Origin of the sequence: Hymenobacter elongatus, from assembly GCF_004745955.1 — a bacterium.
Classification (GTDB): Bacteria; Bacteroidota; Bacteroidia; order Cytophagales; family Hymenobacteraceae; genus Hymenobacter; species Hymenobacter elongatus.
Genome location: NZ_SRLD01000016.1, coordinates 1 through 105341 on the forward strand (window position 1 = coordinate 1; position 105341 = coordinate 105341).

The following is a 105341-nucleotide window of genomic DNA, read 5'->3' on the forward strand; positions in this document are numbered from 1 at the left end:
ACACATTTATCTTGCATCTGAAAGAATGTGAATTTCGCTTCAACCACCGCTACGAAAACGTGTATAAAGTCTTACTCAAAGAACTTCGCCAACGGCCCCTCTAAGCTCGATGTGCTTCCTAAGCCCCTTATTCAATTATTAATGGCTACCAAAAATTTATTATAAGTAATATTGGATCTACTTACTCAGAATATTACAATGATAATATATATATATATATATATATTTTCTATAAATGCACTCGACTATACTGCTTACACATGGACGCCAACTCTTTGTGATTTTTCAATTAAAAATGGCATGACAAAAACCAGGCTTGATTCATACGGTTTGGGCACAACAGAAAGTGGAAACAAATACAAAAAATCAGTCAAACTAAATCTTATTAAATAAATTTCTTAGATCACAAATGAAGTAGTATTTTATTTTCAATACTTAGAGCGTGTTTGGGAATTGTCGTACTGAGCTTGCCGAAGCATCTCTCCCGCTTCGTCAGCGGCTTTTCGACGAAGCGGGAGAGATGCTTCGGCAAGCTCAGCATGACGCTGATGGGGTTTTCGCTAATTCCCAAACACGTCCTTAATATTTCGATTGATTATAAGTTAATTTATTTTTTTACCATATTATTCCCAAATTTTTAAGCAATTATTTAGCTGATAGGATCTAAAAAAATACAGTTAAGGAAAATATACCTACTAGAATAATGATTCGATAATTTTTGAAAAAACACCAAGAGTTAGCGTTGTAACAAACCTATCCATCTATAAATAGACCGGTTCTGTTCATTCGGCAGCGCCTCATGGCTTGTCTTGTGTTCCGCCGCCTTCGCACGGTTTTTTTGCAGGCTGACTTCCTCCCAGCCACTTCTACTCAAACTTCCGCTTTAGGATCTCGCTCAATACAAACGCGTCTCGCAGCTCCGCCGGGCTGCGGAGCCGGGCATTCAGGGAAGAACGGCGGGAAGAGTCAGCGGCGGGTGTGGGCGGCTTCGGCGGGCTGCTTTTCTTATCGTGCTGCATACCCGTACCGCGTCGCGCTACCGGAGCCGTCCTTTCCAGCGACACGTTCGTTACGCGCCGCTCCTGCGACACGGCGCGCGCGGCCGGCTGCTCCAGGCTCCGGGCAGCCCGGGCTTCTTCGTGGGGCAGCTGCCGGCCACCGGGCGTAGTCGTGGGCGCGGCAGGGCCGTTGCCCCGGTTGTTCTGCCGCTGCATCTGCTTCAGCAGATCATCGAAGGAGGTGCTGGGCAGCGGAACCTGCGTGACGGGCCGCTCCTGCAGCTCCTGCTGGGTCGTTTCGCGCATCTTCCCGATCATGCGCCACACAAAAAAGGCGAGCCCCAGCAGAATCAGCCCCAGAGTTTGTAGTTTTTCCACGGTGTAACAGCTACAGTCTTACGCAGAAAAGGTACGCCTTTTCCGGACGTACCTCTTCTGTCTTTTACACTGGTGTTGCGCCGCCGGCTACCGCACGCCCTTTTCCGGGAAACGTCCTTGCTTGGTGCGGTAAAAGGCCTTGATTTCTTCCAGGTCCTTCTCGTAGTTGCCGGTAGGCCAGAAGGCCGGGCCCACACCCGCTTCTTTGTTTTTGTAGTCTAAGTAGCCCAGCAGAATCGGTACGTTAGCCCCCATAGCGGCAAAGTAGAAACCCTTTTTCCAGCGGGGCTGGTAGCTGCGCGTCCCTTCCGGAGTAATCAGGATAACCAGCTCTTTCCGTTCATTGAACAGATTTACCATGCCATCCACGAGGCTATTATTTTTCTGCCGATCAACGGGCAGCGCACCCAGAGAAAGCATTAATTTACCCAACACCGGAATATCCACCCACGATTTTTTCACTGTAAAGCGCACGTCCACATCCATCAGGTAAAAAGCAGCCCGCGAAAACATGAAGTCCCAGTTGCTGGTATGTGGGGCCGCAATCATCATGCTTTTCGGAATCCCGGGCGGCACTACCGGCCCTAGCCGCCAGCCTGTTATCCAAAACCAGAAACGAGAAAACTGATACCAGAACGGAGAGGTCTTTCGTGCTTTTTCCATGAAAATGTAAGCGACTACTGCCGAAATGATAGTAGTCAGAGGGTAAAACTAAAGAATTTTCAATCCTGCTTCGCCGTTTACCCCTCCTGCAGAAGCCTGTTTAAGGTCTCAGCCTGAAGCAGAGTGTACTTATAGCCGATATCGAATATTTCGCGGGCGTGGCGCAAATCGGTAACCCGATAGTGGTGCAATTCCGGTGGTTCCAGCACCAAGCGGCACTGTGCCAGCCGAGGTCGCACGTTCATGGAAATAGCCAGATACGCCGTCCGCTCCCCTATGGCACGCAGCGTGGTCAGCGGCGTTTCGGTACTCAGCGGATTGCAATGCACGCCTACCGGTACCAGGCCGGGCTGGTTCAGCAACGGCTCGACGGGTAGATTGTTCATTACGCCGCCATCCACTAGCAGCTGTCCCTGCCACTCCACGGGCCGGCATACCACCGGCACCGCCGATGCTCCCAACAAAGGTTTTACCAGTGGGCCTTCCTGAAAATAGATAGGTTGGCCCGCCGCTAGGTCGGTGGCTACCAGCGTGAGGGGCGTGGTGAGTTCGGCAAAGGTGCGGTCCGGCCCCAAGTAGTGCTCGTAGAGCTTCTCCAGTAGATCGAGCCGGACCAGCCCGAGCCGGAAAGCCGGCCGCAATAGCCGCACGAAACGGATATCGGTTACCAGCTGAAAAATCTCGCGGGGCGGGAAACCAGCCGCGTAAAAAGTACCCGCTATGGCCCCCGAACTCACGCCCGCAATGTGCCCGATGGGCAAGCACAGCTCATCCAGGGCCTGCAGCACGCCCAAGTGAGCAATACCGCGCGCCGCGCCACCTGACAGGGCTAGTCCGAGCTTCCGCACTGCTGCCACACTATAAGTTAGAGGTCTTCGAGGCGGAAGGTGTCGGCCGCGCGTACGCCTTTTTCGGTGTGCTGCACCGTGCAGCAGGGCACGGTGGGGTCGTGTTCGAGGAACAGCACCCAGTTTTCGTCGGCGGCCCGGCGCAGCACGGCTTCTTTCTCAGCCATCGTCACCAGTGGGCGCATGTCGTACCCCATCACATAAGGCAGCGGAATGTGGCCCACTGAGGGCAGCAAATCAGCCATAAATGCCAGCTTGCGGCCTTTGTATTGCAGCACGGGCACCATCATTTTCTCGGTATGACCGTCGGCGAAGATGATTTCGCGAAACTGCGGCAGGACCGTGGCCGCTTCGGCTGCAGTGACAAACCGCAAGTGGCCGCTTTCCTGAATGGGCAGAATATTTTCTTTCAGAAAGCTGGCCTTTTCGCGGGCATTGGGCTGCACGGCCCACTCCCAGTGTGCCTCATTGCTCCAGTACGTAGCATTCGGGAAAGCCAACGCTAGCTTATCGGCGGCGGTGCGTACTACGGAGCCGCCGCAATGGTCGAAGTGCAGATGCGTCAGAAATACGTCGGTGATATCGGCCGAGGTAAAACCCAGCCGGCGCAACGACTGCTCCAGGCTGTCGTTGCCGTGCAGGTAGAAATGGCCCCGAAACTTCTCGTCCTGCTTTTCCCCGATACCGTTATCGATAAGCATCAGCCGCTTGCCGTCTTCTACAAGTAGGCAGCGCATGGCCCAGGTACACATGTTGTTGGCATCGGACGGGTTCAGTCGCTGCCACATCGACTTAGGCACCACGCCAAACATAGCGCCGCCATCAAGTTTAAACAGGCCGGTATCAATCGTGTGAAGGGTCATTTTCGGAATTTTAAGCTGTAAGGGCTAATACTGAACGTCGACAACCAGTAGCAACGCTTCTCCCCCTCCACTCATGTACCGCTTGCTACCAGGCAAGGCTTATTCTACCACCACGCCCATGGCCGAGAACTTGTCGATCCGCTGGCTGATGCGCTCCTCGGCGGATACCGCCTCCAGCTCATCGAGCGTCTTAATCAACGTCTTCTTGAGCATCTCAATCATCTTGGCCGGAGCAGTATGGGCTCCGCCCAGCGGCTCTTTCACAATGCCATCTACGAGCTTGGCCGTGAGCATATCGGTGGCGGTGAGCTTCAGTGCTTCGGCAGCCTGCTCCTTGTAGTCCCAGGAGCGCCACAGAATACTGGAGCACGATTCGGGCGAAATCACCGAGTACCAGGTGTTTTCCAACATCAGCACCCGGTCGCCAATCCCAATGCCTAGAGCCCCGCCGGAAGCGCCTTCGCCGATGACGACGCAGATAACGGGCACCTTCAGCATGAACATCTCCTTCAGGTTGCGGGCAATGGCTTCGCCCTGCCCCCGCTCCTCGGCTTCCTGACCCGGAAAAGCGCCCATCGTATCGATGAGCGTCACGATGGGCTTATTGAACTTCTCGGCCAGCTTCATCAGGCGCAGGGCCTTGCGGTAGCCTTCCGGGTTAGCCATGCCGAAGTTGCGGTATTGGCGCTCCTTGGTGTTGCGGCCCTTTTGCTGCCCAATAAACATGACCGAGCGGCCGGCCAGGTCGGCAAAGCCGCCCACCATGGCCTTATCGTCGCCCACGGTCCGGTCGCCGTGCAGCTCCACAAACTTGGTGGCCATGCCCTCAATATAGTCGAAGGTATAGGGCCGGTCGGGGTGGCGCGAGAGCTGCACGCGCTGCCAGCGCGTCAGGTTGGTGTAGGTTTCCTTTTTGAGCGCTTTAATTTTGGCCTCCAAGGCGGTTACGGCCTCCGATACATCGACTTGGCTGTCGAGAGCCAGTTGTTGCATTTCGCGGAGTTTGCCTTCGAGGGCAGCAATCGGTTGTTCGAAATCGAGGAGCATTGCCGGGGTGAATGCGTCAGAGTGACAGAAATGGGAATACGGCAGGACGAGGAAGAAGTCCCAGCGAAAGCAAAGGTAATCGAAACACCTCCATCCGTGCCGCCACCGGTCCGGAATGATTTTTTGAAAAAACAATGTCTCTGAAAAACAGCCAGAAAGCTCGTAACAGGGCGTTTATTTCACTAAAAAGCAGGGTCAGTGTTGTGCAATCTGGCGCGTCCTTCTACCTTTGCACCACTTCAACGGAAAACGCCCGGTTTTCTTGAGTTGTTGGTTCGGTAGTTCAGTTGGTTAGAATGCCGCCCTGTCACGGCGGAGGTCGCGGGTTCGAGTCCCGTCCGGACCGCATAAGGCCCCTCAGAGTCATCTGGGGGGCCTTTGCTTTTTCCAGGCTAGTCGTACCATCCATAGAAGAAGCTCCGGGCAATTAAAACTAACTATGCCACGTTGCATCTGCAGCAAGGTTAGCTCGTCGAAGCCAAGACGCCGCTCCGGCAAACTGCCGACACTGCCGATATTTTTTATCAGCCAGTCACGATACGGTTGGCGACTTGGCAGTGGCACAGGGCAACCCAGCACAAAAGCAAGGGTTAACACCACGCTCCCACTATCGGCAGGCGGTTGCCGTTTATACGCATAAACTGGGGTTCGCCCACTAGAAAACGCAGCAGACCTAGCGCAACTTGTCTGCGGGCCAACGAGCTGCCGTCTGAATAAGTATGCTTTGGGATAGTAGCGTCTAGGCTTTGATTATCAACTGAATGCGGCCTGCGCGACCATCTCACTTTGAGAAAACGTCATTTTTTATTCTTTAAAGCGGTTTTTATGATTGCAAATCCCAAACGTACTCTTACCTTTGCACCACTTCAACGGAAAACGCCCGGTTTTCTTGAGTTGTTGGTTCGGTAGTTCAGTTGGTTAGAATGCCGCCCTGTCACGGCGGAGGTCGCGGGTTCGAGTCCCGTCCGGACCGCATAAGGCCCCTCAGAGTCATCTGGGGGGCCTTTGCTTTTTTCTGCCCCGCCCCCACGCTGGCCATTTCGAGGCCCTATGTAGCGGGAGGCACCTTATTCTGCGTAAGCCTTACGCAGCAGCGCCCCAACTTTGGTAAGCCGGGGCGCTGTTCGTAAGCGGGTGCAATAGCCGTTTTTAGCGTATTATCAGCTTCGTGGTGGCTCCATCCTGGGCGCGCACCACGTACAGCCCTGGCGCGAGGCCCGCTGTTTCGATCTGGGCCGTTTGGCGTAGCTCCCGCACCGGACGGACCACCACATCCGCCACGGTGCCCGATATAGGCCGACTCAGGTGTACCCGCCCTCCCGAGGTAGGGTTAGGATACGCATACAAGGGAACCGCCGCCGTTTGTGGCGCGGCAGTAGCCGTGACCGTACCCCGCACCTGGATGCCGTATACGGCCACCGTGCTGCTTACTTCGTTGGCCAGAATAATGAGGGGCTGCCGGGTCGGGCTGTTGACCGCCGACACGAATACGATGCCTTCGGGACCTTGGTCGCCGGTGCCGCTGGTGATGCTGCGGTTGTTTACGTATTGCACCAGGCGCGGCTGGGCGGGGTTATTCACATCAAAAACGGCCAGGCCACCGATGCGCTCCAGCGCCACGAAGGCGTAGACGGTGTCACGAATGATGCCCGTCGTAATGCCCTCGGGCTCGGGACCCTTGTCGTCGGAGCGGTTCTTCCGGGCGGGGTTGCCAGTAGTGTTGCTGGCGTTGAAGATGGCTCCAAACGTGGCATCGGTGCTCGTTACGCGCTCTAATAAATCACCGCTGTCGTGCACGAGGGCTCCGGTGGTGGCATTGAGAATGCTAAACGAGCGGCCACCGAAGGCATAGATCTGGTCGAAGTCGCCGTCGCCATCGGTGTCACCGAGCTTGTTAGTCACGTTCAGCCGGCCTAACACCTGCCTGTTTTTAAGCAGGGCAGCCTGGGGAAAAGCCGTGGCATCCAGCGGGTAGGCCGCGTCGCCGAGGCGCACGGCCTCCGTCAGGGCGCTATACTCGCGGGCGTCGCCTTCGTTGGCCGTCAGCAGGTAGCGCTGCCCACCTACGTCGAAGGTCGCCGGTGCGTCGGGCAGGCGCAGGCCCCGAATGGGCCAGTTGGCCAGCAGCACATCCGGCGTTTGGTCGGAGGCGTCGAGGGCGGTGCCCGGCTGGCGGTGGTCCTGGAACCCAACGGAGCGCAGGCTGGTGAATTGCTTGGTCGTCAGGTCGAGTGTGGCAATGGCATTGTTTTCCTGAAGCGTAATGTAGGCCGTGCGGGAGTCAGCGGCAACGGCTACGTATTCGGGCTCCAGATCTTGGGCTACGGTGCTGGGCGTGGTGGCGGTACCGCCATAAATCCGGATGCCATCGGCCCGCAGCTGCGGGGCCAGGCCGTTGTAGACAGTGAAGCCCACGGTAGTGACGCTGGCCTGCGTGAGGCCCGCCACGCCGCCCGCAAAGTCAATTATCGATACCGTGCCTTCGGGGTCGAGGGCATAATCCGTCGTCGGCTCGCCCTCGTTGGCCGCGATAAGCAGGCGGCCATCGGGAGAAAACGTAATCATATCGGGCAGCGCCCCCACGGTTACCTGCTTCAGGAAAGCGCCATTCTGGTCGAAGAACACCACGCTGCCATTCTGCTGCGGAGCCGTATTTTCAATTGCGCAGGCCACTATGCCATTGCGCACCGCCACCGAGTTGATATTGCCATAGGGCAGAATATTGATGGATGCTACCGGCGTAAGCGTCCCGTTGCCCGTCAAGCTCAGAATGTCGAGCTTTCCTCCTATCGAGTTGGCCACGTAAAGCCGCTGCGTAGTGGGGTCATGAGCGGTTATCTCCGCTGAGTTGGTCCCCGCCGCCCCGTTCTGGTAGCTACCCAGCCGGCTCAGCGTGATGGAGCGCGACTGCACTGGCACGGCCACATCGTTATCCTTGAGGTAGACCAGATACTCGGTGGCTCCCGCCGCCAACGTGCCATTGGTAGGATTTTGCAGACGCAGCGTGAAATATTCCGCGCCTTCCGGCAAGGCATCATCGGTGAGGGTAAGGACCAGGTTCTGATCGGTAGTAGAGCCAGCCGGGAAGGTGAGGGTCTGTGGACTGCTGAAGGTAAAGTCGGAGCCCGCCGTGGCCGTCCCCAGACCTGCTACCAGGGCTACGTCCACGGTGCTGGCCGCCGGGCCCGAGTTCTGGATGCTCACCGGAATCGTGGCGGTACCCGCGTTTTCGTTGACTACAGCGGTGCTGGCACTCAGGCGGATGGTTGGCACAATGGGCGTAGCGGAGCGGCTTAGTTCCACCTCATCCTAGGCGGCCCAGTCGTCGTTGCCGTTTTGCTTGGCGGCCAGCCGCAGCCGCACATGGGTGCTGCCGGCCGGAATTGCAACGGTTACCGTCTGGTAGGCCCTGGTGTCTTTCCCGAGCTGGACGTAGGTTTTGGTGGCGGGCCAGTCGGTGCCGTTGTCGTACTGAACTACGTACGCCAGAGAATCGGGACCGTCGAAGGCATTGGAGAAATATTTTAAGCTAACCGTATTGGCCGCCGTGCTGCCGCTTTGCAGCGCTATGGGGGCAAAATCAAGGAAATGCCAGACGGCCGCATCGTTCGTGACGGAGTTTTGCAAGTCCTGCATTCCCCATAACGCAGCACCAGCGGCCGGAGTGGCCTGCGTGCTGGTCGTGCCGCTAGTGGCACCCACACTGGGCACGGCCGCCCAGATGTCGAAGAGAGCGGGGAAGCTGTAGGTGGCCGGCGTCGGCGTAAAAGCCCAGGTTTCGGCGCTGGTACTTTCGAAGCCCTGCCGCAGGTTCTGGCTCTGAGCGGCTCCCACCGTCAGGCTCAGTAAGGCCAGAGTGCCGGCCGTTAACGCGTATAGTTGTTGATGCATCCAGACAGGTAGTTAGTGTGTGTACCCAAGCTACCGGTGGTCTGTTATGACATATTTATGAATTAGTTACCGAATCATCACTCCAATCGAGAGGGAATTTTTACCCAAATGAACATACACCCTATCAAAAGTTGATTTTGCCCATAGTCTGGTGGTAGTATAGATCTGGTTGGCTCTGCTCGCCACCCAGAAATTCCTGGTACCACAAGCCGGAGTCTTTCACCGTGCGCGTCTGAGTAGCAAAGTCCACCCCGACCAGACCGAAGCGGGGCTCGTAGCCCTCAGCCCACTCGAAGTTATCGGTGAACGACCACGCGAAGTAGCCATCAACCGGTATTCCCTCCCGCTTGGCCCGCAGTACCTGTCCCACGCAAGCCTGCAGAAACGCTTGTCGGCGCGGGTCAGCAATGCGCCCCTGCACCGGGCCTGCGTCCGGAAAGGCTGCGCCGTTTTCCGTTACCAGCAGCCGGGGAGCATTGGAGTAAGCCGCAAATTGTTTTAACATATGGTATAAACTCTCCGGATACACATCCCATCCCATTTGGGTATACTCCATCCCTCGGCGCTTAGCCCCTACCAGCGTAGCCCAGGCCAGGGGCACGTAGGGCGAATAGCGCACCACCTCGCGGGTATAGTTTTGCACACCCAGAAAGTCAAACGCGAAGGGAAGCCGGGCCTCGTCGCCGGCCAGCATGTAGCGGTCCAGCCAGTTGAGCACGGGCAGGTCGGCGGCGGGATAGCCCAGGCCCAGAGCCGGTTCCACAAACAGGCGGTTCAGCAGGGCATCGGCGCGGCGCGTGGCCCGGATGTCGCGCAGGCGGTCGGGCCGCCAGGGCGTTAGATAGGAGCACGAAAAGGTGGTCCCAATCTGAGCCGGGGCCGGCAGTGCTGCCCGCAATGCCCGCCCGCCTTCAGCCTGCGCCAGGGCAGCATGATGCACTGCGGCCAGGAATCCGCCCAGGCTGCGGCAGCCCGGCGCGTGCAGGCCCAGCAGCTGTCCGGCCCCCACGAACACCATGGGTTCGTTGAGCACCATCCAGTGCGCTACCCGGTCGCCGAGGCGGGCGGCCACGCGCTGCGCGTAGTCGCAGAACCAGCCCACCACGTCGCGGTTGGCCCAGCCGCCCCGGCGCTGCAGGGCGGCCGGCAAATCCCAGTGGTAGAGCGTAACCCAGGGCGTGATACCCCGCGTCAGGCAGCCATCCACGAGCCGGTCATAAAAATCGAGGCCGGCGGAATTTATGGCGCCTGTCCCCAGCGGCTGCACCCGCGACCAGGCTACTGAAAAGCGGAAATCCGGTATACCCAAATGGTGCAGCAAATCCAGATCCTGGGGCCAGCGGTGGTAAAAGTCGCAGGCTACGTCAGCGGTTTCGCGCCGCCGGATTTTGCCAGGCCGGCGCACGAACTCGTCCCAGATACTAGGCCCCTTGCCATCCAGGTTCCAGGCGCCTTCCGTTTGGTAGGCCGCCGCCGACACTCCCCACCGAAAACCGGGGCCGAAATCGGCCCGAGAAAACGGAGTGGGAGTAGTAGACGGAAAAAAAGCAGCGGGCAGAGCAGTGGGCGAATCGGGCATGCGGAGAAAAGGTATTAGGAAGGGTAACCGCCGCGCAGCCGCTAGCGAACGAGGCGCGGCAACTGTTCGAGCAGCAGCTTATCTACTACGGCGGCCGTTTCATCGGGGTACTGTACGGGCACGGCCCTGCCCTTCCGCAGCCAGTCATCCAGCGCGTCGAGGTGCTTATCCTTGAGGCTTTTTACCACTGGTACCCCAAGCTGAGCCAGAGCCGCCGCGTTACAGGTTTGCTCGTACTGGTTTTTCATGGGTATCACCAGCAGCTTTTTACCCAGATATAATGCTTCGGCCGGGGTTTCGAACCCGGCTCCGCACAGCACGCCAGCACTCCGGGCCAGGCTATCGGTAAAGGCGGCCCCACTCACGGGCCGGACCAGCACGTTGCCGTGTTCCGATTCCTGAACGCTGTGCTTGGAAAACACTTCCCAGCGCGTAGCCGCACTCAGGTAGCGCAGCCGCTTCACCAGCGTTTCCTCATCGAAAGCCGGCAGATAGACGGTATAATGGCCCTCATTGCGGGAAGCCAGCTCCCGCACCTGCCGCCGAATAACGGGCGTGTGAATGCCGGGCTCGTAGCGGTCGAAATGGAAGCCGTACTGGGCCGTGGTGGGCGCGTAATGTCGCAGCACGGCCCGCCCGATCAGGTCTTCCCGGGCGGGGCGCGGGGCCTGCTCGCTCAGCACGGCACTCTGGTGGCTCAGGGCCACGCAGGGCACTTTGCGCAGCTGACAAGCCCAGGCCGATACGGGCTCAAAGTCACTGATAACCAAATCGTAGGCTTCGACCGGCAGCTGCCGGACTTCGCGCATAAAAGCGGCTGAGTTAAGCTGCCAGAAGGTTTTGACGAAGTTGACGCCGCCTTTTTTACCGAAAATAAACCCCAGGCCGTGGCAACGGTACCGCACCGCGAAGGGTAGCGTGAGGTCGGCGGGCGGGCCACTGATGAGCACATCCAGGCGGCTGGCGCGCTGCTGCAATAAGGGTATGATGTCGAGGGCGCGGCTCAGGTGGCCATTGCCGGTACCCTGAATGGCGTAAAGAATGCGGGGCATTTATGGTAGTAGAAACTAAGATTCAGGACTATTGAGCGGTGGCTTGACTTCAGACTACCATCAACGCCGGGCCGGGTCAGAGGTTGGATTTCATTCGTCTTTCTTGTGGAGCTGAAACTCCGCCAGCAGCTCGCTCAGCAGCGCTGCCACGGGCGCGTCGGCGGCTTGGTCGGCGGCATCGGCTTCGGGCGCGGGCTGCTGCATGGCCACGTCCTGGGCATAGCGGTAGAGTTGCCAGCCCGTAGCGGCCGAATATTCCAGCGCCGTCAGGTTTTCGACCCAGTCGCCGGAGTTCAGATAGAGCACTTCGCCGTGCGGCGTAGTCACGGTTTTTATCTCCGGCTGGTGAATATGTCCGCAGGCCACGTAGCGGTAGCCCGCCTCCACGGCAATACCGGCGGCAGTCTGCTCGAAGTCACTGACCAGATTCACGGCTCCTTTCACCCGGTCCTTCACCGCTTTGGACAAGGCCACCCGGGGTCGGTTGAGCTTATGAAGCAGGAAATTCACGACCCGGTTCAGCAAAATGAGAAGGTCGTAGCCCTGCGCCCCGAGCTTGGCCAGCCAGCGCGAGTGCTGCATGGTCACATCGAATACGTCGCCGTGGAAAAACCAGGCCTTGCCGTCAGCCAGCTCCAGTACCAGCTTATTATCGATGCGCAGGCTGCCCAGGCGGGTACCGGCAAATTTGCGCAGCAGCTCGTCGTGGTTGCCGGTCAGGTAATGAATGCGGGTGCCCTTGGCGGCCAACCCCGCCAGGTGGCGCACGACGCGCATGTGGGCTGCAGGCCAGTAGTTTTTACTGAATTGCCAGATATCGACGATGTCGCCGTTGAGCACTACAGTCTTGGGTTTAATGCTTTTCAGGTAGCGCAGCAGCTCGGCCGCGTGGCACCCGTAGGTGCCCAGGTGCACGTCGGAGATGACGACAACCTCTACCGTGCGCCGCCGGGGGAGCTTGGGCTTAGGCACTGCGCGGCAGGCTTAGGCGGTGCGCGGCGGCCGGGGGCTCTGCCTCCCTGATTTTGCGGCGGAAAGGCGACCACAGCCCCGTAAGGGAATGCAGCAGGAAGGCCAGCACCAGCGCCAGCTGAAACAACGTGTAAGCCAGCCAGCGCACCAAACGGCGCCCAGCCGCGACAGCAAGGGGAGCGTGCATAGAATCAGGACGTTTGACCCGGCACAAAGGTCGCCTCCGGCTGTGACGCAGGCATTACCCGTGCGTTACGGCTGCGTCATGTTTCAATTGGCCCCCTTATTCCGGGCCTGCACCGTTCCGGCACGGGGTTTGAGCGAAGGCCCCGCCACCGCTCCCCGCCACTTCCCTATCTTTGCTGAACGGTGGCCCGCCCACGACACGACACTTTTTAGTTGCTTGATGAAACATATTTTCCTCCTCCTTTCTCTTTTTACTTCCCTGGCCGCTTCGGCCCAAATGGTCACGCCGGAGCGCAAGCGCTACATGCGGCCCAAGAAGGACGAAGAATGCGCCCTGGTATTCAACGTGACTAAAAACACCGACGAGGACTCCCAGAAAGATGCGTCGATGACGCGCGTGGTTTACCGCCCGTATGCCGAGCTGCTGACGGCGCTCGACGCCATGCGGGAAATGAACCGCTGGGCCGACAGCACCTACCAGAGCCGCTTCAAAAACCTGGCTCCCGCCGGCGAGCTGCAGGTAACGATGTACCGCCGCGGCGCCCAAAACGCCGATCCTTCGGCCCTATCCTTATCGGCGAAGACCAAAGAAGGCAAGGAAGTATTTGCCCAGACCCTCACGGCCGGCTCGGGCCGCTTCTGGAACCAGGATCAGTACAAGAGCGAGCGGACGATACCATTCGTGAAAATGGAAATGCCCCAGCCGCTGACCCTGATTATCACCGATGCCAAGCTCAAACAGGATTTCGAGTACATCATCAACGTTCAGTAGCGAGCTCTTTGCCGACGCACTAAACGCTAGCACCAGCCAGCCAAGGGTAGCATTACGCTCCACCTGGCTGGCTGGCAGCAGGCTTTTACAACCTGTACAAACCTGTTGTAAGAAGGCTGCCCAGGCTCAGTGCAGCTGCGCCCATTGCACCGCCACTAAGGTTTTGGCATCCTGCCAAGGCTCCTCCACAAGGTCTTCGTAGCTCAGCAGCACGACTTCGATGTTCTCGTTTTCGTCGATGGCCCCACCGCCGGGGCTGCTCTGGTGGCTTACCTCCGCATAGTACAGCCAAATCTGCTCGGCGCTGCCACCGGGTGAGGAATAGAAGTTGGTGATGGCCGTAAGCTTGTCGACTTCGTAGCCCAGTTCCTCCCTGATTTCGCGACGCATGGCATCGGCCGGACTCTCGCCCTCTTTGTCGAGCATTCCGGCCGGGATTTCCAGCAGCTCGGTTTCGGAGCCGATCCGGAACTGGCGCACGAACACGTAACGCTGCTTCTGGGTGTCAAATACCAGTGCCGCCACAGCTTGACCCGGCTCAAACCGCTCCCGCCGGAGCTGCTGACCGCCGTGCTGCACCAGCAGCTGACTAAGTTTGTAGTGGCCGTCGTGGAGGATTTTGCGGTCGGTGATGTTCATGAGGCGTCGAGGTTGGTGGCTTTTTCGCAAAATAGCGCGTACAACGGCTGCTTTACTTCCTGGTTTATACGCGGCCAACTGGTTTCGGCCCCACCGGAGCCTTTTTTCTTCTACTTTTGTCTCTTTCCTAAGTTTTTACGCCTACCACGCAGCCTGCCTTTTAAAAAGGGCTGCAACCGGCCGTTTCAAGTAGTGCCGCGGCCTTTTTTCTTCCCATTTTCTTTCTGATGACGTTCGACGAACTCAATCTGGTTCAGCCTATCCTGCGTGCCCTGCACGAGGAAGGCTACACCACCCCCACTCCCATTCAGCAGCAAGCCATTCCGCATGTGCTCGACGGCCGCGACCTACTCGGCGTAGCCCAGACCGGCACCGGCAAAACAGCTGCTTTCACCGTCCCTATTCTCCAGATTCTGAGCCAGACGGCCAAGCTGGAAAACCATTCGCACTCCCGCATTCGCTGCATGGTGCTCACGCCAACCCGCGAGCTAGCCATCCAGATTGGGGAAAGTTTTGCGGCCTACGGCCGGCACCTGCCCCTGCGCCATACCGTTATTTTCGGCGGCGTCGGCCAAACGCCCCAGACCAATGCCCTCCGGCGCGGCGTGGAAGTACTCATTGCCACGCCCGGCCGCCTGCTCGACCTGATGAACCAGGGCTTCGTGGATCTGCGCCACATCGAAGTATTCGTGCTCGATGAAGCAGACCGCATGCTCGACATGGGCTTCATCAACGACATCAAGCGCATTCTGCCCAAGCTGCCGACCTCGCGCCAGACGCTGTTTTTCTCAGCCACCATGCCCGGCACAATTCAGGAGCTGGCCAACTCCATTCTGAAGCCGAACCCGGTGAAGGTGGCCGTCACGCCCGTTTCGAGCACGGCCGACACCATCACCCAATCGGTGTATATGGTGCCCAAAAATGATAAGCCTGAGTTGCTGGAGCATATTCTGCAGGACAAAGCCATCAAGCGGGTTCTCGTCTTTACCCGCACCAAGCACGGTGCCGATAAGGTCGTTAAAACGCTGGCCAAGGCCAATATTCCGGCCGAAGCCATTCATGGCAACAAGTCGCAGAATCACCGGCAGCGGGCTCTTTCCAACTTCAAAGCCGGCAACACCCGCGTATTAGTCGCTACCGACATCGCTGCCCGGGGCATCGACGTCGACGAGCTGACCCACGTTATCAACTACGAAGTTCCGAACGAGCCCGAAACCTACGTGCACCGCATCGGCCGCACCGGCCGGGCCGGGGCCGATGGCAAGGCTCTCACCTTCTGCGACGAGGAAGAGCGCGCTTATCTGCAGGATATCCAGAAGCTGATTCGGCGGGAGATTCCCGTGGTTTCCGACCACCCATATTTTAGTATGTTCGTAGTGCCCGTGCCGCTCACCGGCGGTCCGGCCATTCAGCGGCCCAAAGGCCCGGCAGGACGGGCTCCCCGGCCCGCCCGTGATGGTCGCAGTGGTGATTCGCGGAGTGGTGATGCCCGCGCCCCGCGCACGGGTGGTGCCGGTCCGGCCCGCTCGGCAGGTAGCACAGCAGGCCGTAGTGAATCGCGCCCCGCCTCAGGTGGCGGCCGCTCTACGTCGGCCAACTCCAACCGCCCCGCGGGCGGGCGGCCCGCTAGCAGTGGCGGCGGCAATAGTAGCCCACGGCGGCGCTTCCGCAACGACGGCACTGGTCAATAACCTGCTGTTGTAGTGCATTCCAAGTACAGGTAGAAAGGGCCCGGACGCACGTTCGGGCCCTTTTTGTGCGGTGCTAGGCGAAAAGCTGCTGGCAAGAGACAATACGTTTTCTCAGGAATTGCCGCCGCAGAGGCCATTCGACTTTTTACTGTATTGATGGGCTTTGGGCTGAAACAAAAAAACTACTTCCCGCTTATTACAGCGTCACCTGTTATCATTTTTTAACCTCGTCCGCAACTTTGTTCTGTATGGCTAAAAGTACTTTTCCCGTAATCCAGGCGCTGCGCGACACAGCTCAGCGGCTTGCTACGCAGGCTCCCTACCAATGGGGACACATGGGTAGCTGCAACTGCGGCCACCTGGCCCAAACCGTTACCCACCTGACAAAGGCCGAAATCCATACCCGCGCCATGCAGCGCTACGGCGACTGGGAACGGCAACTCATCGACTACTGCCCTACCAGCGGCTTGCCCATCGACCAGACGATAGATGAAATGTTGGCTTTAGGCTTTTCCCGCGCCGACCTCACGCACCTCGAGAAACTCTCGGACCCGACTATCCGGGCCGTGTTACCCTTCGAGCGCCGCAACGCGCTACGCCACAACCAGCGCGACGACGTAGTGCTCTACCTCCGGACGTGGGCTCAGCTGCTGGAAAACGAATTGCTGAACGATATTCAGCTCCCAGCTGACCTGGCCCGGCCCAGGGAGGTGGTGCTGGTCGGCGAATTATCTCCGGCGTAACTTTTTGACCGGGCCCGCCCATTGGTTTCAATAGAAATACCAAAGCCCCGCCGACTTGCGTCGAGCGGGGCTTTTTTTATATTCTTCGTCCTAATCCTAAAGCAGTGGTGCTGCCGCCTTAGGATGCAGATTAATGCGGGTTAGTTAACGTTACTGCGCTGAGCTTCGCGGTACATCTCGGTACGGTGGCTGCGCTTGTAGGCAGCATCGGCGTTGGGGTCTTTCTCGGCGTCGGGAGCTTGCGAGCAGGATGAGAGCAAGAGCGAGGCGCAGGCAGAAAACAGAATGAGCAGACGGGACTTTTTCATATCCCAAAGGTAAGCACCACCTCTAAAACGGCCAAGCATTCCGGTGCATCTCTTGCGCAAGGTTTGTGACCGCAGCTCAGCTTACGCTACATGTTAGAAATGTAACATGAATATCAAGCTTTGAGCACTCTGCTGCAGGCTAATTTCTTTATTACATTTGACAACACTCCGTAGAGCAGGTACAGCAATAGTAATATCCTACTTATCACAATAATCTGTGTAACCCGCCCCCTTGAGGAAGTGTCAGAGGTGGAGAGGTGTCGATGCGCAGCTGGGCTAACGTTGTTAGCCACTACGAATCGACTCGTTTTTGACTTATTCCACTGTGCTCTTGTGACAACGCTCTTAGTAAACCAATCTGGGTAATTTCAGCGCTGAGCCCTCGATTTCGAGCTCAGTAAAGTAGAAGTAAATCTGTTGGAAAAATCACTAACAAACGACTAACTTTTACAATATCAACACTTCACATATATGTACACAATAATCTGAAATACAGTTATATAAAAAACAAATTACTAAAGCAAAGACCGTCTACTAAGTTGTTTGCGACTATAGAATTAAATCAATAAGCTTAGTGGGCATTCGCACAAGCCACATAGTCTTGCAAGAGCCATGGCACCTTCTACAGACATTCTCTACCAGTCGGTTTTTCTTACTCTGCCAAATTGCACTCACAGCCGTACCCACCTACCAGCTCGCATCGGGAGGCACGATGGCAAAGCTCCTGCTGCCCTATTCCGGTTGATAATCTCCGAACGTGCCGTCTTGGTAGAAAATGACAATGCGCCTGATTTTCTTGCCAGGCTCTGCGAAGGAAACAATGGGGCTGCTAGTGGTAATGGGCGGACTCTGCACAGGTTTGGGCGTGTGGTCAGAGGCGACTACTGGGGCCGGCTGAGCAACAGGCACCACTAGCGGCGGCGAAGGCTCAATCAGAGGTGCTGGCTCGGTAGAGGGTGCTATTTCGACACTGAGGGTAGGCTGAGGCTCATTGCGACTACGTTCGGGGGCAAAGTCAGCAGGAACCTGGGCGCGTTTTGTGGCTGCCTGTGCCACTCTAGAATCCTCAGGCAGCACGGTAGTACCCATAGAACGTAGAGTGCTGTCAGAAGCTGCGGCAGCCAGCATAGGCGAAGTACCGCTCAGCAGCCAGGGCAGCGACAAATCGGGGTAGGCTCCGATAATCTTCTGAACTACTTCCAGGCTCGGCTTATTGCGCCCACTCAGGATGTGGCTAACAATAGGTCGCGCTACCCCAATAGCGTCGGCAAACTGCGTGGGGGTTAGCTGCCAGATCTGCAGCAACGTTCGAATTCGCTCAACCATAGAAGAACACTCTGTGATTTACAAATGTACGAAGCAGGCTGCGGGAATACCGATAATCTTAATTGATTACACATGTAACAAGGCTATCCGAAAGTGTTTACCTTTGTAATATAAGCAGATTCAACGAAACAAAATGATAACAAAAGTAATTCAACCAGATGGGCCTCCTATTTGACAGCAAATCTATTTCGACCTCCTATTCCCTCTTCCGGTAGCTGGTTAGCAATCATTGCTGATGGTGAGGGCCTGCTTTTTATCCTTCCTTGCCAATCTCTTGCCCCAGGCTACAAACATAAAAAAACTGGCTACCGGCTGATGCAGCCGGTAGCCAGGATGTAAGGGTAGCCAGCCGAAAGGCCAACCAGAGCTAAAGGGCAGAGCCGCTTAGTTGAAGTATTCGCGGGCTAAGGCTTTGTCGTGATTGTAGATATCATCCCGGAAATGCACCTCGCCGGCTTCGTCCACCCAAGCGGTAAAGTAAACCAAGTACACCGGTATGTGCTCTTTGAGCGCAATGTACTTTTCCTTACGGTTGTTGATCGTGTCCTGAATTGTCTGACGGTCCCAGCCCGGCTTGTCGCGCAGCAGGTACTCGGCCAGCTTCAAGGGCTCCGCCACCCGGACGCAACCGTGGCTAAAGCCCCGCTTAGCCTGGCTGAACAGCTCATCGTGCGGGGTATCGTGCAGGTACACGTCATTGGAGTTGGGGAAGATAAACTTCACTTCCCCGAGGTCATTCTTCGGGCCGGGCCGGCGGCGCACGGTGTACTTGAACGTCTCTTGCGAGATGCTCGACCAGTCGATAGAGTTGGGGTCAACGGCTACGGCTTTCTTTCCCGACCCCTTCACAACTTCCATATCCAGCCGGTCGAGGTACGACGAATTGTTGGCCAGTTTCGGTCCTAGCTCCTTCTCAATAATGCTCCACGGCACGTTCCAGTAGGGCGATAAAACTACGTATTCCATCTTATCGCTGAACACGGGCGTAGCATTAAGCGTTTTGCCCACAATGACGCGCATGTCGAAAACCTCCTTGTTGTTTTCGACCACATGGAGCTTGTAATCCGGGATATTTACCAGCAGATAGCTCGGCTCAAACTTCTTTGGAATCCAGCGCCAGCGCTCCATATTCATGATGATCTGGTCGACCCGCGCCGACACCGGAACGTTGAGATACCGTAAGGTTTCTCCACTCACGATGCCGTCCGGCTTTAGGCCGTTCAAGTCTTGGAAGTGCTTTACTGCTTCCACCAGCGGGCCCTCATATTTCTCGACCGGAGCGGCAGCGGGTGTAGAGTTAGCCGTAGCTTGCACGGGCGCAGAGATGGCAGCCGCGGCCGGAGCCGCGCCCCCTAAGAGCCGCTGGCGCAACAGCGTTACCGCCGGGGAAGCCTCACCGGGCTTAAGCTTGGTGGTAGCTGGTAATGCGGGCCAGCCGCCGTTGCGCTGAATGCCCCGGTAGTCGGCCAGGATCTTTTTCAGCCGATCATACTCCGGGTGCAGAGGCTCGAACTCATAATAGGGGTACGTACTTTCCCGCTCCTTGAGGATAGTCAACAAGGCTTTGTGCAGCTTAATCTTGTTGCGCTTGACGTTCCAATCAATGCTTTTGACTTCGCGTGGGTTTACCGTGCCCCGATAAAAATCGGAGGCCCAGTTGAAATAAGTACCTGACAGAGCTACATCTATCTCTTTTTCCAGCGCATTGCGCTTGGTAGAGTCCGACTTAGATTTATCAAATTCGGCGAAGAGCTTATCGAAGTCTTTGATCTTGTAATCCTTAGGATCGAGACCTTCGTCGGCGGCTTTGTTGATAACGCCCAGCAGGGTTTTGGCCTGGGGTACCAGCTCGTGGTTGCGAAACCAGCCCAGGCGGAACTCCCGCTCCCGGTAGAACTTCTTGCCCCACTCCAGCTGATCCTTGAATGCGGGAACGGCCTTCATGTAGCGGATAATGTAGGTACTGTCGAGGGTGGGTTGCGCGCCGCCAGCCTGGGTAAGGCCACCGGGCAGCGCATCCTGTATTTTGTCTTTCTGATCCTGGCTGCACGCCGAGCCCATCATTGCCAGGCTGATAAGCCAGAACAACAGGACGGTGAGAAAGGCCGGACGATTTGCTTGCTTCATGTAGGTAAGTCGTGGTGAGAAAGGCAGAAATGGCTGCTACCGAACAAGGCCCGGCAAAAAGCTGACCAACCTGCCGGCGCGGCATTCTGCGCGTTTTACTGCTTTCCGGCCCTTGGGGTTGCCGGGAAAGCAGAACGACACCACGCTGCAAGTTACTAGTTTTGCGGCTACTGCATTCCGACGAATTTCGACTAAATCCAACCCTGGGGTTCGGCTATATTTGCCGCTTTCGCCTAGTTCGCCGTAAAGGCTCTTGCTAGTATTCCTTCCCTCGGCCCCATCCTTGTTATGTTCACTCCCGACCCCCATAGCTACGCCCGTCCGTCCGAAGTACAGGTGCGCCACCTGGCGCTGGACCTGCAGGTTGATTTTGGAACCCGCACCCTGCGTGGTCTGGCTACCTGGCAGCTCACCAACCATACCGGGGCCACCGAGCTATGGCTGGATGCCCGCGACCTTACCATCGAAGCAGTGCTGCTCGGCGGCCCGGAGGGCGAATTAGCTGTTTTCACGCTCGGTGCTGCCGATGCCATCCTTGGCCAAGCCTTGCACATTGTCGTTCGCCCCGATACCACCGTTATTTCCATCCGCTACCAGACCTCGCCTGGCGCGGCGGCGCTCCAGTGGCTAGAGCCTGCGCAGACGGCCGGCCGCCAGCTGCCATTTATGTTCACTCAGTCGCAGGCTATTCTGGCCCGTACCTGGATTCCGTGTCAGGATTCGCCCGGCGTGCGCTTCACTTATGAGGCTAGCGTGCGGGTGCCAGCCCACCTGCTCGCGCTGATGAGCGCCGAAAATCCGCAGCAGCTCAGCTCAACAGGCCACTATGCTTTCCGGATGCAGCAGCCAATTCCAGCCTATCTCATGGCCCTGGCCGTGGGCAACGTGGAGTTCACGCCCTTGAGTACCCGCACGGGTATCTATGCCGAGCCCGTGACGCTGCCCAGCGCTACCGACGAATTTGTGGACCTGGAGAAAATGGTGGCTACCGCTGAGGAATTATATGGCCCGTACAGCTGGGGCCGGTACGATTTGCTGGTGCTGCCGCCGAGCTTTCCGTTTGGGGGTATGGAAAACCCTCGTTTAACATTTGTAACACCGACCATCCTGGCCGGCGACCGGAGCCTCACCAGCCTGGTGGCCCACGAGCTGGCCCACTCCTGGTCGGGCAACCTGGTAACCAACGCTACCTGGAATGATTTCTGGCTGAATGAAGGCTTCACCGTGTACTTCGAGCGCCGCATTATGGAACGCCTATATGGCCGTCCCTACGCCGATATGCTGCAGGTGCTGGGCCACACCGGCCTACTGCACGCCGTGACCGAGCTTGGTGCCGACAGCAAAGACACGCACCTTCACCTCGACTTGGCTGGGCGCGACCCGGATGAAGGGCTCACTGAAATTGCCTACGAAAAAGGCGACTACCTGCTGCTGACCCTGGAGCAGCTGATAGGCCGGCCCAAACTGGACGCCTTTATTACGGAGTACTTCGCCCGCTTCAGTTTCCAGTCGATGGACACAGTGTCGTTTGTGGCTTACCTGCGCCAGCAACTGCTGAGCCACGAGCCGGGCCTGGAAGAAAAGCTGCAGCTCGATGCTTGGGTGAACGGCCCCGGTATTCCATCGGTAGCTCCCCCGGTGGCATCGGCTCGTTTTGCTGCCGTGGAGGCCGCGCTGCACAACTGGCAGGCCGGCACCCCCGCTGCCGTGCTGACCACCGCCGACTGGAGCAGCCATGAATGGGTGCATTTTCTGCACGGCTTACCCAAAAGTATGACGGAAGCTACCCTCGGTGAGCTGGACGCCGCCTTCGGGTTTACCCGGTCGGGAAATGCCGAAATTCTGTCGGCCTGGTTTCCACTGACGCTGGCTGCCGGCTACCACCCTGCCGATGAGGCGATGCAGGAATTTCTGATAAAAGTGGGGCGGCGCAAATTTCTGGTGCCAATCTACAAGGCACTGCTGGCCGTGCCCGGTGGTCAGGCGCGGGCGCAAACTATTTATGCCCAGGCCCGGCCCAACTATCATTCAGTAGCAACCACTACTTTTGATGCGCTGGTGGGCCAGCCCGCGTAAAGTACTGCTCAGCTCCGGCAGGAATGGCGTGAACCTTGCTTGCCGGACAGTAGTTATTTTTCTTTCGTTTTCATTAAAGTTGATTTGTCGCGTTGAAAGCACTAAAACCTCTCGGGAAGTTAATTGCCATTGGGGGCAATGAGGATAAAGGCACCTACCCTAACCCGCGCACCAAGAAAAAATACTACCTCAACTTTTTTGAGCTCGGTATTCTGAAGCGCGTCGTGACCGAATCGGGGAAGACCGATCCGCGCATTGAGGTCATCACGACGGCTTCCATGATTCCGGAGGAAGTCGCCCGCATCTACGTCTCATCCTTTGCGATGCTCAACTGCCTGAACGTGGGCATTCTGGATGTGCGCACCCCCGAAGACGCGCAACAGCCAGAGTACCTGGCCCGCCTGCTCGAAGCCGACATTGTGATGATGAGCGGCGGCAACCAGTCGCGTCTGAAAATGATGTTCGGCGAAAGCGAGTTTCTGGACCGCCTGACGACCCGCTATTTCACCGAACCCAACTTCGTTATTGCCGGCACCAGCGCTGGGGCCATGGCCATGTCGCACATCATGATTATGGGCGGCAGCGTTCCGGACGCTCTCATGAAGGGAGCCGTGAAGATGGGCACTGGCCTGAGCCTGATTCGCAACGTAGTAATTGACTCGCACTTCGTGAAGCGCGGCCGGTTTGGGCGGCTCATGGAAGCCGTGGGGCTGCATCCCAAGATCATCGGTATCGGCTTGGGGGAAGATACGGGCGTCCTGATTACGGAAGGGAACCTGATTGAGACCATCGGCTCCAACCTGGTTATCATCATGGACGGGCACAACCTGCAGCATAACAACGCCGCATCGGCCAAGAAAGGCACCACACTGTCGATGGAGAACATGACCCTCCACGTGCTGGCCAAGGGCAACACCTACGATATTCAGGAGCGCAAGTTCTACGTCGATAAAACGAAATCAGCACCGACCGTTTCTCCCGAAGCACAAACCGCTACAACAGCTACGGCATAGCCCGGCTGGTTTCAAACGCACAGCGCCGGCTTCCTTACTTGGGGCCGGCGCTGTGCGTTTATTCTCGGGGATAAAATCCAGTGTTTTTGACTCCTTATATATAAGGAGTCAAAAACACTGGATTTTATGAGAGTTGCCAGTCGCATCTGATCTTTGCCACCAAGCTTCTACTCCTCCTCACACAGAGTAGCTCAGTCTTTATAGATGCCCACGTAAAGTGAGCCGGTGGAGCTAAGGCTGGCGCGGTACATCCCATCGGAGTTGAAAGGCAGCGCAATCTGGCCGGTGCCGTCGATGGCTACCAGCCCCCCTTCTCCTCCTACCGGGGCCAGTTTCTCGTGCACCACAATGCGGCAGGCTTCAGCCAGGCTCAGACCCCGGTAGTCCATGAGGCAGGAAATATCGTGGGCCACGACGGCGCGCAGGAAAAACTCGCCGTGCCCGGTGCAGCTGATGGCGCAGGTCCGGTTGTCGGCGAAGGTACCTGAGCCGATGATAGGCGAGTCGCCGATGCGGGAGTAGCGCTTGTTGGTCATGCCGCCGGTGCTGGTGGCGGCGGCCAGGTTGCCGTGCTGGTCGCGGGCCACAGCCCCTACCGTACCCATTTTTTTCTTGGGGTCTTCATCAACGAAAGCCGCCGGTTCCGCCAAGGGTGCCTGGGCTTCGCTGTGGTCGAGACGCATGCGGCCTTCCGTGAGGGCCTGCTGGAGTTGGTCGTAGCGGTGCTGGGTAAAAAAGTACTCCGCCGGCTGCTGGGGCAGGCCAAATTCGCGGGCCAGCTCTTCGTTGCCGGGATACGCCAGCAGTACGTGCTCGGTTTTGTCCATCACCAGCCGCGCCGCCCTGATGGGGTTCTGCACGCTCCGGATTCCGGTCACGGCGCCAGCGGCCCGGTCACGGCCATCCATCAGCGACGCATCCATTTCGTGGTGGCCTTCGTGGGTGAATACCGCGCCGCACCCGGCGTTAAACAACGGACAGTTTTCGAGGCTCACGACGGCCGTTTCTACTGCATCGAGAGCGGCTCCACCGTGGCGCAGCACGTCGTAGCCCGCTTCCGCAGCAAGCTGTAGCGCTTGCCGATAGTTCTGCTCGGCCTCCGCCGTCATCAGGGTGCGAGATATAGTACCAGCACCACCGTGCAGGGCTAAGGCAAAAGGAAAATCCATGCGTAATAGGCTTTTTAGTGGGCTGAGGGCAAGAACGAAAGGCAAAGATACGCAGCGCGGCGGTCCGGATTTTGAGCGGCTTCCGTAGCCATAACGCGTTTTTTTTCGTACGTTTGAACTACCGATTTCCCCACTTAACTATTTTTTTTATGGCTTACGACGCTACCGGCCGCCTGCACGAGATTTTTGACGAACAGCAGGTGAGTGAGAAATTCCGCAAGCGCGAATTTGTGCTGGAAGTTCAGGATGGCCAGTACCCTGAGCACATCAAGTTTCAGCTGGTCCAGGACAAAACAGCTCTCATCGATACTTTCAAAGTAGGTGATGAAGTGAAGGTAACCTTCAATCTGCGGGGTCGCGGCTTCAACAAGAACGGCCAGATGCTGTACTTCACGAACCTGGAAGCCTGGAAGATTGAGGCTGGCATGGGCGGCGGCGCTCCCGCTGGCGGTGGCTACAACCAACAGGCTGCTCCACGTGCCGCAGCTCCGGCTCAAAACCAGAACCCTAACCTGCGGGCTGCTCCCGCAGCTCCTATCGCCGGCGACGACGACAACGACCTGCCCTTCTAAGCATCGTTGAACGCCGTTGCTACGGTACTTGCTAAGGCGGAAGCTGGAACTCCCATCGGGGCTCCAGCTTCCGTTTTGCATGTAGAGCTTTCCCGTTTTGGCTTCAGAAGAAGTCGTATGCCAATCCCTATCTGAGAAAAAGGCATCCCAGCAATGTGAACTCCTTCCTTTGGGTGGCATTGCGCGTATCAGGCTTTGTCTGGTAAAAGGTAAAACTCCCCGGTATCCTTTTATCGTTTACCTAGCAGCAGCCTCTTGCTACTCAGAGCCTGATTTTCGGTTTCTCCTGCTTTATCTTCTGCCTTCTCATGGCCGTGCTTTCTGAAAACCAACTACTTACTGGAAAAACCATACTCATCACCGGTGCCTCGGGCGGCATTGGCCAGATTACGGCACGGGAGCTGGCCCGGCGTGGGGCGCATATTGTTCTGGTATGCCGTAACCAGGAGCGCGCCGAGCACACCCGCCACCTGATTCAGCAGGTCAGCCCCGCCAGTGAGCCCGATATTCTGCTGTGCGACCTTTCGCTGCTGGCCGAAGTGCGGACTCTGGCCGCCACTGTAGCGCAGCGCTACGAGAAGCTGGATGTACTCATCAATAACGCGGGTATTATGCCGGGCCCGCTAACTATTACGGCGGAAGGCCACGAGCTGAGCTGGGTTACCAATCATCTGGCCCCGTTTCTGCTGACCAACCTGCTCCTGCCCCAGCTGGAAGCGGCCGGCCAGGCCCGGATTATTTCCGTGGCGTCGGAAGCCCATTGGCTGGGCGAAATCGAACCCGCGCAAACGCTGCGCAACGCCCCCGACAAGTACAGCTCTTTCACGGCTTATTGCGATTCTAAGCTGGCTAACATCCTGTTTACCAACGAGCTAGCCCATCGACTGGAGCTGACAGGCATTACGGCAAACTGCCTGCACCCCGGTGTGGTAGATACGGGACTGGTAAACCCGCGCAGCTCCCGGCTGCTGAAACTAATGTGGCTGCTGGCCCGGCCCCTAATGATAACGGCCGAAAAAGGTGCTCAGACGAGCATTTATCTGGCTACGGCCTCACAAGTAGCCACCATTAGCGGACGATATTTCAAGAACAGCAAACCAGCCCGCACTTCCGGCACCGCGCAAAATCGCGCCGAGGCCAGCCGGCTGTGGCGCATTTCGGAGGAGGAAACAGCGTTATAATACCTTGCTTCCGTTCGGTTGGCAACTGCTGATAATTCTATTTCTGACCTCACGTTTTGCCGCAGCTCCATGTTTAGCATGTCGGAAGTACAGGAACTCATCCAGCAAGGGGAAGGCGAGCAGCTGGAATTCAAGAAGAAAACCACGCATCCAACCCGCATTTCGCGCACGCTGGCATCGTTGGCCAATACCCGGGGCGGGCGCGTGCTGGTAGGCGTCGATGACGACGGCCGGATTGTGGGCGTGCGCGATGCGGAGGAGGAAAGGTATTTGCTGCGCCTGGCGGCCGAGCACTATGTGCAACCGCCCATTGCACTGCTTTTTACGGAGTTGGAAGAGGACGACCGCACGGTGCTCATTGTCGTGGTAGCGGAAAGCACCTGCAAGCCCCACCGCGCCCAGGTAGCGGAAGGCGACTGGCGCGGCTACGTGCGGGTGCGCGACGAAAGCGTGCAAACCAGCGGCCTAACGGAGCGCGTGCTGGAACGCCAGGAGCCCGCACGCTTCGAGCAGATTCCGCTCAACCGGCACGAACTGGCCGTAATGGACTATTTGCGCAAGCAGCCGCGTATTACCCTGGCCCAATTCATGAAGCTCGGCAATTTGGGTAAGCGCAGGGCGTACCAAACGCTGATTAAGCTTGTGCTGCACGGATACCTCCGCCACCACGACAAGGAAAAAGAGCCGTATTACACCCTCTGATTTTTCTGGCCAATGGATAACCGCTGCTTGTTGCGGCTCGCCAGAACCCACTAAACCAATCGAGCCTTATCAGCCCCGACGTATGAGGATGATAAGGCCCGGTGGCAAGAAAGCGGCGGCAAACGCACCGATAATAAATTCGGATTATTCGCTGCTGCTGTTTTTAGCGCGCTTCTTCTCGTCTTTGGCTGCTTTCTTCTCTTTCGTAGTTTTAGCAGGCTCCTTCTTTTTTTCTTTGCGGGGTTCTTGTGCTTTAGCCATGACGCAGCGGGGTTTGGGTAGAAACTAAATGATGTACTCGTAACGCAACGAAGTGCGTGGGTGTTGTATGAAAACGGGCTCTAGAACAGCTGAGGAAGGTACCGCTCCCGCAACACGGCTATATGGTGCAGCTCATGACCGGGAATGACGTAGAGCAGCGCCCGCACGCCGCTGGGGCCGTTGTTGGCCGTGCCGGTCCGGTCGAGCTGGGTGGGCGTGAAGGAACGGAACAAGGAAAGCGTAGCAGCCCGCACGGTGGCATATTCGGCCAGCATATCACTCAGCGGCCGGTCGTTGGCACCAGATTCGGGCACGTAGTCGTCCTGCTCGTAGCCGGGCAGGTCGGTTTGGTCGTTGCGGGAAAAGCGCAGGGCGCGGTAAGAGAAAATCCGCTCGGTATCGATGATGTGGCCCAGCATTTCCTTAGTGCTCCATTTGCCGGGGGCATAAGCGTATCGGGCCTGCGCATCGGTGAAATGCCCAATGAGCTGCGTAGGTAGCTGCGTGAGCAATTCCAGCGGGTCGGCACCCACGGGTACGTGCCGGATGTAGGTATCGTAATACGGCAGATACTGGCCGGGAATGGGGCGGGTGAGGGTTGACATAGACAAAAAGGCGTGGTGTCGGGGCGAAGGTAACCAACTTCCCGGGCCGTGGCTGCGTACACGGGCCAATTATTCCTTTAACTCTTTTCCGATGTCGTCACTTGCCGAAAAAGGATTTTCCATTTCCAAAAACGCGCTGTTCAGCGTATTTATCAACCGGGCGGGCCGGCTATTGGGTCGCCCCTTCAAAGTGGTGCTGGTGCTCAATGAGGTAGCCAACAAGCTGGCCGACAAAAAAAGCGGCGACAACAAGTTTCAGCAGCTCTTGAGCGTGATGCTGACCGTGGTGCGGATGGTGAAAAGCTACGTCAGCGGGGCCTACCGCCAGATTGAAACCCAGACGATTCTCTCGGGCCTGGGCGTGCTGCTCTACACCCTTTCCCCTATTGACCTGGTGCCCGACTTTATTCCGGTCGTTGGCTTTCTGGATGATCTGAGCCTGATGAGCTGGTTTGTGGGCAGCTTCCAGGGTGAAATCACCAAATTCCGGGAGTGGGAACAGACCCATGCCGATGAGGCCGCCGAAGCTACGAAGGACTTACCGGCGGTGGCCAAAGCTACCACTGAGCTGCTGGCTACGCCGGCCGTGGCCGAGTTGGGCCACTCGTAGTAAAGCTGACTGGTTCAGAACCCGTTGCAACCAATATACTTTATGAACCCCGACCAGCCGTGTCGGGGTTTCTGTTTTGGTGGCCGTGCCGGAATGGTGAACGTCGCCAAAATCCGCGAAATTTGCGCCACCCGCCGCTGTCGTGGCTTATTTGCTCCCAGTTTCTCTCCTATGCGCATCACTACCCGGCTGGCGCTGCTGGCCCTGTCCCTCTTTTGCTGCCTGCCTACGGCCCGTGCCGATGAAGGCCTCTGGCTGCCGCTCCTGCTCAAGCAGCTCAACGAAGCCGACATGCGCAGCAAAGGCCTCAAGCTCAGCGCCGAACAGATTTACAGCGTAAACCAAGGCAGCCTGAAAGATGCCGTGGTGCAGTTCGGCGGCGGCTGTACCGGTGAAATTGTTTCCGACCAGGGCCTGCTGCTCACCAACCACCACTGCGGCTACGGTCAGATCCAGCAGCATTCGTCGGTCGAAAAAGACTACCTCACCAACGGTTATTGGGCCATGAACCGCGCCGAGGAGCTGCCCAACCCCGGCCTGACGGCCACCTTCATCGTCCGGATGGAAGACGTGACGAGCCAGATTCTGGCGGGCGTGCCCACGAACAGCATCACGGAAGCCGACCGCGAAAAGCTGGTGCAGACCAACATCCAGCGCGTGGCGCAGGCAGCCGTGCAGAACACGCACTATCAGTCGTTTATTCGGCCTTTTTATAATGGTAACGAATACTATATGTTTATCACGGAGGTGTTTCAGGACATCCGGCTGGTGGGCGCGCCGCCGAGCAGCATCGGCAAGTTTGGCGGCGATACCGACAACTGGGCCTGGCCCCGCCACACCGGCGACTTCAGCATCTTCCGCATCTACGCCGGGCCCGACAACAAGCCCGCTCCGTATTCAGCCGATAACAAGCCGTTTAAGCCCCGTCACCATTTGCCTATTTCCCTCAGCGGCATCAAGCCCGGCGACTTCACGCTGGTCTTCGGCTTTCCGGGTCGTACCAATGAGTACCTCACCTCCTGGGGGGTGGACGAAGTATATTCGCTCTCAAATCCGGCCAAAATAAAGGTGCGCGACGCCAAACTCCGCATCCTGGACCAGGATATGAAAGCCTCCGATAAGGTTCGGATTCAGTATTCGGCTAAGTACGCGGGTATTGCCAACTACTGGAAAAAGTGGATTGGCGAAACCCGGGGCCTCAAAAAACTGGATGCTGTGACGCGCAAGCAGGAGCAGGAAGCCAAGTTTACGCAGTGGGCACAACACGGTACCGAAGCCCAACAGGCCGCCTACGCCCCCCTACTGCCTCAGCTCGAAAAAAACTACCGCGCTGTGCGCGACTATACCCTGGCCCGCGACTACGTGACCGAGGCCGCGCTGGGCATCGAGCTCATTGCGTATGCCAACAGCCTGCTGCCGCTGGTGGACATGGTGGAGAAAAAAGCCCCGGCGGCCGACGTGGCCACCGCCGTTGCGCGGGCTAAAAAGGGGGTAGCGGGCTTTTTCCGTAACTATTCCGCCGCCACCGACCGCAAAGTAGCCGCCGCCTTGCTGCCGCTCTACGCCGACGGCACGCCCGCCACGCTGCTGCCCGGCTACGTGCAGGCACTGCAGAAGCAGTATCCTGGCAAACCTGGCTGGGCATCGTTCGTCAACGCCCTCTACGATAAGTCGAAGCTCACAACTGAGAGCAGCGCCCAGGCCGTGCTCGACGAAGTAGCCAAAGGCAACCTGCGCGTCCTGCGCGACGACCCCGCCACCCAGTTGGCCAACGCCATTATTACTCATTACCGCGCGGCTATTCTGCCGGCCTACACCACACATACCGACAATATTGCCCTGCTACAGCGCACCTACGTGGCCGGCCTGCGCCAGATGCACACCGACCGCAAGTTTTACCCCGACGCCAATTCCACTTTACGCGTGTCTTACGGGCAGGTAGCCGCTTACGAGCCCGCCGATGGCGTGCAATACGACTACTTCACTGATCTGGACGGCATCATGGAAAAAGCCGACCCCACCAATCCCGATTTCGAAGTACCGGCTCGCCTTGCGGAACTCTACCAGAAGAAGGATTATGGCCCTTACGCCCTGAATGGCACCGTACCCGTAGCTTTCATTGCCACCAACCACACCACCGGCGGCAACTCTGGCTCGCCCGTCATTAACGGGAATGGGGAGCTGATCGGCATCAATTTCGACCGTAACTGGGAAGGAACTATGAGCGACATTATGTTCGACCCGGACCGGGTGCGCAATATCACCCTCGATGTGCGCTACCTGCTGTTTGTGGTCGATAAATACGCTGGTGCGGGCCATTTGGTGAAGGAAATGACCATAGTTGGCGCTTCAACCGCCGCTGCGCCCGAAGCTGGAAAAGACGCAAAAAAGGTGAAGTTGAAACGCAAGGAAAAAGCTGGCGCTGTAAACTAGCGGGGGCTATTTGCCACTTATAAAGCGTCGCTTCTCGGGTGGAGGCGGCGCTTTTTGTTTCTTTGGGCGACTTATGAAACGTTTCTCTTTTCCCCAACGGCTGCGGGGCTTCTCGCTAGGGCTACTGCTGGGCAGTACGCTGCTTACCGCGCAGGCTCAATCTCCCGCTGCTCCTGCTACACTTTTGCTACGCCCCGCCGCCGTTTTCGATGGCGAAACTCTGCATGCGGGCTGGGTGGTGGTGGTGGAAGGCGACAGAATAAAAGCCGTTGGGCCGGCAGCAACAATCAGTGCCCCAGTCGGTGCCCGCACCCTCGATTTACCAGGTCAAACCTTGCTGCCGGGCCTGATTGAAGGCCATTCGCACCTGCTGCTCCACCCCTACAACGAAACGAGCTGGAACGACCAGGTGCTACAGGAGTCACAGGCGCTGCGGGTGGCCCGGGCCACGGCTCACGCCCGCCACACGCTGCTGGCCGGCTACACCACCGCCCGCGACCTGGGCTCGGAGGGCGCGGGCTACGCCGATGTGGGCGTAAAACAAGCTATTGAGCAGGGCATTATTCCTGGCCCCCGCCTGCTGGTAGCCACCCGGGCACTCGTAGCCACGGGCAGCTATGGGCCCAAGCTTTCGGTGGATGTAGACGTGCCGCAGGGCGCACAGGAAGCCGATGGTACCGATGGCATCGTGCGGGCCGTGCGGGAGCAAATCGGGAAGGGGGCAGATCTTATCAAGGTGTATGCTGACTACCGCTGGGGCAAAGGCGAGCCGTCGCGCCCCACGTTTTCGCAGGAAGAGTTGACCCTGATTGTGCAAACCGCCCGGGCCGCCGGCCGCCCCGTGGTGGCGCACGCCTCCACGCCCGAGGGCATGCGCCGCGCCACGCTGGCCGGAGTCGAAACCATTGAGCACGGCGACGGGGGCACACCGGAAATATTCAAGCTCATGAAGCAGCGCGGCGTAGCCCTGTGCCCCACCGTGGCCGCCGGCGACGCAATTTCGCAGTACCAAGGCTGGAAAAAAGGCCAGGGCCCGATGCCGGAGCGCCTGGAGCAAAAGCGCCTGAGCATGCAGGCCGCCCGCAAAAGCGGCGTCATCATAGCCATTGGTGGCGACGTGGGCGTGTTTCAGCACGGCGACAACAGCCGCGAGGCCGAGCTGCTGGTGCAGAAGTACGGCTTCTCGGCCCTGGAAGTAGTGCAGGGCCAGACCAGCGGCAATGCCCGCATTTTTCATCTGCAGGACCGGGGCCGGATTCAGCCGGGCCTGCTCGCCGACCTGGTGGCCGTGGCAGGCGACCCAACCCGGCAAATTACCGCGCTGCGGCAGGTAAAATTGGTACTGAAAGGCGGCGTAGTTTACACCAATGATAAGTAGAACATGGATATTTTTGATCTGACCTCTGCCATTCAAAAGAGCCTCCTGTACTTCGTGCCAGCAGACGCTACGGAAGAAAGCGTATATGAGAATTTGATTGCGGAAGGGATTGGACCGGCGTTAGCAGACCGGATAATCATCTTCACGCCTACCGCTTTTGGGCGAGTGATGATGCGTCATTTAGCACTTGTATTCCCAGCCACCTATCGAATTCAGCGGGAAAGCGGAGAATTGTCCGATTCGCTTTTACTAACTTCTGAGCCGGTCTATCAGGCAGCATTGAACTTGGCCTACACTATTGCCAGTGCCCAAATGTGGGAGGAAGCGCTTCACTCAGAAGTGGCCTATTGGAGTGCAGAAGCCGAAGTTGTAAGTCAAGCACTGGTCGAAGGGTATCCGACGGCGAATATTAAGCCTACGGAGTTGATTGTGCACTGGTTTGTGTAGCTGTACCTAAACAGGTAGCCTACTACAAAGACCCCAGTTACCCTGGCCGCTCCACGCCCAGTTTCTGCAGCTGCTCCGCGTATTTATCATATATCACCCGCAGGTCCTCGCCGTGCTTGCCGGCATCGACGCCAATGCTGACGTTGCTGCTGTGGAAGCGGTGCAGGTGGCTGATGTGGGGAGACAGCACCGGCAAATGTCCGGCCAGCAAAAAGCGCACGTACAGGTCGAGGTCCTCGGCCATGGGCAGCTCTTCGTCGTAGCCCCCGACCTGGTCAAATAGCGCCCGGCTGTAGCACACGTTGCCCTGAATAAAGTACTCGGCTTTGAAAATGGCCTGCAACATTGCCTGCGGCGTTTCGAAGTGCCAGGCGTAATAATCCTCGCCGGGCAGGTAGCGCCCATCCTGGTCCACGCGGGGGAAGTCGGCCACGAACCAGGGCTGCTGCGGATTCTTTTCAACCAGCCGGGCATAGTGGTATAGTGGTAGAGGCAGCGCTGCAGCAGAACATCATCGTCGTCGAGAGGCACGAGCCAGGCGCCGGTATCGGTTTGCTCGATGAGGCGGTTGCGGGCCCGGCCGGCGCGCACTGTATCGGGGTGGCTCCAGTAGCGCAGGGCGTGGTCGGGCTGCCGGACGGCTTCCCGCAGCCACGCGGTGGTCCCGTCCGTCGAGCCGTTTTCGTAGATAAGATGCTCCCGGGGAAAATCGAGCGGGGCGCTGATAGTGGCCTGGAGGCTGGCTTCGGGCAGGTACTGCCGACGGTTGTGGCTGGGGGTAATCAGGGCGAAATGGATACCCACTATTCTGCTTTTGCGGCCAAAAAGTTGCCTTTCGGGCCCGCTCGGCCCAACTTTCCACCTCCCGGCGGCGTTTAGCAACTACCATTTCTCCCCTATGGCTAAGTTCGTCGTTACCCTGCGCTTTCCGGATTCTTTTGATGCCGAGTTCATTGCCCTGATTCCAGAGCACCGGAGCCTGATCAACCAGCTTATTGAGTCCAATGTGGTGGAAGCCTACGCCATCAGCGCCAACCGAACCCGTGGCTGGGTCACGATGAACGGCAGCAGCGAAGAGGTTATCCGGAACACCGTGGAGCAGTTTCCGCTCTACCCTTTCTTGCTGCAGGTCGAGATTGATGAACTGTTCGTATTCGACAGCACGGCCTCCCGCTTTCCGCGTATCAGCCTCAATTAAGCCCTTTATAAAGCCGCCAGCAGCTCCGGCGCGATTTTAGCTAAAGGCGTTTTTTAGCCTTCTGTATTTCCTGTTTCTGCCCTGCATGACTTTCCCTCTCCGGTTCCTGGTTTTCGCGGTCATTCTTCTGGTTGCCCTGGCCGCCGCCCCGGCTCCCGCCGATAAGCCTACCACCGAACAAGTTCTCTCCCGCCTCACCAGCTCCATCGAAAACCTGAAAACCCTGCGCTGCAACGTGCGGGCGCAGGAGCGGCTGGCCGACAACAAGTATCAGCAGGCACGCACGGCCATGAAAATGGCCTTCAGCCCGCTGAAAGTGTATTTGCGCAACCAAAAAGGTATTGAAGTACTCTGGGTGACGGGCCAGAACAGCGGCGATGCCTGGGTCAACCCCAACAGCTTCCCCTACGTTACGCTCAACCTGGACCCCAACGGCTCAGTGATGCGCCGCAACCAGCACCACAGCGTTCTGAATGCCGGTTTTGGCACCTTTGCCGATCTTATCCAGGGCTCCAGCCTGCGCCAGGACCACGCCTACGAACGCAGCTTCCGCTACACCGGCGACTCCATTGTGGGGGGCCGTGCCTGCCACGTGCTTCGTTCCGACTTCCCGCAGTTTCGCTACATCACCTACAAAACCACCAAGCCGGAGTCCATTGCCCGCATTGCCGACCGGTTTGGCTGCGGCGAATACCGCATTATGGAACGCAACAACCTGACGGCGGAAGAACTAGTGCCCGCCGGCAAAACGCTGCAGGTGCCCAACAGCTACGGCCGCCGCACCATCGTTTGCGTCGATCTGAAAACCTTCCTGCCGGCCGTTGTGCAGGTGAACGACGACAAGGGCTTATTCGAAAAGTTTGAGTTCTCGGATGTCGTCGCCAACCAGCCTATTCCGGCCGCTGAGTTTGCGAAGGATTTCAAGGGCTATAAGTTTTAGGAGTGAGTTTGCCAGGTATCAGGCGACGCTTGTCGAAGCCTGATACCAAAACCAAGCGGTGTGGTCAAATCCCTACCATATTCTGAAGCAAAAAGCGACAAACAGAAGCGGCCCTCCTGCTCAGGAAGGCCGCTTCTGTTTGTAGTAGCTGGTAGGTATGCTAACGATATCCGCCGCAAGATTTGCTCGGGTGAGAGCAAATCCGGAAGTCTAGCGGCGCATGGCTTTTTCGATTTCGTCCCACATCGGGGCCGGAATCATTTCCAGCTTGTTGAACTCGCCGGCACCATTGAGCCATTCGCCCCCATCAATAGTCACTACTTCCCCGTTGACGTAGGCGGAGAAATCGGACACCAGATACGCGGCCAGGTTAGCCAGCTCCTGGTATTCGCCCACGCGCTTGAGCGGCACGGAAGCGGCCGGGTCGAGCTTGGCGGCCAAAGGAGCCGGAAACAGGCGGCTCCAAGCCCCTTCCGTAGGGAATGGACCGGGCGCAATGGCGTTGGAACGAATACCATATTTGGCCCATTCCACGGCCAGGGAGCGGGTCATGGCCAGCACGCCGGCTTTGGCCGCCGCCGAGGGCACCACGTAGGCCGAGCCCACGGAGGCATACGTAGTGACGATATTGAGGATGGTACCGGGCTTTTTGTCGGCAATCCAGCGCTTGCCGAAGGCCAGCGTGCAGTTGTAGGAGCCGCGCAGCACAATGTCCACGATAACGTCGAAGGCTTTGTGCGAGAGGCGTTCGGTGGGGCTGATAAAGTTGCCGGCCGCGTTGTTGAGCAGCACATCTACGCCGCCAAATTCGTCGATGGTGCGCTGCAGCATGTTCTCCACTTCGTCGTACTTGCGCACGTCGCACTGCACGGCCAGCACCTTACCGCCGGTTTGCTGCCGCAGCTCGTCGGCCGTTTTTTCCAGCACGTCCAGCTTGCGGCTGCTGATGGTGACGTTGGCCCCGAGCTGCAGGAAATACGTGGTCATGGCGCGGCCCAGGCCGGTTCCGCCGCCGGTCACGACGATTGTTTTGCCTTGGAGCGCGTTGTCGCGGAGCATGGGTTGGGTGTAGGCAGGCATAGAGAAGCAGGAAAAGAAAGGAGTGGTTGGATAGCTGCAAGAACGGGATTTGTTGGCGTTGCCCACATAAAAAACGAGAAGAAGGTTTTTTCACCACCTTTGGCTCCCATGACGGTTCCTCCTCTTTCTTCCCACCCCTCGGTTGCGGTGCTCGGCTGCGGCTGGCTAGGCTTGCCCCTGGCCCAGGCCCTGGTGCGGGCCGGTCATCCGGTAGCCGGCACCACCACCACGCCCAAGCAGTTGCTCACCCTCCGCGACGCGGGCATCACGCCGTATCTGCTGCGCCTGGGCCCCGATTTTAGCGCCACCGATGCCGACACGCTCCGCGCCTTGCTCACGGGCATCGATGTGCTGGTGCTCAATATTCCGCCCCGCACGGCGGGCACCGGAGGCTACCCAGCCTTGTTGCGGCCGGTGGGTAGCGCCGTGTTGGCGGCCGGCGTGCGGCACGTGCTGTTTGTGAGCTCTACGGGCGTGTATCCCGATGAGCCGCGCCGGATGAAGGAAGCCGATGCGGTGGCCTCGGCCGAGGCGACATCGGACTTACTGCGCGCTGAAGGCCAGTTTACTTCCTCGGCTGGCCACTGGCAAACGACCGTCGTGCGCCTGAGTGGGCTCATTGGCCCGGCCCGGCCGCCCGGCCGCTTTCTGGCGGGCCGCCGCGACCTTCCCAACGGTGATGCGCCGGTCAACCTGATTCATCTGCACGACTGCATCGGCTTGCTGACCAGCATTATCCGGCAGCAGGCCTGGGGGTATACCTTCAATGCCAGTGCCGCCCAGCACCTTTCGCGCCGGGAGTTTTACCCGGTAGCGGCTCAACATCTGGGGTTGGAGCCGCCGGTTTTTGTGGCCGAATCAACGGCGGGCAAAACCATCGACAGCACACTGGTGCGCCAGAAGCTGAATTACCAGTTCCAGCACGACGATTTGCTAGCGGCCCTGCCCCACTGCTGATCCGGCGGCCAAACCCGGCGGCAAGACCAGCGTTCTGTGCCGTATCTTTGCCCCGTGAATACCAATAAACCTACCGCAGTGGTGCTGGGCGGTGGCGCGGCCGGCTTTTTCGGGGCCATTGCCTGCGCCGAAGCCAACCCGAAGCTGCGCGTCTATCTGATTGAAAAAACGGGCAAGCTCCTCGGCAAAGTCCGGGTATCGGGCGGGGGCCGCTGCAACGTGACGCACGCCTGCTTCTCGGCCGCGCAGCTGGTGCAGCATTACCCGCGGGGCGGCAAAAAGCTCAAGGAGCCGTTTCAGCTTTTCGGGGCTCAGGACACCGTGCAGTGGTTTCGGCAGCGGGGCGTGGAGCTCAAAACGGAAGCTGATGGCCGCATGTTTCCCACCACCGATTCGTCCGAAACCATTGCGCACTGCCTGCTGGAAGCAGCCCGTCGCGCCGGCGTCCAGATTCTACTCAGCACCACGGCTGAGCGTATCGAGCCGCTGCCAGCCGGTGGATTCAGCGTACAGCTCACCGGCCAGCACGCCCAAACCCTGCACGCCCAGCGCCTGCTCATCGCCACCGGCGGCGTGCCCAAGTCGGAGGGCTACGACTGGCTCCGGACGCTGGGACATACCATTGCCGAGCCCGTGCCCTCCCTGTTCACCTTCAACGTGCCCGAGTCGCCGCTCAAAGAGCTTATGGGCGTGAGTGTACCCCACTCCCGCGTGGTGCTGGCTGGCGAAAAGCTGGACTACGAAGGCCCGCTGCTCATCACCCATTGGGGCGTGAGTGGGCCGGCCGTGCTCAAGCTGTCGGCCTGGGGAGCCCGCCGCTTACATGAGCTTCAGTATACCGGCACGGCGCTCGTCAACTGGATTCCGACGTATAGCGAAGACTCGCTGCGCACCTGGCTGCTGACCTTCCGGGCCGATAGCGGCCGTAAAGTAGTGCTGGTGAATGCCTTGTTTGGTTTGCCGCAACGCCTGTGGCGGGCGCTGGTCGAGCAGGCCGGCGTAGGCCCCGAAACGCGCTGGAACGAGCTGCCGGTGAAGCAGCAAAACCGCCTGATTGAGCTGCTGGTGCGTATGCCGCTGGCGGTGCGAGGCAAAACCACGTTCAAGGAAGAGTTCGTAACCTGCGGCGGCGTGGTGCTTGGTGAGGTCAATATGAAGACGCTGGAAAGCCGACTGCAGCCCGGTCTGCATTTTGCCGGCGAAGTACTCGACATCGACGGCATCACCGGCGGCTTCAACTTCCAGGCCGCCTGGACCACCGGCTTTCTGGCCGGGCAGGCTATGAGCACCGCTCCGCTACCGGCTTAGCCTGTTGCTGGCAAACCGGAGCCAGCGTGAATTTCACGGGAGCTGTCATAAGATTCACGCGACCAGCTATAAAAGTCATGACTGCTCCCGTGAATTGGATGCGGCCGGTCATAAAATTCATCCAACTGCTCGTCAATTTCACAGGACTGGGCGTGAAGTTCACGAGAAGTCGCATCCAATTCATGGGAGCGGTCATGACTTTTACTGCCGCTGGTTTGGATTTCAATACCACGCCTGTTGTGGGGGCATAAGTAGGCGCGGGGTGGGCACGCCCATAGCACGGTGGACCAGGTTACGGGTTCGTCCTACGCAACCCTAACCGTCCGCTGGGAGTAAAGAGAGGCACTAGTTCTTTCCTTCACCCCCAAACGACCACCGACCCTATGGAAGCCAAAGCCACCCAAGCCCTCGCCAACGAACTCATCGAAACTCTTAAGGATGGCCAGAAAGGCTACGCCGAGGCCATGACCGACGTGGAAGACGCGGACCTCAAAGAGACGTTCAAGAAATATGCGGCCCAGCGCTCCAGCTATATCACTGAACTGGAGGACCAGATGCACAAGCTCAACCTGCACCCCGACGAGGAAAGCTCCGTAACCGGCACTATTCACCGGGCCTTCATCAACCTGAAGAGCATCGTCACCAGCAAGGACCGCCACAGCATTCTGGCCGAGTGCGAGCGGGGCGAAGACTACGCCAAGAAAGCGTACCAAACTGCCCTCAAAGCCCAAGACCTACCCGCTGCCCTAAAGACCGTCATCGAAAAGCAGTACCAGGGCGTACAGCAGGGCCACGATGAAATCCGTACCCTGCGCGATGCGTCGGCCAAGAAGTAAATTCCTTTTGTCTACGGACATATGTAGCACATAAAAAAGGCCCGCTGGAAATTCCAGCGGGCCTTTTTTATGCTCGTTCAGTTCCGACTATTCGTCGAAATCCTGACGCGGACGTGGCGCTGGGCTGCTGCCTTCGCTACGGTTGCCGCCGCGGAAGCCGCCGCTTTCGCCATCGCGCTTGCCTTTGTAGCCGCCACCGTAGCTGCTGCCGCCTTCGCGGTTGCCGCCTTTGTAGCCACCACCGTAGGAGCTACCGCCGCCTTCACGGTTACCACCTTTGTAGCCACCGCCGTAGCTGCTGCCGCCTTCACGGTTGCCGCCTTTGTAGCCGCCGCCGTAGCTGCTGCCACCCGAGCGGTTGCCGCCAAAGCCACCTTCGCGACGCTCACCACCGAACGAACCCGGACCCCGACGAGCGGGACGATTGTCGTCGGCACCGCCGAAGCCGCCTGGGCCGCGGGTGTTGCCTTCCTGCTGCGCATCACCTTCCTGGCGGGGCGTAGCAATATTGAACGACACCGGACGGCCCTGAATCGAAGAGCGGCCTAGCTTGGTGGTAATTTCCTCGGCAAACTCCGAAGGCACTTCCACAAAGCTGAACTTGTCGTAGAGGGCAATATCACCAACTTTGCTGCCAGTCAGGGCAGTGTTTTCGGCAATCAGGTCCACGATGTCGCGCGGATGCACCCGGTCTTTTTTGCCCATCGTAACAAAAAGGCGCGTGAAGCCGGGGCGCACGGCGCCTTGCTGGCGGCCGGCTTCGAGGCTTTTCTCGGCCTGCTTGTCTTCTTTCATCGTCATGCGGAGCAGAGCAGCGGCCACGTCCAACGACGTGATATCCTCTTCCTGATCCAGCAAACGCTGCACGCGGGTTACGTATTTCTCCAGCTTACCCTTCTCAATGATGTCCTTGATCTGAGCCAGGAACAGCGTGGTTTTCACTTCCGACACATCTTCGAAGGACGGAATCCGCTCCTGCTTGATATTGGCTTTGGTGAAGCGCATAATGTCGCGCAGCTTGTAGATGTCGCGGCCACTCACGAAGGTAAAGGCCTTGCCCAGCTTGCCGGCGCGGCCCGTGCGGCCAATGCGGTGTACGTAGTACTCTTCGTCAGCTGGCAGGTCGTAGTTTACGACGGCTTCCACGTTCTCCACATCGATGCCGCGGGCGGCTACGTCGGTGGCGACCAGGATTTCGAGCGTGCCCTTACGGAACTTGTCGAGGGTATTCTGACGCTGCTGCTGGCCCATGTCGCCATGCAAGCCGTCGGCGAAGTAGCCGCGAGCCTGCAATTCAGCTACGCATTCGTCTACCATACGCTTCGTATTACAGAATACGATGGTCGACTTGAGGTTATACATGTCGATGATGCGGGACAGCACGTCCTTTTTCATCGGGTTGCGCACCTCGTAGTACATCTGCTCGATGTTCGTAACGGTCAGCTCCTGGTGGTTGACTTTTACGATCTGCGGATTTTTCTGGTACTTCTTGGTGAGCTCCATGATCGGCTTGCTCATCGTGGCCGAGAAGAATACCGTCTGGCGCTCCTCGGGCATCTTGCTCAGCACAATCTCGATGTCCTCGCGGAAGCCCATGTCGAGCATTTCGTCGGCTTCGTCGAGGATAATCTTGGTGGCTTTATCCAGCTTCAGCGTACCACGCTCCAGGTGGTCCATCACGCGGCCGGGCGTACCGATTACGATCTGCACACCGCGCTCCAGAGCCTGGAACTGCCGGTCGTAGCTCTGCCCACCGTAGATTGGCACAACGGCCAAACCACGCTTATACTTGCCCAGCTTCTGGATTTCGCCCGAAACCTGCACCGCCAACTCACGCGTAGGGCACAGAATGAGTACCTGTACGGCGCGGCTGTCGGTGTCGACACCTTCGATGGCGGGAATGCCGAACGCGGCGGTTTTGCCGGTACCCGTCTGGGCCTGACCGATAACGTCCTGACCAGCCATGAGGACTGGAATAGCGGCGGTTTGGATAGGAGATGCTTCCTCGTAGCCGAGGTCCGAAATGGCGCGCATCATCTCTTCCGAGAGATTCAGCTCTTCAAATTTTACTTTTTCCATGACTTTGTTTGATGGAATGGGAGACACTAGCTCTGAAAACAGCTTATTCAGCGACGTTCCTCTCCCACTCAACAACAACGACAAGCGACGGAAGCAACGGACGGAAGACGAAGGCGGCCAGCCTATTAGATTACTGCAGCCTATGCTGCGCGGAACATGGCCGTTCTCAATGCGGCTGCAAAGGTACGGCTTTTCCGCTATAAAAGATAGGGGACTGGTGTTCTAGTGCTGAAATACTCAAAATAGGCCGGGCCGTTCTGAGCTAGCGAAAGGTCACCAACGAGTAGTAGTCTATCACTGGTTCCGGGCTGCCAACCGCTGGCACTGGGTAAACGCAAAGAAGCTCGCACTGCTGCGAGCTTCTTTGTTTCATCCGAAGACGAAAGGTCAAACTAAACCAACGATACCTTTACGGCATTGAGGCCTTTTTTGCCCTGTGCAACGTCGAATTGCACTTTGTCATTTTCGCGAATCTCGTCCACCAAGTCACTTACGTGTACGAAGATGTCCTGACCTGATTCGTCGGATTTAATGAAACCAAAGCCCTTGGTGTCATTGAAGAATTTTACTGTTCCTGTCTGCATGTTGGTAAAATATGAATGTCATTTAAGTCAAGAGGCCAGAAAATTTGCTGGGCTCTTGGTAGAGCGTACAGCAGATATAAATGAAGCACTTTTTCTTAAACTTGTCCAAAGTTACGCATTTACGGCGAATGAGTTGGCATTATTCCGCTTTTACCTGCTTGCTCTTTTGAGGCCTCTCCTACTAAACCAGCTTTTCCAGGCTCTAAAGCCCTATTTTCCTCATGACTTTCGAAGAAATTTTTACGCAGCTCCAGGTTTTAGGCACCGAGCAAACCCGCAAATCCTACCTCCGGCACGGCAGCGGCCCCAACGTTTTCGGGGCGAGCTTCGCCACTTATGGGGTCCTGAAGAAGCAGTTTGTGGGGCGGGGCAAAGACAAGACACTGGCGCACGGCATGGCCCGGCAGCTCTGGCACACCCAGAACATCGACGCCCAATCCCTGGCTACGATGATTGCCGACCCGCAGCAGCTTACCGAAGCGGAGGCCGAAGTCTGGGCGCGGGATATTCAGTACTATGCCCTAGCCGATTTGCTGGCCGCGCTGGTAGCCCAAACGTCCTTTGCTCAGGCCAAAGTGGCGCAGTGGACAATGGCCCCCGCCGAAATGCTCCAACGGGTGGGCTACTCGCTGGTAAGTCGGCTGGCATTGGCTGCGTCCCTGCTGCCCGATGCTTTTTTCGAAGACCAGATCGTGCAGATGGAACGCGCCATTCAGACTGCTCCCAACCGGGCGAAGGAAGCCATCAACACGGCTTTCATAAGTATCGGGAGCCGGTCGGAGATGCTACGGGCGCTGGTGGAGCAAGCGGCAGCCCGCCTCGGCGACATCGTTATCGACCACGGCGACACGAGCTGCCAGACGTTTGCTATTCGGGAATACCTGGGGCGGGTGTGGGCACGCAAGGCGAAACCGGGCGCAACAACGCAAGCGGCGTAGTACCGACGTTACGTTTGCCGCAAAGCTTCCGCTGCCGAAACCTATAGGACTGTCGTGCCTGATCCGGCGTCAAGAGGCAGAAGCAGCTCGGCCGCTACGGTATCTGATTCCAGTGGCACGCGGGATACTTCGGCTCCGCGCTGCCACGCCCAGCATGACGTTCCGATACTAATCTTCTTTATACAGTAAGAGTGGGTTTGGGAATGGTCCTACTTGATCTGTCGTCCGCTTGTCGAAGCATCTCTACCACGCTGTTGAGTGGTTGCTACGAAGTGGGAGGGATGCTTCGACTCCGCTCAACATGGCGCAAACAGCGTTTTCACCACTTCCCAAACACGCTCTACTCCTCCTTCGTGTCTGAACATACGCCTTCCTTCCGCTTTTCTCGCCTCCTTCAGGTGGTAGAGACTGATATCGACGAGCTGAACCACGTGAACAATGTGCAGTACGTACAGTATGTACAGGATACGGCGGCGGCGCACTGGCACGCGGCATTTCCGGTGGGCGAACGGGAGCCTTATATATGGGTGGTGCTGGAACACCGGGTACGCTACCACAAGCCCGCGTTTCTGGGCGAGAAACTACGCTGCACCACTTGGGTGGGCACCGTGCGTGGGGCCCAGTCGCAGCGCTTCGTGCGCATCGAGCGGGCCGCCGATGACGTGCTGCTCTGCGAGGCCGAAACCCAGTGGGTGCTACTCGACCCGTCTACGCAGCGCCCGAAGCGGGTGACGCCGGAGGTGGAGCAACGGCTGCGGGTGGCGGTGTAGACAGACGTCCGAATCAGACTAATCCTCTGTCTTTGTTCCGCCAAGCTTTTGTAACGCTTCCGATACCATTCCAATCAGTACAGGCTCTGTTGAGCAAACACCAGCAAAAATCCATACTAATTTCCGGCCTTCAAATTCCATTTTAAACAAATCAATAGAACAGTAGCGCTTTATCGTCATCGAATTAATAAAAGAACTATTTGGGTAGGAGAGCATATAAGAAAAGTCTTCAATTTCACTAGTTTCCAAAATATCACCAGCATCAGTGTTATGCAGATAATTACTAATTGCCAGCATAATCTACACGTTATGAGTTCGTAAAATTTCAATCAGCACTTTTCTCAAGCTAGGAAATTGGTCATTAAACTCGAACGCAATCCTCATTAAGCCTATCATAAAGTTTGTTAACAGGTTAAATCATTCGTAATTAAACCCCCTATTACTCCAGCCTCTTTGTTGACGGTTTTCCTTCACTCAGACACCGCTCAATGGCGTTATTCCAAAAACTAATCATCCCGCTATCTGCCGACGCAGTAATTCTGCTGCCTAATATTTGGCTATCTATATGGCCCTCTGCATCAAACTCTATTGGCTGTGATGCGCTGATAATATCACTAACATCAAATATACTTCCTGTTAACTCGTAGTACTCTTCTAAAAAATACCACATTACCCAGAAGGCATCTTCTGAAGAAAGATTCACTTTTTTTGAGTTGTTCCATTTCGTTTGAAACGACACTCGACAAGGTGTATTTATCATAAGCCACAACATCAAAAATCTTCGACGTCCCGGTTTCGAACCACCTCTTATAAATAAGCCGGACATTCATATATAAATACAAATCTTTGCCATTATTATCATTAAGAGCCTGTTAAAAATTAGGCGTGGCCTATGTTTTCGATACTCCAAAAACGCCGTTCTGGGCAATTTCACGCCTTCCGCCCTGTGCTGGCCCAACAACAGGTATGTCGTTTTTGGCTTGTTTCGAGGTCAGATGTATTAGCCCCGCCTAATTTTTAACAGGCTCTTAATACAAGGCAACCATTTCTTTTCCGTTAGGCAATCTACCTAAAGCGGCCGGTTTAGCCCTACTTATCGATTATCTTGCACCCCGCTTTTCCCTCCCGCAATGCCTGCCACGTTCCGCATCTACTCCTCTTCTGCCGGCTCCGGCAAAACCTACCAGCTGACCAAGGAATACCTGAAACTGGCCCTGGGCTCCGAGGACCCGAGCTACTTCAAGAGCATCCTGGCTATTACCTTCACCAACGACGCGGCGGGTGAGATGAAAGAGCGCATTATCGGTGCGTTGCGGCGCTTTGCCTATCCCACCGAAGCCAACCAGGACGACACGCTGCTGCGCGACATTGCCCGGGAACTGGCCGACGAAGGGCTGCTGCCGCGCCACGCCGAAACGCCTGAGGAACAACAGCAGGAGCTGCGGCGGCGGGCGGCGGCTACGTTTCGGCTGGTGCTGTATCACTATGCCGACTTTGGCGTCAGTACCATCGACTCGTTTGTGCAGCGCATCGTGCAGGCTTTCACGCGGGAGCTGGGCTTACCGGCCACGTTTGAGGTGGAGCTGGACGGCGACGCGGTGCTGCAAAGCGCGGTAGCCCTGCTGCTGGACCGTGTGAACCGCGACCCGAATGCGGCGCTGCTCTCCCGTTCGCTGGCCGACTACGCCCTGAGCAAGGCCGACGAGGGCCGCAGCTGGAATAACCTGGCCGACGAGCTGGTGCAGTTCGGGCGCTTCCTGCTGAGCGAGCCGGTGCACGAGGCCGTGACGCAGCTCCAGAAAATGTCGTTGCAGGACTACCGCCGCCTGCACGAAACGCTGCGCAAGCGCAAGGAAGTCATTGAAAGCAAGTTTCAGCTGGTGGCGTTGCAGGCCATTGTGGCGCTGGAAACGGCCGGGGTGACGGAAGCGGATTTGTACCAGGGCAAAAACGGTATTATCGGCTATTTCACGAAGTGGGAAGAGCGCCTGCTGCCCGACAAGGAAGCCAACAGCTACGTGCGCGCCACCGTGGAGCAGGACAAGTGGTACAGTGGCAAGGTGAAAACGGCGGCCGACAAACAGCGCGTAGACGCCGTGAAAGAGGCTGTAACCACGTATTACCAAGAGCTGGAAAACCTGCGCGCCACTCTCCTCTCCGACTATATTTTGGTGAATGGAATGCTGCCGTACCTGTTTCATGTGTCGCTGCTGAGCGAGCTGAGCAAGGCCGTGGACCAGCTCAGTCGGGAGCGGGGCGTGGTGCTTATTGCCGAATTTAACCGTCGTATTGCCAGCATTGTGCTGCGCGAGCCGGTGCCGTTCTTGTATGAGCGCATGGGCGAGCGGTATTTGCACCTGCTCATCGACGAGTTTCAGGATACCTCGGTGCTGCAGTGGAACAACCTGCTGCCGCTGGTGGAAAACGCCGTATCGACCGGCAATCTGTCATTGGCCGTGGGCGACGCCAAGCAGGCCATCTACCGCTGGCGCGGCGGCGAGATGGAGCAGATTCTGCGGCTGCACCAGAACCAGACCGAGCACCTGTATGGCCGCGTGGCCGATGAGGAGCTGCGCGGGCTGTTGCAGGATCGGTATCTCACGCTCGATCAGGCCCTGCAGCCGGAGCAGCTGACTATCAACTACCGGTCGGCCCCGGAGATTATCAGCTTCAACAACGACTTTTTTGGGGAGGTGAGCCGCACGCACCCGCAGCTGCCGCTGGTGCAGGCTATTTATGACGAGCATTTTGGGCAGCAAACACCCGGTGGGGAGGCCGGCCACGTCGAGCTGCTCTTCACCGAGGACGACGCCCCGGCCCGCCGCTACGACCCCACGACCGGCGCCTACACCGCCGAAACCCTCCCCGGCGTGGGCCCGGAGGAAGTATTCGACTACGAAGCCAGCACGCTCTACCTCACCTTGCAGCTTGTGGAGCAGGCCGTGCAGGATGGGTTCCGGCTGCAGGATATTGCCGTGCTCTGCCGTCGTCGTAACAGCAGCCGCCAGGTCGCCAAGTTTCTGAAGGAGCGCGGCTACGCCATTATTTCCGCCGATTCGCTGTCGTTGGAATTTGCCGAGGTGGTGAATCTGCTGGTGGCTTTGTTTCGGGTGCTCAACCAGCCTGCCGACACGCTGGCGCGGGCCGAGACCCTGCTCTTGGTCGACAAGGTGGTGCGGCAGCTGGCCCCTACCCCGGCGCGGGCGCGCCACATTGCCACGCTGGCCAACGCGGAAAAGGCCCAGGCAATGTTTGACGAGCTACGGGCCCTGGGCTACGACGTGCGCGAGCAGGAGACCGGCAACCTGGGCCTCTACGAGCTAACCGAGCGGCTGATTGGCACCTTCGAGCTGCTGGGGCGCAACGAGGAAAGCGAGTACCTGTTTCGCTTCCTGGACCTCACCCTGGAGTACAGCCTGCGCTTCGGCAACAACCTCAACAACTTCCTGACATACTGGGAGCAGAAGAAAAGCGCGCTCAGCATCAACGCCCCGGCCGGCCGCGACGCCATTACCATTACCACGGTGCACAAAGCCAAGGGCCTGGCCTACGGCGTGGTCATCGTGCCCTTCGCCGACTGGAGCCTGACACCCTACCGCGGCACGCTGCTCTGGGGCCAGCTGCCCGCCGATGCCAAGCCCGTGCCCGAAATGCCGCCGATAGCCGTGGTGAGTCAGACACAGGCGCTGCTGCGCACCCCGCTGGCCCGGCAATACACCGAGGAGCTGGAGAAGACCTTTCTCGAGGGCCTGAATATGCTCTACGTGGCCTTTACCCGGCCGCGCCACCGCTTATACGTACTAAGCCGCCGGCCCAAGCCGACCAAAGTCGCCAAGGAAACAGAGCTAAGCGAAGCCACCGAGCCCGCCAAAACCGTGGCCGAGCTGCTGCACCGCTACTTGCTGGCAACCGGGCACTGGAACGACGAGCAGACGGCCTACATCCTGGCCGACAGCCACCACGCGGTGCCGCCGCTCAAAACCCAGCAGGCCACGACGCAGCCCTATTTGCTCACGAACCTGACCAGCACGCCCTGGGAAGAGCGCCTGCGCCTGCGCCGCCACGCCAATACGGTGTTCGATTTCGATGATCAGCAGGTGCAGCGCGAGTGGAACCGCAAGCTGCACTACGCCCTGCGCCGCACCGAAGTGGCCGCCGATGTGGAGCGCGTGGCCACCCAGCTGGTAGCCGAGGGCCTGGTCAGCAGCAAGGAGAAAGGAACGCTGGTGAGCTTGCTGCGCCGCACGGTCGAGAACCCGCAGCTGGCTCACTATTTCAGCCCGGCCGTGGCGGTAGAAACCGAGCGGGAAATTCTGGTGGGCGGCACCCGCCGGCAGGACTACAAGCCCGACCGGATCGTGTTTGAGCCCGCCGTGGGCCCCGTGCCCGGCCGCGTCACGGTTCTCGACTTCCGGATTCCGCCCCCCGAGCCCCAGCACCGCCGCACGTTGCAGCAGTACGCGGGCCTGTTCCGGCAGCTGGGGTATACGGATGTGCAGTGCGTGCTCTATTACTTTGACACGGAGGAGGTAATCGTGTTTTAGCCGTCGCTACCGCGAAGCTGCTTTTTACCTTTTGCTCACAAAGCGTATAGCGCGCCAGGGCTATGTAGGACCATAGAAAAAGGCGACTTTTAGGTTTGTCGGCCGCCTAAGCTGGTGCCGACAAACCTAAAAGCCGCCTTAGCAATAGCCTACTGCGGGCTGGCTACTTAGCGGGCTTAGCGAAACCGTCTTTCGTAGCGCGCTCCGTTACGATGGCCATACGCTTTTCCGTATCGGGATGCGAAGAAAACAGCTGGGCTCCTTTCGACGCTTTGGCCTGGCCCGCATCTTCCGACAGCTTCTGGAGCTTGCCAAAAGCTGAGGCCATGTACCACGGATTAACTTTCTGGCCTTTCAGCAGCTCATAGCCGTAGCCATCGGCGCTGCTTTCCTGGGCCCGCGAAAAGGAAGCATTGGCCACAGCCTGCCCCAGGTCGCCGAGTTGCGAGTCGCTCAGGGCGGCTCCGGCCCCACCCTGCGACGATACGCCTTCCTTGAGGGCCGAACTGAGCAGCGCCGTGCGGAAAGCATCGCGGGAATCTTTGTGCTTGACGTGGCCGATTTCGTGGCCGATAACCCCCAGCACTTCCTGGTCGGTCATCAGATCCAGCAGGCCCGCAAATACCCGCACGCTGCCGTCGGCACAGGCAAAGGCATTGACGTCTTTCACCAGATACACTTTGTAGTTCATACTCATGCCATCGTAGGTACCCAGGGTGGCTACCAGCTTCTGCAGGCGCTTGGCCAGCGGGTGGGTAGCAGGTGCCACGGAGTTGTTGGCATCCATCCAGGCCACGTATTCCTGGGTGTGCTGAATTACTTCTTCGTCGCTGAGCGTAATGGCCTTGGCCGCTTTCAGCCCCGCCCCAATGGATTTGGTGTTGAGCTTTAGCTGGGCTTGAGCACCGGAAAAGGAGGCAGCTACGAGGCAAACGGCTAGGGTGAGGAATTGCTTTTTCATTGAAAAGCAAAGGATTGTATTAGAAAAGAAATATACAGAAATGGAAACGGGCGCGAAGTAGGGCAATATTTTTGAAGTATCCAGCCTGTGGTGCAACCCGCCGGCCAAAGCCGGTACTTTTGCAAGGCCCAATTTGTAGTCGTTTATGTCTCAGTTGCCCCCCGTTCCCGACAAACGCCAGGCCGCTCTCGGCTTCATCTTTATTACGCTGTTGCTGGACGTTATCGGCTTTGGCATCATCATTCCGGTGCTGCCCAAGCTCATTACCCAGCTCATCGGCGGCACGTTGAGTGAGGCCGCCAAGTACGCCGGCTGGATGATGTTTGCCTTTGCCAGCATGCAGTTTCTGTTTTCGCCGGTGCTGGGCAACCTCTCCGACCAGTACGGCCGCCGGCCGGTGCTGCTCACGGCGCTCTTCGGCTTCGGCCTCGATTACCTGTTTCTGGCCTTCGCGCCCACCATCGGCTGGCTGTTCGTGGGCCGTATTATTGCCGGCATCACCGGGGCCAGCTTCACGACGGCCGCCGCTTACATTGCCGATATCAGTACGCCCGAAAAGCGGGCCCAGAACTTCGGTATGATCGGGGCCGCCTTTGGGCTGGGCTTCATCATTGGGCCGGTAATCGGGGGCACGCTGGGGCAGTTTGGGCCGCGCGTGCCGTTTTTGGCCGCCGCCGGCCTGACGCTGCTCAACTGGCTCTACGGCTACTTTGTGCTGCCCGAGTCGCTCGAAAAAGCTCACCGCCGCAAGTTCGACTGGCGCCGGGCCAACGCGCTGGGCTCGTTGCGGCAGCTGCAGAAATACCCCGTGATTCTGGGGCTGGTGTCGTCGCTGGTGTTCGTCTACATCGCGGCGCACGCCACGCAGGGCACCTGGTCGTATTATACCATGTATAAATTCGGCTGGAACGAGGCCTGGGTGGGCTATTCGCTCGGCGCGGTGGGCTTGCTGACGGCGCTGGTGCAGGGCGTGCTCATTCGCTACCTCAACCCCAGGCTCGGGGCCAAGCGCTCGGTTTTTCTGGGGCTGACACTGTATTCGGTGGGCTTCACGCTGTTCGCCTTCGCTCCTACGGGGTGGGCCATGTTCGTTTTTCTGGTGCCTTACTGCCTGGGTGGCATTGCGGTGCCGGCCCTGCAGGGCATTATGTCGGGGCAGGTGCCGGCCAACGAGCAGGGCGAGCTGCAAGGCGCGCTGACGAGCCTCGTGAGCCTGACCTCCATCGTGGGGCCGCCGCTGATGACCAACCTGTTTGCCTTTTTCACCGGCCCTAGGGCCCCGGTGCACTTCCCCGGCGCCGCTTTTCTAACGGGCGCGGTCCTCACCGTTATCAGCACGCTGCTGGCCATGAAGTCGTTACGCCACTACGTAGCGCCCGTGGTGCCCGTGGCAGTGCCCGAGGAAGTGGCCGTAGGGCATTAACTCTTGCGCTGAGCTGTTGCAGGCTTTTTTGATTTGTGAAAACACCTTCGCCTCGGCGACAACGTGGCCTACCGGTTCAGAAATTCCTTTACCCTGGGATGCGTGAGCAGCTTGTACAGCATCAACAAGGAGCCTACGACTTTGAGCGTCATACCGACGATAAGCAGCTCACTGGCTCCTTCCCAGTGCGAGATTTTGAACAGCGCACCCACAAAATCGGCGCATAGCCCCAGAACCAATAGGATAAGTGCATGCTTCGCTTTCATAGAATAATAAAGCAAACCGATAAGTAGTCAGGCTAGAGGCAATATTGGGGCTTTTTTGTCAGCCAGCCACCACACCAGCCTCATTCATTTCAGAAAAGATGAGCTATTGAAATCTAGTGGGGCCGCTAGCTGGCGCGTGGGTCACAAATGCCCGCTCCCGGCCGTAGCGTCCCGCTTTCACTCTGCCGGGAAGCCGCCGTTTTTCATACAAACCTCAAATTTGGGCTGTAACTTTAGGTCTTCTTAGCCGCTCGTATGTCTATTATCGCCTCTACCCTACCCATCACAACCACCGATTCCTTCCTCTCCCAAGCCGCCCGCGACTTAATCACGCGCTTTCCGGGCGCGGAGCTGTCGGATTTGGTCGTGGTGGTGCCCACGCGGCGGGCGGTGGTGTATCTGAAAAATGAGCTGAGCCTGGCCACTGAAGCCGGCTCGGCGGTGTGGAGCCCGCGCGTGGCGGCCATGGAAGACTACATGGTGGAACTGTCGGGGGTGCAGGTCGAAGAGCCCATTGCCCTGCAGCTGCTGCTCTTCGACATCCTGCGCGACATTGACCCCAAGCTCGATTTCGACCAGTTCGTGGGCTGGTCGGGGCTGCTGGTGCAGGATTTTTCCAACCTCGACCAGAACCTGGCCTCGCCGGCCAAAGTCTTCGAGTACCTCACCCAAGCCAAAGCCCTGGAGCGCTGGGAGCTGGCCGCCACGCCCCCCGAAATCAGTACCACGGCGGCCTACTTCCGCTTCTGGGACGACCTGGAAAAAGTGTACTGGCGTCTGCGCAAGCGCATGGAGCAGACGCACCTGGCATATCCTGGCCTGGCTTACCGCCTGGCCGTGAACAAGGTGCAGAACCGCCTGGAGCACGACCAGGTGCTGCCCTACCACGTTTTTTTGGGCCTGGGCTCCCTTTCCCGGGCCGAGCAGCGGCTGATTCAGTTGCTGCTGAAGGAAAACCGCGCCGAGGTGCGCTTCGACGGCGACGCGTTTTACCTCGAAACCGACTCGCCCAACCGCGCCGGCCAGCACCTGCGCCAGTACCGCAAAAACTGGGAGCTGCCGGCCGAAGCCTTCGGCGACACCGGTACCGGCCTGCCCAATCTGCTGCGGACGCTGGAGCGCGAAATTCAGTTTGTGGGCGTGGCCAATGCCAGCATGCAGGGCAAAGTAGCGGGCCAGCTGCTGGCCGCGTCGCGCCGCGAAAATCCGGCCGCCAAAGTGGCCATCGTGCTGCCCGACGAAACGCTGCTGCTGCCCGTGCTGCACGGGTTGCCGCCCGAGGCAGTGCCCGAATACAACGTGACGATGGGTCTGAGCTTCCAGAGCACGCCGTTGTTCAACCTCGTGGATCTGCTGTTCGAAGTGCACCTGACCGGCATTCGGGAGGGCAGCCCCGAAACCGGCTACGGCGTGCCGCGCTACCACCATCTGGCCGTCACGAAGCTGCTGGGCCACCCGTTTTTGCGCCGCTACCAGCAGTGGCTCGACAAGCAGCCCGAGACGCAGTACCACGGCCTGCTCGACAAAATCTGCCAGCAGATCGTGAAGCGCAACGCCGTGCTGCTGCCCGCCGCCGAGCTGCTCGACATCGGCCAGCAGCACCCGCTGGTGGAGGCCCTGTTTGCTACCTGGGACACCTGCGACGATATTATTGCGGCCTGCTACACGCTCATTGATCTACTCAAAAAGGCCTACCAGGATCAACATTCGGCCATCGAGGCGGAATATCTGTACCTGTTTTTCACCTTGGTGAAGCGTCTCGACTCGGTGTTCGACTGCCGGGAGCAGCGGCTGTCGGTGCGTTCGTTCCGGCGGTTTCTCTACGAGCAGATGACGCGTACTCGTCTGCCGTTCAGCGGTGAGCCCATTGCCGATGTGCAGGTGATGGGCTTGCTGGAAACCCGCGCCCTGGATTTCGACCACGTCATTATTCTGAGCTGCAACGAGCGGGTGCTGCCGGCGCCCAAAAACAACTCGTCGCTGTTTCCCTACGACGTGCTCACGCAGTTCAAGATGCCGACGTACGCCGACCACGAAGCGGCCACGGCGCACCAGTTTTGGCGGCTGCTGCAGCGCGCCCGCCGCGTAGACCTGCTGCACGTGCTGCCCGGCGGCGACGGAGCCCGCACCGGCGAGCGAAGCCGGTTTCTGCTCCAGATTGAGAATGATCTGTTGCCGCAAAGCCCCAACCTGACCCTGCGCACCCTCACGGCCAGCGTGCTGGACGACGCGCCCGACACGGCCCGGCGCGAGTACGGCGGGGATTTGGTGCTCGAAAAAGACCCCGAAATGCTGGCCGCCCTGCGTGGCGTGCTGGAGCGCGGCCTTTCGCCCTCGGCCCTGAATCAGTACCTGAACTGCTCGCTCCAATTCTATTTCGCCCGCATTGCCAAGTTTCAGGAGGCCGACGAGGTGGAGGAAAAGCTGGGGGCCGACAGCTTCGGCACGGTGGTACACGAAACCCTGGAAACACTCTTCACGCCGTTTGTGGAGGCCCAGAAGGCCATAACCGCCGAGGATATTCCGGTGCTGGTGCGCCTGATTCCGCAGGAGCTGGAGCGGGCCCTGCGCCACGAGCAGGACGAGCGCCACGCCCGCCCCGACGAGGGCCTGAACCATGTGCTGGGCCAGGTAGCGGCCCAGCTGGTGCGCCGCTACCTGGAAGGCCTGCTCGAAACGCCCGGCGCATTGCCCCTGCGCGTGGTAGCGCTGGAAAAGATTCTCGACTCGAAAGTGCCGGTGCAGCTGGCCACGGGTGAAACGCTGGACATGATTGTCTTCGGCTACACCGACCGCCTCGACGAGCTGCCCGACGGCCGCCTGCGCGTGGTGGACTACAAAACCGGCCTGGTGCAGCCCTACGACCTGAAGCTGCAAAAGCGCGGCGACGATGCCGCCGCCGCCACCCAGCGCCTGCTCTCCGACGTGACGTCCTCGGCCGATAAAGTGCGGCAGCTCTGGCTCTACCGCTTCATGCTGGAACGAGCTGGTCGCCCCGCCGCCGATGCCGCCATCATTTCCCTGCGCAACCTCAGTGCCGGCCCCATGACGGCCGAAATGGGCTTTCTGACCGAAGACGGCTCCTCGTTCGTGGCCAAAGGCGAAGCGCTGCTGGCCCAGTTCGCCCAGAAAATAATGAACCCCGCCGAGCCCATCCGCAAGACCGACGACCTGGAGCGGTGCCAGTACTGTCCCTACCGGGGCATTTGCGCGCGGTAGCTTTTTGACCGCTGTTGTATCGTCTCTCATCCTGAGCAGAGCGAAGGACCTTCCTCTGCTCAGGATGAGAGACGATACAACAGACGAAGTCAGCCAGCAGGTTAGCTCCGGTAGGAATACTACTTTTGCCTGCGTCACCTCTCTACTTTCTCACAAAAAAGAAATATCATGGACGAATTTATGCAGGCCGCCATCGACGAGGCGCGCCAGGGCCGTCAGGAAGGCGGTATTCCAATTGGCTCGGTACTGGTGCGCGACGGCAAAATCGTGGCCCGTGGGCGCAACAAGCGTGTGCAGGAAGACAACCCGATTAAGCACGGCGAAATGGACTGCCTCTTCAACGCCGGCCGTCAGCACAGCTACCGCGACACCGTGATTTATACCACCCTGATGCCCTGCTACATGTGTGCCGGCACCATCGTGCAGTTCAAGATTCCGAAGGTGATGGTGGGCGAGTCGCGCACGTTTGGCGAGTCGCGGGCCTTTCTGGAAAGCCACGGCGTGGAAGTCGTCGACCTGAATCTGGACGAGTGCGTGCAGATGATGGCCGAGTTTATCGAAGCCGAGCCCACGCTCTGGAACGAGGATATTATGGAGCTGTAAGCACTAACCTACGCTGCCTAGTCGGCCCACTCCGGCCCGCCACATCATTATGTGGACCGGAGTGGACCGCTTCTGTTCCCGGCAGACACTACCTTTGCCGTATGACCGATGCCACGCCGCTTTCCGCCTCCAAAAAATGCCCGCATTGTGGGTTTTGGTCACCGTGGCAGCAGCAGTCGGACGATGCCTGCCAGCGGTGCGGCCAGCTACTGGACCCCGTGCGCAACCGCAGTGAGCAGGCCCGGGAAAAGGAGGCCCAGGCACCGCTGCCCCAGTTCCTGCTGATTGAGCTTAAGCCCGAAGATGGCCCGATAACGCGGTTTTTCAAGCACATTGCGCGGGGCGGACAGCTGGCTTTCGCCGCCACGGTTTCATTTATCCTGTGGGTAATCACGCTATTGGTAGGCTAAGAACAAGCGTGCCGCGCGAGTTTCGCCGCCCGGCATTCTGGCTGCCGCTGCTCACGTATCTGCTGTATCAGCTGAACGCCCGCTTCGGCCACTGGCCGCTGCCGCCGCTGCTCACGGCCTACCTCTCCGATTTGCTGGCCCTGCCCGTTATTCTGACCGTGGCCGTGGTGGTGCAACGGCGCTGGGTGCAGCGCAACCCGCTCTTTAGGCTTCCCGATTCCTGGCTGGTGGGGGCTTGGCTGTACGTTTCTCTGTGGTTTGAGCTGGCGTTGCCCCTGCTTTCTGCTCGGCACACCGCCGACTTGCTCGATGTAGCGGCCTATGGCCTGGGAACCCTGTTTTTCCGATGGTGCCTGAACCGCCCGGCTTGAGGTGCTGCGAACCTTGCCTTGCGGGTGGCTCGTACAAGCTGGCTTGGGTCTTTCCTGGTAGTTGCCGGGCCGGACCAGCTAAACCTAACCCCGGAGTATGTTGACCGATCTGCAGCGCGTTCTGAATACCTACTGGCAACAATTCCTGTATATCTCGCCCAAGCTGCTGATTGCCGTTGTGGTGCTGCTGCTGGCTCTGTTGATTGCCAAGCGACTTAGCAGCCTGCTCGGCGGCAAGCTGCGGGCCAAATCGCACGACCCGCTGATGGCCGACTTTCTGACCCGCTTCAGCAAGTGGGCCCTGATTCTGGCCGGCGTAGTGCTGGCCATGGAAGTCGTGGGGCTCTACACGATGGTGGGCGGCCTGCTGGCTGGGGCGGGCTTGTCGGCCTTTATTGTGGGTTTTGCCCTGAAGGATATTGCCGAAAACTTCCTGGCCGGCGTCGTCCTGGCCTTCAACCGCCCTTTCCGCATTCATGATACGGTGCAGATCAAGGACCTGATTGGCAAGGTGGAAGACCTCAGCTTGCGCACGACACTGATCAAAACCTTCGACGGCAAGCATATCTTTCTGCCCAATGCCATGGTGCTGCGCGAGCCGCTCATCAACTATACCCGCGACGGCTACATCCGGCAGGATTTCCTGACTACGGTCGAATTGGGCCCCGATGGCAACTCCCAGCACGCCGCCGACCTGCTGCTGCACTACGTACGGGCCAACCAACACGTGGAGTCGGGAGAGCCGCACACGCCCTATGTTATTCTGGAGAAAGCCGGTGCGACTACCGCCGATCTGCGCACGTATTTCTGGACCTATTCCGAGGACTACCGCCGGGGCACGCTGGAGTTGAAAAGTGAGCTGATGCGGGGCGTCAAAGACCGGCTGTCCGAGCAGAGCTACAGCGTACAAACCGTAGCGCAATAGTTTTTTTCGGGATATTCGGCCCGTCAATACCTGTTTTTTACTATCATGCGTTGAGGTAGAATAGCCGTGCTACGGCCCGCTGGCCCCGGTTAGTTTCTGTTTCCTGTCTAATGCCCAAAACCCTCCTTCACCGAACACTTAGTCCCTTGTTGCTCTGGCGACTACGCCACGTCAACGACCGGGTCTACCTAATTCTGGTGAGCGTGCTGGTGGGCGGCCTGGCCGGACTGGCGGCCGTACTGCTCAAGACCTCGGTACAAAACGCGCAGGAGCTGCTGTATGCGTGGGTGCCCGAGCAGAACCGGGTTTTTGCCCTGTTTCTCTACCCTATTATTGGTATTGGCCTCACGGTGCTTTTCACGCGCTACGCGCTGAACGGAGCCTTGAGCCGGGGCATTGGGCCTATTATCTACAACATTGCCCGGCAGGGCAGCATTGTGCCGCGCAGCAAGCTGTATTCGCAGCTCATCACGTCCTTTCTGACGGTGACCTTCGGCGGCTCCGCTGGTCTGGAGGCTCCGATTTCGGTAACCGGCTCGGCGCTGGGCTCCAACCTCGGCCGGATTCTGCGCGTCGGTCGGCGCGAGCGGCGGCTGCTGGTGGGCTGCGGCGCGGCAGCGGGCGTGGCCGCTATTTTCAACAGTCCCATTGCCGGGGTGCTGTTTGCGGTGGAGGTCATTTTGTCGGAGCTGTCGGCTCCTTTTTTTATTCCGCTGCTCATCTCCTCGGCTACGGCCACGGTGGTGTCCAAGTCGCTGTATGCGGGCCAGCCGTTCGTGCTCATTACCAATAGCTGGCCGGTGCAGGCCATTCCGTTCTACATCGTGCTGGGTCTGCTCACGGCCTTTTTGTCGGTGTACATGATTCGCATCTACTTCCTGGCCGACCAATACTTTGAGCGGCAAAAAGGCACTTTTCGCAAGGTGCTGCTGGGCGGCCTGGCCCTGGGAATCATGGTATTTCTGTTTCCGCCGCTGTATGGCGAAGGCTACAACGTAGTGCAGCTGCTGCTCAGTGGCCACCCCGAGCGCCTCACCGATGCCTCGCTGTTTTCGGTGTACCGCGACGAAAACGTGTGGACCCTGCTGCTGGTGGCGGCGGCCAGTATGCTGCTCAAAGTATTCGCGACCTGTATTACGGTGGGCTCGGGCGGCAATGGCGGTATGTTCGGCTCGTCGCTGTTTGCCGGCGCGCTGGTGGGCTTCATTGCTGGCCGTCTCATTAACCTCAGCGGCCTTTATCCGATTTCGGAGGTGCATTTCATCGTGCTGGGTATGGCCGGCACGCTGGCCGGCGTGATTCACGCCCCGCTTACGGCCATCTTTTTGATTGCCGAAATCACCGGCGGCTACGCCCTGTTTGTGCCCCTGATGGTGGTCTGCTCCAGCTCTTACCTCATCACCAAGTACTTCGAGCCCTACTCCGTGTACACCCGCAAGCTCGTGACCCGGGGCGTATACATGCACGCCGACCGCGACCGGAGCCTACTGGCCCAACTCGACCCCATGTCGATGCTGAACACCGATTTCGTGGCCGTGCTGCCCGATAGCACACTGGGCGAGCTGGTTACGGTATTTCGCCACGCCACGCGCAACCTGTTTCCGGTCGTCGATGCCGGGGGCCGGCTGGTAGGCATCGTCACGCTGGACACGGTGCGCGACGCCCTTTTCGACGACGAGCACTACAACACCACCCGCGTGCGTGACCTGATGACGCCACCGCCCGCCGTAGTCAACCCCGACGACACTATGCTCGACATTCTGCGGTGCATGGAGCAGCTGAATGCCTGGGCGCTGCCCGTTATCAGCAACGGCCGCTACGTGGGCTTCGTGCTCAAGGCGGCTATTCTGGCCAGCTACCGGCGCCAACTGCTGAAGGAAACGGATTAGTGGAACACCCTTGTGCAGGGCCGTTTTCCTGTATGCTTCGTGCTTACCAGATGTCGTGCTTACTGCTACGCTGCGTCCGCAAAAACCAGTGCCGTACCTTGCAGCCTGATGGCAACTGAACGTATGGGGTCCTTTATTGCCGTGGTGGGCGGCGGCCCGGCGGGCCTGCTGGCTGCGCAGCACCTAGCCGAAGCCGGCCACCAGGTAGTCGTGTACGACGCGCAGCCGACGGTGGGGCGCAAGTTTCTGGTGGCGGGCCACGGCGGCTTCAACCTGACCAACGCCGAGCCTCTCCCCGATTTTGAACAGCGCTACGGCTCCCGCCAAGCCAGCTTTCAGCGCTACCTACGGCACTTTTCGCCCCACGACCTGCGCCACTGGCTGCACACGCTGGGCATCGAAACCTTCGTGGGTACCAGCGGCCGCATATTTCCGACGGCCGCCCACAAGCCCGCGCAGGTGCTGCGCGCCTGGCTGAGCCGCCTGGAAGCGCTGGGCGTAGGCATTCGGGTGCGGCACCGCTGGCTGGGATTCACGCCCGACAATGGCTTACGGCTGCGCGACGATGCGACGGGACAAGAGCTGGTAGTGCACCCGCAGGCCACCATTCTGGCGCTGGGCGGATCCAGCTGGACCAAAACCGGCTCCGATGGCCAGTGGACCACCGCCCTGACCACCAGCGGGGTGCGCTGCGTGCCCTTCGAGCCAGCCAACTGTGGAGCAGAAGTGACGTGGTCGGCTTTTTTCCGGGACAAAGTGGGCCGCGTGCCGCTCAAGAACATTGCCCTGACCTGCGGCCTCCACACCGTGCGGGGTGAGCTGATGCTGACCGATTACGGGCTCGAAGGCACACCGGTATACGCCCTTACTCCCGCCTTGCGGGCCGCCCTGGCCACTGAAGCGCCGGCCGTGCTGCTGTTGAACCTGAAGCCTGACCTCTCGGCTGCTCACCTGCTGGAGAAGCTGCGCCAACCGCGCAACGGCAAGTCCCTGGCCGTTTATCTGGACAAAACGCTCCGCCTGGGTGCGCCCGTGCCCACGCTGCTGCGGGAGCTAGGGCCCGCCACGGCCGGTGACTCGCCCGGAACGCTGGCCGCGCTGTTGCAGCGGCTGCCCATTCCGGTGCGGGGACTGCGGCCGTTGGACGAAGCCATTTCCACGGCGGGCGGCGTAGCCTGGGACGAGCTGGATGAGAACCTGATGCTGGCGCGCCGGCCGGGAGTTTTCGTGGCGGGTGAGATGCTGGACTGGGAGGCTCCTACCGGCGGCTACCTGCTGCAGGGCTGCCTGAGCACCGGGGCCTGGGCTGCGCACGGCGCGCACCAGTGGCTGGCACGCTAAGCCCACGTTATTCATTTGTTCAGGCGCTCATGCTTCCGCCTACGGCGCACCGCGCTGACTTACGCTTATTCCTGATCCTCTATTTTTACGCTCTTGGCTTTTTCCTCCGCAGAAGCCAGAATGGCTTTGGCCTCGGCCAGCAGTTGATACCCACGGTCCATTTCCTTGCGGTAGAGCAAGGCAAACAGGATAAAGAACGAGACGATAGGCAACACACACCCCAGCACAAACCATAGCCAGAACGAGCGGCCATAGCTATAGGCGCAGTAGCCGGTGGTGAGCGGCAGAAAGGATAAGGCGCAGAAGAAGGCCAGCAGTATATCGATGAACATAACGGTAGCCGTCAGGCGCTGACCACGAGTAGGCGCGGGTGTACTGGGTTTCCTAAGTTACGCTTCTGCGGCCCGATTGACAAGGGAAAGCAGGCCTTTTTATACCTTGTCTAACCTTGTGGCGCGGTAGATGTTGGGCAAAGCAGGCAGAATCTTACGCCGCCCAGCCGTTACCTTCGGGGCCGTTTTCCCGTACCTTCCGCCATACGCCCCTTCCTCTCGCTCGTTTGCCCCGCCCCCGAATGTCCATGTGGGACCACCAAAGCCTCTTTCGTGTCACGGCCCAGCTATTTGCCGATGGCATCTTCAACCTGCTCGACCGTAACTTAAAGCCCGAAGTTTTTCTGCTGGGCTTAGCTTCAGCCCGCGAAACAGACGAGCCGCAGGCCGTCGTCATCGAACCCGCCACCCACCGCTACTCCCCTGCCAACTTTGCCAGCGTGAAAGCCCTGGCCGCCGATCTGGAGTCCGATGGGCCCCGCGACATGGTGTACCACCTGTACTCGACCGACCAGGACCGCTATGAGAAGCTGCGCTGGTACGACCTGATGCGCCGCTCGACGCTGCAGCTCCTGACCAATCTGACCGAGCACCGCGGCGAAGACCGAATCAGCTTCTGCTCGCTGCCCGTGAGCCTGTACGGCTACCTGGTGGTGGTAGTGCTCCAGCTTTCCAGCGAAGCCTACCATAGCTACTATGCGCTGCCAACGCAGCAGCGCGGCACCCGCTCGCCTTCGCTGCTAAACGCGGCCGTGCATGAGTTTTTGCAGGACTGCTCCCGCGCGTTGCGCGAATCGGATACGGATGAGGACCGCCCCGTGCTCGACCGGGACTATAATGAGTTGCTGCGCGCGGCCGGCCGCCGCTTCATGCTGCGGGCCGCGGCCGGCACCCACGGCCTCTACGATGCCTGCAACGGCGTAGCGGCCCTGCGCCACGAGGGCGACGAGGGAATCGGGACGATGCTGGTGGCCCGGCGCCACCACCCGGCTGTAGTGCCCGTGCTGACGCTGGAAACGCCCATTCCGCTCCGGGACCACCGCTCCATCCGGAAGCTGCTGGAGCTGAGCGAGGGTCGCACGTCCCTTATCACCGATGCCTCCGACGTATTTGGCCTGGGCCACGCCGTGGAGCCCAGCGACCCGCATTATGAGCCGCTGTTTACGGTGCATTTCACGAAGCACTATAGCTGGGAGCTAAGCCACAACGACCATGTGATGATGAAGGTGGTATCGAACACGCCACGCCTGCCGCAGGGTCGCGTCGATGCCGAAAATTTCGCCCGGGCCGTGCACCGCAGCTTTCCTGGCGTCGATGAGCCCGGTATTGCCTACCTCTGGGAGCTAACGCAAAAAGCGACCAAGCAAACCAACGGGACGATTCTGGTGATTTCGGAAGGAGCCGCGCAGGAAGCAGTGCGCCTCACCCGGCAGTGCTTCCGGGTCACGCCCCGCATCATGACGCCCTCGGTACTGCGCCTGGTTACCAACATCGACGGCGCGGTGTTTATCGACCCCACCGGCGTATGCTATGCCATCGGGGCTATTCTGGACGGGCTAGCCACCGAGAAGGGCGACTCCTCGCGCGGCTCGCGCTACAACTCCGCCGTTCGTTACGTCGAAAGCAGCCGCTACGCCTGCCTGGCCGTGGTCGTCAGCGAAGACGGCCTGATTGACCTGTTGCCACCAGTGAAGCGGTAAGGCCACGAGATGGAGCAGTGGTTGGGTTAGTGAGCTTTTTGTTCGAATACCAGCCTTATGAAGCTATTTAGGAGGTCGGTTTCGTGTCATGCCTTATCTAACGGCCGCTTGCCGAAGCATCTCGCTCGTGTCGTTGAACGGCTCCGACGAGGCGAGCGAGATGCTTCGGCAAGCTCAGTATGACCGTCTCTTTGCTACGGTTACTTTTGCTTGAGTACTTTGTGAGGCAAGTCAGGAAGGCGCTTCGCAGACTCAAGATGACAGACGTGAGCAATGCCGGGCGAAACAGAACGAAGCGCCCTGAATCACGAAGTGGTACTCCCTCACCTGCTATCCGTTCACGCTACGCATCATCTGCTCGGGGTAGCGCAGGCCGGCGGCGGCACCCAGCGGAGCAATTTCATTGAGCTGATCCAGCTCATTTTGACGTAGCTGTACGTGCAGCGCGCCCAGGTTTTCTTCCAGGAAGCGCACGCGCTTCGTGCCCGGAATCGGGACGATATCGGCGCCTTGCGCCAGCACCCAGGCCAGTGCCAATTGGCTGGCCGTACAGTTCTTTTGGGCCGCCAAATCGTTAATCCGCGCTACCAGATCCAGGTTTTTTTGAAAATTGTCGCCTTGGAAGCGCGGCGTGTGGCGGCGGTAGTCATCCGGGTCCAGATCGTCGAATTTCTGAATCTGGCCGGTGAGAAATCCGCGTCCCAGTGGGCTGTAGGGCACGAAGCCGATACCCAGCTCCCGGCAGATAGGCAGCACGCCGTCTTCCGGCTCCCGGCTCCAGAGCGAATACTCAGTTTGAAGCGCCGCAATAGGATGCACGCCGTTGGCCCGGCGCACGGTATCGGGCGCGGCCTCCGAGAGGCCCAGGTGGCGCACTTTGCCGGCCGTCACTAGTTCGGCCATGGCCCCTACCGTTTCCTCGATGGGCGTGTCCGGATCGACGCGGTGCTGGTAGTAGAGGTCGATATACTCGGTGCCGAGGCGCTTGAGGCTAGCGTCGCAGGCTTGGCGCACGTACTCGGGGCGGCCGTTCACGCCGCGCCTGGCGGGGTCGTTGGGGTCGCGCTGAATACCGAACTTGGTGGCAATAACCACCTGCTGCCGCCGGTCGTGGAAGGCGCGGCCCACCATCTCCTCGTTCAGAAAAGGCCCGTACATATCGGCCGTATCGAAGAAAGTAACGCCCAGCTCCAGGGCGCGGTGCAGGGTGCGGGTACTTTCCGCGTCGTCGCGCTGCCCGTAGAAATCGGACATGCCCATGCAGCCAAGGCCCAGAGCCGATACGCGCAGGCCGTTCTGGCCCAAAATGCGAGTTTCCATAAGCTAGTGTAGAGGTGATAGAAAACGAGCAAGCCTTGTATCCTACGCACCGGCCGCCTGCTTGGCTGCCTGCGGCTGAAACTGACTTCATCATATTAGGCGGGATGCGCGTTAAAGGCAGAAAACACCCTCCCGATGGCCCTCCCTACCCGTACTACTGCTCCCGCTTCCACCTTCGACCAGGACGAGCGCCTGCGGTGGGTCGAACGCATTGCCCACCTCATGGACAGCCAGTTTCGGCTGCCGGGCACCTCCTTCCGCTTCGGCCTCGACCCGCTGCTGGGCCTGATTCCCGTCGTCGGTGACCTGTCGACGCTGGCCGTTTCGGGAGCATTGCTGCTGACCATGATGCGCCATGGGGCCAGCGGCGCGGTGGTAGTGCGCATGGTACTCAACATCCTGCTCGACACCGTCATCGGAGCCATTCCGTTGCTGGGTAGCCTGTTCGATTTCGCCTATAAGAGCAATGAGCGCAATGTGGCACTGTTGCGCCGGCACTACGCCGAGGGCAGGCATACGGGCAGCGGCAAAGGCCTGATTGTAGCAGCAATCATCCTTTTCCTGCTCATCGGAGGACTTATCCTCTGGGGCGGCTACTGGCTTTTCCGGTTGGCTTGGGAATACTTCCAATAAGCTTTAACAGCCTTAAACAGCTTCCCGCCTGAACGAGCACGACCAGCCGCTAGCGCGGACTGGCGGTAGTAGCATTGGCGTAGCCCGACGGTGCTACTGCCAGCCGCGTGCCTTACCTTTGTGCCGTGCTCACTTCCCGTATTTTCACTCTGCTGGCCGCCGCTGGCCTGGCCGGCCTCACGGCCTGCACCGCGGCTCCTGATGAAGCCCAGCAAGTTGCTGCCGCCGAAAAGGCCGTGCTGGCCAGCCACGATACCCTCATGGCCCAGGTAGGCCAGCTCTACGAGCTGCGTCAGAAGCTGCAGAAATCCCCGCTGCCCGACACCGCGCTGGTGGGTCGGCAGCGCCGGGCATTGCTCACGGCCGACGCGGCCATGATGGGCTGGATGCATCAGTACCGCAAACCCGCCGACAGTGTAGCGGTTACTACCAAGCGCGCCTACTTCACCGCTCAGCAGCAAAAAATTGATTCCGTGGGCCGGCTTATGCGCCGCAGCCTCGACTCGGCCCGGCTGGTGCTTCAGCTGGCCGGCACTTCGCCCCATTCTTCCGCTCAATGATATCTTCCGCTTTCTGCCGCCTTCTGCCTGTCGGCCTGCTGGCCCTAGGCAGCATCTTTCTGTTGCCGGCCTGCTCCGATAACCAAGCCGAAACGGCTCAGGTGCTGCCCTACATTGGCGAGCGGGACGTGCGCCCCCGCCCCGACGGTGGCCCGGCCGATACCATCTTTGCCTCCATCCCCAGCTTCACGCTAACCAACCAGGACGGGCAGACCATCACCAACCAGACGTTTGCCGGCAAGGTCTACGTGGCCGATTTTTTCTTTGCTACCTGTCCCAGTATTTGCCCCAAGATGCAGGGCGAAATGCTGCGGGTGTACGAGAAGTTCAAGGCCAATCCGCAGGTGCTTTTCCTGTCCCACACCATCGACCCGGCCCACGACTCCATTCCGGTGCTCCGCGACTACGCCCAGCGCCTGGGCATTGAGAATGCCAGCCGCTGGCACTTTGCCACGGCGCCCCACGACACGATTTTTGCCCTGGCTCCCCGCTATATGACGGCCGCGCAAAAAGACAGCGAGGTACCCGGCGGCTACGCGCACAGCGGCGCTTTCGCCCTTATTGACTCGGAGCGTCACATTCGGGGCGTGTACGACGGCACGGAAAAGGAGCAGATCGACAAGCTGATTCAGGATTTGCCGGTGCTGCTGCGGGAAGAAGCGGAAAAGCAGAAAAAAGCCCAATGAAAAGTCCGGCCCGGCCCGCGCAGCTCCTGCGCCTGGTGGCGGCACTAGCCCTGACCGGTAGTATCGTGGGGTGTTTTTCCAATCGGCAGAACGAGGGCGCGCGCCTCTACGAGAGTCATTGCTCCAGCTGCCACGGCACCCAGGGCGAAGGCCTGAAGCGCCTGATTCCGCCCTTGGCCGGGGCCGATTACCTGCTAAAAAACCGGGCGGCGCTGGCGTGCCTGGTGCGCAAAGGCCAGAAGGGTCAAATTATCGTCAACGGCGTGGATTACAACCAAGTGATGCCGCCGGCCGACTCGCATCTGACCGATTCGCAGATTACCAACATTCTGAATTTCGTGCAGACTTCCTGGGGCAACGCGGGCGAGGTGTTCACCATCCGGGAAGTATCGGAGCAGCTGCGCGGCTGCGGCGGCAGCGACGGGCGCTAACCGACGAACGAACGGACTGGGAACCAAATTGCTACTACAAAAGTCATAGGAAGAGGGATTTTTGGCGGTATTCTTCCCCAAACCTCACTAGCTTGCAAATTCAATCTACTTCGTACGTATGGGTCTGTTCGACTTTCTGAAATCCAACAAACAAGCGCCCCAGGCACCTGCTACCCCGGCCCCGGCCGACGCGTCTGCCCCGGCGGCGGCACCTGCGCCAGCTACCGGGCCGCGCTACAAAGGCAGCAGTGTGACGGCCCCGGTTTCGGCCGTGCCCGCCCCAATGCCTATGCCGCAGATGCCGATTCCGGAGCTGCCCTCCATGCCGCACTTCGAGCCCAACAACGTGCTGGAGCAACTGCTGCTCAATGCCGCTACCATGCCCGAGTTCCGTCCTGGCTTTTACCAAGCTCTGCTGAACGAGGAAGTACTGGTCGTGACCATTGCTAAAGAAGGCGGCCCGCTGGGAGAAATAACGCCCGTAGAAGGAATGGAAATTCAGCTTCAGGTGCTGAACGACGGCAAGATTCCGGTTTTCACGTCTAAAGAGCGGATTTTCGAGGGCGACACCGCCGAGGACTCGCTGCCCTACATGCGCCTGCGCGGCCTCGATTTTTTCCAGATGGTGCAAGGAGCCGAATGCGCCCTGAACCCCTTCTCGACGGTGGGCAAGCTGCTGCCGGCCAGTGAAATTGCGGAGCTGCTTGCTACCTCGATGGGCCAGTCGGCACCCGGCAACATGCAGGTGATGCTCGGCCCTGCCACCGAAGAGCACGCCGCCCTCATTGAGGCCCTGCGCGGCTTCGCCCTGAGCAAGCCCCAAGTAGAAGCAGCCCACGTGGCCATGGTGCATTTTCAGGACAACAATGCTCCCTCGCGCCTGCTGCTGGCGTTTTACACCGACGACAACGACCCGGCTTTCCTGGAAGAAATGGGTGCCGTCATTCAGGGCAACATCCAGGAGAGTGACCTCGTGGACGTGATGGTGCTGGACAAAACCTCGGACGAACCTCTCAACCAGTATTTCCTCCAGGCTGAGCCCGCCTACAAGCGTGCTGAAGCCTAAGCGGCTTCGAAACCGCACGTAAAAAAGCCCTGACTTCGGTCGGGGCTTTTTTTATGTACTACAGGCTCAGCTACTGCAGCGCGGCAGCCTGCCGTCTCAACAGTCGCCGAAACACCGGCCGCAGCCCGAAGTACAGCGCCAGCCCCACGGGCACCGAAAACGCGGCCCAGAGCAATACCGCCCCGGCTCCGGCCCGCCACAGCAGCGCCAAAGCACTACCCCAGTCACTGGCAAACAGATACTGTAGCTGGTCAAGGGTGAGTTCGGGGCCCTGGCCATTGCCGAGCAGGCGGGCTCCTAGCCGCAGCAGCGGGATGATGAGGAGCAGCTGTAACGGGCTCATCAGGTGACTAATGAGTAGCATGGCCACCACGTTCAGGCGCAGGCGCACGGCAGCGAAAGTAGCCAGCAGCGTGGTGATACCCAGCACGGGCACCAGCCCCATAGGCACACTCAAGGCTACCGTGAGGGCCAACTGCGGCGGGGTCAGGCCCTGCCGAAGAATGTTACGAACCGGCTCTACGATGCGACGCCGCCACCAGCCGGGGCGTTGGGGCGGCACAGGTGGCAGCATGGGTGGAGCAGAAAAAGACACGGGCAACAAGGGAATGAGAGACTCGACAGTACGACGCCGGCACCTTACCTTCGCCGTTCGCACCAAACGGCGTTGCGCCGAAGTTCGTACGCCAAGCCAATGACAAAGGTACGCCAGCCGGGGCAGCCCCGGCGCAAAGTCTGGACAGATTTCTTCCTGCTGCTCCGCCGCGCGGCCCGCGAGCTGGCCACCCACGACCCGCTGCGGCTGGGCGCAGCCACGGCCTTCTTCACCACCTTCGCCCTGCCGCCCATCCTCATTATCCTGATTCAGGTGCTGAGCTCCCTGTATTCGGCTTCGGCCGTTCGGCAGCTGCTGCTCAAGAAGTTGTCGGCGCTGCTGGGCACTTCGGCCGCCGAGTTGGTCGAGCAGATTCTGCTTAACGTAACCAACGTGGAGCGCAGCCGCTTGCTGACGTGGCTGGGCTTTGGCTTTTTGCTGTTCATTTCCACCACGCTGTTCGTCGTCATCCAAAACTCCCTCAACGAGCTGTGGCAGGTGCGCTCCAACCGCACCACGGGCCGCTTCAGCAAGATGCTCAAAGAGCGTAGCCGCTCCCTGGGCCTGCTGCTGACCACGGCCGTGTTGTCGTTGGTGGCTTTTCTGAGCGACGCGCTGCTGGCTTTTTTCGCCGACTACATCCGGGATTTCGACCCCAACTTCGGCTTCTATCTCATTCAGGGCCTGAGCCAGCTGGTGTCGCTGCTGATTCTGGCCATGTGGTTTGGCGTCACGTTTCGCAACCTGAGCAACGCCCACGTACCCTGGAAAGCTGTGCTGCGCGGGGCCGCACTCACGGCCGTGCTCATCGACCTGGGCGAGTTTGCGCTGGGCCATTTGCTGGTGCCCCGCAACCTGGGTCCGATTTACGGCCAGGCCTCCAGCATCGTGCTCGTGCTGCTGTTTGTGTTTTACTCGGCCATGATTTTCTACTTCGGGGCCTGCTTCACGAAAGTATATGCCCACTACGCGGGCATGGATATTCGGCCCAAGAAAAACGCCGTGCGCTACCGTCTGATTGATTTACCGACCGAGACCAAGCTCAGCGGTGCCTCCGGCCAGTGGTAAACCGGGCGGAGCTACTGGCTGGCTCCTGCGCTGAAAACGGCCGCCGGCCGAGCCCCTACCTCTACATCGGCTCAACCCGTAGCCAATAGCCACGCCCGCCTACGCCCCGGCAGCGCCGCTTTCCTGCGGCTTCCGCCAAAATCTGGCGTACCTTTGCCAAGTACTTTATCGTTTCGCATGCCCTCTTTTGCCGACCTTGGCCTCGCGCCTTCCCTCATACAAGCCCTGGAAGAGCTGAATTTTACCGTTCCTACGCCCGTTCAGGAGCAAGTAATTCCGATGGCCCTGGCCGGGCAGGATGTGGTGGGGCAGGCCCCCACCGGCTCGGGCAAAACGGCCGCCTATGGCCTTTCCGTGCTGCATCAGGTAGATCTTAAGCTCGATGCCGTCCAGATTATCGTGCTGGTGCCGGCCCGCGAGCTGGCCCTGCAGGTGCGCGACGCCCTCAAAAAGCTCGGCAAATACACCCAGAATCTGCGCGTGGCAGCGTTTTACGGCGGCCACGCCTTTCGCGACGAAACCGCCTCGCTCAACCAAGCTCCGCACATCGTGGTGGCCACGCCGGGCCGCCTGCTCGACCACTTTGAGCGCCGCACTATCATTCCGAATCAGCTGAAAGTGCTGATTTTGGACGAAGCCGATAAGCTGCTGGAGCTGGGCTTTCAGGATGAGCTGGTAGAAATCATCAAGCGCCTGCCGCGCCGCCGCCAGACGTTGCTGTTTTCGGCTACGATGTCGGAGAAGGTGCTGGAGCTGATTCGCAAAAACCTGACCCGGCCCCGGGTCGTGAATGCCGGAGAAGACGAGGCGGCCCTGCCCGAAAGCCTGACGCTACGTGGCCACGTGGGCCCCATCGACAAGAAGCCCGCCGCGCTGCTGCACCTGCTGCACCAGCCCGAAACCGGCCGCGCCCTGATATTCTGCAACACCCGCGAGAAGTGCTCCGAGCTGGCCCGCTTCCTGCAGGGCCGGGGCGTAGCCGCCGAAGTGCTGCACGGCAAAATGCCCCAGCCCGAGCGCGACAAGGCGCTGATGAAACTGCGCAACGGCTCGAGCCAGGTAGTAGTAGCCACCGATGTGGCGGCCCGCGGCCTCGACGTAACGGCCCTCGATACGGTAATTCAGTACGATGCCCCCGACAAAGCCGATTCGTTCCAGCACCGGGCCGGCCGCACGGCCCGCGCCGGGGCCGAGGGCGTGGCTCACATCCTGACCACCCCCCACGAGCAGAAGCACGTACAGAAGTGGCCCGTGGCCGAAGGTATTAAGTGGGAGGAAATGTACGCGCCCAAGCTGCCGCCCGCCGCGCCCAAAGCCCCCAAGCCCACCAGCACCACCCTGCACGTATCGGCCGGCCGCCGCGACAAAGTAAGCGCCCACGACTTGGTCGGCACCTTCGTGGCCCACGGCGGCCTGGAGCGCGACGCCGTCGGCCACATCGAAGTATTCGACCACTACAGCTACGTGGCCGTGCCGCGTGAGCAGGCCCAGGAAGTGGCCAACCGCGTGACGGGAGCCAAAATCAAAGGCCGTAAAATCCGCGTTTCGGTCGTTGAGTAGAGAAGCGCTAGTTCCTGCCGACGCCCGGCAGTTGCTGTTCATCTGCAGCCAGAACCGCTGGCGCAGCCTCACGGCCGAGCGGCTTTTCGATGCCCACCCGCACTACGAAGCCCGCTCGGCCGGCACCGAGCCGGGTACGCGGGTGCGCGTGCAGGCCGGCCACATTGGCTGGGCTGATGCTATTTTCGTGATGGAGCGCTGCCACGCCGATATGCTGCGGACGAAATTCGGGCCGGAGCTGGCCGGCAAGACCATCATTAATCTGCGCATTCCCGACAAATTTCAGTTCCTGGCCCCGCTGCTGATTGACTTGTTGCGGCTGCGGCTGCGGGAACATTTAGCTCTTCTCTCGCAATAAGCAGCTGTATTTACATCAAAGCTGTTTAGGAAGTTGTAAAAATCAATTAGAACGTCATGCTGAGCGAAGTCGAAGCATCTCTACCGCAGCAGTAATCATTTACCAATGCGTTAGAGATGCTTCGACTTCGCTCAGCATGACGTTCTTTTGACTTCCTAAACAGCTTCATCAATTACAACGCGCCATTCTATATAGCTTACGCGGTGACCTGCCTGCTGCCCGCTGTTTGGCAAGTCTTTGCAGCCTACAATCTGGTTCTCAGGCAACGCCCGTGGGTTCTGCGTATAGTAAGTTGTCTTTCCTGGCACCTGGCTGTACTGCTATCTTTGGTAACTGTCCTGCCGGCATCAGTGAGTCATTCGGCGGGAATTCTGCTGTATTCGCCGTCATTGTATCAGCTTGGTAATGCGGCTTCGTCCCTATTTAGCCAGACCCTTTAAAATAGAATAGCACTATACTATAGTATATAAATTTTTAAGTAAAAACTTTAACCATGGGCAGATATTGGGTAAATTAATGAGAGACAACCATGTCTTACTTAATCACTTCCCCACCTATGGCTGCACGAATTGTACTTTTCCTGGGGCTCTTGTTGGCAACCTCCACTGCCAAAGCCCAGATTTCCAGCTGGGCGGGCCGCCCCAGTACCACGCCCACGGCATCTACTTCGCACGTGACCCTGGACGTCAGCAACAGCACTACGCTAGCCGGCACCCAGGCTTTTGGGAATAATGGCGGTGCCAATGGCATTTTCGTACTCAAACACGGCGGGCCAGCTCAGAACAGCTGGCAGAGGAACATAGGAAACACGAGTCTCAGCATGTCCGGCTTTGGCAATGTAACCGGCGGACTGGCCGGCGAGGACGGTGGCGACGTGTATCTGGCGGGCTCGCTCTATCTGCCCTTTACCGACAATGGCCTGACTTATGCCCCAGGAACCTTCGTGAGCCGTCTGCGCAGTGCCGATGGGTTTACAACCTGGCTCTGGCAGCCGGCAGCCGGTGAAAGCGGCAGTATGGGCGAAATAGTAGTCAGTAGTACAAACCGCCTTTTTGTGTCAGGCACAGTAAGAACAACCTTAACGTTCGGCTCAACGCTGACCGCCTTTCCCGGCGACGAAACCACCGGCTTTGTGGGCACGTTCAGTGCAAGCGGCCTTCCCGAATGGGCCACGACGCTGCACGCCCCTGGCCTGCGACTGCAGCAGCTGGTCACCGATGGAGCCAACCGCGTTTCAGTATTTGGGGAGTTTTCCCAGCAGCTGACCCTCGGCTCCACCACCCTTACGGCGCCCGACGCGGGCTCGGGCTCGTTTGCCCCCCACCCCTTTGTAGCTACTTACTCGGCCACGGGCGTGTTGCTCGATGCGTGGCTGGCCCCCGATGAAGCGCAGAGCCTAGGGGTAGATGCCGGGGGCAATATTTTCCTGGCGGGGGCCTTTACCAACTCGCTGGTACTCGACGGAACCACGCTAACGGCTCCGGGGCCGGCCCATTTTGTGGCCAAGTTTTCGCCGGCCCATGCCCTGCTCTGGACCCGGCTGGTGCAACGGGCGGCTGCCGCTGCCGAGCCAGGTCTTTCCCTGCAGCCTAAAATAGCCGTGGATCCGGCCGGTAACTGCTACACGGGCGCCGGCTTTTCCGGCACGGTAGATATAGGCCCCACCACCCTTACCGGCGGCACCAACCAAGGAGAAACATTCCCCCGCGGCGAATACTATACGCTGAGCTACGCCCCCGATGGCACCCTACGCTGGGCCCGGCAGTCGTACGCCGATAACAGGGGCTTTAACGTCCGGGCTTTTGCGGCGAATATGTCTGGCGTGGCTATCGGCGGCAGCTTTGGCGGCTCTGGCTCTAGCTTCGACCCCGTCCGCATATACTTTGGCAGCGCCTCAACATCAGGCCCCAAGCGGTTTATCAATGCCTTCGGCGCTTATATGGGCGACACTCCCCTGATAACCGCCTTGTCTCCCGGCTTGGGCACTACCGGTACTGCTGTTACCATCAGCGGCAGCAACCTGGGCAGCACTACCGAGCTCCGCTTTGGCTCCCTGGCCCAGCCCTCCTTCACGGCCAGCCCCGAGGGCACCTCCCTGGCCACTACGGCCCCCGACGGGGTACTGCCAGGCTATGTTACGGCCAGTACCCCGGAAGGCAAGGCGGTTAGCCCCGGTCCTTTCCTGGCCGGCCCTACCACCTGGACCGGTGCCACTTCTTCCGACTGGTTTGAGCCAGCCAACTGGACGGGCGGTGTACCGACTGCCTCCCGCGACGCCCTCATTCCGGCCGGCGTAGTGCATAATCCCGTTATCGGGGCCGGGGCCGCCGCAGTAGACGACCTGACGCTGCAAGGCGGCACGCTCAACATTACCGGCGGCACGCTGTCTGTTCAGGGAGCCTTCGTCAATAACGGGGGCAGCCTGGTACAAACCGGTAGCGGGGGCCTGGCCTTTACGGGGACCACGGCGCAGGTATTGGGCGGCAATGGCGGTACAGTGCAGCTGGCCTCGCTTACCGTAGGCCCGGCCGGGGCCGAGCTGCAGGGGCCAGTGCAGGTACAGCAGGTGCTTACCCTGACGGGCAACCTGATTTCCAACGGCAACCTGATCTTGCTGGGTGATGCCAACGGTACGGCTATGGTCATTGCTACCGGTACGGGCATCGTCATTGGTGCCGTAACGGTGCAGTACTACGCCGGCACCTCCGGTAGTCGGCCTGCTGGCGGCTCCCCTGCTGGCAGCTTCCCCGCCACCGCCGCCCGGCAAACAGCGGCCGGAACCGAAGAATACACGCAGCTGGCCTCGCCCATCACGGCTGCCACGATTAGCAGCCTGGCGACGCCCGAATATACGCCGGTGGTCAACCCAGCCTTCAACTCGCTGAAGTCGCCCAAGGCAACGGTAAGCCCTATGCCTAGTGTCTTCAAATACACGGAGACGGTGGCAACCAATGGCTTCTGGCGTGGCTGGCAGTCGCCGGCAGCTCTTAGTGAGGCTCTTACGCCGGGCAGTGGCTACAATCTGCGACTAGGCGGCAGCACCACTTTTGCCCTGACCGGTACCCTAAACACGGGCTCCATCAGCAGCCCGCCGCTGCTGCGCACCCGTCCGGCCGGGGGCTGGCAGTTGCTGGGCAACCCCTACCCTTCCCTGCTCGACTGGAGAGTGGTGGCCGCCACGCTGCCCGCCAGCGTAGGGCGTGCCCTATACGTATATGAGCGGGAAGCAGGTACGTTCCGCTACTACGTCAATGGTATCGGCAATCCACTGGTTGATGTGATGCAGGCCTTCTTTGTGCGCGTGGTGGGCCCGGTAGGAGGAATAGCGACCGGGTTTTCGTTTACTGACGCGGCCCGCACGGCATACCTGCCCCGGGCCTCGGCTTTCGTGCCGCCTGCCGACCAGCGCCCTCAGGTGCGCCTGCTGCTGCGCACGGCCTCAGGCAGCACAGATGAAACGGCGGTTTATTTCGATTCGCAGGCTACAGCAGCAGCCGAGGCCAAAGCCGATGCCTGGAAGATTCCCGTCGAGGCCGCATACCCCATGCCGGCCGGCAGCGCACGCCCCGAGCTTAGCTCCTGGGCAGGGACCGAGCTACTGGCTATCAACGGTTTGCCCGCGCTAACGGCCGCACCCGTAGCCGTGCCGCTGAACCTGACTCTGTCCCAGAACATGTCGTGTACTATAACGGCCACGCTGCGCAACGTGCCCGCCAGTACGGCCGTGCTGCTCCATGATCAGAAGGGGAACCGCACCTATGATCTGCGTCTCTCCGCGGGCTATCAGTTTGTAGGCAACATCGGCAACCTGGACCAAAAACGCCTGACGCTGCAGCTCATGCCCGGCGCCCAGCGCGCCGCTTCCGCTTCGGTTTCTGAGGCGGTGAGCGTGTACCCGCAACCCGCCCGCGAAGCGATGTTAGTGCAGCTGCCCTCCACCTTCGCCAACGGCGGCGCGGTACGGCTACAGCTGCTCAACACGTTTGGGCACGTGCTGGTCGAGCAGCTCATACCAGCTGACCGCCTGGCATCCCCGGTGCAGGTATCACTACAGGGCAAGCCAGCCGGGGTGTATACGCTACGGCTTTTGTCGGGCAGCCGCGTGGTGTCGCAGCGGGTGCTGCATGAGTAAGCTGCTGGCCTTTTCGTCGGTTTTCACCGGGCAGAGCGCAGCCGCTTCCGGTGAAAATCGACGACAGGCAGAATGGCCGCAAAGAACGGGAATGATACCAGGTAGGCCTGACCCATCCAGAGCTGTTGGCTAAACGCCGGGTAGGCCTGCGTGAGCCTAATCCAGCATCTTTGCCCCAACCCAGATCAAGCCGCCCGGCCGGTTGCTGCTGGCGATTAAGCCAACCTAAAATCCGGCATCCCGTTTACCCGGCCATGAATTATCTTGTCTGGCTGGTCGTGCTGGCCGTTATCATCTTCCTGTTTTACCGCTACGTCACCCGCGACGCCCGCGTGAAGGCCGCTGCTCTGGCCGCCGATTTTCCGGACGAGTGGCGGCAGATTCTGACAACCCGCGTTGCTTTTTACCTCTCCCTCACCGTGGAGGAAAAGAAGCGCTTCGAGCGGGAAGTGCAGGTATTTCTGGCCCAAACCCGCATTACGGGCCTGCAAACCGAAGTGGATGACGTGACGCGCCTGCTGGTGGCGTCCTCGGCCATTATCCCCATTTTCGGCTTCCGCGACTGGGAATACGGTAACCTGGGCGAAGTATTGATTGTGCCCGATGCCTGGAAGGAAGCCCGCGACCCAAACCGGGAAGTGGCTCCGCTGCAGGGTCAGCTGCTGGGCTCAGTGCGTGGCTTCCAGAACCAGCACTATATGCACCTGTCGAAAGCGTCGCTGGAGCACGGCTTTCAGGACGGGATGGACAAACAGAATGTGGGCATTCATGAGTTTGCCCACATGCTCGACGAGGCCGACGGCGTTATCGACGGCATACCAAAGCTGGCTCTGCCGCCCGAGCTGCTTAAGCCCTGGGCCGAGGTGATGGAGCGCGAAATTGCCGCTATTCGGGAGGGCAACTCGGAAATCAACTCTTATGGCGGCACCAACGAAGCCGAATTCTTCGCCGTCGTGACGGAGTACTTCTTCGAGAAGCCCGAAAAGCTCCAGGAAAACCACCCCGAACTGTATCAGCTCCTGAGCCGGGCCTTGCGGCAAAACCCGAAAAAGCGCTTCCTGCGCTTCAGCGTCGACCCGCGCGAGTGGCTGCAAACCCTGCGCTCCAAACGCAAGTTTGGCCGTAACGATGCCTGCCCCTGCGGCAGCGGTAAGAAGTACAAAGATTGCCACTTGCTGCAGCAGGCAGCCTAGCCGCGCAAACTACCCGGTTTGCGCGTTGCCTAAGAACGTGTTTGGGATGTTGCTTTTCGTGTCGTGCTGAGCGCAGTCGAAGCATCTCTACCGCACTGGCAAATCCAATTACTACTGCGGTAGAGATGCTTCGACTGCGCTCAGCATGACGAAATCGAATTTTTTGACTATTTCCCAATATGCTCTTAGTGAGATGCCTCTTAACCAAGCAGGACAAAAACACAACTATCGCCAAATCGGGCGTCGGCTCAGCGGGTTTAGCGGCACTTCGGCGGTAAGTGGTTATTTTGGGATCTGAACGTTCCCCTTGCCTCTCCCTCTACTGCTTTTCCAATGAAGAAACCGTTGATTTCGGGTGTTGCCGTGGCCACGCTGGGTACTGTGCTCTGGGCCTGCGCGCCCACAGCCAAAACCAATATCGGCACTGCTCTGCCTTCTACTACACCTACTGCCGAGTCGGCAGCCCCACCCGCGCCCGTCGACTGGGGCCGGCAGGCCGACGAGTTTTTGACTAACTATTCCACTGAATATCAGAAGCTCTATACCCAATCGGCGGAGGCAGAGTGGCGCTCCAATACGCGTATTGTGGCCGGCGACTCGACCAACGCCGTAGCCACGGCCCGCGCCAACGAGGCCATGGCCGCCTTCACTGGTAGCGCCGGCAACATCAACGAGCTACGGCAGCTGCTGGAGCATAAGGATCAGCTCCAGGAGTTCCAGATCAAGCAGCTGCAGGCGGCGCTCTACAACGCGGCCAACTCGCCCCAGACCATTGCCGACGTGGTCAAGCGCCGCATCAAGGCCGAAACCCAACAAACCGAGAAGCTCTACGGCTTCGACTACAAGTACCAGGGCAAGTCCGTCACGACCAACGACCTCGACGAGCTGCTGCGCAAGGAAAACAGTCCGCAAAAGCGCCAGGCCATCTGGGAAGCCAGCAAAGCCATCGGCCCCACCCTCAAGGACGGTCTGCTGAACCTGCGCGGGCTGCGCAACGAAACCGTGCAGGCCCTGGGCTACCCCGACTACTTCACCTACCAGGCTTCCGACTACGGCCTGAGCCGGGATGAAATGATGACGCTGGTGCGCCAGATCAACGATGAGCTGAGGCCTCTGTACCGCGAATTGCACACCTACGCCCGCTACGAGCTGGCCAAAAAGTATAAGGTGCAGCAAGTGCCCGACTACCTGCCCGCCTCCTGGCTACCCAACCGCTGGGGCCAGGACTGGAGCGCCATGGTCGACGTGAAGGGCGTGAACCTGGACGCCACACTGGCCAAAAAGGGCGCGGAATGGCAGGTGAAGCAGGCCGAGCGGTTTTACCAAAGCCTGGGCTTTCAGGCGTTGCCGCCGGTGTTCTACGAGAAAAGCAGCCTCTACCCGCTGCCCAAGGGTGCCACGTATAAGAAGAACAACCACGCCTCGGCCTGGCACATGGATCTGAATAACGACGTGCGCAGCCTGATGAGCGTGGAGCCGAACACTGAGTGGTACGAAACCACCCACCACGAGCTGGGCCACATCTACTACTACCTTACCTACACCAACCCCGAGGTGCCGGTGCTGCTGCGGGCCGGGGCCAACCGCGCCTACCACGAAGCCATGGGCAGCCTCATGGGCTTAGCCGCCACTCAGAAGCCGTTTCTGGTAGGCCTGGGCCTGATGGACGCCAAAGCCAAAACCGACGAAACCCAAACGCTGCTCAAAGAAGCCCTCAACTACGTGACCTTCATCCCCTTCTCCTCGGGCGTGATGAGCGAGTGGGAAAACAGCTTCTACGCCGATAAGCTGCCCGCCGACCAACTCAACGCCCGCTGGTGGGAGCTGGTGAAAAAATACCAGGGCATCGTGCCGCCCACCACGCGCGGCGAGCAATACCTCGACCCGGCCACCAAAACCCACATCAACGACGACCCAGCCCAGTACTACGACTATGCCCTGTCCTACGTCATCCTGTTCCAGCTCCACGACCACATTGCCAAGAAAATCCTGAAGCAGGACCCGCACGCTACCAACTACTACGGCAGCAAAGAAGTAGGCACCTTCCTGGCCGACATCATGCGCCCCGGGGCCAGCAAAGACTGGCGTGCGGTGCTCAAGGACAAAACCGGCGAAGACCTCTCCGCCCGCGCCATGGTCGAGTATTTCCAGCCGCTGATGGTGTACCTGAAGGCGCAGAACAAGGGCAGGAAGTACACGATGTAGGTTTTCCAGAGCCTCCAGGAAACAAAAAGCCTCGCCGGTTACGGGCGAGGCTTTTTTCTTACATCCTTGTCGACAGTGAATATAAATATACTGTCGACAATACTAAGCTGGCTATTCACCTGGACTAGAACTTCATTGCCTGCTACCTCCTGCCAAGGATTTTTATTGGTAATCAACAATTCACTCGATTTTAGTCCCCCCTTCCAGTTTAATGTTATTCAAGATAATTACACTGTCACGAACAACATAGGAACCTTGTTGTGGTGGGTTCACAAGACCACTAAGCCATGTGTAAGTGCCGTTTTTTCTTAACACAAGTGAAGACCCGCCTACTCCCGAGTCATAAACAGCCTGAATGATAACTCCCGAATCGTCTTTAACATTTATTCCAGCATCGCCTTGGCATGAGACAAGCACTGTTAACGCTAGAAGCAATAAGGCATTAGCAGAATTTTTCATGTGTATCACTCCCTTGGCAAGCTATCCTTGATTATGTCGCCGCCTGCGCCATGCGCCGCTTCAGCACCTTCGCCAACCCGTCCAAGCGCCGCTCGATGAGCTGGGCTACTTCGTCGTCCTCGTAGTCGATGCCGTTATTGCGGGAGTTGAGGTAGCGGGCCAGGGCGGAGTTTTCGTCCAGCGTGTCGGCCAGCTCCGACTGGGCTGCTTCCCATTCTTCCTGGTGCTGCCCTTTGAGGTAGCGGGCACGCAGCTCTATGGTCTGGCTGACCAGCGCGGCCAGGCGGGCCAGCACGGCTGTTTCCCGCTCCGATATCGTGCGAAACTCCCGGCCAATAACGGCCAGCATGCCCACGCGAGAGCCATCGGGCATTTGAAGCGCGGCTCCGGCATAAAATTTCAGCCCGATGGCCTGGGCTACGTCGGGCTTGATGAGGGTGCAGCTTTCCGGCTTGTAGTCGGAAGTAACGACGGCCTCGTCCTGCAGAATGGCGGCAGAACACATGCTTTCCACTCGCGGCAGGCTGGTAATGCCCTCGGCCCCGGTCACGGATTTAAACCACACGTACTCATCATCGACCAGAGAAATCAGCGAGATGGGCGTGTTAAAAAGCTGCGCCGCCCAGGCCGTGTAGTCGTCAAAAATCGGCTCGGGTGTGGTGTTTACAATGTCGTATTGGTGTAGCGTACGTAGCCGGGCCGCGTCGTTGGCGGGCACCAGAGAATCCGGAAAAGTGGTAGTCATAGGTTGGGGTCAACTCATTGGAGCCGATCGAAAGGGATGGTATACATGCACCACGAAGGTGTACTTCACGACGCGTTGAACTACTTATTGGCAGCAACGAGTCGCGAGGTACACCTGCGCAGTACCAACAACTGGTAACCCGCTTTGGCTAATAATTCGCCTCTGCGGCCGGCAGATCAATCAGAATGAACTGGGCATCTTTCTTGGCCCGAATCTGCACCACATGTTCGTCGGTCATGCGGGCCTGGTCGTTGGGGCCGAGTTCGGTACCGTTGACGAAGATGGTGCCTTCCTTCACGTAGATGAAGGTGTTGCGAATGGGAAAGGTCTTGAACTCGATTTCGTTATCCTCCTTCAGATTCGACCAGTAGATCGTGCTGTTGGAGTTCATATACACCACATCTTCCAGCACTTTTTGGCCCGATACCAGCGGGACCAGCTCATTTTTGCCGTCCAGCAAATCCAGGTCTTTTTGCTCGTAGCTGGGCGCGAGGCCTTTTTGGTTGGGCAAAAACCAGAGCTGGTAGATATGCAACGGCTTATCGGTGCGGTTGAACTCGGAGTGAGCCATGCCCGTGCCGGCCGTCATGCGCTGCACTTCGCCCCTGGGAATGGTGGTTTTGTTCCCCATGGTGTCTTCGTGGGTCACTTCACCATCCAGCACGATAGTTACAATCTCCATTTCGGAGTGCGGGTGCTGCGGAAAGCCCGAATTGGGCGCGATGCTGTCGTCGTTGAAAACCCGCAGCGGCCCGAAGTGAATGTTGTTGGGGTCGTAGTAATCGGCGAAGGAAAACAGGAAATAGCTGCTCAACCAGCTAACGGGCGCGGCATGATGACGGTCGGTGGCGGGGATATACTTCAGCATGATAGTTCGGGGTGGTGGAGTGGGTGCAAAGTGCGTAAAGCATACGCGCCAGAGGGCGGTGAAGTTAGCAGCCACCTGCAAACAAGCAGGCCCGCCCGGAAATCCGGGCAGGCCTTAAGTTGATTTGGGCAGGAGCGCAAGCTCTCCTGTTCGTACTAGCAGTTACGCTTTTTTCAGGGTGTTCATCTGCTGTTGCAAATCCAGCACGATGCTGGCCAAACGGCTCAGCGACAGATCAGCAATGGGGAACGTGCTGCTGATGTAGGAGCGTGCCTCCCAGATTTCCACCACGTCTTCCACGTCAATTTCGTAGGGCGAATACACCGGGTTGTCGGAGTGCAGCGAAAGGGTAGCGCCGTCTTTCAGCCGGTTGAAGATGCGCTTGAACACAATACCTTCCTTGTTGCTGACCACGATGCAGGGCGTTCCATCCTTAATGGTCATCCAGTCGTCGACGTAGCGACCCACGATGACGGTGCCCGAGGCGATGGGCAGCATCGAGTCGCCGGCTATTTCGAAAGCCCGGTAGGTACCGCCCGTACTCAGCATCGGCAGGCGGAACTTCGGCAACTCCTCAATAAACTCGGGGTCGGCGTAGCCATTGAGGTAGCCGGCGCTGGCCTTCAGCGGCACGAGCTCAATGTTCTCGTTCTGCTCCTTGTCAACGGTGAGAGCCAGAATACGCAACCCGTTGGCGGGGCGGGGCGGCGACGGGTCGGGGGCGGAGGCAGGCTCCAGCTGGCGCAAGGCGGCTTTTTGGGCGCTTTTCTTGCTGAAGTCCGTCGTTACGAGCGAGTCCAGGGTGATGCCGAACAAGCGGGCCATATTGACCAGCGTGCTGAGCTTGGGCTCGGCGCGGCCTTCTTCGTAAGCGCCTACTAGCGAGCGTTTAATATTTAGTTTCTCGGCCATCTGAGCCTGAGTCAAGGCTAATTCGCGCCGCCAGAATTTCAGGTTGGTATTAATCATCGCGGGTGGGGAGCCGGGAAAGGCTTCGACATCAAAGGGTTATCGGCTCGTGAAATTAGCAACAAACCCGCAGCTTTACTAATTCAATTAGCTTTAATTTTTTAGAAAAAATGTTCCGGCGTTTTCACCAACCCCCCCTCGGCTGCTCGCTAGAGATTATCGGTGGCAGCCTGGGCCGTGCTGGTACCAGGCCCAGCCCACCACTCCTCGTTGGTCCAGTACTCATTCCAGCCCAGGCGGGCATACTTGGGGTTGATGCTGACTTCCCGCTCGCCGATGCTAAAATCCTGCAGCACCTCGCTGGCAATCGGCAGAAAATTATAGGCCCAGATGACCGGCTTCTGCCCGTTGGTGTGGTAGCTGCGCCAGGTGCCCTCGAACAAGCTGATCGAGCCCCGCGTGGCCGATGCCTCCGTGGCCGGGATAGACAGGCCGAATAGCGCCAGCCCATCGGGCAGGTTGGGGTCGAGGCTGAAATCGACGACTACTTTCCCGGAAAAGGTGCCGGCACCTTTACTGGCCGGCTCTTCGTTGAAAATGTACGTTCCCGTGGCCGTGTAGCCCTTTGCGTTGCTCTTTTCATTATCCAGATACCCGCGCATCTCCGCTGTGCCAATGGCCAGATCATTGATACTTTGCAGCGTAATGGTGCCTGCAAACGGGGTTATGCGGTTTTTGAACCGGTCTTTGCCCGTGACATAGTATATGCTGGGCCGCAGCGTGTCTTTGCGCACCGACAGCAGCACGATTTCCACGCGGTAATGGTCGGCTCCCAGAAAGCCGTTCATGGCGCTGATGCTGGCATCGTCGGCCGGGCACCACAGCTCCGCCAGATCATACTGCGCCAGAAACGTGCGCATCTCAGGCGTCAGCACCGGGAGTACTTCAGGCGTTTTCGCCGAGGCGTTGCGCACCGGAGCCGGCTGGTCAGCTGCCGGGTCGGCGGCGCTGACCTGCTTGACGGCTGAGTGCTGGCAGGCGGCGAGAAACCCCAGGCAACCGAGCAGATAGAAGGTCTTTTTCATAGTACTGCTGAAAGAGAATAACAGGTGGCGCAAAGGCAGCGGCAGAATAATCGGAATCAGCTTCTTATCCGCTACAAAGCAGGTTCCTCGGCTTCGGCCCACCACTCTTCGTTGTCCCAGAATTTCTGCCAACCCACGCGGGTATACTTGCGGTTGATGCTTGGGCCCCGCTCCCCCAGGCTGAAATCCTGTAGAACGGTGTTGGCAATTCCCATGAAGTTACTGGCCCACAACAGCTTAATAGCGGCCGGGTGAGCTACACTATTCCAGGTGCTGGTAAATTTGGAGCCTTCTCCCGCTTCGCCTTCGGTCCACCAATGGATGCGGCCCGGCTGATAGGCAATTCCCTGCGGGGTTTGGGAAAAGGCCACCAGCAGCGTGCCCGTGAAGGTGCCTGCTCCTTCTTCCGCCGGGCTTTCGACCAACCGGAAAGAGCCGCTGGCCTGGTAGTGGCCCAGCGCTTTAAACGATTCGGACTGATAGGGAGCCTTTACTTTTTTCAGGGATTTGAGCGTAATAGTGCCGCTAAAGGGCAGCAGCCGCTCCCGCTCCCGGCTTTTGCCCTGCACATGATACAGGCCCGGATTTTTGCTGTCGCGCCACACCTTTTCAAACACCAGATTAAAGGGGCGGTAGTGCGGGCCCATGTAGCCGAGCATAGTCTGGGCTTCGGCCGGCCGGGCCGATACCAGCCACAGCGGAGCCAGATCGAACTTGCGTAGCAGCACGGCCGGGCTGGCCGCTGATGATGCCGGCTTGCGGGTGGTGGGCCTGGGGGCGGGAACAGCGGCGGCCAGCGTAGTCAGCAGGGCGGCAAGCAGAACAAGCAGCTTCATGGGGTAGCGGAAAAAACGGGCGAAGGAGGCTAAAGCTTTTCGGGCTGAGCGGCGGGGCGGCTACGCGTGGCAACCGACTTTTCGGCCCACCACTCGTCGTTCTGGTAATACTCATTCCAGCCGTAGCGGGCATATTTGGGGTTGACCGTTACATGCCGGCCACCCACGTTGAAGTCACTAAGGACCTCAGCGGCTAAGCGGGCAAAGTCGGCGGCCCAGAGTGCTGACTGCCGCTGCTGATTGTGGTAATAGTAGCCTTCAAAGGCGAAACAGCGGGTATTATGCTTCATCGACAGGTTATCCGCATACAAACTACACTCCTGCTTATCCGATGTATCAAAATCGATGGCCGCAGTGCCCTGCAACAGCCGCTGCTTCGACTGCCGCGACCAGAAGGTAAAGCTGCCGACGGCCGTATACACCTGCAGTTGTGGGTTCTGCTTATTCCTTTGGCCGTGCTGCCGGACCTGCCGCAGCTGAATCTGGCCTTGCAGCGGCGTGATGCGGTGCCGCAGCCGCATCAGAGCCCGCACATGGAACAGGCCGGGCGTCTGCTGGTCTTGCCGGGCCTGCTGAAACACGACTTCGAGCCGCTGGTGGTGCGGGCCCACGAAGCCATTTTGCACGGGGTCTTCCGAGCCCAGCAGCCAGAGGCGGGCAATATCATAACGCCGGAATAAGGCCAGCCGCTCCGGCCGGTTCAGGGTATCGGCCAGCGGCAGCAGCTGCCGGCTGCGCGAAGGCAGCATCATGGGGTCGTAGCTGGCTTCGGCGCGCTGCTCAAATGCGTGCCGCCACCAGGCCCAGGCCACCACGGCCACTACTGCCAAGCTCATCGTCAGGAGAAACCCAAGCAGGATTTTTTTTCCGCGGCTCATCGGATAGTGGGTGTACTATGAAAGGACCGGACCAGCCGCCGCGCCGCGCCCAGTTGAATCAGCACTTCGGCCAGCACCAGGTTGCCGGTCCAGGAAAGCCAGGTGACGGTGAGGTAGGTTTCAATGGGCTTGGTGCCGAATACGTAGTAGAGCAGGTAGCTTTCCGAGCGCAGACTCAGGGCCGCCAGCGTCACGGCGAAGCTGCGGATCATCCAGGCGGTGTGCTCTTCCCAGCGGCGCTGCCGGGCCAGGCGGTAGGCCTGCCAGGTGCTCAGCCACCACACCACGCACTGCAAGGCAAAGCCGACTTTAGCAACCAGTCCACCGTTGGCGAAACCGGCCAGAATCAGGCCCGAAGGCCCGGCCAAAGCCAGTACGGAAATGACGTAGAGCTTGCCCAGATTGCGGTGCAGCGCGGCCCGGCCCCGGAACAGGCGCGGGAAAAACTGCGCCAAGCCCGCCGCCAGCACCCACAGGCTGCTGGTGATATGTACGTAAAAGCCCAGCCGAAACAGCCCGTTGTCGTTGGTAGCGTCCGATTTGGTAGTCAGGAAATGAATACCCGGCTCAAAGGACAGGTATGGCCATACTTTAGTAACCATCAATACGGTAAAGGCGGCTACCAGCGCGCCCGCCAGAAACTGTAGCAGGCGCGGGAAACTCAGGGAAGAAAGCATGGAAAACTGGCGAAGCGCGGAGGCAATATAACGCGGCAGGTATATAGTTATGATATAGTCCGGTCGGTTTTTTTACCAGACTTACCACCCTACAAAATACGACCCTGGAGTTGACGCAGCACAGAATGTAACGCGAAGTTCCACTTCGCGAGGCGTTGCATTCTCCCGAACGACAGTCGTTCAACGCGTCGCGAAGTGGAACTTCGCGTTACAGCAAAAAGCCCTTCTGCGTGTGCAACGGGAAACTGCTTTCTGGTAAAAGGTCGCTTCGTACTGCGCACAGGACGCATTGCTTCGGCTTTGCCTCGCAATGACAACCGATTGCACATCAGCACACTAATCATTAGCACATTAACTTTTCAGCCGCTTCTGATACAGGCCGGCCAAGCGGAGCTTGAAGTAGTCGTATTTCTCGCGCAGGTGGTCGAACAGGTCGCGCAGCTGGGGCTCGCCGCCGAGCTGAGCCCGGGCCGTCGTGATTTCGGCGTACTCGCCCTGGCTCAGAAACTCGTCGAGGCGGATGGACTGGCCTTTGGCGTAGAGCGTCTCGATGTGGGCCCGGATGGTGCTGGCGGCCAGGTTGCGGCGCTCGGCAATTTCATCGATGCTGAGGCCGGCGCGGTGCAGCTGCAGCGTCGTTTCGTGGGTGTCGCCGGCTTCGCGGGTACGGCGGGGCTTCGCGGGTCCGGGCATTTCGTCTTCGTCGTCCTCGGCAGCATCGGACGGATTAGGCGCGCCGCCAAACTCCAGGATGGCCTTGATGAAGACCTCGCCGTAGTTCTCGAACTTCTTCATGCCCACGCCGCCGATGGCCAGCATGGCCGTGCGCGACACGGGCCGCTCGGCCGCCATTTCCTGCAAGGTCGTATCGGTGAAGATGACGTAGGGCGGCACGTTCTGCTCGTCGGCCAGGCGCTTGCGCAGCTGCCGCAGCCGCTCGAAGAGCTGGCCGGCGGCATCGGTGGGCGCACTGGCGGCGCTGGCGGCCTTCTTGCCCCGGGGCTGCTTTTCGGCTTTCTCGGCGGGCTGAAACTTCTTCATCGGCAGCTGGCGCTGGCCTTGCAGCACTAGCTTACCTACCTCCGTGATTTTCAGCGAGTAGCCCTCTTCGTAAGCAATGTAGAGCAAGCCGTCGTTGAGCATCTGGTGAATGTAGCTGTACCAGTCCAGATACGGCAGGTCGCGGCCCGCGCCGTAGGTTTTGATCTGCTCGTAGCCGCCCTGCAGAATGGCTTGGTTGCGCATGCCGCGCAGCACATCGATGAGCAGGCCGATGGGAGCCCGCTCGCGCATGCGCACCACGGCCGACAGCGCTTTCTGGGCCAGCTCGGTACCGTCGAAAGTAGTGGGCGGATTGCGGCAGATGTCGCAGTTGCCGCAGTCTTTTTCCAGGGTTTCGCCGAAGTAGTTGAGCAGGATTTTGCGGCGGCAGGAAGCGGCTTCCGCAAACTGCTGCATCCGTTCCAGCTTGGTGAGGCTGAGTTGGGACAGGCGCGGGTCGGCGTCCTTGGTGAGCATGTCGCGCAGGCTCATCACGTCGGCGAAGCTGTAGAACAGGATGGCCGTGGCCGGGGCTCCGTCGCGCCCGCCGCGCCCGATTTCCTGGTAGTAGCCCTCGATATTTTTGGGCAGGTTGTAGTGAATCACCCAGCGCACGTTGCTCTTGTCGATGCCCATGCCGAAGGCAATGGTAGCCACGATGACCTGCAGATCGTCGCGCAGGAAGCCTTCCTGCACGCTGGCGCGCTGGTTGGGCGTCATGCCGGCGTGGTAGTGGTTGGCCCGCACGCCTTTTTCCTTGAGCTTCTGGGCCAGGGTTTCGCACTGCTTGCGCGAGAGGCAATAGATAATACCCGACTCGCTGGGCCGCGCCGTTACAAATTCCACGATGCTGCCCACGCGGTTCTGGCCGGGGCGCACGATGAGGTTGAGGTTAGGCCTGTCGAAGCTGGAAAGGAACACCTCCGGCTCGTGCATGCGCAGCTGCTGCTGGATGTCGCGCTGGGTGAGGCGGTCGGCGGTGGCGGTGAGGGCAATGATGGGCACCTGCGGAAACTGCTCGCGCAGCACCCGCAGCTGGGTGTACTCGGGCCGGAAATCGTGGCCCCACGACGAGATGCAGTGGGCCTCATCGATGGCAAACATGCTGATGCGCAGGCGCTGCAAAAACTGCAGAAACCCCGGCGAGACCAGCTTTTCGGGGCTCACATACAGCAGCTTCAGGTAGCCGTTGAGGCAGTCGGAGGCAATGCTGGTTTGCTCGCTCTGGCCCACGCTGCTGTTGATGTACTCGGCCGGAATACCGTTGGCCTTAAGCGCCTCCACCTGGTCCTTCATCAGGGCAATGAGGGGCGAAACGACCACGCAGACGCCCTCCTGCACCACGGCCGGCACCTGGAAGCACACCGATTTGCCGCCCCCGGTGGGCATGAGCACCACCGTATCCTTGCCGCTCATGATGTTGGAAATGATACTTTCCTGCATGGGCCGGAAGGTATCGTAGCCGTAATACTGCTTCAGGACGCGCCGGGCAGAATCGAGCGTGGGCGCAAGGGGTTCGGGGGTAAACAACATGCGGTAAAAATACGACGGTAAAACGGGAGTTTCAGGAGTTTTCTCAGGGTAAGCCAACGCCAAACGGGCGGAAATTGTGCCCTTCCACCGACTAATTCTGGACTGCCGGACCAGTGGCGGGGGCATGAAGCAGCTCCGTCATAAATTCATATCCTGAGATATAAAAATGTATTTCTAGCTTGCGTCATCCATTTACTTTTAACCATTTAATTTGAAGAATCTACGTTTTACTTGGGTGTTGGCCGTGGGCCTGGGGGCACTGGGCGTCACGGGCTGTGCCGAGAAAGAATCGTCGGTGAATGAGCTGACTGTGCAGGCGAATGCCGCTGCCCCGGCCGGGCAGATTATTTCCTCGGCGCAGGCCGTGGAATGGACCACCCGCTTTCAGGAGGCGAATCCGCAGGAAATTTGGGCGGTCTTCACTGAAGCCGGCATCTTCAACCAGCTGCTCAGCCAGGCCGACTGCCAGGGCCTGCGCCTCTACCACGGCACCGACAGCGGTGGCGACAACACATTTGTGATGGTTGGCGTGAACAGCGAGGGGGCCGACATGACCGAGGGCCTGCTGGCCGACGAAGCTGCTAAGTGCCCACCCAACAGCTACCGCAGCATTCTGCTAGCCAAGCCGGGTGAGGAGCCAAAGGCACCAGTGCTGCCCGCTGGCACCCTTATTCCGCTGGACAAGGCCATTGAAATGACCATGCACTACCAGGCTAAGCATGCCGGCAGTGGCCGGGCCGGCTACTTCAGCTCCCGCGTGTACTGGGAGCTGCTCGAGCAGCCCGGCTGCATCGGCATTCGGGTGTATAAGGGCCTGAAAGAGGGAAACATCGAGTGCTTCGTGCTGGTCGGCGTCAACGAGAAGGGTGTCGACATGACCGAGGGCCTGCTCTACGATATGGCGGCCCCCTGCCCGCCCAACTGCAGCGCCGAAAGTCCACTGATGCACGGGGAGCAGTAGCCTGTCCTGCTTACTCAAGGCCAAACGGCCGGCCCCGGGAAGTTCCGGGGCCGGCCGTTTTCGTAGCTGCCACTGGCTGACCAATTACTCCGGCAACGCCCGCGTGTAGGTGTGCGACACGGGCACGGGTCTCTCAGGGCCCGCTGGAGCTGCTCGATGAGGCGGCCATAGATCGTATGCGCTGGCCGGCACTGACTGGGCGCGGCGACCACGCAGACGCCTTCCTGCACCACTGCCGGCACCTGGAAACACACCGATTTGCCGCCCCCGGTGGGCATGAGCACCACCGTGTCGCGGCCGCTCATGATGTTGGGATGTCTTCCTGCATCGGCCGGAGGGAATCGTAGCCGTACTACTGCTTCAGGACGCGCCGGGCCAATTTGATGATCGGCATGAGGGATTCGGGGGCAAATAACATGCGGTAAAAACACGACGGTAAACTGGGCGTTGCGCCACCGCCTTACCCTACCCGACCGGCTCGCACGGAGAGGTATCTACCATAGTAATGTTCGCGGGGCCGTCATAACAGACTAAACGCATTTGAATAAGCTCGACTGTTCAGCAAGTCTGTAAAGGGGGCTTTTGCTGAAAGCCTGTTCCGCGACGACGGCACGCATCAAAGCAAAAAGTGGCTCTAAAACCATCTGGAATGATCGAGCTTATTCAAATGCGTTTAGTCTGGCCGTCATAGATTCATATCCTGAGATATAAAAATGTATTTCTAGCTTGCAGCTTTATTCATTCTTAACCATTTGAATCGATGAAACTACGTTTTACGTGGGTATTTGCCGTGGGCCTGGGGGCACTGAGCCTGGCCAGCTGCTCGGAGAAGCAGGCGGCGCGCGACTTGACCGTGCAGCCCGATGTGACGGCCCAGGCGGGGCAGGTGATTTCCTCGGCCCAAGCCGTGGAATGGACCCACCGCTTCCAGAAGACCCACCCCAACGAAATGTGGGACGCTTTCACGGACGCCACTATTTTCAACGGGATTCTGGACCAGAAAGGCTGTCTGGGCCTGCGCATCTACCACGCCGTTAATAAGCAGGGCAACAATACCTTCGTGCTGGTAGGGGTAAACGCTGTAGGCGACATGACGGATGGCGACATTTCCGACGAGTCGCCAACGGGTCCGCCCCACCCATTCAACAGCATCCTGGTTTCGACCAAGATTGGGGAGCAAAAGCTGCTCCCCGTGCTGAAAGGCGGGGCGCTTATTCCGGTGGAGCAGGCGGCCGACATGACGAGAACCTACCGCAAGTTGCACCCGCAAGGCGTATGGGCCGGTTACTTCAGCGCCAAGGTATACCGTAACCTGCTGGCCCAACCCGGCTGCATCGGTCTCCGCGTGTACAAGGGCCTCAAGGAAGGCAATGAGGAATGCTTCGTGATGGTTGGCGTCAATCAGGCTGGCGCTGACATAACCGAAGGCGAAGTGTACGATATGGCTCTCCCCTGCCCTCCAAACCAGGTAGCAAGCCGCCTGATGCAGTAGTACTGCCCAGCCTTTTCGGCTTTGATACAGTCAGCGCCCGGTTTCCGCGAAGGAAGCCGGGCGCTTTGGCATTTACGGGCAGTTGGTGGCGCGCTACTCCGGCAAGGCGCGGGTGTAGGTGTGCGACACCGGCACGGGGCCCTTCACGCCCTGCTGGGCCAGGGCCCGCTGGAGCTGCTCGATGAGGCGGCCATAGGCGGGTATGCTCTGGCCGGCGCGGGTGTAAGCCCGAAAAGCCACGCTCATGCCGCCGGGCTTGAGGGCCGTCACCACTACTTCGGGCGCCGGATCGGGCAGCACCTGGGCGTCGGCCAGCATGAGCGGCACGGCCCAGGCCCGCACGGCGGCCAGGTCGTTGGCACCGTCAATTTCGGCCGGAATATCGACCAGGGCCCGGTTTTGGGCGGTTTTGTTGACAATGACGTTGTTGGACGTCGCGCCGTTGGGCAGGATGATGGTGTCGCCCTGGGGCGTGACGAGGATGGTGTTGAAAATCTGAATCTCACGCACCTCCCCGGTTTTGCCCTGGCTCTCAATCACGTCGCCGACCACGTAGGGCTTGAAGATCAGGATGAGCACGCCGCCGGCAAAGTTGGCCAGCGTGCCCTGCAGGGCCAGCCCCACGGCCAGGCCCGCTGCCCCCAGAATGGCCACGAACGACGTTGTCTCGAAGCCCACCATGCCGGCCACCGAAATCAGCAGCAGCACCTTCAGCACGATGTTAACCAGGCTGGTCAGAAACGAGCGGAGCGACACGTCGAGCCGGGCGGTGGATGCGGTGATGAGCCGGCTGACCCGCCCGATAACCCACCAGCCAATGACCAGCGCCAGCAGGGCCATAAACACGCGGGGCAGATAGAGCACGAGCAAGGTTTGGAGCTGTTGGGCGTAAGTGGAAATTTGATTCATGGCAGGAAGAGGAAGTGTAGCGGGATGATAGGGAATCAGCGGCGGGTGTACGCAAGTCGCTCAGGAAGCAAACATAGGCAAGTGGCGGCGCAACCTGGTGGTAGGCCGCTGGCTAGAGCGGTTTGAGGTAGCCCAAAAATGATCAGAACGGTGTAGAGACGCGACCCTTCGCATCTCCTCGCGTGCGCCGGCCCAACGATTATCGTTCAACGAGGAGACGCGAAAGGTCGCGTCTCTACACTGTTCCACTGGTACTGGCGCTACTTCAAACAGCTTCCTAGTAAAGCAGGTGTCGCCCTGCTGGCGCTGTTGGAAAGGCAAGCCAATCATTTGTCTACCGACGTTTTGCCCTACTAGGGCTAGTACGCGGCACCTTGCACCGCAGGTTATATAGTTGGAGTCATTGAAAGAAATATATAACCTACCTTGTTGTATATTCTATTCGCTTATCAGTAGGATATAACCAATACCCCGCTCTGCTGCCCCGTCCGTTTCGCTACTGGCTGCCGTGCGGCGGCATTTTGGGATGGACCAGCAGGAGCTGGCGCACTACCTGGGCATCACGCAAGCTATGGGGAGCCAGGCGGAAGCGGGACGGCGCGGACTGGGGGCGGCGGCCCGGCAGGCGCCGGAAACACTGGCCGCCCACTTGCCCCCTACCCCGGCCGCGCCCGTTGCCCCGCCTGCTGCTGTACCTACTGCGCCCCCGCTGCTACGCTTGGCTGCTCCCGAAACTGCCCCGCTGGCCGCCCGCCTCGACTATTGCCAGCACCACGCCCGCCGCCTGCGCCGCTTGCTGCGCCCCCTAGAAGCACAGGCGGCCACGGCTGCCCGCTGGCACGCGGCCCGGCCCGCGTTGCTGGCCACCCTGCCGCCCGCCCCCGAGCCTACCGATACTCTATCTGAGGCCACCGGGCCGGGCGACTGGGCCGCCTACCTGCGCTGGTACCGCCGCCACTGGCTGCTCGCCCGCCCCACGGCCCTGCCCCCCGCCGCGAGTGCCCGCTACCACCTGCTGCGCCTGCAGGCCGAAGCCCTGGAAACGGCAGCGGCAGCGCTGCTGGTCCTGCTGGGGTAGCCGGCCCGTACGTACCAAAAAGCCCCGCGACCAGGCAGGTCGCGGGGCTTTGGTTGGCGGGGGGGGTAGTAGCACGAACTGGGCAGTTCGCGCTACTTGGCCAGCTCCAGCACTACGGCCGTTTTGGCGGGCAGCTGCAAGGTCGCAAGGTCGTTGAGCGGAGCCTTGGTCAGCACGTTGCGACCCTTGGTGAAGCCGCTCATCCGTTCCGAGAAGCGGGCCGTGGGCAGGCCGGCGGGCTTGTCGGTGGTGTTGGTAGCCACCATCACCGTGCCGGTAGCATCGTAGCGGAAGTACACGTAGAGGCCGTTTTCGGGCAAGTACTGCATCAGCTTGCCCTCGTGCAGCACCTTGTGGTCGCGGCGGTAGGTGGCCAGGCTTTTGACAAAGTCGAAGGCCTCGTTCTCGCGGGCCGAGCGGCCGGCGGCGGTGAACTTGTCCTCCTTATCGCCGGGCCAGCCGCCGGGAAAGTCGCGGCGCACTTCGGCGTCGGTCGGGTCCTTGAAGTTCTTCATCAGAATTTCGGTGCCGTAGTACATACTCGGGATGCCCCGGGTAGTCAGCAGCCAGGTCAGGCCTATCTTGTACTTGTCGAGGTCGTCGCCGATTTCGGACAGAAAGCGGTTTTTATCGTGATTGTCGAGCAGGGTCACCAGCTTGTTTGGGTCCTGGTACACTACATCCTGGGCCAGGGTTTGATACACATGCTGCGGGCCGCCGTCCCAGCCGGTAGCAGCGGGGGTACCCGTTTCGCGCAGGGCAGCGAGCATTGCGTCTTCGAGCACGAAGTCGATGGTGCCGGGCTGGTTCGACTTAAAGGGGAAGTCGATTTTGTTGCGGGTGTAGTACGCCTGATCCACCACGTTACTCACCATCGACTCGCCGAAGATGTGCAGGCGGGGGTATTCGGCCAGCAGGGCCGCGTTGCAGCGGTTCATAAACGGCTGGTCGTTGTACATGTAGGTATCGATGCGCCAGGCGTCGATACCGAAGTTCTCTACCACCCAAATGGCGTTTTCAATCAGGTAGTTGGCCACGTACGGGTTGCCCTGGTTGAGGTCGGGCAGGAAGGGCACAAACCAACCGTCGAGGCTGATCTTGCGGTCAATCTGGGCCGCGTGCGGGTCGGTGATGGGATTGTAGCGGTACGAGGTATTGGTGTAAGTAGGCCACTGGTGCAGCCAGCTTTTCATGGGCAGATCCTGCAGAATCCAGTGGGTGTTGCCTACGTGGTTATACACGGCATCCTGCACCACCTTCAGCCCGGCGGCGTGGGCCTGCTGCACGTAGGCTTTGTAGGCCTCGTTGCCGCCAAAGCGCTTGTCGATGTTGTACTGATCGGTGAAGCCGTAGCCGTGGTAGGAGGCGCGCATGGTGCCGCCCTCGTTGGTCAGGGGCTGGTTGTTTTCAATCAGGGGCGTAAACCAGACGGCCGTTACGCCCAGGTCCTTGAGGTAGCCAATGCGCTGAGCGGCACCCTTCAGGTCGCCACCGTGGCGCAGAAAGGGGTTGGCGCGGTCAGAGCCGGGGTCGCGCAGGTCGGCAAACTTGTCGTTGCTGGCGTCGCCGTTGGCAAACCGGTCGGGCATGGCCAGGTAAATGAAGTCGGCGGCCGTGACGCCCTGCGCCTTGGGCGAGTTGTCGCGCGCCCGCAGCTCCCAGGCCTGGGTCACGGTTTGCGTCCCCTTCTTCCCTACGATCTGCACCTGGCCGGGCTTGGCGGTAGCGGCAATGGTGAGGTCCAGAAAGGCATAGTTGGGGTTTTCAACGGTGTTGGTTTTCACCAGCTTCACGCCCGGGTAGGCAATGGTATAGGTCATGGTGCCGGCCTGGGGCCCGTAGACGAGCAGCTGCACGTTGCCATTTTTCATACCTACCCACCAGTTGGTCGGGTTTATTCGGGTGATGGCCGGTGTCTGGGCCACCGATAACAGCGGAAACAGGAGTACCAGCAGCAGCCAGGAATAGCGTTGTTTCATACGAGAAAGGGAGTTAGGAAGAGGAACAGCACGGCCGTGGGCAGATATTAGAACCGAACTACCCGGCCTGCAATACTAGCAATAAATGACGCAACAAAAACACCCCTGTTAAAACCTAAGAACCCCGCCCGCACGGTGCGTGGGCGGGGTTCTGAAGAAAACCTGGACCAGATAAGCCAGCAGCTTACTCCGACTCCGGCCGGGCTGCCTTGCGCGTGCCCTGGTAGAGCTCGTACTTCAGCAGGCGGCAGTCGATGGGGCCGTTGTAGAGCGGGGTACGGCGCGAGGCCTTCAGCCCCACCCGCTTGGCGGCTTCGAGGTTGCCCGTGAATAAGTAGGCGTCGTAGCCCTGGAAGCTGGTTTTGAGCGTGTCGCCGATGGTTTTGTAGAGCGCATCCATCTGGGTTTCCTCCCCGATTCGCTCCCCGTAGGGCGGGTTGGAAATAACGATGCCGGCCGGTTCCTGCGCCGGGGCCTGGGCGTCCTTCACGTCGCGCACGCCCAGCCGAATGTAGTCTTCGAGGTCGGCGGCCACCACGTTTTCGCGGGCCAGCTCGATGTAGTCGGCCGACAAATCAGAGCCGGCAATGTAGGCCTGGGGCTCCTCGATGCGGGCACTGCGGGCGTCCATCTGCACCGATTCCCAGAGTGCCTGGTCGAAGTCGGGCCAGTTCTGGAAGCCGAACTTGCCCTGGTGGTAGAGGCCCGGCGCGATGCGCTGAGCAATGAGTGCCGCCTCGGTCAGGAGCGTGCCCGAGCCGCACATGGGGTCAATAAAGGGCTTTTTGCCATCCCAGCCCGTGAGCAGAATGATGCCGGCGGCCAGGGCTTCGTTCAGCGGGGCCACGTTGGTTTGCTGGCGGTAGCCGCGCCGGTGCAGCGATTCGCCGGAAGCATCGAGGCTTAGTACCACATCGTTCTCAATCATGTGCAGATGCAGCCGGATATCGGGATTTTTCACGTCCACGCTGGGCCGCGAGCCGGTGCGGTTGCGGAACTGGTCCACGATGGCATCCTTGGTGAGCTGGGCCACATACAGGGAGTGCTCGAAGGTCGACTTGTTGACCACCGCCGTGATGGCGAAGGTTTGCTCGGGCCGGATGTACTGGCTCCAGTCGAGGCGGCCAACTTCGCGGTACAGGGCCTTTTCGTCGTGGGCGTAAAAGCCGGCGAAAGGCTTCAGGATGCGCACGGCGGTGCGGCACCACAGATTGGCCTCGTAGAGCAGCTGCTTGGTGCCGGTAAACTCGACGGCCCGCTGCCCGATCTTCTCAATTTTGGCTCCCAGGCTCCGCAGCTCCTGGGCCAGCACTTCTTCCAGGCCAAACTGGGTGGTGGCCGTCATAAAAAAGGGAACGTCGCGGCGGTTTTCGGACATGGGGCAGATGGTTTGCTGGAAAGGAAGAGCGGCAAAGGTCGTGGTTTTTGTTTGGCCATTCCCCACGCCTGTCATCCTGAGCGGCGCGAAGCAAAGCGAAGGACCCTCCTCACCTGAGTGATAAGCATACTTCAACGGGCAGAGCCCTTGGCCGTGGGAATGGTGAAGAGCTTTGTCACAGCGGCAGGAACCTTGGTAGAACGGGTGGAAAAAGTCCTTCGTCGCCGCTTCATGCGCGGAAGGCTCAGGATAACAGACGAAAACGGGCTACTCAGGAAATAGACGCTTGTCAGACGCTTCGCGCGAATTCCTATCTTTAAGGCCCTCAAATTTTTCCCTTTCTGCCTGCATGGCCGCTCCTATTTCTTCTGCTTCCTCCGTTTCTGCCAGCCCCGCCACCCGCTCCTACGCCGGGCCCATGCTGCTGATGACCACCCTGTTTTTCCTGTTCGGGGCCGTTACCAACTTCAACGATGTGCTGATGCCCTACCTCAAGGATGTGTGTCAGCTCACCGATTTGCAGTCATCGCTGGTGCAGTCGGCATTCTTTGGGGCCTATTTTCTGATGTCATTGCCGGCGGGGCGGCTGCTGGAAAAAATCGGCTTTAAGCGCGGCATCGTGCTGGGCTTGCTTATTATGGCGGTCGGGGCGCTGGTATTCGTACCGGCGGCCAACTCCCGCACGTTTGGCTTGTTTCTACTGGCCCTTAGCCTGTTGGGCGCGGGCATCACCCTCTTGCAGGTAGCGGCCAACCCCTACGTATCGGTGCTGGGCTCGGCCCGCACGGCGGCCAGTCGCGTCAGCATCGTGGGCGTGGCCAACGGGCTGGGCGGCACCATTTCTCCTCTTATAGGTGGCCTCATTCTCTTCGGCGGCTCGGCCGTGCTCAAGGCCCAGCTGGCGGCTCTGCCCCTGGAGGAGCGTCTCACCCAGGAGGCCACGCTGGTAAAGCCCCTGTACTTGGGGCTGGCGGTGTTTTTGGCGGTGCTATCGGCTTTGTTCTTCCTGGTGCGCCTGCCCGAAATCGAAAGTATTCCGGCCGACGAGGAAGCCGCGCTGGCAGCCGAAGCCCACGCTACCGGCCGCCGCTCGGCCCTCGACTACCGCCACTTGGTGCTGGGCGTCGGGGCCATTTTCATGTACGTCGGCGTCGAAGTCGGCCTGGGCTCCTTCCTGATTCGCTACGGCGAAAGCCAGAATATCAGCCAGCTCAGCAGCTTCACCCAGCAACTGGTACGCGGCCTGAGCCTGGCCACGGGCTGGGCCGGGGCCCTGTTTGGCCACGCCCCCGAGCCTATTGATACCACTACCGGCTTCACCAAAGGCGTGGGCGCGGTGCTGGTGTCGTCCTACTGGTTTGGGCTCATGGTGGGTCGCATCATCGGCATTCCGCTGCTCAGCCGCTTCAACGCCCGCAAGCTGCTGGTGGGCGTGTGCGCGGCCGGCACCTTTTTCGTGCTGGCCTCCATCGTCAACGACGGCGAAGCGGCCCTCTGGCTGGTGGTACTCTGCGGCCTGTGCAACTCCATTATCTGGCCCGTGGTGTTTCCGCTGGCCATCACCGGCCTGGGCCGCTTCACCAAGCAGGGCTCCTCCTACCTGATTATGGCCATCGTGGGCGGGGCCATCATTCCGCCGCTCATGGGCTGGGTAGCGACCAACGGCGGCGGCCTGCGGGTGGCCTTCGTGCTGCCGGCGCTGTGCTACGCCTACCTGCTGTTTTATTCGCTGAGCGGGTATCGGGTGCGGTAATTCTCGCTCGCCGCCCCAGCGGCAAACTACCGCACGCCAGCCCCGGCGGGGCGGCATATCGGAAGAACCCACGTCGCCCGCAGAATTGCCCAAGCCCCGGCGCGGCGACACAATCGACACAACGATACGTGCCGCCCCGCTGGGGCCGAAAAGTATAGTCCGTCAGTGGCCTGCTAATGAAAAGCCCACTGGTTCAGCCGGTGGGCTTTTGCGTTTCATCCCGAAAAGGCCCTTCCGTCATAGTACCACGAAGCTGTTTTAAGAAGTCGAAAGAACGTCATGTCGAGCCTTCGCGAGACATCTCGTGGGCCAAGGCAATCAGATTACCCTGGCAACATCAGCACGCGAGATTCCTCGACTTCGCTCGGAATGACGTTCTAGTGTTTCTGGGCGACCTCCCAAACAGCTTCCACACCGTGCTACCGCACCCACAACGGGCAAACGGCTAACTTTGCCGCCGCACGCACTATTCCCCGCTTTCCTATGGCTTCGGCTCCCGCTCTCGAACACCACGTTTCGCTGCTGCCCTACAACACGTTCGGCATCGATGCCAAAGCCCGCCTCTTCGCCCGCTTCCGCAGCGTGGACGAGCTGCGGGCCCTGCTGGCGCTGCCCGAAGTGCAGCAGGCCGAGAAGCTGGTGCTCGGCGGCGGCTCCAATCTGCTTTTCACCCAGGATTTCGACGGCGTAGTGCTCAAAAACGAAATCACCGGCCTCAACATCATTGCCCAGGACGAAGCCCAGGATACGGCCCTGGTGCGGGCCGGGGCCGGCGAGTCGTGGCACGGCATGGTGCAGTACGCGCTGGGTCAGAATCTGAGCGGCATCGAGAACCTGTCCCTGATTCCGGGCACGGTGGGCGCGGCTCCGCTCCAGAATATCGGGGCCTACGGAGCCGAGCTGAAAGACACCTTCGACCACTTGGAGGCCGTGGAAATCACCACCGGGCAGCTGCGCACCTTCACGCACGAGCAGTGCGGCTTTGGCTACCGCGAGAGTGTGTTCAAAGGCCCGCTGCGCAACCAGTACATCGTGACGGGCGTGGTGCTGCGGCTGCGGCGCCTGCACCGGCTCAACGTCAGCTACGGAGCCATCAGCACCACGCTGGCCGATATGGGCATCGGGACCGACCCCACGCCCCAGGACGTGAGCGAGGCCGTCATCCAGATTCGGCGCAGCAAGCTCCCCGACCCGGCCCAGATCGGCAACGCGGGCAGCTTTTTCAAAAATCCGGAAGTTTCCCAGGCCAAATACGACGCGCTCAAAGCGCAGTACGCCGATTTGCCCGGCTACCTCGTGCCCGGCGGCGTGAAGGTGCCCGCCGGCTGGCTCATTGAGCAGTGCGGCTGGAAAGGCCGCCGCTTCGGGGCCCACGGCGTGCACGACCGGCAGGCGCTGGTGCTGGTAAACCACGGCGGCGCGCAAGGCGCGGCCATCCGCGACCTGGCGCACGAAATCATTGCCTCCGTGCGCGAAAAGTTTGGCATCGAATTGCACCCCGAGGTTAACATTTTGTGAACCTGGCTGGCCGCAACCCGCACCACAGATCGTAGACCCCGCTTCCTATACTTTTGGTCTGGAATGCTGAATACAATTAGGCTAAGAATAAGCATATTTGTGTTTTATACGCTCGCCTGATCTACCCACTTGTTGCTTCTTCGCTTCATGAAACATGTTACTCTTCTCGCGCTGCTGCTTGGTGGCGCAACCTATGCCCAGGCCCAGGCTCCCATTACCCTAACGGCCGCTCGCGCTGCCGGTCCCGGCGCTACCGTAGTGGTGCGCGGCACCGTAAGCAACGGCCCCGAGCTGGGGGGCCTGCGCTACGTGCAGGACAAAGACGCGGGCATGGCTGCGTACTCGCTCAATGCTCCCGGCTTTTCGAGCTTGGTTCTGGGCGACAGTGTGGAGCTGCGCGGCACGTTGAAAAACTACAACGGGCTGCTGGAAATGGACCCTATCTCGTCCGTGAAAGTGCTGGCCAAAAACCGCCGCTTGAGCGTGGTGGAAATTCCGGCGGCAGATCTGACCAAAGTTTTCTCCGAGCCCTACGAAGGCCGCTTGGTGAAGGTGAAAGGCACGAGCAACATCACGACGATGAATGGCTCGACGCTGACGGCCATGAACGGCAACAGCAACTACCTCATCAACGGGCAGCGCGGCGCGCAAATCCGCATTAACAACGCTTCCAGCGGTGAAACTGGCTTGGTAGGCAAAACCGTACCCACCAGCGAATTCGACCTGATTGGGGTCGTGAGCCAGTACTCGCCTACCGGTACCGGCGGCTACCAGCTGCTGCCCCGGCTGTATACTGATTTCGTGTTGGGCGGGGGCCTGCCCAACGTAATGGGCGAGCCAGTGCCGACTGACATGAGCCGCACGGGCTTTGCCGTTACCTTCCAGACCCAAAACCCCGGCGACACCCGCGTGGAGTACGGCAAAACCTCGGCCCTGGGCACCGTAGTCGCCAATGCTACCCCAACGACCAAGCACACCATCGCCCTGACCGACCTGCAGCCCGGCACAGTATACTACGTGAAGGTCTCGTCGACCAACGCCGTCGGCAAATCCGATTCGCCGGCCGTGCCGATGATTACGGATACCAAGAAGCGCGCAACTTCCCGCACCCGCACCACCGAGGGCGCAGAATAGCCTTCGCACCACCGGAACTAATCATTGCAGCCGATGCTTTGCCGGTAGCCATCCAGCTTTGCAGGCCCGTATCACCTGACTTCTAACGAATTAGAGCGTGTTTGTTTCCAATAGACATGCTCTAAACTTATCAGGCGGTCCTGCTGAGCGAAGTCGAAGCATCTCTACCGCACTAGTATATATACTTGTTCCTGAATTAGAAGTGACATAAAAAAGGACGTCATGCTGAGCCTGTCGAAGCATCTCTACCGCAACAGTACTCTCAACCATGCGAACGAAGCGGTAGAGATGCTTCGACAGGCTCAGCATGACGTCCTTTTTTCGTTTCGCTTTATTCAGGAACAAGTCTTATGCTTAACTGTGGCACGCGAGATGTCTCGCGTTGCCCGGCATGACACACCATGTCCAACAGAGATTTGCCTTTTTTCTGCGCATATTTTCCTATTGCCCGTTTCCATAGCTTCATGAAAAAAATTACTCTTTTAGCCCTGCTGACTCTCGGGGCAAGCGTACGGCCCGCGCTGGCGCAAACCATTGAAACCATTGCCGCGGCCCGAGCCAAAGGCGTGGGAGCAACGGTAGCGGTGCGCGGCACGATTTCCAATGGCCCCGAATTGGGTGCCATCCGCTACTTACAGGATAAAGAGGCCGGCCTGGCGGCTTACGCCACGACCGCAATTTTTGGCAACCTGGTGGTCGGTGACAGCATCGAAATACGGGGCACGCTCAAAAACTTCAACGGTATTCTGGAAATAGATCCGGTATCCTCGCTTACGGTGCTGGCCAAAAGCCGCCCGCTGTCCGTAGCCGAAGTGAGCGTAGCCACCGCTGGCTCGCTGTACACGGAGGCGTATGAGGGTCGCCTGGTCCGTATTAACGATAACACCAGCATTACGGGCGCTAACGGCGCACCGGTGAGCGTGTTCACAGGGAATACCAACTACCAGCTCAACGGCCAGTCGACGCTGATTATGCGGCCCAGCACGTCCTCGACGGGCGCGGCGGGCATCGTAGGCAAGCCAGTTCCGACGGGTCCTTTCGACCTGATTGGCATTATGAGCCAGTTCTCCAGCACTGGTGCTGGCGGCTACCAGCTACTGCCCCGCCTGTATGCTGATATCGTGCTGGAAGGCCCCAAGATCCTGAACGGCCCTACCCCATCGGCGCTGTCGCGCACGGGCTTCACGGTCAACTTCGGCACCCAGTTTGCCGGCGACACCAAGGTAGAGTATGGCACCACGCCCGCACTGGGCACGGTGCTTACCTCGGCCACCGCCACCACCACGCACGCACTAGCCATCAGCGGCTTGCAGCCCGCTACGGTATACTATGTGCGGGTATCTTCTACCAACGCCAGCGGTGTTTCCAACAGCGGTATCGTGCCCATGATTACGGTATCGAACTCGACGGGTAAGATTCGGAATTACTTCAACGCTTCCGTCAATACCAGCCTGGCGCTCCCCAATAACGCGGCGGTGTACCTGAACCAAACGGTGCCCGACACACTGGCCCGCTACATGGACCGCGCCCAGGAAACGCTGGATGTGGCCATCTACAACTGGAACAACTCGACTATCGTGGACGCCGTCAACCGTGCCCACGCCCGGGGAGTGAAAGTGCGGTTGGTATATGAAGGCACCAATGCCAACAGCAGCGTACCCGGCGTGAACAGCGCCATTCCACGCATCAAGCGCGACTCGGATAGCGACGTCAGCAACCGTGGCATCATGCACAACAAGATTGTGATTATTGATGCCAACAGCACCAACCCCAACAGATCATGGGTGTGGACCGGCTCGACCAACTGGACGGCCGCGCAACTTTTCTCCGACCCCAACAACGTTATTGCCGTGCAGGACCAGAGCCTGGCCCGCACCTACACGATGGAGTTCGAGGAAATGTGGGGCTCAGCGACCAACACGCCCGGCACGCCGGTTTTCGGCAACCGCAAAACGGACAACACCCCGCACTTTTTCCTCATCGGCGGCTCGCGCGTCGAGTCGTGGTTCAGCCCGACCGACAACGTAAACGCCCGTCTGCTCGAAACCATCCGCACGGCCGACAACGACCTGCACGTGGAAACGATGCTCATCACGCTGAGCGAAATCGGCCAGACCATCCGTGACCAGGTGCAGCTGCGCAACATTGCCGCCTGCTCGGAAGCACTGCTCAACGATACGTCGAACGCCGGTACGGGCGCCATCTTCCGGACCATCAAAACGGCCATCGGCAACCGCATTATGGTGGACAATGTCAACGGCATCATGCACCACAAAACGCTGATCGTGGATGCCGGCGCGTCGCAGTCGGACCCGCAGGTATTCGTGGGCTCGCATAACTGGAGCTTGTCGGCCAACACGACCAACGACGAAAACACCCTGATTGTGCACGACCCGCTGGTGGTAAACCGCTACTACCAGGAATTTGCCAGCCGCATTGCCAGCCAAAATCGCGGCGTCACGGTATGCAATCTGGTGTTAGCCAACAAAACCGCCACCGTGCAGCAGTCGACGGTGCAGGTCTACCCGAACCCGACCAGCGGCAAGTTCAAGCTGCGCATCGAGGCCAGCAAAGCCCGCACGGCCGCCATCACGCTGCGCGACGCCACCGGCCGCGTAGTCCTGAGCCAGACCCAGCCTATCGGGGCCGGGGAAGAGGTGAGCGTGGACGCTTCCAGCCTGAAGTCAGGCTTGTACATGGTCCAGATCGTAACGCCCGAATCGACGCAGGTAAGCCGCGTGGTAGTGGAGTAGGTTCTCCGCCCCGGATCAGGAACGTCAAAAGAGGCGGCCTCCCCGGTGGGAGGCCGCCTCTTTTTTGTATCGAAGCTGTTTTAAGCACGTCATGTCGACCAACGGGAGACATCTCGCGTGCAATAGTATATGATTTACCATTGCACGCGAGATGTCTCCCGTTGGTCGACATGACGTGCTTAGACAGCCTCACCTTCTTTCCTACCAACCAAGCCGCCCGGCCTACTCGCGCAGCAGCTTGAGCACCGCGTGCTGGCCCGCCTGGGTAGCCTGCACATTGTACGCTTCCCCATCTGGTAAGCCAGTGGTTAGTAGAGGTTAGGCAGCTTGTTTAAACTCGAGAGGCGTCATAAAATCCAGGGCTTGGTGGGGCCGCAGCGTGTTATAATCAAGCATCCACTCGCCGACGAGTTGCCGCACATGGGCCAGCGAGCGGAACAAGTACGCATCAAGCACCTCGCGGCGAAATGAGCCGTTGAAACGTTCGATGTAGGCATTCTGGGTCGGTTTGCCGGGCTGAATCCAGTGGAGGGTGATGCCGTGCGCCTCGCACCATTCGGTGAGACGGGCACTGATGAATTCGGGTCCGTTGTCGGTGCGCCGCTGCGCCGGTCGGCCATGGCACTCCGCCGCCCGGGTCAGCACCTGCACGACCCGGGCGGCGGGCAGGGAGAAGTCAGTTTCGACGCCCAAAAGCTGCCGGTTATAGTCGTCGAGCACGTTCAGCGTGCGAAAGCGCCGGCCATCCGTCAGCACGTCGCTGGTAAAGTCGAGCGACCAACAGACAGTAGCGGCCTCGGGCACGCGCAAGGGCGGCCGCACGCGGGCGGGCAGGCGCTTTTTGAGCCGCCGGGGCAGGTGCAAGCCCATCGCCCGATAGATGCGCCAGGTGCGCTGGTGGTTGATTGTCAGACCATTTTTGGGCAGCCCGCCGTTTCGGGGGGTATGCAGGGTAGCGCGGGCTATCCGGATGCGGCGCGGCCGGCGGGTAGTGGGCCCGGCGGCCGTGCGGCTACGGCCCCTGGCGGGCCGGCCCGCCCTTGGTTTTGCCGGCTATCCGCTACTTTGGGAGCATCCTATCTGCTAAACACTACCTTGACGATGGAAGAGTTGACCTCCCCGGCGGCCGAACCCGAGCTGCCCACCACGCCCGAGGCCCGGGCCGCCTACATCAAAGCGGCCCAGACCAAGCCCGACCTGGCCGCCCTCGAACGCCTGTTTGCAGCCGAGCTGCAAGCCCACCCCGCCCTGGAAGAAGCCCTGGCCCCCTACCACGCCCACAGCGGGCCGTCGGTAGTGCGCTTTTATGCCAGCGCCAAAGCCGCCGCTTTCATCAAAGGGCCGTTGCTGCTGAAGCAGGCGGGGGCGCACTTCGTCGAGATGCGCGAGGCGGCGGCCCACGACCTGTGGGAGATTCAGCAGAAAAAGCTGTTCGACTTGCAGTGCCGCTGGCGGGCGGGGCAGATTACGCTTCCCGGCGTGCGCCACACCGAAGAATTCCGGCAGTGGGAAACCTACATCGACTACTGCCCGTGGCTGCCGCCCATCACGGCCGACGAGGTAGCCCTCTACGCGGCGTATCTGCGCTCCGACCACTACGCACCCAACCAGAACTGGGCCTGGCAGAACTACCGCCGGTTCCGGCACGCCGCCGAAGGCGACGACCAGGCCCCCGACGACGAGGCCGCTGCCCCCGACGATGACGACGGCTATGAGGCCACCACAAACCGGGCCTACCGCACCCTGCCCGCGTGGTATCAGTACCACAACGAGGCCACCGGCGAAAACCTGCTGCTGACCCTGCCCGACCTGCGCGGCGAAAAAGAGGCCTACTACATCGGGATTACCGAAGCCGATAAAGAGCAGAAGCTGGCCGCCCAGCGTGCCCGCGGCGACCTGGCCGCTTCGCTGCCGTGGCACCCCCTGTTCCTGCACCGCGACGACCTGGTGCCGTATTTCCGGCAGTTTGAGGACCCCGCCGACCTGCCCCGCCTGCTGCGCTGGTACGAGGCCGGCCACCAGGATGAGCGCCGCCGCCGTGGCTACCTGTTTGAGGCTACCCATTGGATCGAGCGGGCGCTGGAGCACCAGGCGGCCCCCTGGCCCATCGCCGCCCACGCCGACTGGCGGCAAGCGGTGGTGGCGGCCGGCCAGCGGGCCTGGGGCCACCAGCTGGCCGAGGTGCTGGCCGACGTGTGGCAGGAGCAGCAGCAAAACCGCGCGTTGGGCCTACCCGCTACGGGTCCGAAAGTGTACGGCACGCGTACGCCCTTTGCCGAGGTGAACTGGGCCGAGGAAGAATCCTACCAGCCCAAGTTTATTCTGCGCGGCCGGGAGCTGGCCGGCGAGCCGCGCGACTTCAACTTCTGAGGCACCCCGGCTTCGGTGGCGGACCCGGCGAGCCGTAGCCCCCGCCGCAACCTAGAAACTGCCGCCGGGCGTGAAAAGCGGAAGGCGGGAGGGGGCGCAATTTTAGCGGGCGCAAGTATATTTGCGCCTCTTCAACTTGCGCCCCCCCCTCCCGCCTATGCGCCTGCCCCGCCCCGGCCCTTTGCCCGCCCTGCGCCGCTACCTGGCCCTTACCCAGGCCAGTGCCGCCGCGTTGCTCGGCACCACCCGCTCCCGCCTGGCCCAGGCCGAGGCGGGCACCCGCCCGCTGCCGGCCGCCGCCGATGCTGCCCTCACGGCTCTGCTGGCGGCCCTGCCCGCCCCTACCCGCCGGGCGCTGACCGCCGACCCCGGCCACGCGGCCCCGCCGCCTGCCCCGGCCGGCTTGCCACTGCCCGCGCCCCACCCCCCGGCCCTGGCTTCGCGCCGCCACGAGGTCAGCCAGGCCCTGCGCCGCGCCGAGGCCGCCCTGGCCGCCGTCGAGGCCCAGGCGGCTGCCGGCCAAGCCCGGCTGGCGCTGCTGGCCACCCCCGCCGCCCCTGCCGCCCTGGTCGCCGACCCACGCTTTGCCCTGGAGGCCGGCCACTGGACCGGCCCGCTGGCCCAGGCCGACCGCCGCCTGCTGCAAGCCGCCTGCGCCGGCCTGCGCGCCGAGCTGGCCGTGCTGGCCGGCTGAGCAGCTGGTGGCGGTAGTGACGGTGGTGGCGGTGGTGGCGGTGGCAAAGTCCGCCAGAACGAGTACCCCGACGCCGGGCGGTGGCCCGTTGGAACAGCGCCGGGGATGCCGTGCCCTGTCCGGAGCAGCGCTTCGGGGCACAGGGGCGGCCAGTGCCATCAGCTTCTGCAGCAGGCTATAAGACTTGTTCCTGAATAAAGCGAAACGAAAAAAGAACGTCATGCTGAGCGCAGTCGAAGCATCTCCACCGCAGTGGTACTTAGCATTGCGGTAGAGATGCTTCGACAAGCTCAGCATGACAGCCAAATTTTAGCATCGGTTCCTAATTCAGGAACAAGGCTATACAATAAAACAACCCGTTTGCGTTAGGAAAGCGGCCCACCGCTGGCGGTGGACCGGGTGCCACCGGGTGGCGGCACCAGCTACTCACTTTTACCCCTCTATACTTTTATGAATGTTCCCACGTTCGATTTCACTGGCCTCGACAGCCAGGCGGCCTGCGACGAAGCCCTGACCCCGGCCCGCGCCCTGCTGGCCGACCTGACCAACCGCGACGTTAACCTCGACTACCGGGGCGACAAGGCCGAAACCCGGGCCGGCAACGCCAAAAACGCCCTCATCGGGGTGCAGAGCCGCCTCGATGGAGTGAACGACCAGCTCACGGACCTGCCCGCCGGCCCCTCGCGCCGCCGCCTGGAGCTGGAGGCCGAGCAGGCCCGCCTCGTGGCCCGGCAGAAGGAGCTGGCGCTGCGCGGGGCCTCGGGTGCCGCCCTGGCCCTGGCCGAGCTGGCCGAGGCGCGCACCCAGGCCGAGCTGGAGATGGTGACGGCCTTCGTGACCCAGCTGGAGGCCTACCGCACCACGCTGCCCGCGTAGGGCGAGGGCCGCGCGAAGACCTTCCTTCGGGAGAGCAAAAAGCCCCGCCGGCAGCTGCCGGCGGGGCTTTTTGTTGGGGTCAGCCAGGAAGTATAGGGATTAAGTAGTCACGTAAAAGTAATCGTAGCAAAAAAGGCCGTCATGCTTCATCTGGCGTCCGCTTGTCGAAGCATCTCTACTGCTAAACTAACCTGATTACTTTGGCGGTAGAGATGCTTCGACAAGCTCAGCATGACGTTCTATATTCAACACGTTTACTTCTGCACGACCACTTAAACTTGACTTTAGCCTTTTGGGGGTTGGTAAGGAGGCAAAAAAGAAACCCGCCGGGTAGGGCAGGCTTAGCTTTGGGTAACGACACCGTTCTGCTATGCCCACCTTCCCCCGCGAGTTTCAGACCGTAA

At 59.6% G+C, this 105341-nt stretch carries 91 protein-coding genes, 2 tRNA genes and 3 pseudogenes; 53 read left to right on the top strand and 43 right to left on the bottom strand.

Annotated elements, in window-relative coordinates:
- Window positions 1-104, top strand: a pseudogene (locus E5J99_RS09600) (IS1595-like element ISPlba4 family transposase); the annotation flags it as partial.
- 762 nt (window positions 105-866) lie between these two features.
- Here the strand turns inward: E5J99_RS09600 and E5J99_RS09605 are convergent.
- The 5 genes from E5J99_RS09605 to E5J99_RS09625 all read right to left on the bottom strand — a co-directional run bounded on the left by E5J99_RS09605 (window position 867) and on the right by E5J99_RS09625 (window position 4797).
- A complete protein-coding gene (locus tag E5J99_RS09605) occupies window positions 867-1376 on the bottom strand; it encodes a hypothetical protein (protein ID WP_135497513.1) in 510 nt (169 codons plus the stop codon).
- A gap of 87 nt (window positions 1377-1463) precedes the next feature.
- Complete coding sequence (locus E5J99_RS09610; protein WP_317128826.1) at window positions 1464-1928, bottom strand: 1-acyl-sn-glycerol-3-phosphate acyltransferase; 465 nt, start codon at window positions 1926-1928, stop codon at window positions 1464-1466.
- Window positions 1929-2116: 188 nt separating this feature from the next.
- Complete coding sequence (locus E5J99_RS09615; RefSeq protein ID WP_135497600.1) at window positions 2117-2887, bottom strand: patatin-like phospholipase family protein; 771 nt, start codon at window positions 2885-2887, stop codon at window positions 2117-2119.
- 17 nt (window positions 2888-2904) lie between these two features.
- Entirely contained in the window at window positions 2905-3750 is an 846-nt protein-coding gene (locus E5J99_RS09620; RefSeq protein ID WP_135497515.1) for an MBL fold metallo-hydrolase, read from the bottom strand.
- Window positions 3751-3849: 99 nt separating this feature from the next.
- Window positions 3850-4797 (bottom strand): acetyl-CoA carboxylase carboxyltransferase subunit alpha, encoded by a 948-nt coding sequence (locus E5J99_RS09625; RefSeq protein WP_135497516.1) that lies wholly within the window; start codon window positions 4795-4797, stop codon window positions 3850-3852.
- A 272-nt stretch (window positions 4798-5069) separates the two neighbouring features.
- Between E5J99_RS09625 and E5J99_RS09630 the strand changes: the two genes are divergently transcribed.
- A tRNA-Asp gene (locus E5J99_RS09630) sits at window positions 5070-5143 on the top strand.
- Between the two features lie 553 nt (window positions 5144-5696).
- Window positions 5697-5770 (top strand) — tRNA-Asp (locus E5J99_RS09635).
- Between the two features lie 176 nt (window positions 5771-5946).
- On the opposite strand, the gene E5J99_RS09640 is transcribed toward E5J99_RS09635, so the two are convergent.
- From E5J99_RS09640 to E5J99_RS09665, 6 genes are all read right to left on the bottom strand, one after another.
- Complete coding sequence (locus E5J99_RS09640; RefSeq protein ID WP_135497517.1) at window positions 5947-8100, bottom strand: choice-of-anchor I family protein; 2154 nt, start codon at window positions 8098-8100, stop codon at window positions 5947-5949.
- A 6-nt stretch (window positions 8101-8106) separates the two neighbouring features.
- The gene (locus E5J99_RS09645) at window positions 8107-8688 is read right to left on the bottom strand and encodes a hypothetical protein (protein ID WP_135497518.1); all 582 of its coding nucleotides are present in this window, start codon (window positions 8686-8688) and stop codon (window positions 8107-8109) included.
- Between the two features lie 124 nt (window positions 8689-8812).
- Window positions 8813-10267, bottom strand: a complete 1455-nt coding sequence (locus E5J99_RS09650; RefSeq protein WP_135497519.1) for a GH1 family beta-glucosidase — start codon at window positions 10265-10267, stop codon at window positions 8813-8815.
- Between the two features lie 41 nt (window positions 10268-10308).
- Complete coding sequence (locus tag E5J99_RS09655; RefSeq protein WP_135497520.1) at window positions 10309-11319, bottom strand: glycosyltransferase family protein; 1011 nt, start codon at window positions 11317-11319, stop codon at window positions 10309-10311.
- A 90-nt stretch (window positions 11320-11409) separates the two neighbouring features.
- Window positions 11410-12291: a UDP-2,3-diacylglucosamine diphosphatase gene (locus E5J99_RS09660; RefSeq protein WP_135497521.1), complete on the bottom strand. Its 882-nt coding sequence runs from the start codon at window positions 12289-12291 to the stop codon at window positions 11410-11412.
- Window positions 12284-12478: a hypothetical protein gene (locus tag E5J99_RS09665; RefSeq protein ID WP_135497522.1), complete on the bottom strand. Its 195-nt coding sequence runs from the start codon at window positions 12476-12478 to the stop codon at window positions 12284-12286. The genes E5J99_RS09660 and E5J99_RS09665 overlap by 8 nt, the downstream gene beginning before the upstream one ends.
- Window positions 12479-12697: 219 nt before the next feature.
- Between E5J99_RS09665 and E5J99_RS09670 the strand changes: the two genes are divergently transcribed.
- Window positions 12698-13249, top strand: coding sequence for a hypothetical protein (locus tag E5J99_RS09670; protein ID WP_135497523.1), 552 nt, complete (start codon window positions 12698-12700; stop codon window positions 13247-13249).
- Window positions 13250-13375: 126 nt separating this feature from the next.
- Here the strand turns inward: E5J99_RS09670 and E5J99_RS09675 are convergent, their stop codons facing one another.
- Window positions 13376-13888 carry an NUDIX domain-containing protein gene (locus E5J99_RS09675; RefSeq protein WP_135497524.1) on the bottom strand — a complete coding sequence of 171 codons (513 nt, stop codon included), beginning with the start codon at window positions 13886-13888 and terminating at the stop codon, window positions 13376-13378.
- Between the two features lie 227 nt (window positions 13889-14115).
- On the opposite strand from E5J99_RS09675, the gene E5J99_RS09680 reads away from it, so the two are divergent.
- A complete protein-coding gene (locus tag E5J99_RS09680) occupies window positions 14116-15579 on the top strand; it encodes a DEAD/DEAH box helicase (RefSeq protein WP_135497525.1) in 1464 nt (487 codons plus the stop codon).
- 248 nt (window positions 15580-15827) lie between these two features.
- A complete protein-coding gene (locus E5J99_RS09685; RefSeq protein ID WP_135497526.1) occupies window positions 15828-16322 on the top strand; it encodes a hypothetical protein in 495 nt (164 codons plus the stop codon).
- Between the two features lie 140 nt (window positions 16323-16462).
- Here E5J99_RS09685 and E5J99_RS21230 read toward each other — a convergent pair whose 3' ends face one another.
- The 3 genes from E5J99_RS21230 to E5J99_RS09695 all read right to left on the bottom strand — a co-directional run bounded on the left by E5J99_RS21230 (window position 16463) and on the right by E5J99_RS09695 (window position 20083).
- Window positions 16463-16630 (bottom strand): hypothetical protein, encoded by a 168-nt coding sequence (locus E5J99_RS21230; protein WP_167852056.1) that lies wholly within the window; start codon window positions 16628-16630, stop codon window positions 16463-16465.
- Window positions 16631-17362: 732 nt separating this feature from the next.
- The gene (locus E5J99_RS09690) at window positions 17363-17956 is read right to left on the bottom strand and encodes a helix-turn-helix domain-containing protein (protein ID WP_135497527.1); all 594 of its coding nucleotides are present in this window, start codon (window positions 17954-17956) and stop codon (window positions 17363-17365) included.
- 384 nt (window positions 17957-18340) lie between these two features.
- Window positions 18341-20083, bottom strand: coding sequence for a L,D-transpeptidase family protein (locus E5J99_RS09695; protein WP_135497528.1), 1743 nt, complete (start codon window positions 20081-20083; stop codon window positions 18341-18343).
- A gap of 288 nt (window positions 20084-20371) precedes the next feature.
- Here E5J99_RS09695 and E5J99_RS09700 point away from each other — a divergent pair, with 288 nt between their 5' ends.
- Together E5J99_RS09700 and E5J99_RS09705 are read left to right on the top strand one after the other, a co-directional pair.
- Window positions 20372-22159: a M1 family metallopeptidase gene (locus tag E5J99_RS09700; RefSeq protein WP_135497529.1), complete on the top strand. Its 1788-nt coding sequence runs from the start codon at window positions 20372-20374 to the stop codon at window positions 22157-22159.
- A gap of 92 nt (window positions 22160-22251) precedes the next feature.
- The gene (locus E5J99_RS09705) at window positions 22252-23172 is read left to right on the top strand and encodes a cyanophycinase (RefSeq protein ID WP_135497530.1); all 921 of its coding nucleotides are present in this window, start codon (window positions 22252-22254) and stop codon (window positions 23170-23172) included.
- Between the two features lie 191 nt (window positions 23173-23363).
- Here the strand turns inward: E5J99_RS09705 and E5J99_RS09710 are convergent, their stop codons facing one another.
- Window positions 23364-24341 (bottom strand): isoaspartyl peptidase/L-asparaginase family protein, encoded by a 978-nt coding sequence (locus E5J99_RS09710; protein WP_135497531.1) that lies wholly within the window; start codon window positions 24339-24341, stop codon window positions 23364-23366.
- A gap of 149 nt (window positions 24342-24490) precedes the next feature.
- On the opposite strand from E5J99_RS09710, the gene E5J99_RS09715 reads away from it, so the two are divergent.
- The 3 genes from E5J99_RS09715 (at window position 24491) to E5J99_RS09725 (ending at window position 26796) form a co-directional block, all read left to right on the top strand.
- Complete coding sequence (locus E5J99_RS09715; protein WP_135497532.1) at window positions 24491-24913, top strand: DUF3127 domain-containing protein; 423 nt, start codon at window positions 24491-24493, stop codon at window positions 24911-24913.
- A gap of 308 nt (window positions 24914-25221) precedes the next feature.
- Complete coding sequence (locus E5J99_RS09720; RefSeq protein WP_135497533.1) at window positions 25222-26094, top strand: SDR family oxidoreductase; 873 nt, start codon at window positions 25222-25224, stop codon at window positions 26092-26094.
- An 18-nt stretch (window positions 26095-26112) separates the two neighbouring features.
- The gene (locus E5J99_RS09725) at window positions 26113-26796 is read left to right on the top strand and encodes an AlbA family DNA-binding domain-containing protein (protein ID WP_245318858.1); all 684 of its coding nucleotides are present in this window, start codon (window positions 26113-26115) and stop codon (window positions 26794-26796) included.
- Window positions 26797-27137: 341 nt separating this feature from the next.
- Here the strand turns inward: E5J99_RS09725 and E5J99_RS09730 are convergent, their stop codons facing one another.
- Window positions 27138-27662 carry a DinB family protein gene (locus E5J99_RS09730; RefSeq protein WP_135497534.1) on the bottom strand — a complete coding sequence of 175 codons (525 nt, stop codon included), beginning with the start codon at window positions 27660-27662 and terminating at the stop codon, window positions 27138-27140.
- Between the two features lie 91 nt (window positions 27663-27753).
- Between E5J99_RS09730 and E5J99_RS09735 the strand changes: the two genes are divergently transcribed.
- The 4 genes from E5J99_RS09735 (at window position 27754) to E5J99_RS09750 (ending at window position 32530) form a co-directional block, all read left to right on the top strand.
- The gene (locus E5J99_RS09735; RefSeq protein WP_167852057.1) at window positions 27754-28272 is read left to right on the top strand and encodes a YkvA family protein; all 519 of its coding nucleotides are present in this window, start codon (window positions 27754-27756) and stop codon (window positions 28270-28272) included.
- Between the two features lie 171 nt (window positions 28273-28443).
- On the top strand, window positions 28444-30705 hold the full coding sequence (locus E5J99_RS09740) for a S46 family peptidase (protein ID WP_135497536.1): 2262 nt from the start codon (window positions 28444-28446) through the stop codon (window positions 30703-30705).
- Between the two features lie 73 nt (window positions 30706-30778).
- On the top strand, window positions 30779-32083 hold the full coding sequence (locus E5J99_RS09745; RefSeq protein WP_135497537.1) for a metal-dependent hydrolase family protein: 1305 nt from the start codon (window positions 30779-30781) through the stop codon (window positions 32081-32083).
- Between the two features lie 3 nt (window positions 32084-32086).
- Window positions 32087-32530: a hypothetical protein gene (locus E5J99_RS09750; RefSeq protein ID WP_135497538.1), complete on the top strand. Its 444-nt coding sequence runs from the start codon at window positions 32087-32089 to the stop codon at window positions 32528-32530.
- 37 nt (window positions 32531-32567) lie between these two features.
- On the opposite strand, the gene E5J99_RS21855 is transcribed toward E5J99_RS09750, so the two are convergent.
- Complete coding sequence (locus E5J99_RS21855) at window positions 32568-32963, bottom strand: glycosyltransferase family 2 protein (RefSeq protein ID WP_245318860.1); 396 nt, start codon at window positions 32961-32963, stop codon at window positions 32568-32570.
- Between the two features lie 65 nt (window positions 32964-33028).
- Window positions 33029-33334 (bottom strand): annotated as a pseudogene (locus E5J99_RS22245) (glycosyltransferase family 2 protein); the annotation flags it as partial.
- Between the two features lie 94 nt (window positions 33335-33428).
- On the opposite strand from E5J99_RS22245, the gene E5J99_RS09760 reads away from it, so the two are divergent.
- Both E5J99_RS09760 and E5J99_RS09765 read left to right on the top strand, forming a co-directional pair.
- A complete protein-coding gene (locus E5J99_RS09760; protein ID WP_135497540.1) occupies window positions 33429-33728 on the top strand; it encodes a hypothetical protein in 300 nt (99 codons plus the stop codon).
- Window positions 33729-33813: 85 nt separating this feature from the next.
- Window positions 33814-34668: a LysM peptidoglycan-binding domain-containing protein gene (locus E5J99_RS09765; protein ID WP_135497541.1), complete on the top strand. Its 855-nt coding sequence runs from the start codon at window positions 33814-33816 to the stop codon at window positions 34666-34668.
- 210 nt (window positions 34669-34878) lie between these two features.
- Here E5J99_RS09765 and E5J99_RS09770 read toward each other — a convergent pair whose 3' ends face one another.
- A complete protein-coding gene (locus E5J99_RS09770; RefSeq protein ID WP_135497542.1) occupies window positions 34879-35748 on the bottom strand; it encodes an SDR family oxidoreductase in 870 nt (289 codons plus the stop codon).
- Window positions 35749-35856: 108 nt separating this feature from the next.
- On the opposite strand from E5J99_RS09770, the gene E5J99_RS09775 reads away from it, so the two are divergent.
- From E5J99_RS09775 to E5J99_RS09785, 3 genes are all read left to right on the top strand, one after another.
- The gene (locus tag E5J99_RS09775) at window positions 35857-36705 is read left to right on the top strand and encodes an NAD(P)H-binding protein (protein ID WP_135497543.1); all 849 of its coding nucleotides are present in this window, start codon (window positions 35857-35859) and stop codon (window positions 36703-36705) included.
- A 54-nt stretch (window positions 36706-36759) separates the two neighbouring features.
- The gene (locus E5J99_RS09780; RefSeq protein WP_245318862.1) at window positions 36760-38013 is read left to right on the top strand and encodes a BaiN/RdsA family NAD(P)/FAD-dependent oxidoreductase; all 1254 of its coding nucleotides are present in this window, start codon (window positions 36760-36762) and stop codon (window positions 38011-38013) included.
- Window positions 38014-38396: 383 nt separating this feature from the next.
- Window positions 38397-38849 (top strand): PA2169 family four-helix-bundle protein, encoded by a 453-nt coding sequence (locus E5J99_RS09785; protein WP_135497544.1) that lies wholly within the window; start codon window positions 38397-38399, stop codon window positions 38847-38849.
- An 87-nt stretch (window positions 38850-38936) separates the two neighbouring features.
- Here the strand turns inward: E5J99_RS09785 and E5J99_RS09790 are convergent, their stop codons facing one another.
- Both E5J99_RS09790 and E5J99_RS09795 read right to left on the bottom strand, forming a co-directional pair.
- A complete protein-coding gene (locus tag E5J99_RS09790; protein WP_135497545.1) occupies window positions 38937-40928 on the bottom strand; it encodes a DEAD/DEAH box helicase in 1992 nt (663 codons plus the stop codon).
- A 392-nt stretch (window positions 40929-41320) separates the two neighbouring features.
- Window positions 41321-41512 (bottom strand): cold-shock protein, encoded by a 192-nt coding sequence (locus E5J99_RS09795; RefSeq protein ID WP_135497546.1) that lies wholly within the window; start codon window positions 41510-41512, stop codon window positions 41321-41323.
- Window positions 41513-41733: 221 nt separating this feature from the next.
- Here E5J99_RS09795 and E5J99_RS09800 point away from each other — a divergent pair, with 221 nt between their 5' ends.
- Window positions 41734-42450, top strand: coding sequence for a DNA alkylation repair protein (locus E5J99_RS09800; RefSeq protein ID WP_135497547.1), 717 nt, complete (start codon window positions 41734-41736; stop codon window positions 42448-42450).
- A 353-nt stretch (window positions 42451-42803) separates the two neighbouring features.
- Window positions 42804-43220, top strand: coding sequence for an acyl-CoA thioesterase (locus E5J99_RS09805; RefSeq protein WP_167852059.1), 417 nt, complete (start codon window positions 42804-42806; stop codon window positions 43218-43220).
- An 18-nt stretch (window positions 43221-43238) separates the two neighbouring features.
- Here E5J99_RS09805 and E5J99_RS09810 read toward each other — a convergent pair whose 3' ends face one another.
- Both E5J99_RS09810 and E5J99_RS21235 read right to left on the bottom strand, forming a co-directional pair.
- A complete protein-coding gene (locus E5J99_RS09810; RefSeq protein ID WP_135497549.1) occupies window positions 43239-43517 on the bottom strand; it encodes a hypothetical protein in 279 nt (92 codons plus the stop codon).
- Window positions 43518-43659: 142 nt separating this feature from the next.
- Window positions 43660-43923, bottom strand: coding sequence for a hypothetical protein (locus E5J99_RS21235; protein ID WP_167852060.1), 264 nt, complete (start codon window positions 43921-43923; stop codon window positions 43660-43662).
- Window positions 43924-44350: 427 nt separating this feature from the next.
- Here E5J99_RS21235 and E5J99_RS09820 point away from each other — a divergent pair, with 427 nt between their 5' ends.
- Entirely contained in the window at window positions 44351-47764 is a 3414-nt protein-coding gene (locus E5J99_RS09820) for a UvrD-helicase domain-containing protein (protein WP_135497551.1), read from the top strand.
- Window positions 47765-47927: 163 nt separating this feature from the next.
- Here the strand turns inward: E5J99_RS09820 and E5J99_RS09825 are convergent, their stop codons facing one another.
- Window positions 47928-48725, bottom strand: coding sequence for a M48 family metallopeptidase (locus tag E5J99_RS09825; protein ID WP_135497552.1), 798 nt, complete (start codon window positions 48723-48725; stop codon window positions 47928-47930).
- A gap of 145 nt (window positions 48726-48870) precedes the next feature.
- On the opposite strand from E5J99_RS09825, the gene E5J99_RS09830 reads away from it, so the two are divergent.
- Window positions 48871-50148 (top strand): TCR/Tet family MFS transporter, encoded by a 1278-nt coding sequence (locus tag E5J99_RS09830; RefSeq protein WP_135497553.1) that lies wholly within the window; start codon window positions 48871-48873, stop codon window positions 50146-50148.
- A 68-nt stretch (window positions 50149-50216) separates the two neighbouring features.
- Here the strand turns inward: E5J99_RS09830 and E5J99_RS09835 are convergent, their stop codons facing one another.
- Complete coding sequence (locus E5J99_RS09835) at window positions 50217-50414, bottom strand: GldL-related protein (protein WP_135497554.1); 198 nt, start codon at window positions 50412-50414, stop codon at window positions 50217-50219.
- A gap of 255 nt (window positions 50415-50669) precedes the next feature.
- Between E5J99_RS09835 and E5J99_RS09840 the strand changes: the two genes are divergently transcribed.
- From E5J99_RS09840 to E5J99_RS09870, 7 genes are all read left to right on the top strand, one after another.
- The gene (locus E5J99_RS09840; RefSeq protein WP_135497555.1) at window positions 50670-53633 is read left to right on the top strand and encodes a PD-(D/E)XK nuclease family protein; all 2964 of its coding nucleotides are present in this window, start codon (window positions 50670-50672) and stop codon (window positions 53631-53633) included.
- A 168-nt stretch (window positions 53634-53801) separates the two neighbouring features.
- Window positions 53802-54236, top strand: coding sequence for a nucleoside deaminase (locus E5J99_RS09845; RefSeq protein WP_135497556.1), 435 nt, complete (start codon window positions 53802-53804; stop codon window positions 54234-54236).
- A gap of 101 nt (window positions 54237-54337) precedes the next feature.
- Window positions 54338-54646, top strand: coding sequence for a hypothetical protein (locus E5J99_RS09850; RefSeq protein WP_135497557.1), 309 nt, complete (start codon window positions 54338-54340; stop codon window positions 54644-54646).
- Window positions 54619-55017, top strand: a complete 399-nt coding sequence (locus tag E5J99_RS09855; protein WP_167852061.1) for a magnesium citrate secondary transporter — start codon at window positions 54619-54621, stop codon at window positions 55015-55017. Before E5J99_RS09850 ends, E5J99_RS09855 begins: the two co-directional genes overlap by 28 nt.
- A gap of 97 nt (window positions 55018-55114) precedes the next feature.
- Entirely contained in the window at window positions 55115-55942 is an 828-nt protein-coding gene (locus tag E5J99_RS09860) for a mechanosensitive ion channel family protein (protein WP_135497559.1), read from the top strand.
- Window positions 55943-56052: 110 nt separating this feature from the next.
- Window positions 56053-57831, top strand: coding sequence for a chloride channel protein (locus E5J99_RS09865; RefSeq protein WP_135497560.1), 1779 nt, complete (start codon window positions 56053-56055; stop codon window positions 57829-57831).
- A gap of 108 nt (window positions 57832-57939) precedes the next feature.
- Window positions 57940-59172 carry a BaiN/RdsA family NAD(P)/FAD-dependent oxidoreductase gene (locus tag E5J99_RS09870; RefSeq protein WP_135497561.1) on the top strand — a complete coding sequence of 411 codons (1233 nt, stop codon included), beginning with the start codon at window positions 57940-57942 and terminating at the stop codon, window positions 59170-59172.
- Window positions 59173-59237: 65 nt separating this feature from the next.
- On the opposite strand, the gene E5J99_RS09875 is transcribed toward E5J99_RS09870, so the two are convergent.
- Window positions 59238-59504 carry a hypothetical protein gene (locus E5J99_RS09875; RefSeq protein WP_135497562.1) on the bottom strand — a complete coding sequence of 89 codons (267 nt, stop codon included), beginning with the start codon at window positions 59502-59504 and terminating at the stop codon, window positions 59238-59240.
- A gap of 227 nt (window positions 59505-59731) precedes the next feature.
- Between E5J99_RS09875 and E5J99_RS09880 the strand changes: the two genes are divergently transcribed.
- Window positions 59732-61204, top strand: a complete 1473-nt coding sequence (locus E5J99_RS09880; protein WP_135497563.1) for a diadenylate cyclase — start codon at window positions 59732-59734, stop codon at window positions 61202-61204.
- Window positions 61205-61534: 330 nt separating this feature from the next.
- Here E5J99_RS09880 and E5J99_RS09885 read toward each other — a convergent pair whose 3' ends face one another.
- Window positions 61535-62524 carry an aldo/keto reductase gene (locus tag E5J99_RS09885; RefSeq protein ID WP_135497564.1) on the bottom strand — a complete coding sequence of 330 codons (990 nt, stop codon included), beginning with the start codon at window positions 62522-62524 and terminating at the stop codon, window positions 61535-61537.
- 135 nt (window positions 62525-62659) lie between these two features.
- Between E5J99_RS09885 and E5J99_RS09890 the strand changes: the two genes are divergently transcribed.
- The 5 genes from E5J99_RS09890 to E5J99_RS09910 all read left to right on the top strand — a co-directional run bounded on the left by E5J99_RS09890 (window position 62660) and on the right by E5J99_RS09910 (window position 65900).
- The gene (locus E5J99_RS09890) at window positions 62660-63157 is read left to right on the top strand and encodes a DUF4112 domain-containing protein (protein WP_135497565.1); all 498 of its coding nucleotides are present in this window, start codon (window positions 62660-62662) and stop codon (window positions 63155-63157) included.
- A gap of 125 nt (window positions 63158-63282) precedes the next feature.
- On the top strand, window positions 63283-63717 hold the full coding sequence (locus E5J99_RS09895; protein WP_135497566.1) for a hypothetical protein: 435 nt from the start codon (window positions 63283-63285) through the stop codon (window positions 63715-63717).
- Window positions 63714-64403 (top strand): SCO family protein, encoded by a 690-nt coding sequence (locus E5J99_RS09900; RefSeq protein ID WP_135497567.1) that lies wholly within the window; start codon window positions 63714-63716, stop codon window positions 64401-64403. Before E5J99_RS09895 ends, E5J99_RS09900 begins: the two co-directional genes overlap by 4 nt.
- Entirely contained in the window at window positions 64400-64834 is a 435-nt protein-coding gene (locus E5J99_RS09905; RefSeq protein WP_135497568.1) for a c-type cytochrome, read from the top strand. Before E5J99_RS09900 ends, E5J99_RS09905 begins: the two co-directional genes overlap by 4 nt.
- Window positions 64835-64952: 118 nt before the next feature.
- On the top strand, window positions 64953-65900 hold the full coding sequence (locus E5J99_RS09910; RefSeq protein ID WP_135497569.1) for an enhanced serine sensitivity protein SseB C-terminal domain-containing protein: 948 nt from the start codon (window positions 64953-64955) through the stop codon (window positions 65898-65900).
- Between the two features lie 70 nt (window positions 65901-65970).
- Here the strand turns inward: E5J99_RS09910 and E5J99_RS09915 are convergent, their stop codons facing one another.
- Window positions 65971-66495 (bottom strand): DUF2062 domain-containing protein, encoded by a 525-nt coding sequence (locus tag E5J99_RS09915; protein ID WP_210114430.1) that lies wholly within the window; start codon window positions 66493-66495, stop codon window positions 65971-65973.
- Between the two features lie 99 nt (window positions 66496-66594).
- Between E5J99_RS09915 and E5J99_RS09920 the strand changes: the two genes are divergently transcribed.
- From E5J99_RS09920 to E5J99_RS09945, 6 genes are all read left to right on the top strand, one after another.
- Entirely contained in the window at window positions 66595-67563 is a 969-nt protein-coding gene (locus E5J99_RS09920) for a YihY/virulence factor BrkB family protein (RefSeq protein WP_135497571.1), read from the top strand.
- Between the two features lie 177 nt (window positions 67564-67740).
- Window positions 67741-69123, top strand: a complete 1383-nt coding sequence (locus E5J99_RS09925) for a DEAD/DEAH box helicase (protein ID WP_135497572.1) — start codon at window positions 67741-67743, stop codon at window positions 69121-69123.
- 31 nt (window positions 69124-69154) lie between these two features.
- Entirely contained in the window at window positions 69155-69481 is a 327-nt protein-coding gene (locus E5J99_RS09930; RefSeq protein ID WP_210114431.1) for a protein tyrosine phosphatase, read from the top strand.
- Window positions 69482-70037: 556 nt separating this feature from the next.
- Window positions 70038-73613 (top strand): T9SS type A sorting domain-containing protein, encoded by a 3576-nt coding sequence (locus E5J99_RS09935; protein WP_210114432.1) that lies wholly within the window; start codon window positions 70038-70040, stop codon window positions 73611-73613.
- Between the two features lie 254 nt (window positions 73614-73867).
- Window positions 73868-74806, top strand: coding sequence for a M90 family metallopeptidase (locus E5J99_RS09940; RefSeq protein ID WP_135497575.1), 939 nt, complete (start codon window positions 73868-73870; stop codon window positions 74804-74806).
- Between the two features lie 333 nt (window positions 74807-75139).
- Complete coding sequence (locus tag E5J99_RS09945) at window positions 75140-77011, top strand: M2 family metallopeptidase (protein WP_135497576.1); 1872 nt, start codon at window positions 75140-75142, stop codon at window positions 77009-77011.
- Between the two features lie 180 nt (window positions 77012-77191).
- Here the strand turns inward: E5J99_RS09945 and E5J99_RS09950 are convergent, their stop codons facing one another.
- From E5J99_RS09950 to recQ, 9 genes are all read right to left on the bottom strand, one after another.
- Window positions 77192-77470 carry a hypothetical protein gene (locus tag E5J99_RS09950; protein WP_135497577.1) on the bottom strand — a complete coding sequence of 93 codons (279 nt, stop codon included), beginning with the start codon at window positions 77468-77470 and terminating at the stop codon, window positions 77192-77194.
- Between the two features lie 31 nt (window positions 77471-77501).
- Complete coding sequence (locus E5J99_RS09955) at window positions 77502-78215, bottom strand: GAF domain-containing protein (protein WP_135497578.1); 714 nt, start codon at window positions 78213-78215, stop codon at window positions 77502-77504.
- Window positions 78216-78363: 148 nt separating this feature from the next.
- Window positions 78364-79083: a pirin family protein gene (locus tag E5J99_RS09960; protein WP_135497579.1), complete on the bottom strand. Its 720-nt coding sequence runs from the start codon at window positions 79081-79083 to the stop codon at window positions 78364-78366.
- Window positions 79084-79245: 162 nt separating this feature from the next.
- The gene (locus E5J99_RS09965; RefSeq protein WP_135497580.1) at window positions 79246-80052 is read right to left on the bottom strand and encodes a LexA family transcriptional regulator; all 807 of its coding nucleotides are present in this window, start codon (window positions 80050-80052) and stop codon (window positions 79246-79248) included.
- A 149-nt stretch (window positions 80053-80201) separates the two neighbouring features.
- Window positions 80202-81077, bottom strand: a complete 876-nt coding sequence (locus E5J99_RS09970; RefSeq protein WP_135497581.1) for a hypothetical protein — start codon at window positions 81075-81077, stop codon at window positions 80202-80204.
- 71 nt (window positions 81078-81148) lie between these two features.
- Entirely contained in the window at window positions 81149-81913 is a 765-nt protein-coding gene (locus E5J99_RS09975; protein ID WP_135497582.1) for a hypothetical protein, read from the bottom strand.
- A 29-nt stretch (window positions 81914-81942) separates the two neighbouring features.
- Window positions 81943-82791 carry a hypothetical protein gene (locus E5J99_RS09980; protein WP_135497583.1) on the bottom strand — a complete coding sequence of 283 codons (849 nt, stop codon included), beginning with the start codon at window positions 82789-82791 and terminating at the stop codon, window positions 81943-81945.
- On the bottom strand, window positions 82788-83468 hold the full coding sequence (locus E5J99_RS09985) for a DUF2306 domain-containing protein (protein WP_135497584.1): 681 nt from the start codon (window positions 83466-83468) through the stop codon (window positions 82788-82790). The genes E5J99_RS09980 and E5J99_RS09985 overlap by 4 nt, the downstream gene beginning before the upstream one ends.
- 351 nt (window positions 83469-83819) lie before the next feature.
- A complete protein-coding gene (gene recQ / locus E5J99_RS09990) occupies window positions 83820-86042 on the bottom strand; it encodes a DNA helicase RecQ (protein ID WP_135497585.1) in 2223 nt (740 codons plus the stop codon).
- Between the two features lie 211 nt (window positions 86043-86253).
- Between recQ and E5J99_RS09995 the strand changes: the two genes are divergently transcribed.
- Window positions 86254-87003 carry a hypothetical protein gene (locus E5J99_RS09995; RefSeq protein ID WP_135497586.1) on the top strand — a complete coding sequence of 250 codons (750 nt, stop codon included), beginning with the start codon at window positions 86254-86256 and terminating at the stop codon, window positions 87001-87003.
- A 197-nt stretch (window positions 87004-87200) separates the two neighbouring features.
- Here E5J99_RS09995 and E5J99_RS22250 read toward each other — a convergent pair.
- A pseudogene (locus E5J99_RS22250) lies at window positions 87201-87397 on the bottom strand (DEAD/DEAH box helicase); the annotation flags it as partial.
- Window positions 87398-87763: 366 nt separating this feature from the next.
- Between E5J99_RS22250 and E5J99_RS10000 the strand changes: the two are divergent.
- Window positions 87764-88495 carry a hypothetical protein gene (locus E5J99_RS10000; RefSeq protein ID WP_135497587.1) on the top strand — a complete coding sequence of 244 codons (732 nt, stop codon included), beginning with the start codon at window positions 87764-87766 and terminating at the stop codon, window positions 88493-88495.
- 93 nt (window positions 88496-88588) lie between these two features.
- On the opposite strand, the gene E5J99_RS10005 is transcribed toward E5J99_RS10000, so the two are convergent.
- Window positions 88589-89404 (bottom strand): mechanosensitive ion channel family protein, encoded by an 816-nt coding sequence (locus E5J99_RS10005; protein ID WP_135497588.1) that lies wholly within the window; start codon window positions 89402-89404, stop codon window positions 88589-88591.
- A gap of 508 nt (window positions 89405-89912) precedes the next feature.
- Between E5J99_RS10005 and E5J99_RS10010 the strand changes: the two genes are divergently transcribed.
- Entirely contained in the window at window positions 89913-90482 is a 570-nt protein-coding gene (locus E5J99_RS10010; RefSeq protein WP_135497589.1) for a helix-turn-helix domain-containing protein, read from the top strand.
- Window positions 90483-90574: 92 nt separating this feature from the next.
- Here the strand turns inward: E5J99_RS10010 and E5J99_RS10015 are convergent, their stop codons facing one another.
- Both E5J99_RS10015 and E5J99_RS10020 read right to left on the bottom strand, forming a co-directional pair.
- On the bottom strand, window positions 90575-92461 hold the full coding sequence (locus E5J99_RS10015; protein WP_135497590.1) for an alpha-amylase family glycosyl hydrolase: 1887 nt from the start codon (window positions 92459-92461) through the stop codon (window positions 90575-90577).
- A gap of 184 nt (window positions 92462-92645) precedes the next feature.
- Complete coding sequence (locus E5J99_RS10020) at window positions 92646-93839, bottom strand: THUMP domain-containing class I SAM-dependent RNA methyltransferase (protein WP_135497591.1); 1194 nt, start codon at window positions 93837-93839, stop codon at window positions 92646-92648.
- A gap of 349 nt (window positions 93840-94188) precedes the next feature.
- On the opposite strand from E5J99_RS10020, the gene E5J99_RS10025 reads away from it, so the two are divergent.
- The 4 genes from E5J99_RS10025 to E5J99_RS10040 all read left to right on the top strand — a co-directional run bounded on the left by E5J99_RS10025 (window position 94189) and on the right by E5J99_RS10040 (window position 100997).
- Window positions 94189-95592 (top strand): sugar MFS transporter, encoded by a 1404-nt coding sequence (locus E5J99_RS10025; RefSeq protein WP_135497592.1) that lies wholly within the window; start codon window positions 94189-94191, stop codon window positions 95590-95592.
- Window positions 95593-96075: 483 nt separating this feature from the next.
- Complete coding sequence (gene murB / locus E5J99_RS10030; RefSeq protein WP_135497593.1) at window positions 96076-97110, top strand: UDP-N-acetylmuramate dehydrogenase; 1035 nt, start codon at window positions 96076-96078, stop codon at window positions 97108-97110.
- A gap of 147 nt (window positions 97111-97257) precedes the next feature.
- A complete protein-coding gene (locus E5J99_RS10035; protein WP_135497594.1) occupies window positions 97258-98244 on the top strand; it encodes a hypothetical protein in 987 nt (328 codons plus the stop codon).
- Window positions 98245-98708: 464 nt separating this feature from the next.
- The gene (locus E5J99_RS10040; protein ID WP_167852062.1) at window positions 98709-100997 is read left to right on the top strand and encodes a phospholipase D-like domain-containing protein; all 2289 of its coding nucleotides are present in this window, start codon (window positions 98709-98711) and stop codon (window positions 100995-100997) included.
- Window positions 100998-101315: 318 nt separating this feature from the next.
- Here the strand turns inward: E5J99_RS10040 and E5J99_RS10045 are convergent, their stop codons facing one another.
- On the bottom strand, window positions 101316-101867 hold the full coding sequence (locus E5J99_RS10045) for an integrase core domain-containing protein (protein ID WP_245318864.1): 552 nt from the start codon (window positions 101865-101867) through the stop codon (window positions 101316-101318).
- On the opposite strand from E5J99_RS10045, the gene E5J99_RS10050 reads away from it, so the two are divergent.
- The 3 genes from E5J99_RS10050 (at window position 101856) to E5J99_RS10060 (ending at window position 104937) form a co-directional block, all read left to right on the top strand.
- Window positions 101856-103367: a hypothetical protein gene (locus E5J99_RS10050; protein WP_135497597.1), complete on the top strand. Its 1512-nt coding sequence runs from the start codon at window positions 101856-101858 to the stop codon at window positions 103365-103367. The genes E5J99_RS10045 and E5J99_RS10050 overlap by 12 nt on opposite strands.
- A gap of 157 nt (window positions 103368-103524) precedes the next feature.
- Complete coding sequence (locus E5J99_RS10055) at window positions 103525-104061, top strand: hypothetical protein (protein WP_135497598.1); 537 nt, start codon at window positions 103525-103527, stop codon at window positions 104059-104061.
- Between the two features lie 450 nt (window positions 104062-104511).
- Entirely contained in the window at window positions 104512-104937 is a 426-nt protein-coding gene (locus E5J99_RS10060; RefSeq protein WP_135497599.1) for a hypothetical protein, read from the top strand.
- Window positions 104938-105341 lie beyond the last annotated feature (404 nt).

Bases quoted from the DNA above. Each gene is read 5' to 3' on its own strand.
- E5J99_RS09610 (WP_317128826.1), bottom strand. From the start codon at position 1,928: ATGATGATTGCGGCCCCACATACCAGCAACTGGGACTTCATGTTTTCG.
- E5J99_RS09620 (WP_135497515.1), bottom strand. From the start codon at position 3,750: ATGACCCTTCACACGATTGATACCGGCCTGTTTAAACTTGATGGCGGC.
- E5J99_RS09625 (WP_135497516.1), bottom strand. From the start codon at position 4,797: ATGCTCCTCGATTTCGAACAACCGATTGCTGCCCTCGAAGGCAAACTC.
- E5J99_RS09645 (WP_135497518.1), bottom strand. From the start codon at position 8,688: ATGCATCAACAACTATACGCGTTAACGGCCGGCACTCTGGCCTTACTG.
- E5J99_RS09650 (WP_135497519.1), bottom strand. From the start codon at position 10,267: ATGCCCGATTCGCCCACTGCTCTGCCCGCTGCTTTTTTTCCGTCTACT.
- E5J99_RS09655 (WP_135497520.1), bottom strand. From the start codon at position 11,319: ATGCCCCGCATTCTTTACGCCATTCAGGGTACCGGCAATGGCCACCTG.
- E5J99_RS09665 (WP_135497522.1), bottom strand. From the start codon at position 12,478: ATGCACGCTCCCCTTGCTGTCGCGGCTGGGCGCCGTTTGGTGCGCTGG.
- E5J99_RS09670 (WP_135497523.1), top strand. From the start codon at position 12,698: ATGAAACATATTTTCCTCCTCCTTTCTCTTTTTACTTCCCTGGCCGCT.
- E5J99_RS09675 (WP_135497524.1), bottom strand. From the start codon at position 13,888: ATGAACATCACCGACCGCAAAATCCTCCACGACGGCCACTACAAACTT.
- E5J99_RS09680 (WP_135497525.1), top strand. From the start codon at position 14,116: ATGACGTTCGACGAACTCAATCTGGTTCAGCCTATCCTGCGTGCCCTG.
- E5J99_RS09685 (WP_135497526.1), top strand. From the start codon at position 15,828: ATGGCTAAAAGTACTTTTCCCGTAATCCAGGCGCTGCGCGACACAGCT.
- E5J99_RS21230 (WP_167852056.1), bottom strand. From the start codon at position 16,630: ATGAAAAAGTCCCGTCTGCTCATTCTGTTTTCTGCCTGCGCCTCGCTC.
- E5J99_RS09690 (WP_135497527.1), bottom strand. From the start codon at position 17,956: ATGGTTGAGCGAATTCGAACGTTGCTGCAGATCTGGCAGCTAACCCCC.
- E5J99_RS09695 (WP_135497528.1), bottom strand. From the start codon at position 20,083: ATGAAGCAAGCAAATCGTCCGGCCTTTCTCACCGTCCTGTTGTTCTGG.
- E5J99_RS09700 (WP_135497529.1), top strand. From the start codon at position 20,372: ATGTTCACTCCCGACCCCCATAGCTACGCCCGTCCGTCCGAAGTACAG.
- E5J99_RS09710 (WP_135497531.1), bottom strand. From the start codon at position 24,341: ATGGATTTTCCTTTTGCCTTAGCCCTGCACGGTGGTGCTGGTACTATA.
- E5J99_RS09715 (WP_135497532.1), top strand. From the start codon at position 24,491: ATGGCTTACGACGCTACCGGCCGCCTGCACGAGATTTTTGACGAACAG.
- E5J99_RS09720 (WP_135497533.1), top strand. From the start codon at position 25,222: ATGGCCGTGCTTTCTGAAAACCAACTACTTACTGGAAAAACCATACTC.
- E5J99_RS09730 (WP_135497534.1), bottom strand. From the start codon at position 27,662: ATGTCAACCCTCACCCGCCCCATTCCCGGCCAGTATCTGCCGTATTAC.
- E5J99_RS09735 (WP_167852057.1), top strand. From the start codon at position 27,754: ATGTCGTCACTTGCCGAAAAAGGATTTTCCATTTCCAAAAACGCGCTG.
- E5J99_RS09740 (WP_135497536.1), top strand. From the start codon at position 28,444: ATGCGCATCACTACCCGGCTGGCGCTGCTGGCCCTGTCCCTCTTTTGC.
- E5J99_RS09745 (WP_135497537.1), top strand. From the start codon at position 30,779: ATGAAACGTTTCTCTTTTCCCCAACGGCTGCGGGGCTTCTCGCTAGGG.
- E5J99_RS09750 (WP_135497538.1), top strand. From the start codon at position 32,087: ATGGATATTTTTGATCTGACCTCTGCCATTCAAAAGAGCCTCCTGTAC.
- E5J99_RS09760 (WP_135497540.1), top strand. From the start codon at position 33,429: ATGGCTAAGTTCGTCGTTACCCTGCGCTTTCCGGATTCTTTTGATGCC.
- E5J99_RS09765 (WP_135497541.1), top strand. From the start codon at position 33,814: ATGACTTTCCCTCTCCGGTTCCTGGTTTTCGCGGTCATTCTTCTGGTT.
- E5J99_RS09770 (WP_135497542.1), bottom strand. From the start codon at position 35,748: ATGCCTGCCTACACCCAACCCATGCTCCGCGACAACGCGCTCCAAGGC.
- E5J99_RS09775 (WP_135497543.1), top strand. From the start codon at position 35,857: ATGACGGTTCCTCCTCTTTCTTCCCACCCCTCGGTTGCGGTGCTCGGC.
- E5J99_RS09785 (WP_135497544.1), top strand. From the start codon at position 38,397: ATGGAAGCCAAAGCCACCCAAGCCCTCGCCAACGAACTCATCGAAACT.
- E5J99_RS09790 (WP_135497545.1), bottom strand. From the start codon at position 40,928: ATGGAAAAAGTAAAATTTGAAGAGCTGAATCTCTCGGAAGAGATGATG.
- E5J99_RS09795 (WP_135497546.1), bottom strand. From the start codon at position 41,512: ATGCAGACAGGAACAGTAAAATTCTTCAATGACACCAAGGGCTTTGGT.
- E5J99_RS09800 (WP_135497547.1), top strand. From the start codon at position 41,734: ATGACTTTCGAAGAAATTTTTACGCAGCTCCAGGTTTTAGGCACCGAG.
- E5J99_RS09810 (WP_135497549.1), bottom strand. From the start codon at position 43,517: ATGCTGGCAATTAGTAATTATCTGCATAACACTGATGCTGGTGATATT.
- E5J99_RS09820 (WP_135497551.1), top strand. From the start codon at position 44,351: ATGCCTGCCACGTTCCGCATCTACTCCTCTTCTGCCGGCTCCGGCAAA.
- E5J99_RS09825 (WP_135497552.1), bottom strand. From the start codon at position 48,725: ATGAAAAAGCAATTCCTCACCCTAGCCGTTTGCCTCGTAGCTGCCTCC.
- E5J99_RS09830 (WP_135497553.1), top strand. From the start codon at position 48,871: ATGTCTCAGTTGCCCCCCGTTCCCGACAAACGCCAGGCCGCTCTCGGC.
- E5J99_RS09835 (WP_135497554.1), bottom strand. From the start codon at position 50,414: ATGAAAGCGAAGCATGCACTTATCCTATTGGTTCTGGGGCTATGCGCC.
- E5J99_RS09840 (WP_135497555.1), top strand. From the start codon at position 50,670: ATGTCTATTATCGCCTCTACCCTACCCATCACAACCACCGATTCCTTC.
- E5J99_RS09845 (WP_135497556.1), top strand. From the start codon at position 53,802: ATGGACGAATTTATGCAGGCCGCCATCGACGAGGCGCGCCAGGGCCGT.
- E5J99_RS09850 (WP_135497557.1), top strand. From the start codon at position 54,338: ATGACCGATGCCACGCCGCTTTCCGCCTCCAAAAAATGCCCGCATTGT.
- E5J99_RS09860 (WP_135497559.1), top strand. From the start codon at position 55,115: ATGTTGACCGATCTGCAGCGCGTTCTGAATACCTACTGGCAACAATTC.
- E5J99_RS09865 (WP_135497560.1), top strand. From the start codon at position 56,053: ATGCCCAAAACCCTCCTTCACCGAACACTTAGTCCCTTGTTGCTCTGG.
- E5J99_RS09870 (WP_135497561.1), top strand. From the start codon at position 57,940: ATGGCAACTGAACGTATGGGGTCCTTTATTGCCGTGGTGGGCGGCGGC.
- E5J99_RS09875 (WP_135497562.1), bottom strand. From the start codon at position 59,504: ATGTTCATCGATATACTGCTGGCCTTCTTCTGCGCCTTATCCTTTCTG.
- E5J99_RS09885 (WP_135497564.1), bottom strand. From the start codon at position 62,524: ATGGAAACTCGCATTTTGGGCCAGAACGGCCTGCGCGTATCGGCTCTG.
- E5J99_RS09890 (WP_135497565.1), top strand. From the start codon at position 62,660: ATGGCCCTCCCTACCCGTACTACTGCTCCCGCTTCCACCTTCGACCAG.
- E5J99_RS09900 (WP_135497567.1), top strand. From the start codon at position 63,714: ATGATATCTTCCGCTTTCTGCCGCCTTCTGCCTGTCGGCCTGCTGGCC.
- E5J99_RS09905 (WP_135497568.1), top strand. From the start codon at position 64,400: ATGAAAAGTCCGGCCCGGCCCGCGCAGCTCCTGCGCCTGGTGGCGGCA.
- E5J99_RS09910 (WP_135497569.1), top strand. From the start codon at position 64,953: ATGGGTCTGTTCGACTTTCTGAAATCCAACAAACAAGCGCCCCAGGCA.
- E5J99_RS09920 (WP_135497571.1), top strand. From the start codon at position 66,595: ATGACAAAGGTACGCCAGCCGGGGCAGCCCCGGCGCAAAGTCTGGACA.
- E5J99_RS09925 (WP_135497572.1), top strand. From the start codon at position 67,741: ATGCCCTCTTTTGCCGACCTTGGCCTCGCGCCTTCCCTCATACAAGCC.
- E5J99_RS09935 (WP_210114432.1), top strand. From the start codon at position 70,038: ATGGCTGCACGAATTGTACTTTTCCTGGGGCTCTTGTTGGCAACCTCC.
- E5J99_RS09940 (WP_135497575.1), top strand. From the start codon at position 73,868: ATGAATTATCTTGTCTGGCTGGTCGTGCTGGCCGTTATCATCTTCCTG.
- E5J99_RS09945 (WP_135497576.1), top strand. From the start codon at position 75,140: ATGAAGAAACCGTTGATTTCGGGTGTTGCCGTGGCCACGCTGGGTACT.
- E5J99_RS09950 (WP_135497577.1), bottom strand. From the start codon at position 77,470: ATGAAAAATTCTGCTAATGCCTTATTGCTTCTAGCGTTAACAGTGCTT.
- E5J99_RS09955 (WP_135497578.1), bottom strand. From the start codon at position 78,215: ATGACTACCACTTTTCCGGATTCTCTGGTGCCCGCCAACGACGCGGCC.
- E5J99_RS09960 (WP_135497579.1), bottom strand. From the start codon at position 79,083: ATGCTGAAGTATATCCCCGCCACCGACCGTCATCATGCCGCGCCCGTT.
- E5J99_RS09965 (WP_135497580.1), bottom strand. From the start codon at position 80,052: ATGATTAATACCAACCTGAAATTCTGGCGGCGCGAATTAGCCTTGACT.
- E5J99_RS09970 (WP_135497581.1), bottom strand. From the start codon at position 81,077: ATGAAAAAGACCTTCTATCTGCTCGGTTGCCTGGGGTTTCTCGCCGCC.
- E5J99_RS09975 (WP_135497582.1), bottom strand. From the start codon at position 81,913: ATGAAGCTGCTTGTTCTGCTTGCCGCCCTGCTGACTACGCTGGCCGCC.
- E5J99_RS09980 (WP_135497583.1), bottom strand. From the start codon at position 82,791: ATGAGCCGCGGAAAAAAAATCCTGCTTGGGTTTCTCCTGACGATGAGC.
- E5J99_RS09985 (WP_135497584.1), bottom strand. From the start codon at position 83,468: ATGCTTTCTTCCCTGAGTTTCCCGCGCCTGCTACAGTTTCTGGCGGGC.
- recQ (WP_135497585.1), bottom strand. From the start codon at position 86,042: ATGTTGTTTACCCCCGAACCCCTTGCGCCCACGCTCGATTCTGCCCGG.
- E5J99_RS10000 (WP_135497587.1), top strand. From the start codon at position 87,764: ATGAAACTACGTTTTACGTGGGTATTTGCCGTGGGCCTGGGGGCACTG.
- E5J99_RS10005 (WP_135497588.1), bottom strand. From the start codon at position 89,404: ATGAATCAAATTTCCACTTACGCCCAACAGCTCCAAACCTTGCTCGTG.
- E5J99_RS10015 (WP_135497590.1), bottom strand. From the start codon at position 92,461: ATGAAACAACGCTATTCCTGGCTGCTGCTGGTACTCCTGTTTCCGCTG.
- E5J99_RS10020 (WP_135497591.1), bottom strand. From the start codon at position 93,839: ATGTCCGAAAACCGCCGCGACGTTCCCTTTTTTATGACGGCCACCACC.
- E5J99_RS10025 (WP_135497592.1), top strand. From the start codon at position 94,189: ATGGCCGCTCCTATTTCTTCTGCTTCCTCCGTTTCTGCCAGCCCCGCC.
- murB (WP_135497593.1), top strand. From the start codon at position 96,076: ATGGCTTCGGCTCCCGCTCTCGAACACCACGTTTCGCTGCTGCCCTAC.
- E5J99_RS10035 (WP_135497594.1), top strand. From the start codon at position 97,258: ATGAAACATGTTACTCTTCTCGCGCTGCTGCTTGGTGGCGCAACCTAT.
- E5J99_RS10040 (WP_167852062.1), top strand. From the start codon at position 98,709: ATGAAAAAAATTACTCTTTTAGCCCTGCTGACTCTCGGGGCAAGCGTA.
- E5J99_RS10045 (WP_245318864.1), bottom strand. From the start codon at position 101,867: ATGGGCTTGCACCTGCCCCGGCGGCTCAAAAAGCGCCTGCCCGCCCGC.
- E5J99_RS10055 (WP_135497598.1), top strand. From the start codon at position 103,525: ATGCGCCTGCCCCGCCCCGGCCCTTTGCCCGCCCTGCGCCGCTACCTG.
- E5J99_RS10060 (WP_135497599.1), top strand. From the start codon at position 104,512: ATGAATGTTCCCACGTTCGATTTCACTGGCCTCGACAGCCAGGCGGCC.